The sequence below is a fragment of the Stutzerimonas marianensis genome, assembly GCF_022810315.1.
GTDB classification, from domain to species: domain Bacteria; phylum Pseudomonadota; class Gammaproteobacteria; order Pseudomonadales; family Pseudomonadaceae; genus Stutzerimonas; species Stutzerimonas marianensis.
This window is the reverse complement of the sequence record NZ_JALGRD010000011.1, coordinates 1-113,704: the sequence shown is the minus strand read 5'-3', so window position 1 is coordinate 113,704 and position 113,704 is coordinate 1. Positions and strand designations below refer to the sequence as shown.

Genomic DNA, 113,704 nt, shown 5'->3' with positions numbered 1-113,704 from the left:
GAGCTGATCGTAGACATCCGGGAGCTCGCTGCTCAGAACGTCGGGTGCGCTGAAGAAGTATTCGCTGGTGACGGCAAAGAATTCGGCCGGGTTCTCGGCAGCGTAGGGGTCGATCGCGGTGTGCGCGTCCGGGTCGGCATCGAGTACGGCATTCAGCCCGTCGTAGGCGCGCTGCATGGCGCTTGCCCATTGCTCGATGCGCATCTCGCGATGCAGCGGTGGCAGGCCGTTGGCGTCGCCGTTGAGCATGTCGAGCTTGTGCGCGAGTTCATGGATGACCAGGTTGTAGCCTTCCCAGCCGCCGCTTTCCCGTACGCCGGGCAGGGCCAGGATCACCGGACCCTGCAGCCAGGCCTCGCCGCTGTGCTCGGCGTCCCACTCATGCTCGACGCCCGCGGCATCACGGTGCTTCTGTGGGCTGTGAAAGTCGTCCGGGTAGATGACGATCTCGTGGAAACCCTGGTACCAGTCGAGATCCGGCAGGTGCAGCAGTGGCAGCTGAGCCTGCGCCGCCAGGCGGAGACGGTCGGCCAGTTCCAGCTCGACGCCAGGCAGGGCTGTCAGGCGCTTGGCATGCAGAAACAGCAGGCTGCGGTCACGCAGGCGTTCGGTTTCCTCGTCGCTCAGTCCGTCGAGAATCGGCAGGCTCTCGAGTACGTGCTGCCAGAGGGATGGTTCGATGGCGAGGCGGGCGAGGATGCGCTTGCGGCGCCAGTCGCGAAATGACCACATGAAGGTGTTTCCAGCCTGGGGGCGACAACCTTAAGCGGCCGTTTGATCGCCGGCAAGCCAGACGGGGCACTGACGCCGTAGGCCGGGTCTCCTCGCAGGCGCGGCGATCGGGCCATGGCTGCACGCCATGCCAGGCAAAGCCGGCCGGTGCTCAGCCCAGCAGGAAGTTGCCGACGTTCGGCGAGCCGTCATCAAGGCTGAGCATCTCCGCTTCGTCTTTCAGCGTTACGCCTGAGAGTTGCCGCCGGCAGGCCTCGCGCATCAGGTGGAGCAGGCGATGGGCGGCGAGGTTGTAGCTCAGGCCTTCGAGGCGGATGTTGGAGATGCAGTTGCGGTCGGCATCGGTACGTCCGACCTTGGGGGCGTAGGTGAAGTAGAGGCCAAGGCTGTCCGGTGAGCTGAGGCCCGGGCGCTCGCCGAGCAGCATGACGACCATCCTCGCCTGGAGCCGCTGCCCGACCTCGTCGCCCAATGCGACTCGCCCTTGTTGCACGAGGCAGATCGGGCCGAGGCTCCAGCCGTCCTGATGCATCTGTTCTTCGATCCGCTGCAGCAGGGGCAGGGCGTGGCGTTGCACGGCAAGCGCCGACAGGCCATCGGCGATCACGATGATCAGGTCGTAGCCCGCAGCGTGTTGCTCGGCATGTTCTGTCAGCCGTTCGGCGGAGGCTTCGTCGAGCTTGCGGCCAAGGTCGGGGCGTTGCAGATACAGGCCGCGATCGGCAGCGGCGCTGTGCAGGTGCAGGGTGCTGAACCCTTTCGCCTGCAGTTGTTTGGCGAGTGCGTCGATATCCAGGGTCAGGTGCACGGCGTCGCGTGCCTGGGCGTGGGCGAACTGAAAATCCAGCTGGGCGTCGGTGGGCAGGCTGGCACCGGCGCGACCCAGGGCGATGCGTGCTGGAGTGAGCTGGCGCAGGTGGGCCCAGGGGTTGGCGATGGTCGTGGGTTTGTCGGGCATGGCGGCCTCCGAAGGGTAGGCGAGCTCAATTCGCGCGCAAAGACTTGGCGTCCCGCTCGCTTCTGCAGGTCTTCGTGTGGTTTTGATCGCCAGCAAGCTGGCTCCTACAAAGCACAGGCCGTGCGGCACCTGTAGGAGCAAGGGGGGACGCCCAGTCCTTGCTGGCGATTCGATGGGTGCACCTGGCCGAACCAGCCAGCGCTGGGCGGCTATGACCAGGCGGATTCATGCCATCCGCTCCAGGGCCTGTCGAAAGACGGGCGGAAGCTGTTCGCCGATCTGCAGCCGTCGGCCGTCCTGACGCAGGATGTCCATTTTCGCCAGCCAATCCTCGAACTCCGGCGCGGGCCGCAGGCCAAGTACCTGACGCACGTAGAGGGCGTCGTGGAAGGAGGTGGTCTGGTAGTTGAGCATCACGTCGTCCGAGCCCGGGATGCCCATGATGAAGTTGATGCCCGCCGTGCCGAGCAGGGTCAACAGCATGTCCATGTCGTCCTGGTCGGCTTCGGCGTGGTTGGTGTAGCAGATGTCGCAACCCATGGGCACGCCGAGCAGCTTGCCGCAGAAGTGGTCCTCCAGCCCGGCGCGGATGATCTGCTTGCCGTTGTAGAGGTATTCCGGGCCGATGAAGCCGACCACGGTATTCACCAGCAGCGGCTTGTAGCGGCGCGCGACGGCGTAGGCGCGGGCTTCGCAGGTCTGCTGATCGACACCGTGATGGGCGTTGGCCGAGAGCGCGCTGCCCTGGCCGGTCTCGAAATACATCAGGTTGTCGCCGAGGGTGCCGCGCTTCTGCGACAGGCCGGCCTCGTAGCCTTCCTGCAGCGTTGCCAGGTTGATGCCGAAGCTGGCGTTGGCCGCCTCGGTGCCGGCGATGGACTGGAACACCAGGTCCAGCGGCGCGCCGCGGTTGATCGCCTCGATGGAGGTGGTGACATGGGTGAGGATGCAACCCTGGGTCGGGATCTCGTAGCGACTGATCACCGCGTCGAGCATCTTCAGCAGCTCGCAGATGCCGGCGGTGCTGTCGGTGGCCGGGTTGATGCCGATCACCGCGTCGCCGTTGCCGTAGAGCAGGCCGTCGAGAATGCTCGCGGCGATGCCGGCGCCGTCGTCGGTGGGATGGTTCGGCTGCAGTCGGGTGGACATGCGTCCGGCCAGGCCGATGCTGTTGCGAAAGCGGGTGACGACGCGGACCTTCTGCGCGACCAGGATCAGGTCCTGCACGCGCATGATCTTCGACACCGCGGCGACCATTTCCGGCGTCAGCCCCGGTGCGAGGGCTTTCAGCGACGACTCGTCCGCCTCCTCGCCGAGCAGCCAGTTGCGGAAATCGCCCACGGTCAGGTGGCTGATCGGAGCGAAGGCGGCGGCGTCATGGCTGTCGATGATCAACCGGGTGACTTCATCGCTTTCGTAGGGGATCAGTGCTTCTTCGAGAAAACGCCTGAGCGGCACATCGGCCAGGCACATCTGCGCCGCCACGCGTTCGGCGTCGCTGCCCGCCGCGACCCCGGCGAGCAGGTCGCCGGAGCGCGCCGGACTGGCCTTGGCCATCACCTCGCGCAGGTCGTCGAAGCGCCAGGTGGTGCCGCCCACGCTGTGCGAGTACGTCATGGCTGCTCTCCCTACTTGAGTGTCGCCTCGGCCTGCTCGATCGCCGCGAACTCTTCCTCCGGCGTACCGGCCACCAAGTGGTGGCGACTGTAGATCGCGAAATAGGCGATGAAGATCCCGTAGATGATCGCGGCGCCGATCACCACCCGCGGGTCGACCAGGAAGCCCGCGATGACCGCGACGCAGGCCAGTACCAGCGCCACGCCCGAGGTGACGATGCCGCCGGGTGTCCGGTACGGGCGATGCAGGTCCGGCCGGCGCAGGCGCAGCACGATGTGCGAGGCCATCATCAACACGTAGGAGATGGTCGCGCCGAACACCGCGACGAGGATCAGCAGATCGCCCTGACCGGTCAGCGACAGCAGGAAGCCGATCACACCGGGGATCACCAGGGCCAGCACCGGCGCCTTGTTCTTGTTGGTCAGCGAGAGGTTGCGCGGCAGGTAGCCGGCCCGCGACAGCGCAAAGATCTGCCGGGAGTAGGCGTAGATGATCGAGAAGAAGCTGGCGATCAGCCCGGCCAGGCCGACCAGGTTGACGAAGCCGCTCATCCAGGTGGACGAGCCGTAGGCCGTGGTCAGCGCTTCCACCAGCGGGTTGCCGGATGCCACCAGGGTGCTGGAGCCGGCGCCGCCAGGGCCGACCAGGAGGATCAGCCCGGCGAAGGCGACCAGAATCAGCATGGCGCCGATCAGTCCGCGGGGCATGTCGCGCTGCGGGTTCTTGGTCTCCTCGGCAGCCAGCGGCACGCCTTCGACGGCGAGGAAGAACCAGATCGCGTAGGGAATCGCCGCCCAGATGCCGACATAGCCGTAGGGCAGGAAGTTGCTGGCGCCGGCCGCCGTGGTAGGGGCGATGTCCAGCAGCTTGTCCACCGAGAAGTGCGGGACCATGGCGACGATGAACACCGCCAAGGCAAGGGCGGCGACGGCGGTGATGATGAACATCAGCTTCAGCGCCTCGCCGACGCCGAAGATATGGATGCCGATGAAGACGATGTAGAAGGCGAGATAGATCATCCAGCCGCCGATGCCGAACAGTGACTCGCAATAGGCGCCGATGAACACGGCGATCGCCGCCGGGGCGATGGCGTATTCGATGAGGATCGCCGTGCCGGTGAGGAAGCCGCCCAGCGGGCCGAACGCGGTGCGGGCAAAACCGTAGCCACCGCCCGCGGTCGGGACCATCGAGGACAGCTCGGCCAGCGAGAAGCACATGCACAGGTACATGGTCGCCATCAGCAGCGTGGCGATGAACAGCCCGCCCCAACCGCCCTGGGCGAGGCCGAAGTTCCAGCCGGCGTAGTCACCGGATATCACATAGGCGACGCCAAGGCCAACCAGCAGCACCCAGCCGGCGGCGCCTTTCTTCAGTTCGCGTTCCTGGAAATAGGTACTGCCAACTGCTTCGAAATCGATGGCGTGGGTTGGGGGTGTCGCACTGCTGTGTTCGAGAGCCATGGGAATCATCCTCTGATGGGTTCGGGTACGGCAGGGTCTTTGAAGCAAGCGCTGTGCCTTCGACTTCTTTGCGGGGCGTGGGGGCATTCAGGGGTGCAAAGGCGGCCCGGGGCGCACCAGCCCGACGCCAGTTGGCGCGGGCGGGCACTCTTTCGGCGCGCGTGGTTTACCTCGCTAGAAGAAGCCCAGCGGATTGATGTCGTAGCTCACCAGCAGGTTCTTGGTCTGCTGATAGCTGTCGAGGATCATCTTGTGCGTCTCGCGACCGACGCCCGACTTCTTGTAACCACCGAACGCCGCGTGCGCCGGGTAGAGGTGGTAGCAGTTGGTCCAGACACGACCGGCCTTGATCGCCCGGCCCATGCGGTAGGCGCGGTTGATGTCGCGGGTCCAGACGCCGGCGCCGAGGCCGTACTCGGTGTCGTTGGCGATGGCCAGCGCCTCGGCCTCGTCCTTGAAGGTGGTGACGCCGATCACCGGGCCGAAGATCTCCTCCTGGAACACGCGCATCTTGTTGGTGCCCTTGAGCAGGGTTGGCTGGATGTAATAGCCGGTGGCAAGCGAGCCTTCGAGTTTCTCCGCTGCGCCGCCGGTGAGCACCTCCGCGCCTTCGCCCTTGGCGATTTCCAGGTAGGACATGATCTTGTCGAACTGCTGCTGGCTGGCCTGGGCGCCGACCATGGTGTCGGTGTCCAGCGGGTCGCCGCGCTTGATCTGCGAGACCTTCTTCATCACCGCTTCCATGAAGGGCGCGTAGATCGACTCCTGCACCAGTGCGCGGGACGGGCAGGTGCACACCTCACCCTGGTTGAAGAAGCCCAGCACCAGCCCTTCGGCGGCCTTCTCGATGAAGGCCGGTTCGGCCTGCATGATGTCCTCGAAGTAGATGTTCGGGCTCTTGCCGCCCAGCTCCACGGTGCTCGGGATGATGTGCTCGGCGGCGCGCTTCATGATGTGCGAGCCCACCGGGGTGGAGCCGGTGAAGGCGATCTTGGCGATGCGCTTGCTCGAGGCCAGTGCTTCGCCGGCTTCCCGGCCGTAGCCGTGCACCACGTTGAGCACCCCCGGCGGCAGCAGGTCGCCGATGCATTCGAGCAGCACGTTGATGCCCAGCGGGGTCTGCTCGGCCGGTTTGAGCACCACGCAGTTCCCAGCGGCCAGCGCCGGGGCGAGCTTCCAGGCGGCCATCAGGATCGGGAAGTTCCACGGGATGATCTGCCCCACCACGCCCAGCGGCTCGTGGAAATGGTAGGCCGCGGTGTGTTCGTCGATCTCGGCGCTGGTGCCTTCCTGGGCACGGATGCAGCCGGCGAAGTAGCGGAAGTGGTCGGCGGCCAGCGGGATATCGGCGTTGAGCGTCTCGCGCACCGCCTTGCCGTTGTCCCAGGTCTCGGTGATGGCGAGCATCTCCAGGTTCTGCTCGATGCGGTCGGCGATCTGCAACAGGATCAGCGAACGCGCCTGCACGCTGGTTTTGCCCCAGGCATCGGCGGCGGCATGGGCGGCGTCCAGGGCCTTCTCGATGTCGGCGGCGTCGGAGCGCGGAAACTCGGCGATGGGCTGACCGTTGACCGGGGAAAGGTTGGTGAAGTACTGACCGCCGGCCGGCTCGACGAACTGGCCGTTGATGTAGTTGCCGTAGCGGGATTTGAAGGAAACGACAGCGCCTTCGCTGCCGGGATGGGCGTAACGCATGATGAGTCTCCGGTCTTGTAATTGTGATGACTGCTGTCTTTCAGCGTAGAACAGGCTCCGTTCGTCGGCAGGCGAGGCGACGTGCGGTGCGACCGCCCCGCAGCGGCCCCTGTGCTAATCTGCGCCGCAGTTTTCCAGCGTCGAATGCGCGGCCATGCCGTCTGGCGCGGCGTCTTTCAGAGGTCATCAATGCATATCCATATTCTCGGCATCTGCGGCACCTTCATGGGTTCGCTCGCGGTGCTGGCCAAGGAACTCGGCCATCGCGTCACCGGCTCCGATGCCAACGTCTATCCGCCGATGAGCACGCAGCTCGAGGCTCAGGGTATCGAGCTGATGCAGGGCTACGAGCCGGCGCATCTGGAGCCGGCACCCGATCTGGTGGTCGTGGGCAATGCCATGTCGCGTGGCAACCCGGCAGTGGAATACGTGCTGAACAAGGGGCTGCCCTATGTCTCCGGCCCGCAATGGCTGGCCGATCACGTGCTGCAGGGTCGCTGGGTACTGGCGGCGGCCGGCACCCATGGCAAGACCACCACCAGCAGCATGCTGGCCTGGGTGCTGGAACATGCCGGCATGAGCCCGGGCTTTCTCATCGGTGGCGTGCCGCAGAACTTCGGCATCTCCGCACGGCTCGGCGGTACGCCGTTCTTCGTGGTAGAGGCCGACGAGTACGACAGCGCCTTCTTCGACAAGCGCAGCAAATTCGTCCACTACCGCCCGCGCACCGCGATCCTGAATAATCTGGAGTTCGATCACGCGGATATCTTCCCGGATCTCGCCGCCATCGAGCGGCAATTCCATCATCTGGTGCGCACCGTGCCGGGCGAGGGGCTGATCATCCATCCCGAGTCGGAAACGGCGCTCAAACGCGTCATCGGCATGGGCTGCTGGACGCCGGTGCAGACCACCGGCGACGGCGGCCAGTGGCAGGCGAAGCTGCTCAGCGCCGACGGCTCGCGCTTCGAAGTGATCTTCGACGGCGAGGTGCAGGGCGTGGTGGAGTGGGAGCTGACCGGCCGGCACAACGTCAACAATGCGCTGGCGACACTGGCGGCGGCACGGCATGTCGGCGTGCTGCCGAAGCAGGGCGCCGAGGCGCTGAGCGAATTCCTTAGCGTCAAGCGGCGCATGGAGAAGGTCGCCGAGGTCAATGGCGTGACCATCTATGACGACTTCGCCCATCACCCGACCGCCATCGCCACCACCCTCGACGGCCTGCGCAAGCGCGTCGGCGATACGCCGATCATCGCGGTGGTCGAGCCGCGTTCGAACTCGATGAAGCTCGGCGCGCACCGCGAGGGCCTGGCCGAGTCGGTGGCGCTGGCCGATCAGGCGATCTGGTACGCACCGGCCAACCTTGGCTGGGATCTCGCCGCGACCGTCGCCGGCTCGCCGGTGCCGACCACGGTCTGCGATTCGCTGGACGCGATCATCGCCAAGGTCAAGGCCGACGCCACGCCGGGCACGCAGGTGGTGGTGATGAGCAATGGCGGTTTTGGTGGGTTGCACAGCCAATTGGCCGCCGCACTGGCGTAGCGTGGAAAACGCCGAAGGCTTTCCCATGCGTAAGGTTACGGCCGAAGCGCCAACGCCATGTAACGGTGGAAAACGCTTCGCGGTTTTCCACCCTACGAGATTGGGATAGGGCGAATTTGCTTCCAACGCGTCGTGAGCGAAGCTTGGGCAAGGCGAAACCTTGCGAGAAAGCGGAGCTTGCTGGTGCAAGTGAGCATTCGAATAAGGTTTCAACGCGGCATAAGCAAGCGCAGCAGCTTTGGGAGCACATTCATGAGCGGACCGGAACGCATCACCTTGGCCATGACCGGCGCCTCCGGCGCGCAGTACGGTCTGCGCCTGCTCGATTGCCTGATCCAGGAAGACCGCGAGGTGCACTTTCTGATTTCCAAGGCCGCGCAACTGGTGATGGCCACCGAGACCGACGTGGTGCTGCCGGCCAAGCCGCAGGCCATGCAGGCCTTCCTCTCCGAATACACCGGTGCCGCCGCCGGGCAGATCCGTGTGTTCGCCAAGGAGGACTGGATGGCCCCGCCGGCGTCCGGCTCCGGCGCACCGACGGCGATGGTGGTGGTGCCCTGTTCCACCGGCACGCTTTCGGCAATCGCCACCGGCGCCTGCAACAACCTGATCGAACGCGCCGCCGACGTCACCCTCAAGGAGCGCCGCCAGCTGATTCTGGTGCCACGCGAGGCGCCCTATTCGAGCATTCATCTGGAAAACATGCTCAAGCTGTCGAACCTGGGCGCGGTGATCCTGCCGGCCTCGCCCGGCTTCTATCACCAGCCGCAGACCATCGATGACCTGGTGGATTTCGTCGTCGCGCGCATCCTCAACCTGCTCAACATCCCCCAGGACATGCTGCCGCGCTGGGGCGAGCACCATATCGTCAGTGACGACTGAGATGATCGGTCGGGCGCTGCTGGTACTGACGACGCTGAGCGTGCTGGGTGGCTGCGCCACGGTGCGCACGCTGGACGCGGCCAAGCCCGGTGCGCCGATCATCTATTCCGGCACGCGTCTGGACTGGTACAGCCTCAACGGTGGCTGCTGCCCGCTGGATCGCTTCGGTGCCGTGGCGCCCAAGCATGCCGCGCTCGATCTGCCGGCCAGCGCCCTGCTGGACACGCTGTTGCTGCCCTTCGCCGTCGCGGCGGAGCTGGGCGTCGGGCTCGGCGTACGCGGCGGGCTCTGATTGCCGGCAACCGCGGCATGACTGATTTGGGTTCAGGCAAGCTCGCGGCCGCACAGGCATGGTTGACGGGGCCGCGCCAAAGGAGAACCGGGTCGAAAAACCGCGCCCAGCTCCATTTCAACTACTGGATGATCGCCATCCTAGTGTTTCTCGGCCTCCAGTACCTGCTGTCGGCGCAGCAGGACGTGAATTACCCGCTACGGCATGTCCCGCCAGCGACCTCGCGACTGTGCTGGGAGTCGGTCGAGTACTTGCACCGGTTCCCGGCCACGAGTTGCCGCCGAGGCAGCCGGCCGGAGTCTGCGCCTCGAAGCAGCACTTCGCGCTTCATTCCGATCTGCAGCTATCGCCTATCCCCATGTCGTTGGGTCGCTTCGCTTCCGATAAGCAACGGTTATCGCTCAATCAGCTGCTGTCATTAGGCAGTGCGCCTGGCGGTTCTTACAGTAAGCGCCATGCAAGGGCCGCTCGGCCACAAGACGAATAAGAGCGCGAGGGAAGACGATGAGGCCTGGCCTGATCGCAAGCCGAAACCGGGGCATTCAAGCGCATGCCATAGGTCATTCGTATGATCTGAGCGGCGGTAAGTCTGCCGGTCGTGAAGCGGCGCCCACCAACCGGTCGAGCCTGGTTGAATCGCGCCCATACCCTGTGCGTCGCCCATATTCGTTAATCGGTGTCTATGGATACACGCACCAGTGTGCGAAACGCCGAATGGCCATTACACCGTTCGGGCGAATTCACCAACAAAGTCACCGGCTGAATTTGACAGCCAATCATATGATGATAGGGTTCAGTAAGCTCAGGGGCAGTGGCACAGAGGCTCGCATGTCGAACAACTATCACAGCGCAACGGTGGAATGGCTGGGGTCCTGGATCGCCTCGGGCAAGGTCCAGCCGGGCGAGGCGCTGAAGGTCGAGGCCGGTCTATGCGAAGAGCTGGGCGTGAGCCGCACCGTGATCCGCGAGGCGATCAAGACGTTGGTGGCCAAGGGCATGCTCGATGTCGGGCCGAAGGTGGGTACGCGGGTGACGCCGGTGCGCTCCTGGAACCTGTTCGACGTCCAGGTCGTTGGCTGGCTGGCCGAGCACGGCCTGCCGGAGAGCTTCGTGATGGACCTGATCGACCTGCGCCGGACCATTGAGCCGACCGCCGTACGCTGGGCGTGCGAGCGCGCCACGCCCAAGCAGATCGCCGAAATCCAGGCGGCCTACCAGCTGCTGGCCGCCTCCCTGGGCGACAAAACCGAATACAACCGTGCCGACAAACTGTTCCACGAGGCGGTGCTCGCCGCCAGCCACAACCAGTTCATCGAACGCATGGTGCCGGCGCTGGGCGCCTTGCTGGCGGTGTCCTTCGAGGTGTCCTCGACGGTCCCTGACGAGCTCGGGCTGACCCTGCCGCTGCACAAGGAAATTGCCGATGCCATCGCCAGTCGCGATAGCGCCCGCGGGGTCTGGGCGTGCATGACGCTGATCGAGCGTGCGGCTTTGACCATTTCACGTCACTACCCGGAGCTCGTGGTGTCACGCGGCGAGCAGACTGCACCATAAAAATAATCAAAGCGGAGTGCGACCATGCAATGGCTGCCCATCTCGCAACAACGCTACAGGCTGGCCGAGGGCCCTTTCTGGGATGCCCGGGACCGGACGCTCTACTGGGCCGACATCGTCGGTCGACTGGCCTGCCGGCTGGGCCCGGACGGCTACCGGCAATGGCAACTGACCGAGCCGGTATCGGCCTTCATTCCCTGCGCGAGCGGCGACGCGCTGCTGACCCTCGCCAGCGGCGTGTACCGCCTCGATCCAAGCGCTAGCGAGGCCGAGCCCACACGGTTCTGTGTCGCTGACGCCACACCCGGCAACCGCGCCAACGAGGCGCGCTGCGATGCCCGGGGGCGGCTCTGGCTCGGAACCATGCAGAACAACATTGCCGAGGACGGCGGCGACATTCCAGTCACGCAGCGCTCCGGCGGGCTGTTCCGAATCGACCCGGATGGCTCGGTCACGCAGCTGCTCAGCGACCTAGGCATCGTCAATACGCTGCTGTGGAACGAGGCGGGCGACCGCGTCATCTGCGGCGACACGCTGGACGAATCGCTATACAGCCACGGCATTGCCGACGATGGGCGACTGGTCGATCGGCAAACCTGGGCCGGCCCGCATCCACGCGGCGTGCCGGACGGTTCGGCCATGGATTCGGAAGGCTACGTCTGGAATGCACGCTGGGGTGGACACTGTCTGCTGCGCTTCGCGCCGGACGGCTGCCTCGATCGCGTTGTCGAGCTGCCCGTCAGCCATCCCACCAGTTGCGTATTCGGCGGGCCGAGTCTGACCCATTTGTACGTTACTTCGGCCACACCGAGCGAGGCGGCGAATGACCTGGATGGCGCCGTGCTGACGGCCGACGTCGGCATCGTCGGACTGCCCTGTACAGGTTTTGCCGGTTGACCTGTTTATCGGCCGCGCTGCGGCCCCTGACTGCTTAGGAGTTGTTCACATGGCTGCACCGCTTTCATTGCCACCGACACCCGAACCTCAACGCGGCGAGCGCCTGAAAGGCAAGGTCGTGGTCGTCACCGGCGGTGCCCAGGGCATCGGCGAGGCGATTGTGGCCTGCTTCCAGGCGCAGCAGGCCAAGGTCGTGATCGGTGACATCCAGGGCGAGAAGGCCGAGCGGGTTGCCGCCGGCTGGCGAGCGCGGGGCGGTGAGGTGCGCGCCCTTCAAACCGATGTCACCAAACCTGCCGAGCTTGAAGCGCTGGTCGGTCTGGCACTCGAGCACTACGGCCACGTCGATGTGCTGGTCAACTGCGCAGGCGTCAACGTATTCCGCGATCCGCTGGAAATGACCGAAGAAGACTGGCGGCGTTGCTTCGCCATTGATCTGGACGGCGTCTGGTTCGGTTGCAAGGCGGCCTTGCCGCACATGGTGCAGCGCGGCGTCGGCAACATCATCAACATCGCCTCGGTGCACTCGACCAACATCATTCCCGGTTGCTTTCCCTACCCGGTCGCCAAGCATGGCCTGCTCGGCCTGACCCGCGCGCTGGGCATCGAATATGCGCCCAAGGGCATCCGCGTCAACGCCATCGCGCCGGGCTACATCGAGACGCAGCTCAACGTGGATTACTGGAACAATTTCGCCGACCCCCACGCCGAGCGCCAGCGCGCCTTCGACATGCATCCGCCGCGGCGCATCGGCCAGCCGATCGAGGTGGCGATGACCGCGCTGTTCCTTGCCACCGACGAGGCGCCCTTCATTAACGCCGCCTGCATCACCATCGATGGCGGACGTTCAGTGCTCTACCACGACTGAGAACAGCGAGGTTTCGATTCAAGAGGGCTGCACGCGGCCCTGCAGTAACCCGCCAGCAAAGCATTCGGTGGTGACGGATCAGGGTTATGGACCCTGACGAGTCAGCAAAAGCTATTCAACAAAAAGCTATTCAATAAGAACAATGGAGGTAGCTATGTTCCGGTCTCTCGGGATCCGTTCTCTTTGCTGTGCCGCGCTGACTGTTGGCGCGATGAGTTTCGCTGGTGCGACCCTGGCCCAAGAAGAGGTCAAGATCGGTTTTCTGGTGAAACAGCCCGAAGAACCCTGGTTCCAGACTGAATGGGCCTTCGCCGAAAAGGCTGCGAAAGAACACGGGTTCACCCTGCTCAAGATCGCCGTGCCGGACGGTGAAAAAACCCTCGCTGCCATCGACAGCCTGGCCGCGAACGGGGCCAAGGGTTTCGTCATCTGCCCGCCGGATGTCGCACTAGGTCCGGCCATCGTCGCCAAATCCAAGCTCAACGACCTCAAGGTCATGGCCGTCGACGATCGCTTTGTCGATGCCAAAGGCGAGTTCATGGAGGACGTGCCCTATCTCGGCATGGCGGCCTTCGAAGTGGGCCAGAAGCAAGGCGCGGCCATGGCCGAAGAAGCCAAGAAACGCGGCTGGGACTGGGACGAAACCTACGCGGTGATCAACACCTACAACGAACTCGACACTGGCAAGAAGCGCACCGATGGTTCGGTGGATGCACTGAAGAAGGCTGGCTTCCCTGAAGACCACATTCTTTATGCCCCGCAGAAGACGCTGGACGTGCCGGGCAGCATGGACGCCACCAACTCGGCCCTCGTGAAACTGCCGCGTGGCGCTAAGAACCTGATCATCGGCGGCATGAACGACAACACGGTACTGGGCGGCGTACGCGCCACTGAAAGCGCCGGCTTCAGCGCCGCCAACGTGATTGGTATCGGCATCAACGGCACCGACGCCATCGGCGAACTGAAAAAGGAAAACAGTGGTTTCTTCGGCTCGATGCTGCCCAGCCCGCATATCGAGGGCTACGAGACTGCGCGGATGATGTACGAGTGGGTCACCGAGGGCAAAGAGCCGCCCAAGTACACCGCCATGGACGAAGTCACCCTGATCACGCGTGAGAATTTCCAGCAGGAGCTGGAGAAGATCGGACTCTGGCAATAAGCCCGGTTCCGCCGCGTGAGGCCTGATTTTTCAGGCCGCTTACAGCATCAGATATCGACCGGGCACTGCCCGGCGAGGGTGGAGACGCTCCATGTTTGAGCAAGTCAAAGAAGGCGACAGCCTGCGTTTCAATGGCATCGGCAAGAACTTTCCGGGCGTGCGGGCGCTGTCGGACATCAACTTCGTGGCTCGGCCCGGCACGGTGCATGCGTTGATGGGCGAAAACGGCGCCGGCAAGTCGACGCTGCTGAAGATTCTCGGTGGTGCCTACCAGCCCAGCAGCGGTGAGCTGCAGATCGGTGATCGTTCGTTCGCGTTCCGCTCTGCGGGCGAAAGCATCGCCAACGGGGTTGCGGTGATTCACCAGGAGCTGCATCTGGTGCCGGAAATGAGCGTGGCCGAAAACCTGCTGCTCGGGCATATGCCTTCGCGCTTCGGGCTGGTCAATCGTCGCGCGATGCTTCGTCAGGCGCGCGAACTGCTCAAGGGCCTGGCTGATGAAATCGACCCCGCGGCGCGCCTGGGCAGCCTGTCCCTGGGTCAGCGTCAGCTGGTCGAGATTGCCAAGGCGATGTCGCGCAATGCCCACGTGATTGCCTTCGATGAGCCCACCAGCAGCCTGTCCTCCCGTGAAATCGAGCGGTTGATGATCATCATCGGCCGGTTGCGCGATGAGGGGCGGGTGGTGCTTTACGTATCGCACCGGATGGAAGAGATCTTCCGCATCTGCGATGCCGTCACGGTGTTCAAGGACGGCCGGTTCGTCTGCACCTTCGACGACATGAGCGAACTGACCCACGACCAGCTGGTGACCTGCATGGTCGGTCGGGATATTCAGGATATCTACAACTACCGACCTCGCGAGCATCACGGTGAGGCACTGCGAGTAGAAGGCTTGCTCGGTCACGGGCTGCAGGAACCGGTGAGCTTCTCGGTCAGCCGCGGCGAAGTGCTGGGCTTTTTCGGCCTGGTCGGCGCCGGGCGTACCGAGCTGCTGCGCCTGCTGGCCGGGCTGGCGCCGCACAAGGCCGGTACGGTGCTGCTCGATGGGCAGCCACTGAACCTGAAGTCGGCGCGTGATGCCATCGAGTCGGGAATCCTGCTTTGCCCGGAGGACCGCAAAAAAGAAGGCATCGTGCCGCTCGCCAGTGTGGCGGAGAACATCAACATCGGCGCGCGCCGACGCAATGCTCGCATGCGCTGCCTGGTGCAGGGGCGCTGGGAACGTGAGAACGCCGACCGGCAGATCCGGGCCTTGAACATCAAGACGCCATCGGCGGATCAGCAGATCGTATTTCTCTCCGGCGGCAACCAGCAGAAGGTGATTCTGGGGCGCTGGCTGTCGATGCCGATGAAAGTGCTGTTGCTCGACGAGCCCACGCGCGGCATCGACATCGGCGCCAAGGCCGAGATCTACCAGATCATCCATAACCTCGCGGCAAGCGGTATCGCCGTGATCGTCGTCTCCAGTGACCTGATGGAGGTCATCGGTATCTCCGATCGCATCCTGGTGATGAGCGAGGGCGCGCTGACCGGTGAATTACCCCGCGATGAGGCCGATGAGTCCAGCCTGTTGCAACTGGCACTACCGCGCTCGCGCGGCTGAATAAAAATGATGAGGTGCTCTATGTCTGCTCAACAAAACGCCCTGGCTGCGCCGCGACAGGGCTTGAATCTGCGCCGATTTCTCGATGACTGGGTGATGCTGCTGGCGGCGATCGGCATCTTCGCGCTGTCGGCGATCTTCATCGACAACTTTCTTTCCCCGCTGAACATGCGTGGTCTTGGCCTGGCGATTTCCACCGTTGGTATCGCCGCCTGCACCATGCTGTTCTGCCTGGCATCCGGACACTTCGATCTTTCGGTCGGCTCGGTGATCGCCTGCGCTGGTGTCGTGGCGGCCGTGGTGATGCGTGATACCGAAAGCGTCTTTCTCGGCGTATCGGCGGCATTGGCGATGGGCCTGGTGGTGGGGCTGATAAACGGCATCGTGATCGCCAAGCTGCGCATCAATGCGCTGATCGCGACGCTGGCAACCATGCAGATCGTGCGCGGGCTCGCCTACATCTTCTCCAACGGCAAGGCCGTTGGGGTGATGCAGGAGGACTTCTTCCTGTTCGGCAATGGCAGCCTGTTCGGCGTGCCGGTGCCCATTCTGATCACCATTGTCTGCTTCGCCTTTTTCGGCTGGCTGCTCAACTACACCACCTATGGCCGCAACACCATGGCCATTGGCGGCAATCAGGAGGCGGCGCTGCTGGCCGGGGTCAACGTCGATCGCACCAAGATCATCATCTTTGCCGTGCATGGCCTCATCGGTGCGCTGGCCGGGGTGGTGCTGGCCTCTCGGATGACCTCGGGCCAGCCGATGATCGGGCAGGGGTTCGAACTGACCGTGATCTCAGCCTGCGTACTGGGTGGCGTATCGCTCAGTGGCGGCATCGGCATGATCCGCCACGTGATCGCGGGGGTGTTGATTCTGGCGATCATCGAGAACGCGATGAACCTCAAAAACATCGACACCTTCTACCAGTACGTCATCCGCGGCACGATCCTGCTGCTGGCGGTGATCATCGATCGGCTCAAGCAGCGCTGATCCCAATCGCGCCGCTTGCCGGCGCGCTGGAGAATCCGTGAAGACTCAATTGATTGCGCTCGATTGGGGCACCAGTTCGCTGCGTGCCTATTGGCTCGGCGCGGCCGGTGAAACGCTGGAAGAGCGCAGCCTGCCGCTGGGCATCATGCAGCTCGACGGCAGCGAAGAGGGCTTCGAGCGCGCGCTCGATCAGGCGTGCGGCGACTGGCAACGGACCAGTCCTGAAGCCCCGATGATCGCCTGCGGCATGATCGGCAGTGCCCAGGGGTGGGGTGAGGCGCGCTACGTCGATGTGCCGCTCGGCGCCGAGGAGTTGGGCTCGTCGCTTCACGCGATCGAGCGCGCCTGTGGCATGCCGCTGTGGGTGGTGCCAGGCGTGATTCAACGCGGTGACCTGCCAGACGTGATGCGCGGTGAGGAAACCCAGGTGTTCGGCCTGCTCGACGGTGACACCGATCATGGCGCGCCTTTACTCATAGGCCTGCCGGGCAGCCACAGCAAGTGGGTCACGGCCGACGGCGGCAAGTTGACCCAGTTTCAGACCTTCATGACCGGTGAGGTCTATCAGGCGCTGCTCGGTCACACGATCCTCGGTCGCACAGCGGTGCCCAGCGACAGCTTCAACGCCGCGGCTTTCGAGCGCGGCCTGCGCGTCGCACAGTCGAGCGAAGGGCAGGCCGGCCCGCTTTCGACGATTTTCAGCAGCCGCACGCTGGTGCTGACCGGCGAGCTCAGCGGCGTAGCCCAGGTCGATTACCTGTCGGGGCTGTTGATTGGGCACGAACTGGCCGCCATGAGCGCGATGCTGCAGGTGCCGCCATCGCAGCCCATCGTCCTTGTCGGTAATTCGACCCTGTGTGCTCGCTACCTCTGGGCGCTCGAGTATTGCGGCTTCGAGTCGTTGCGCTTCGCACCCGAGGCCACAACCGCCGGGCTCTGGAAGGTTGCCGCCGGCGCCGGCCTGGTCGCCACCGATACAGCAGGAGAATCATATGTTTCACCGCACGCTCGCCATTAACGGGCTGGTCGCGATCCTCCGAGGCCTGCGCCCCGAGGAGGCCGAGTCGGTTGGCAGTGCGCTCTATGCCGCCGGCATAAGGATCATCGAGGTGCCGCTCAATTCGCCGCAGCCGCTGCGCAGCATCGAGATCCTGCGCAATACCCTGCCCGAGGACTGCCTGGTCGGCGCCGGTACGGTGCTTTCAGCGCAGCAGGTGCAAGCGGTGAAGGACGCTGGCGGGCAGCTGATCGTCATGCCGCACTGCGATGAGGCGGTGTTGCACGCGGCCAAGGAGGCGGGACTCTATCTCACTCCCGGTGTCGCCACGCCCACCGAAGCCTTTGCTGCCCTCGCAGCCGGGGCCGACGCCCTCAAGTTATTTCCTGCCGAGCAGGTGGGTATCAGCGCCATCAAAGCCTGGCTGGCCGTCCTGCCCACCGGCACGGCGCTGCTGCCGGTGGGCGGGATCACGCCGCAGAACATGGCGCCTTATCTACAGGCCGGGGCGGCCGGTTTCGGCCTTGGCTCAGCACTCTATTCGCCAGGGTTGCCTGCTGACGAAGTCGGCCGCCGGGCGCATGCCTTCATCCAGGCCCGCCAAGCGGCGATGCCCTGATCACTTCCTTGCGAGAGACCTTGCGATGAAAATTACCCGCCTGACCACACTGGTGGTGCCGCCGCGCTGGCTGTTCCTCAAGATCGAAACCGATGAAGGCATCACCGGCTGGGGCGAGCCGGTTGTCGAAGGCCGTGCCCACAGCGTCGCCGCGGTGGTCGAGGAACTGGCCGATTATCTGGTGGGGCGCGACCCGCGCAACGTCGAAGACCTCTGGACGGTGATGTATCGCGGCGGCTTCTACCGCGGCGGACCCCTGCACATGAGTGCCATCGCCGGCATCGATCAGGCACTGTGGGACATCAAGGGCAAGGCGTTGGGTGTCTCGGTCAGCGAGTTGCTTGGCGGTCGTGTTCGCGAGCGCATCCGCGTGTACTCCTGGATTGGCGGTGATCGCCCGGCGGATACCGCCAACGCTGCCCGCGCTGCGGTGGCGCGTGGCTTCAGCGCAGTGAAGATGAACGCCAGCGAGGAGCTGCAGTTCGTCGACAGCCACGCCAAGGTCGATGCGGTGTTGGCGAACATGGCTGCCGTACGGGATGCGGTGGGCAGGAATATCGGCATCGGCGTGGATTTTCACGGCCGCGTGCACAAGCCCATGGCAAAGATTCTGATCAAGGAGCTCGAGGCGTATCAGCCGATGTTCATCGAGGAACCGGTACTCAGTGAGAACTACGAGGCGCTCAAGGAGCTGGCGCCGCTGTCCTGCGCACCCATCGCGCTGGGAGAGCGGTTGTACTCGCGCTGGGATTTCAAACGCATCCTCGCCGAGGGCTACGTCGACATCATCCAGCCTGACACCTCTCATGCCGGCGGCATCACCGAAACGCGCAAGATCGCCAGCATGGCCGAGGCCTACGACGTCGCGCTGGCGCTGCATTGCCCGCTCGGACCGATTGCCCTGGCGGCGTGCCTGCAACTGGACGGCGTCTGCTACAACGCCTTCATTCAGGAACAGAGCCTGGGCATCCATTACAACCAGGGCAACGATCTGCTCGACTACATCAGTAATCGCGAGGTGTTCAAATACGAGGATGGCTTCGTCGCGATTCCGAACGGGCCGGGGTTGGGCATCGAGATCAATGAGGAATACGTGCTGGAGCAGGCGCGTATCGGCCATCGCTGGCGCAACCCGATCTGGCGTCACGCCGATGGCAGTGTGGCTGAGTGGTGAGCCAGCATTGGCTGGTGGGTTGACGGATCCCACCGATCGGCGATGAGAAAGGCCCCTTGCGGGGCCTTCTGCATCAGGGCTTGGGAAACTTGTAGATGGTGGTCTGGGTGTAGGTCTCGCCCGGGTCGAGGCGAGTGCTCGGGAAGTCCGGCTGATTGGGCGAGTCCGGGTAGTGCTGCGTTTCGAGGGTGAAAGCGCTCCAGTGGGAGTAGGTCTTGCCGCCTTTGCCCTTGATGCTGCCGTCGAGGAAATTACCGGTATAGAGCTGCACACCGGGCTCGGTGGTGTACATCAACAGCCGCCGTCCGGACTCCGGATCGTACACTTCGGTAGCCAACTTGCTGAGGTCGCCTTCGGTATCCAGCACCCAGTTGAAATCGAAACCGCCGGCCTTGGCCTCGGCGAACTTCAATTGCTCGTGATCATCCTTTATGTGCTCGCCAAAGCGGGTCGGCTGGAGGAAATCCATCGGTGTGCCCTTCACCTCGGCCAGTTCGCCGGTGGGGATGAGCTTCTCGGTGACCGGTGTATAACGCGAGGCATGCAGCGTCGCGACCTGATCCAGCACGCTCGGGCTGCCGGCGCCGGCGAGGTTGAAGTAGCTGTGGTTGGTCAGGTTGAGTACGGTGGGTTTGTCGGTAGTGGCGCGGTACTGAATGCGCAGCTCGTTTTCTTCGTTGAGGCTGTAGGTCACATGGGTGGTCATGGTGCCTGGAAAGCCCATCTCGCCATCGGGCGACACGTAGCTCAGCTCGACACCGACCCAGCCGTCCTCATCGGCGGGCTTGGCCTTCCAGACCCGTTTGTCGAAGCCCTCCGGCCCGCCATGCAGGGCGTTGCTGCCGTCGTTCTGTGGGATCTGGTAGGTCTTGCCGTCTAGTTCGAAGCGGCCATCGGCAATGCGGTTGCCAAAGCGCCCGATAGTCGCGCCGAAGTAAACGTTGCCGTTCTTGATGTAGCCATCGACATCATCGAAGCCGAGCACGATGTCCTCGGTCTTGCCGTTCTTGTCCGGTATCAGCAATGACTGCAGCACGCCGCCGTAGGTGATCACCACCGCTTCGACCCCTTGGCTGTTTTTCAGGGTGTATTTCTCGATGGGCGTGCCGTCCGGCATCTTGCCAAAGCTGCCGTGCTGGTTGGACAGACCTGCCGCTTGGGCGCCGAATGTACTGATCATGAGAGACAGGGCAATTCCGTTGAGTAGCAATCTGGGTTGCATGGCTTCACCTGACATTGTTGTTGTTTTTTGCGTGGTGCACGGCGCCAGGTCGGTGTAGCACCGTTGCGCCGGCTAAAGCCTAGACAGCCGAGCCATTCCGTCCCAATACGAATTACGGTGCCTGAGATATCCAAACCGATATCTCTCTCAAGTCCTGAAACATGGGCTGGTCAGGTGCGCTGGCGGACTTCATGTTGCGCCAGTGCCCACTCGACGTGTTCGCGCACCAGTTCAGATGGGTCCTCGCGGCGAGCCTGCAGCGCTTCAAGCACGGGAATGCTCGAGGGTGCGTTGCCCAGCCCGACGGCCAGGTTGCGCAACCAGTTCTGATAACCCGTCCGCCGCAGCGGCGAGCCTTCGGTACGGCTGAGAAACTCCGCTTCGGTCCAGCGAAACAGCGCCGCCAGTTCGGCATTGTCGAGGCTGTGGCGGGGCTGGAAGTCGGTCTGCTCGGTGGGGCGAGCGAAGCGGTTCCAGGGGCAGACGATCTGGCAGTCGTCGCAGCCAAACACACGGTTGCCAATCTTCGGCCGCAGCTCGACCGGGATCGGGCCTTTCAACTCGATCGTGAGGTAGGAAATGCAGCGCCGCGCATCCAGCAGCCGTTCACCGACGAAGGCCTCGGTGGGGCAGATGTCCAGGCAAGCGTGGCAGCTGCCGCAGTGGTCGCGCGCACTGGGCTCGTCGATCGGCAGCGCGATGTCGACGAAGAGTTCGCCGAGAAAGAACCAGCTTCCAGCCTTGCGGTTGAGCACCAGGGTGTTCTTGCCGATCCAGCCGAGACCGGCCTGCTGCGCCACGGCCTTTTCCAGCACGGGCGCGCTGTCGACGAAGGCTCGGTAGCCGAACGGACCAATCACCTGCTGGATGCGCTCGGCCAGTTGTTGCAGGCGCTTGCGGATCAGCTTGTGGTAATCGCGGCCCAGGGCATAGCGCGACACATAGGCTTTTTCCGGGTCGGCCAGCTGCTGGCTCATGCGGGTGTCGCCCGGCAGGTAGTCCATGCGCAACGAGATGACCCGCAGCGTGCCGGGCACCAGTTCGGCCGGCCGCGAGCGCTTGCTGCCGTGGGCGGCCATGTAGTCCATCTCGCCCTGGTAGCCCGCCGCGAGCCAGGCCTCGAGATGCGCCTCGTGCTCGCCGAGGTCGACGCCGGTGATCCCCACCTGCTGGAAGCCGAGCTCGCGGCCCCACTCCTTGATGGAGTTGGCGAGGGCGACGGGGTCGAGAGCGGAGCTGGACATCGGAGACTGCGGCGGGAAGTGAGCGGGTGCGTATAATTCTGCCAGACATTCCGCCGCGATGATCCCTGCTCCGATGACCGACTCCCTGCCCGTCGCCCTGTACAACGCCGCCCAGGTGCGCGAACTCGATGCGCGCCTGATTGCCGCCGGCACGCCCGGTTTCGAACTGATGCAGCGTGCCGCCCATGCCGCGTGGCGCGCGCTGCGCCGGCGCTGGCCTGACGAGGAATCCATCACCGTGCTTGCGGGGCGCGGCAACAATGCCGGAGATGGCTATCTGATCGCCGCGTTGGCCCGACGTGCCGGTCGTCAGGTCAAGGTCGTTGCCGTCGGCGACGCTCAGCAGTTGCAGGGCGACGCGGCGCTGGCGCGGGATGCGGCACGCGAGGCGGGCGTCGACATATGCCCCTGGGCGGACGACGTTACGCTGGAAGGCGTGTTGGTCGACGCGCTGCTGGGCACCGGCCTTTCAGGCGAGGTGCGCGATCCCTACGCGGGTGCGATCGAGCGAATCAACGCCAGCGGCCGGCCCGTGCTGGCGGTGGATCTGCCGTCGGGGCTGTGCGCGGACACCGGCAGGGCGCTCGGTGTCGCCGTTCGCGCGGATCTCACGGTAACCTTCATCGGTCTCAAGCTTGGCCTGTTCACCGCGCAAGCGCCGGACCTCGTCGGTGAGCTCGTGTTCGATGACCTTCAGGCCGACGAGACGCAGCTTGCCAGGCTGCAGGCGGCCGCGACACGCCTTTGTCCCGCTAGCCTTCCGAGGTTGGGACCCCGCCCGATGACGGCGCACAAGGGCAGTTTCGGCCAGGTACTGGTGATCGGCGGTGACCTCGGCACCGGCGGCGCCGCGCTGCTCAGCGCCGAGGCGGCGCTGCGCTGCGGTGCCGGTATGGTGAGCCTGGCGACCCGGCCGGAGCACGTTACCGCGGCGCTGGTGCGGCGGCCGGAAATCATGTGCAGCGGTGTCGAGTCCACCTACAGCCTGACGGCCCTGCTGGCGCGTGCTGATGTGCTGGTCGTGGGCCCCGGATTGGGGCAGGCGTCCTGGGGACGCAGCCTGCTTTCGTTGGCACCGGGTTTCGGCAAGCCTCAAGTGTGGGACGCCGATGCGTTGAATCTGCTGGCGACCGGCGCGGTCGAGGTGCCGCCCGACTGTCTGTTGACCCCGCATCCAGGCGAGGCTGCTCGCTTGCTGCAGTGCGATGTCGCCGAGATTCAGGCCGATCGGCCCGGTGCCGCGCGGGCCTTGGCCGAGCGTTATCGTTGCGCCGTAATCCTCAAGGGCGCTGGCACGCTGATCGCTGCGCCGGATGGTCGGCTCGCGTTGTGTGATCGCGGCCATCCGGCGATGGCCAGTGCTGGACTTGGCGACGTGCTGGCTGGGGTGGCTGCGGCCTTCCTCGCCCAGGGTCTGGCCCCCTACGAGGCGGGTTGTCTGGCCGTCTGGCTGCATGCCGCTGCCGGCGAGAGCCATGGCCGCGAAGGGCGAGGGATCGCTGCAGCCGACCTGATCACCACCATTCGCCATCTTCTTGAGGAGCAATCGCCATGCAGGATGTGATCCTGTACGCCGCTGACGAACAGGCCATGTTGGCGCTCGGGGCGCGAATCGCCAGCGCGACCGCTGGGCGCGGCGTGATCTACCTGCATGGTGATCTGGGCGCGGGAAAGACCACCCTCTCACGCGGCCTGATTCAGGGGTTCGGCCACGACGGAAAGGTGAAGAGCCCGACCTTCACTCTGGTCGAGCCCTACGAGCTGGCCGATGCTCGCATCTTTCATTTCGACCTGTATCGGCTGGCCGATCCGGAGGAGTTGGAGTTCCTCGGCATCCGGGATTATTTCGAGGGTGATGCGCTCTGCCTGGTGGAATGGCCGGAGCGCGGGGCAGGCATTTTGCCAAAGGCGGACCTGGACATTACCATTACGCCGCAAGGGACCGGCCGCAGGCTGCACCTGACGCCGCGGGGCGAGCGGGGTAACGGCTGGTGTTCCATCCTGACCGACGGCAATCAATGAACTTCATGAGGTTGGGTATGCGCATACGCGCGCTGGCAAGTGGTTTGGCATTCATGCTCGCGGCCATGCAGGTGTTCGCCGCGTCCGATGTACAGAGCGTGCGCCTGTGGCGGGCGCCGGACAATACCCGGCTGGTCTTCGACCTCTCTGGACCGGTCGAGCACAAGGTGTTCACCCTGACCGCGCCGGATCGCATCGTGATCGACGTCGATGGTGGTGAATTGCCCAAGCCGTTTGACCAGCTGCCGCTGGAGAACACCCCCATTGCCGGCCTGCGGGCGGCCAAATATGACGCCGATACCTTGCGTGTGGTGATCGATCTGTCGTCGCAGGTCGCGCCGAAAAGCTTTTCCCTCCCGCCTAACCAGCAGTATGGCCATCGCCTGGTGGTCGACCTGTTCGACAATCCCGCGGATGCTGCCAGCACGGCGAGCGTGCCCGCGACCACGACGCCCGGCAAGCCGTCTGCCCCGGTGTCGCCGACCCTGCCGTCCGTCAAGCTCCCCGCGGTGTCCGGTGGCAAGCGTGACATCGTCGTTGCCATCGACGCCGGGCACGGCGGTGAAGACCCCGGCGCGATCGGGCCGGGCAAGGTCTATGAAAAGACGGTGGTGTTGGCCATCGCCAAGGAACTGCAGCGGCAGATCAACGCGGACAAGGGCTTTCGTGCGGAGCTGGTCCGTACGGGCGATTACTTCATTCCGCTGCGCAAACGGACCGAGATCGCCCGCAAGAAGGGCGCCGATCTGTTCGTCTCGATTCATGCCGACGCCGCGCCACGTTCGGCCGCTTACGGCGCCTCGGTGTTCGCGCTGTCGGACCGCGGCGCGACCTCGGAGACCGCGCGTTGGCTGGCCGACAGCGAAAACCGTTCCGATCTCATCGGCGGCGCGGGCAACGTCAGCCTCGGCGACAAGGACCAGATGCTCGCCGGTGTGCTGCTGGACCTGTCGATGACCGCTTCGTTGTCTTCGAGCCTCAACGTCGGACAGAAAGTGCTGAGCAACATGGGTCGCATCACGCCGCTGCACAAGCGGCGTGTCGAGCAGGCCGGCTTCATGGTGCTGAAATCGCCGGACATTCCCTCGATCCTGGTCGAGACCGGTTTCATCTCCAATCCCTCCGAAGCGCGCAAGCTGCAAACCGCCTCACATCAGCAGTCGCTGGCGCGCTCGATTCACAGCGGGGTGCGGCAGTTCTTCCACGAGAATCCGCCGCCGGGCACCTATGTCGCCTGGTTGCGCGATTCGGGCAAGATCGCGGCCGGTCCACGCGAGCATGTGGTGCGCTCCGGCGAGAGCCTGGCTCTGCTGGCCGAGCGTTATCAGGTCAGCCTGCCGCAGCTGCGTAGCGCCAACAGCTTGAAAAGCGACGTGATCAAGGTTGGCCAGACCCTGAACATTCCTGCGACGACCCTGGCTGCGCAGCCATGACGGGGGCGGCACGTATCCAGTTACTGAGCCCACGGCTGGCCAACCAGATCGCGGCGGGGGAAGTCGTCGAGCGTCCGGCGTCGGTGATCAAGGAATTATTGGAAAACAGCCTGGACTCTGGCGCGACACGGATCGAGGTAGAAGTCGAGCAAGGTGGCGTCAAGCTGCTGCGGGTGCGTGATGACGGCTGCGGTATTCCCGCCGACGACCTGCCGTTGGCGCTTGCCCGGCATGCGACAAGCAAGATTCGCGATCTTGAGGATCTCGAGCGCGTCGTCAGTCTGGGCTTCCGAGGTGAGGCACTGGCTTCGATCAGTTCCGTGTCGCGGCTTACGCTTACGTCTCGCACGGCCGATGCAAGTGAAGCCTGGCAAGTGGAAACCGAAGGCCGGGACATGCAGGCACGGGTCCAGCCGGCCGCTCACCCGGTGGGTACCTCGGTGGAGGTGCGCGACCTCTTCTTCAACACCCCAGCGCGGCGCAAGTTTCTGCGGACCGAGAAGACCGAGTTCGACCATCTCCAGGAAGTCATCAAGCGCCTGGCGCTGGCCCGCTTCGATGTCGCCTTTCATCTTCGGCACAACGGCAAGGGCGTGTTGGCACTGCACCAGGCGGCGGATGCGGCGTCCCGTGCGCGTCGCGTGGCGTCGGTCTGCGGGCCGGCCTTTCTCGAGCAGGCCATGCCAATCGAAATAGAGCGCAATGGCTTGCATCTATGGGGCTGGGTCGGGTTGCCGACCTATTCCCGCAGCCAGGCGGATCTCCAGTATTTCTACGTCAACGGTCGCATGGTCCGGGACAAGTTGGTCGCGCATGCTGTACGCCAGGCGTATCGCGATGTGCTGTTCAACGGTCGGCATCCGACCTTCGTGCTTTTTCTGGATGTCGATCCGGCGGTCGTGGATGTCAACGTGCATCCGACCAAGCATGAAGTGCGCTTCCGTGACAACCGCACGGTCCATGACTTTCTCTATGGGACCCTGCATCGCGCGCTGGCAGATGTTCGGCCGGAAGATCAGCTCGCACCGGCGTCCCTCAGCGCTACCCCCTCTGTCAGTGGACTGGCGGCAGGTGAATTCGCTGGGCAAAACGAGATGAGCCTGGCCGCCAGTACGTTGGATCGGCAGTCTCCCCCAGCCTGGCGAGGGGCGGGCGCAGGCTATCAGGCGCCCAGTTCGCTTCCGACCGGCACTGTCGCAGAAGCGCAGGGCGCCTATCGCGAGTTCTTTTCGCCGTTGCCCGAGTCTCCGGCGTCGACGGTGCTGCCGGAACCCCAGGATGACGTGCCACCGCTTGGCTACGCACTTGCCCAGCTCAAGGGCGTTTACATTCTTTCGGAAAACGCGCACGGCCTGGTGCTGGTGGACATGCATGCTGCCCACGAGCGGATCATGTACGAACGGCTGAAGCGCGCGATGGCCAGTGAGGGCCTGCGCGGCCAGCCGCTGCTGGTGCCCGAATCCATCGCGGTGAGCCAGCGCGAGGCGGACTGTGCGGAAGAGCATGCGAACTGGTTCCGGATGCTCGGCTTCGAGCTGCAGCGGCTCGGCCCGGAGAGCCTGGCAATTCGTCAGGTGCCATCGTTGCTGAAACAGGCCGAGGCCACTCGGCTGGTGCATGACGTGCTGGCCGACCTGCTCGAATACGGCACCAGCGACCGCATCCAGGCGCATCTCAATGAGCTGCTCGGCACCATGGCCTGCCACGGTGCCGTACGCGCGAATCGTCGCCTTACCCTGCCGGAGATGAATGCGCTGCTGCGGGACATGGAACAGACCGAGCGCAGCGGGCAGTGCAACCATGGGCGTCCGACCTGGACGCAGATGAGCATGGGTGACCTGGACAAGCTCTTCCTGCGCGGCAGGTAACCATCCTGCCTCGTCCCGCTGCGTTCTGTAGCCCTGCCTTATCGAGTAGATGATGTCCCGATTACCACCCGCGATTTTCCTGATGGGTCCGACCGCCGCGGGGAAAACCGACCTGGCCATCGAGCTTGCCCAGGCGTTGCCCTGCGAGTTGATCAGCGTCGATTCGGCACTTGTCTATCGAGGCATGGATATCGGCACGGCAAAACCGCCCTCGGCTTTGCTTGAGGCCTTTCCGCACCGCTTGATCGATATCCGTGATCCGGCACAAAGCTACTCGGCGGCAGAGTTCGTGAGCGACGCCCGCGAGGCGATGGCGGAAATAAGCGCATCGGGACGCATCCCCTTGCTGGTCGGCGGGACCATGCTTTACTACCGCGCCTTGCTCGACGGGCTGGCCGAGATGCCCCCTGCCGATGCGCAGATACGCGCCGCGCTGGAGGCGCAGGCCGAAGCCGAAGGACTGGCCGCGCTGCACAGGCAACTCGCCGAGGTCGATCCCGAATCCGCCGCCAGGATTCATCCCAACGATCCCCAGCGGCTGGTGCGGGCGCTCGAAGTCTATCGAGTCAGTGGGATGAGCATGAGCGAGCACCGTGCACGACAGCGCGCGCAAAAAGCTGGAGCGGGCGAGTCAGAGCGCTCCATCTTGCCTTATACTGTCGCGCAGTTGTCAATTGCGCCGGCACAGAGGCAGGTCCTGCATCATCGTATCGAGCAGCGCTTCGTGCAGATGGTTGAACAGGGCTTCGTCGAAGAGGTCGAAACACTTCGTGAACGTCGCGATTTGAACCCCGAGATGCCTTCGATGCGCGCGGTGGGTTATCGGCAGGTCTGGAGTTACCTGGACGGCGACTACGCTAGGGACGAAATGCTGCAGAGGGGCGTAGCCGCTACGCGCCAGTTGGCCAAGCGTCAGCTGACCTGGCTGCGGGGTTGGGATGGGATTCACTGGCTGGAAACGTCGGCCCGCGACAATCTGCCGCGCGCATTGAAATACTTGGAATCGCTCTCCATATTGAGCTGACACTGCAATTTGACCGGCTATCCTCAGACTGGATCGGCTGTGTTTGATTCTAAAAACTAATGAAAAGATCCTCTAAGGAGTGCGGCACATGTCAAAAGGGCATTCGCTACAAGACCCTTACCTGAACACTTTGCGTAAGGAACGCGTTCCGGTTTCCATTTATCTGGTCAATGGCATCAAGCTGCAGGGCCAGATCGAATCCTTCGACCAATTCGTCATCCTCTTGAAGAACACCGTCAGCCAGATGGTGTACAAGCACGCCATCTCCACGGTCGTGCCGGGGCGCCCGGTCCGTCTGCCTGCCACAGGCGATGCCGAGCAGGCTGAGTCGGGTAACGAATAAGGGGTCAGTCTTTGTTCTTTGAACGTCCCGGTGGTGGTGAACGGGCCATCCTCGTCCATTTGGATGGCCAGGATCCAGCGGCACGTGAAGATCCTCAGGAGTTCCAGGAGCTGGCGCGGTCGGCCGGGGCGGAGACGGTTGGTTTCGTCAATGTTTCGCGTCATCAGCCGTCCGCCAAGTTTCTGATCGGCAGCGGCAAGGTCGAGGAACTCCACGACCTGGTCAAGGAGAGCGAAGTCGAGCTGGTGATCTTCAATCACACGCTGACACCCAGCCAGGAACGCAACCTCGAGCGTGCGCTCGAATGCCGCGTGCTCGACCGAACCGGGTTGATCCTGGATATCTTCGCCCAGCGGGCACGCACCCACGAAGGCAAGCTGCAGGTGGAACTGGCTCAGCTCGAACACATGAGCACCCGGCTGGTTCGGGGCTGGACCCACCTTGAGCGGCAAAAGGGTGGTATCGGGCTGAGGGGGCCGGGCGAAACCCAACTCGAAACCGACCGCCGCTTGCTGCGGGTGCGCATTCGCCAGATCAAACAGCGACTCGAAAAGGTTCGTGGCCAGCGCGAGCAGGCGCGACGGGGGCGGCGGCGCGCCGATATTCCGCTGGTCTCTCTCGTGGGCTATACCAACGCCGGTAAGTCCACGCTGTTCAACGCGCTGACCGAGTCGCAGGTCTATGCCGCCAATCAGCTGTTCGCCACGCTGGACCCGACGTTGCGTCGGCTCGAGCTGAATGATCTCGGGCCGGTCGTGCTGGCCGATACCGTCGGCTTCATCCGGCATCTTCCACACAAGCTCGTCGAGTCCTTCCGGGCCACGCTCGAAGAGTCGAGTAATGCCGATTTGCTGCTGCATGTCATCGATGCGCACGAGCCGGAACGTGACCAGCAGATCGAACAGGTGCTGGCCGTCTTGACCGAGATTGGCGCCAATGAGTTGCCCTTGCTGGAGGTCTACAACAAGGTCGACCTGCTCGAGGGTATCGAGCCGCAGATCCAGCGCAACGCTGACGGCGTTCCTCAACGCGTGTGGGTGTCGGCGCAGCAGGGGCTCGGACTGGATCTGTTGCAACAAGCCATTGCCGAGCTGTTGGGTGACGATCTGTTCGTCGGGACCTTGCGGCTGCCGCAACAGCTTGGCCGTCTCAGGGCGAAGCTGTTCGAGTTGGGCGCCGTTCAGGCGGAGGCCCATGACGAGGAAGGCGGGAGTCTGCTGGATGTCAGGTTGCAGCGCGTCGAGCTCAATCGGCTGGTCAGCCAGGCAGGCATCGACATGCAACAGTTCATTGAACAACATACTTTGCAATAAAGGGTCACGCGGGTTTTCAGCCCTTTCGTAATGGGCTTTCGGTAGCATTGGCGGGCGCGCCGTTGCGCGTCTTTTGCTTTATCTGAATGGAGAGCGCTATGGCTTGGAATGAGCCGGGTGGCAACTCGAACAACCAGGATCCCTGGGGCGGTGGTGGCGGCGGTCGTCGCGGTGGCGGCGACCAGAAGGGGCCGCCGGATCTGGATGAGGCCTTCCGCAAATTGCAAGACAGCCTGAACGGAATGTTCGGCAACAAGAAGCGCGGCGGTGGATCGTCGTCCGGTGGCGGCAGTGGCCGTCGCGGCGGTTTTGGGCTTCTCGGGGTCGGCCTCGTGCTGCTGTTGGCGGTATGGCTGTTCAATGCGATCTATATCGTGGACGAACAGGAGCAGGCCGTGGTTCTGCGCTTCGGCAAATACCACGAAACGGTCGGCCCGGGTCTGAACATTTACTTTCCGCCCTTCGATCGCAAGTTCCAGGCGAACGTGACGCGTGAGCGCTCCTACAGCAAGCAGGGTCAGATGCTGACCGAGGATGAGAACATCATCGAGGTCCCGCTCACCGTGCAGTACAAGATCAGCGACCTGCAGGCCTTCGTGCTCAACGTCGAGGATCCCGAGGCGTCGTTGCAGCACGCGACCGACAGTGCTGTCCGCCACGTGGTCGGGTCTACGGCGATGGACCAGGTGCTGACCGAGGGGCGTGAAGCCATGGCGGGCGAAGTCAAGGAGCGCCTGCAGCGGTTCCTCGACAACTACGGCACCGGCATCATCGTCACCCAGGTCAACCTGCAGAGTGCGGCGGCTCCGCGCGAAGTGCAGGAAGCCTTCGATGACGTGATCCGTGCAAGGGAAGACGAGCAGCGTGAGAAGAACCAGGCCGAGTCGTATGCCAATGGGGTTATTCCCGAGGCGCGTGGCCAGGCGCAGCGCATGCTTGAGGAAGCCAGTGGTTACCGTGATGCGGTGATTTCTCGAGCCCAGGGTGAGGCGGATCGTTTCAGCAAGCTGGTCGCCGAGTACCGCAAGGCACCGGAAGTCACCCGCGAGCGCCTCTATCTGGAAACCATGCAGGAAGTAATGAGCAACACCAGCAAGGTGCTCGTGACTGGCGAAAAGGGCCAGAACAACCTGCTCTATCTCCCGCTGGACAAGATGATCAACAGCCGCAACGACAGTTCGGATCGCTCGTCTGCCGTCTCGGCATCGGGAGCCTCGACCCAGACGACGCGGCTACCGCCAGAGCTTGATCCGCGTGAAGTGCGTACAAGGGAGGTTCGCTGATGAGTAACAAGTCTCTGACCGCCCTGATCGTCGGCGTGGTGCTGGCCATCGTGGCCTGGAACAGCTTCTACATCGTGTCGCAGACCGAGCGTGCAGTGCTGCTGCGCTTCGGGCGCATCGTCGAACCCGACGTCAAGCCGGGCATTCACGTGAAGATTCCTTACGTCAACAGTGTGCGCAAGTTCGATGGCCGGTTGATGACGCTCGATACCACGACGTCGCGCTTCCTGACATTGGAAAAGAAGGCGCTGATGGTCGACTCGTACGCCAAGTGGCGGGTGGATGATGCCGAGCGTTTCTACACCGCGACCTCGGGCATGAAGCAGATCGCCGACGAGCGTCTGGCGCGCCGTCTTGAGGCTGCCCTTCGGGACCAGTTCGGTAAGCGCACGCTGCACGAGTCGGTCTCCGGGCAGCGTGACGAGTTGATGGGGCTGGTCACCAACAGCCTGAATCGTGCGGCGCAACAGGAGCTCGGGATCGAGGTCGTGGACGTCCGCGTGAAAGGGATCGACCTGCCACGTGAAGTCAACCGCAGTGTGTTCGAGCGGATGAGCTCCGAGCGTGAGCGCGAGGCCCGCGAACACCGGGCCAAGGGTAAGGAACTCGCCGAAGGCATCCGTGCCGACGCTGATCGTCAGCGTCGCGTATTGCTTGCCGAGGCGTTCCGGGAAGCGGAAGAGCTGCGAGGTGATGGCGATGCGCAGGCTGCTTCCATCTATGCAGGGGCGTACGGCCTGGATCAGGAGTTCTACTCCTTCTACCGTAGCTTGCAGGCTTACCGCGAAAGCTTCGCCAACAAGGACGACGTGCTGGTCCTCGATCCTAATAGTGACTTCTTCCGCTATCTGGAATCTTCCACCAACCGGTGATTTGCGATGGGGGTTCATCCGGCGGGGCGTCAGCGTCGCCGGGTGACCCATCGGCAAAAGGTTGCTATGATCGCTGAGCCGGGACACTCCCGGCTTTTTTGCGTCTGGGCTTCCGATAGAGGCCAGGCGTGATCCACGCATGGTCTGCCATGTAGGCCCTAGGAATGGGGTGTGGCTGAGGCCACGGTTCAAAACGAAATCGCACGCGACCGATGGCCGGCTCTAGCTGCAGCCCGGCATTCGTCTGTTTGAATGGGTTTGCCGTATCGAGGGGTGATGGCGAAATGGCAACGTTAGACCGCTGGCTCCTGCCAGATGGAATCGAGGAAGTGCTGCCCGCCGAGGCGGCGCGCATCGAAACGGCACGGCGCCGGGTGCTGGACCTGTTTCAGCGTTGGGGCTACGAGCTTGTCATCACCCCGCATATCGAATTTCTCGAATCACTGCTGACTGGCGCGGGTCAGGATCTGGATCTCAAGACCTTCAAGGTGATCGACCCGCTGTCCGGTCGACAGATGGGGCTGCGTGCGGACATCACGCCGCAGGTAGCCCGGCTGGATGCGCATACGTTGCGCCGCGAAGGGCCAAGTCGCCTGTGCTACGCCGGTAGCGTGCTGCATGCCAAGCCGCAGGCGTTGGCAACCTCGCGCAGCCCGATCCAGCTTGGTGCCGAACTCTACGGAGACAGCAGCACCTCGAGCGATCTCGAAGTGATCAGTCTAATGCTCGAGATGCTCGAACTGGCCGACGTGCCGGACGTGCACATGGATCTGGGGCACGTGGGCATTTACCGCGGGCTTGCCCGAGCGGCAGGGCTGTCCGGCCATGCCGAGCAACAGTTGTTCGATGCCATGCAGCGCAAGGCGATGGACGAGATCGAGGCGCTGACCGCTGCGGTCGAGCCCGAGTTGGCTCGCATGCTGCGGGCATTGGCTCGCTTGTGTGGCGGTCGCGAGACGCTTGATGCCGCACGTTCGTTACTCGCCACCGCGCCGGCCGCTGTGGTCGAGTCGTTGGAAGGCCTGATTCGCATCGCTGACCAAGTGGCTGCGCGATACCCGCAATTGCCTCTTTATTTCGATCTGGGCGAGCTGCGTGGTTACCACTATCACACTGGTATCGTGTTCGCCGTCTTTGTTCCGGGCGTAGGGCAGTCCATCGCTCAGGGCGGCCGCTACGACGATATCGGCGCGGACTTCGGTCGCGCGCGACCTGCGACGGGGTTTTCAACCGACCTCAAGACCTTGGTCAGCCTGGGCAATGCCGATTTGTCTTGTCGTGCCGCGGGCGTTTGGGCGCCGTGCGGTGGAGACGCCTCGCTTTGGAGGGCGATCCGCGAACTGCGTCAGCAGGGCGAGCGGGTGGTTCAGGCGCTGGATGGTCAGGATGGTGCCTCTGCGCAGGGTGTTGGGTGTGATCGTCAATTGATGCTGCGTAACGATTCATGGGTGGTAGTGCCTCTGTCCCGCTGAGTGGTGTGGTCGGATGCGCTAGGCTGATTTTGTTTCTTTGCCGGCTAGGGCCGGCATGCTTCGCCGAAGAGGACATGGGTTTATGGGTAAGAATGTCGTGGTCCTGGGCACCCAGTGGGGTGATGAGGGCAAGGGCAAGATCGTCGATCTGCTCACTGATCAGGCGGCGGCCGTCGTCCGTTTCCAGGGTGGCCACAATGCAGGGCACACGCTCGTCATCGATGGCGAGAAGACCGTCCTTCACCTCATCCCGTCCGGCATCCTGCGCGAGAACGTGCAGTGCCTGATCGGTAATGGCGTGGTGGTCGCCCCTGACGCCTTGATGCGCGAGATCACCAAGCTTGAGGAGAAAGGCGTTCCGGTTCGCGAGCGGCTGCGCATCAGCCCGGCCTGTACGTTGATCCTGCCCTATCACGTTGCATTGGATCAGGCCCGCGAGGCGTCGCGCTCCGAGGGGAAGATCGGCACCACCGGGCGTGGAATCGGGCCGGCTTACGAAGACAAGGTCGCGCGTCGTGGCCTGCGCATCGGCGATCTGTTCAATCCCGAGCGTTTCGCCGTGAAGCTGCGCGAGCTGCTCGAATACCACAACTTCATCCTGCAGCATTTCTACAAGGTCGAGCCGGTCGATTTTCAGAAGACGCTGGATGAGGCGCTGGGATATGCCGAAATCCTCAAGCCGATGATGACGGACGTCTCTGCTTGCCTGCACAACCTGCGCAAGCAGGGCGCGCGGATCATGTTCGAGGGAGCCCAGGGTTCGCTGCTGGACATCGATCATGGCACCTACCCCTACGTGACCAGTTCCAGCACGACGGCTGGCGGCACGGCAACCGGCTCGGGCTTCGGCCCGCTGTACCTCGACTACATTCTGGGGATCACCAAGGCGTACACCACGCGCGTAGGTTCCGGTCCGTTCCCGACGGAGCTTTTTGATGAGACCGGCGCCCGCCTGGCCGAGCGTGGGCACGAGTTTGGTTCGACCACCGGTCGGGCGCGTCGTTGTGGTTGGTTCGATGCGGTAGTGCTGCGTCGGGCGATCGAAATCAACAGCGTCTCGGGCCTTTGCCTGACCAAGCTCGACGTGTTGGATGGGCTGGAAACCATCCGTATCTGCGTCGCTTACAAGGATCGCAACGGAGAGCTGCTGGTCGATGCGCCGACCGATGCGGATAGTTATCAAGGGCTGCAGCCGGTATACGAAGAAATGCCTGGCTGGAGCGAGTCCACCGTTGGAGCGAAGTCGCTCGATGCATTGCCGGCGAACGCCCGCGCTTACATCAAGCGTCTGGAGGAGCTGGTCGAGGCGCCGATCGACATCATCTCCACCGGACCTGATCGCAACGAGACCATCGTGCTGCGTCATCCCTACGCCTGATCGCGCGCGCCATGGAAAGGCCGCCTTCGGGCGGCTTTTTCGTGTCAGGGGCGTGTCGATCATGCAGGCCGTTGGCGGGCTGCCAAATAACGGTCGGGCAGAAACGAAAAAACCGAGCCATTGGCTCGGTTTTTCTGAAGAGTGGTGCCCAGGAGAAGACTCGAACTTCCACGGTGTTGCCACCGCTAGGACCTGAACCTAGTGCGTCTACCAATTCCGCCACCTGGGCACATTGCGATGATTGCTCATCGACTTTTTGTCGATTGCTGGTCGAAGCCGACTTGCTTCGTACTCGATAAGCCGAAGATGAACCTGGCTGTAAGGAGTGATGGTGCCCAGGAGAAGACTCGAACTTCCACGGTGTTGCCACCGCTAGGACCTGAACCTAGTGCGTCTACCAATTCCGCCACCTGGGCACAAAACGATGATACTTCATCGCTTACGTGTTACAACGTCAACCAGACATTGTGGGCGCGAACTATACGGGCGAGGTTATGCCTTGTAAAGCCCCGCCCGGGAAAAATAATTTGCCCGAAACCTGCCGCGCGCATGCGTTTCGCGCTTCAATAGGTATAGGGCGTTCTGCCTCTATAAATGAATGAAAGGTGACATCTCTTAATGGCCGATTGGCAATCCCTCGACCCCGAGGCCGCACGTGAAGCGGAAAAGTATGACAACCCCATCCCCAGCCGCGAGCTGATCCTTCAGCACCTGAGCGAGCGCGGCTCACCAGCGACCAGGGAACAACTGGTCGATGAGTTCGGACTGGATTCCGAAGACGATATCGAAGCGCTGCGCCGCCGACTGCGCGCGATGGAGCGTGACGGTCAGCTGATCTATACCCGGCGCGGCACCTATGCCCCGGTGGACAAGCTTGACCTGGTGTGCGGTCGCGTGAGCGGCCACCGCGATGGCTTTGGCTTCCTCATTCCCGATGATGGCAGCGACGATCTGTTTCTGAGCCCCGCCCAGATGCGCCTGGTGTTCGATGGCGACCGCTGTCTTGCGCGCGTTGCCGGGCTGGATCGTCGCGGTCGCCGCGAAGGCGCCATCGTCGAGGTGATCAGTCGTGCCCACGAGACTATCGTCGGGCGCTATCAGGAAGAGAACGGCATCGGTTTCGTCCTGGCCGACAATCCGAAAATCCAGCAGGAGGTGCTTGTCACCGCTGGACGCTCCCTGGACGCCAAGCCCGGGCAGTTCGTGGAAATCAAGATCACCCATTGGCCAACGCAGCGTTTCCAGCCGCAGGGCGACGTCATCGAGGTGATCGGTAACTACATGGCACCGGGCATGGAAATCGACGTGGCGCTGCGCAGCTTCGACATTCCCTATATCTGGCCCGAGGCGGTTGAGCGCGAGGCAGCGAAGCTCAAGCCTGAAGTCGAGGAAAAGGACAAGCAGAAGCGTATCGATCTGCGCCATCTGCCCTTCGTAACCATCGATGGTGAAGACGCGCGCGATTTCGACGACGCGGTCTATTGCGAGAAGCTCAGCGGCTGGAAGCTGTTCTCCGGCGGCTACCGCCTCTATGTCGCGATCGCCGACGTGTCGCATTACGTGAAGGTTGGTTCGGCGCTCGACAAGGAGGCCGAGCTGCGCGGCACCTCGGTGTATTTCCCCGAGCGGGTAGTGCCGATGCTGCCGGAGGCACTCTCCAATGGCCTCTGCTCGCTGAATCCCCATGTCGATCGCCTGGCCATGGTCTGCGAGATCACGCTGAACAAGTCGGGGAAGATGACCGACTACCAGTTCTATGAAGCGGTGATTCATTCCCATGCCCGCCTGACCTACAACAAGGTCAGCTGCATGCTGGAGCAGCCCGCATCCGCGGAGGGCAAGCGCCTGACTGGCGAATATGCCCAGGTGCTGCCGCATCTCAAGCAGCTTCATGCGCTGTACAAGGTTCTTCTCAAGGCACGTCACGCGCGTGGCGCGATCGATTTCGAGACCCAGGAAACCCGTATCGTTTTTGGTGCCGGTCGCAAGATCGCCGAGATCCGGCCGACGGAGCGCAACGATGCGCACAAGCTCATTGAGGAGTGCATGCTGTGCGCCAACGTGGCCACCGCACATTTCCTTCAGGACCATGGCATCCCTGGACTTTATCGGGTCCACGACGGGCCACCGCTGGAGCGTCAGGAAAAATTGCGCGCCTTCCTCGGCGAGCTCGGGCTGACCCTGCACAAGGGGAAAGAAGGGCCGACGCCGAAGGATTATCAGGCATTGCTCGAGCGCATCCAGGGTCGACCCGACTTCAACGTCATTCAGACCGTCATGCTGCGGTCGCTGAGCCAGGCGGTCTACAGCCCGAACAACAATGGTCACTTCGGGCTCAACTATGAGGCATACGCGCACTTTACCTCGCCCATTCGCCGCTACCCGGACCTGTTGATTCACCGCGCCATTCGCAGTGTGATTCGCTCTCGCCGCGAGACCTCGCATGTTCGCCGCGCGGGTGCGAGCAGCATGCCGAAGGCGCGAATCTACCCGTACGACGAGGCGTCGCTCGAGCAACTTGGCGAGCAATGCTCCATGACCGAGCGCCGCGCCGATGAGGCAACCCGCGACGTGGTCAACTGGCTCAAGTGCGAGTTCATGAAGGATCGCGTGGGCGAGAGCTTCCCGGGCGTCATCACTGCGGTGACGGGGTTCGGTCTGTTCGTCGAGCTCACCGATATCTACGTTGAAGGGTTGGTTCATGTCACGGCAATGCCGGGTGACTACTACCATTTCGATCCGCTGCATCATCGCCTGTCCGGCGAGCGCAGCGGGCGCAGCTTCCGCCTCGGTGACAGCGTCGAGGTCCGCGTCATGCGGGTCGACCTGGATGAGCGCAAGATCGACTTCGAGCTGATCGGTGGTGGCAGCCGAGTCGGCATTGCCGAACGCAATGCCACGGGCGAGCGCGAACGTAAGTCCGAGCGGCCAGCGCGCGGCAAAAAGACGAGCGGCGCGAAGGACAAGGCAGACGTCAGCGCCGAGGTGCTCAAGAGTCGGGAGATGAAAAAGGCGCTGCTTTCCGAGGCCAAAGACAAGGGAGTCGCCGGCAAGCCGAAGCGCGGCAGTTCGAAAGCGAAGGGCGAGGGTGCCACGCGTAGCAAATCGGACGCGCCACGCAGCAAGCGTAAGGCGAAGTCATGAGCGACCTGGAAAGAATCTACGGCTTGCATGCCGTAGAGGCGTTGCTTCGTCACCACCCGAAACGAGTCAAGCAGATCTGGCTCGCCGAGGGGCGTGGAGATCCGCGTGTCCAGGCGTTGCTGCAACTGGCTGGGCAAGCGAAGGTTCGCGTCGGTCAGTGCGAGCGACGTGAAATGGACGCCTGGGTCGAGGGCGTGCACCAGGGCGTGATTGCCGAAGTCAGCCCCAGTCAGGTCTGGGGCGACGCGATGCTCGATGAGTTGCTCGATCGGACTGAAGGGCCGCCATTGCTGTTGGTGCTCGACGGTGTGACCGACCCCCACAATCTGGGTGCCTGCCTGCGCACGGCCGATGCGGCCGGGGCGCTGGCGGTGATCATCCCCAAGGACAAGTCGGCAACGCTCAACGCAACCGTGCGCAAGGTGGCCTGTGGGGCTGCCGAAGTGATGCCGCTCGTCGCCGTGACGAACCTGGCTCGCACGTTGGAGAGGTTGCAGCAGCGTGGCTTGTGGGTCGTCGGGACGGCGGGCGAGGCCGAGCAGGAACTCTACGATCAGGATCTGAGCGGGCCGACGGTGCTGGTGATGGGTGCCGAGGGTAAAGGCATGCGCCGGTTGACGCGCGAGCATTGCGACTTTCTTGTGCGCCTGCCGATGGCGGGCAGCGTCAGCAGCCTCAATGTGTCGGTCGCGACCGGTGTCTGCCTGTTCGAGGCACAGCGCCAACGGCGCCGCGGTAGGCCTGCGAGCTGAAGCACCCGCCTGCGCCTTGCTCGGTGCAGGGCGTTCCGAACCAGATCGCATGCCTTGCGGTCAATTGTCGATCCCGTGCCGTCGAGGCAACCCTTGCCCTTCAGTTGCACTTGCCCGGCTCTGGTCTGGCGCATGAGCCGCATCCGGCCGTGCCAGGCTAGCATCATGGAGGTTGTATGCCGCAACGCCCGCCTTTCGAGGCCCTGTTCAGGGTTTCCCCGAACGCCTACCTGTTGCTGGATCGGGATCTGGTGATCCTCGATGCCAACGATGCCTATCTGAAACTCACCGCACGCGCACTCGACGATATCGTCGGCAAGCGTATACACGATGCTTTTTCCGCAGACCCCGACGCACCTGAGACAACGCATGTCGATGAGTTGCTGGATTCCTTTGCCCGGGTGCTGCGCACGCGAGCGGTCGACAGCCTGCCGGTGATCCGCTATTCGATCCTCGTAGGGGGCGCCCATCAGGATCGCTACTGGAGTGCGACGCACACGCCCTTGCTGGATGAGAGTGGCGAGGTTGCCACCATCCTGCAGCACACCGTGGACATTACCGAATTGCAATCGCTGAAGGAGTCACTGCGTTCGGTCGAGGCGGGAGGCCAGCCATCGCAGCAGATCGAGGCGGGGATCATGTCTCGCGCCAGGTTGATGCAGAACGAAGGCAATCAGCTTCGGCAACTCTTTGCGCAGGCTCCGGGGTTTGCCTGTTTTCTGCGCGGGCCCGACCATGTGTTCGAGTTGGCCAATGCCGCCTACGAGGCGTTGACCGGGCATCGCCCGTTGATCGGTCGCACGGTACGCGATGCGTTGCCGGAACTCGAAGGCCAGGTGTTCATCGGCTTACTGGACCAGGTCTACAACACCGGTCAGCCCTATATTGGGCGTGGCATGCGCGCCTTGATTCGACGCCACCCCGGCACCGAACCGGAGGAGGTGTACGTCGATTTCGTGTATCAACCGATCATCGAGCGCGACGGTAAGGCGTCGGGCATCTTTGTATTGGGCAGCGACGTGACCGAGCAGCATCGCAGCCAGCAGGAGCTCCAGGCGCACCGCGACCATCTCGAAGAGCTGGTTCGCGAGCGAACCCAGGAACTGGTGCAGAGCGAGTCCGAGCGCCGAACGGCGGAAGCGGCGCTGATGCAGGCTCAGAAACTCGAGGCCGTCGGCAAGCTGACCGGTGGGATCGCCCATGATTTCAACAATATGTTGCAGGTCATCGGGGGCAACCTGCAGTTGCTGCGGCGCAATCTGGGAACCGATGAAACGGCGCTCCGGCGGCTGGAGTCCGCGGTCGGTGGCGTGGAGAAGGGCGCGCGTCTGGCTTCGCAGCTGCTGGCTTTCGCCAGTCGTCAGCCCCTGCTGCCTCGGGAAGTCGATCTGGGTGAGCTGCTCGATCAGATGAGTGAACTGCTCAACGGTGCGCTGGGGCGCGCCGTGCGGCTGGATGTCGACACTCAGGCTGGGCTGTGGCCGGTCTCGGCGGACATCGGCAATCTTCAGGCGGCGATCCTTAACCTGGCGGTCAATGCCCGGGAGGCCATGGTGGGCGGCGGTGAGCTCAGGCTGCGCCTGCGCAACCAGACGTTCGATGCTGCGGCACTCGTCGGCCACCCGGATGCGGTGCCGGGGGATTATGTGGAGCTGAGCGTGATCGATCAGGGCGAAGGCATGCAGCCAGACGTCCTGTCCCGTGCTTTCGAGCCTTTCTTCACTACGCGACAGGCAAGTAACGCCTCCGGACTGGGGCTGAGCATGGTCTACGGCTTCGTCAAGCAGAGCGGCGGCTTCGTTGATCTGGAAAGTGAGGCGGGGGCCGGGACGGTGGTGCGCATCTGTCTACCGCGCGACGCCTCGGCGCCGAGCCAAGCACCCCTAGCCTCGACTGCCTCGTTTGACGAAGGTGCGAGCGCGGTGGCGGAGGCTGCGCTACCTGCATCCGGCGAGGCAGGCGTCCTGAAGATTCTCTTCGTCGAGGACGACCCGACCCTGCGCATGCTGACCGGGGAGGTGATGGAGGAGCTTGGCCATCAGGTAAGTCCATGCGATTCGGCCGAGGAAGCGCTCGAACAGCTCGCTCGACGCGAATTCGATGTGCTGCTCACCGATGTCGGCCTTGCCGGCATGAGCGGCATCGAGCTGGCGCGCCAGGCGCGGGCGCGTCATCCGTCGCTGAGTATCGTCATCGCCTCGGGCTATCCGGTCGATGCGCGCCAGGAAGGGCTGGAGGGGCTGAAGTCGATGCTCAAGCCCTACGACATCCAGCAGGTGCGCACGCTGCTTGATGGCATCCGAGACGATCGCACGGGTGGGGTGCAATGCTGAGGGGGGGCTGGTCAAACATTCACCAGATCGCCTTGCGCAGGCGGGCGCGCTTCAATAGAATTGCGCCCCTTGCCCGAACGGCAGGCGTTTTCGCGCCCCGCTGTCGGCAAGACAACATCCTGATTCACTCCTTGCCTGATCCGCGCCAAGCGGCAGGCTGCAACCCGTAAGGAGCAACAATGCGTCATTACGAAATCATCTTCCTGGTCCACCCTGACCAGAGCGAGCAGGTCGGTGGCATGGTGGAGCGTTACACCAAGCTGATCGAAGAAGACGGTGGCAAGATCCATCGTCTGGAAGACTGGGGTCGTCGTCAGCTGGCCTATGCCATCGACAACGTGCACAAGGCTCACTACGTGATGCTGAACGTCGAATGCAGCGGCAAGGCCCTGGCCGAGCTGGAAGACAACTTCCGCTACAACGATGCCGTCATCCGTAACCTGGTCATCCGTCGCGACGAAGCCGTGACCGAGCAGTCCGAAATGCTCAAGGCCGAGGAAAACCGTAGCGAACGCCGCGAGCGTCGTGATCGCCCTGAAACTGACAATGTCAACGAAAACGACAATGACAGCGACAGCCGCGACAACAACGCGGACGAGTAATCCACGGACCTATTGAGGAGCCTATTTCATGGCACGTTTTTTCCGTCGTCGTAAGTTCTGCCGTTTCACTGCAGAAAACGTGAAAGAGATCGACTACAAGGATCTCAACACACTGAAAGCCTACATTTCCGAAACCGGCAAGATCGTTCCTAGCCGCATCACCGGAACCAAGGCACGTTATCAGCGCCAGCTGGCTACCGCGATCAAGCGCGCTCGTTTCCTGGCCCTGTTGCCCTACACCGACAGCCACGGTCGTTGATCGAACTGTTCGACAGAAGTAAAGGATAGACCGCATGCGCGCCCTGGCTGATTTCATCATGCGCGGCCGTATGCAAGCCATCGTCGTGGTGGCTGCCTCCGCGGCGCTGCCGATGTTGTTCTGGCTGTGTGCGGCGGCGGGTAGTCTGGTGTTGTTGCGCCGTGGTCTACGCGATGCGCTGGGTGTTCTGGTCTGGGCTGTGGTGCCCGCCTGCATCTGGTGGTATTTCGGCGATCCGCGCACCTTGCTGGTCTTGCTGGGGTCGTTTGGTCTGGCGTGGTTGTTGCGCGATCAGGCGTCCTGGTCCCGTGTGATGCTGTGTAGCGTGGGGCTCGGGTTGTTGTATGCCTGGGCGCTCGGGGTGGTTTTCGGTGAGCCGATCGCCGCACTCGCCACGGAGTTGCAGAAGGTATTGCCCGACATGCTGTCGGACGCGTACCAGCAACTCTCGACGGACGAGCAGGCGCGACTGGGTTCGCTGCTGACTCCGGTGTTGACCGGCCTGTTGGCGGCCTTGCTGCAGATCGCAACTGTGCTCAGCCTGATGCTGGGCCGCTACTGGCAGGCGGTGTTGTACAACCCGGGTGGGTTCGGCCTGGAATTCAGGGCTCTACGGCTTTCGTCGCTGCCGGCGATGTTGCTGTTGATGGGCATCCTGCTGGGGCCGAGCTTGGGCGTACAGATGGCAATGGTGGCGCCGTTGTGCAGTGTTCCGCTGGTATTTGCCGGTGTGGCGTTGCTTCACGGGCTGGTCAAGCAAGGGCGTATGGCCCGGTTCTGGCTGGTCGGGTTCTATGTGGCGCTCGTGCTGTTCATGCAATTGGTTTATCCGCTACTGGCCGTTTTGGCCGTTGTCGACAGCTTGTTTGATTTTCGCGGTCGCGCATCTCGTGATGACGATGCGGGTCCTGCGGACGGTGAAGGTTAAAAGTTAAGAGGTAAGGCTCAAATGGAAGTCATCCTGCTGGAAAAAGTCGCAAACCTGGGCAACCTGGGCGACAAGGTAAACGTCAAGGCCGGCTACGGCCGTAACTACCTGCTGCCACAGCGCAAGGCCACCGCGGCGACCCCGGCGAACATCGCCGAGTTCGAAGCGCGTCGTGCCGAGCTGGAAAAAGCGGCGGCCGAGCGCAAGGCATCTGCCGAAGCGCGTGCTGCACAGCTGGCCGAGCTGGAAGTCACCATCACCGCCACCGCGGGCGATGAGGGCAAGCTGTTCGGTTCCATCGGTACTCACGATATCGCTGATGCCCTCACCGCTTCCGGCGTTGAAGTGGCCAAGAGCGAGATCCGCCTGCCGAACGGGACCATCCGTCAGGTCGGCGAGTACGACGTTGCGGTGCACCTGCACACCGACGTCGAAGCGACCGTGAAGCTGATCGTGGTCGCTGGCTGAAGCCAGTCGTCGTCTGGCACCCTGGGTGCCTGACGCGTAACATCGGGCACGTTTCCACGCAAGTGGAGCGTGCCCTTTGTCTTTCTGAACCTACTGATTCACGAGTGCCATGAACGACATCAGCCTCCCACAGCAATACGATCTGGAAACTGCCGCCCTCAAGGTGCCGCCGCATTCGATCGAGGCCGAGCAGGCCGTGCTGGGCGGTCTGATGCTCGATAACAATGCCTGGGAGCGCGTGCTCGATCAGGTCTCCGATGGCGACTTCTATCGCCACGATCATCGCCTCATCTTCCGCGCCATCTTCGCCCTGGCCGAACGCAACTCGCCGTTCGACGTGGTGACGCTCTCCGAACAGCTCGACAAGGAAGGCCACCTGGCGCAGGTCGGTGGGCTGGCCTACCTTGGCGAACTGGCCAAGAACACGCCGTCGGTGGCAAACATCAAGGCCTACGCGCAAATCATTCGCGAGCGGGCGACGCTGCGCCAGCTGATCGGCATCAGCAACGAGATCGCCGACAGCGCCTATGCCCCGCAGGGCCGCACCGGCGAGGAAATCCTCGACGAAGCCGAGCGACTGATCTTCCAGATCGCCGAAGCGCGGCCGAAGACCGGAGGCCCGGTCGGGATCAACGACATCCTGGTCAAAGCCATCGATCGGATCGATACCCTGTTCAACGCCGGTGAGGCGATCACCGGCTTGTCTACCGGCTTCACCGACCTGGACGAGGCGACCAACGGCCTGCAACCAGCGGACCTGATCATCGTTGCGGGGCGCCCGTCGATGGGCAAGACCACCTTCGCCATGAACCTGGTGGAGAACGCCGTGCTGCGGACCGACAAAGCAGTGCTGGTCTATTCATTGGAGATGCCTTCCGAATCCATCGTCATTCGTATGCTCGCCTCGCTCGGTCGCATCGATCAGACCAAGGTGCGGGCCGGTAAGCTCGATGACGACGACTGGCCGCGGCTGACCTCGGCGGTGAATCTGCTCAATGACCGCAAGCTGTTCATCGACGATACGGCCGGCATCAGTCCGTCGGAAATGCGCGCGCGCACTCGACGTCTGGCCCGCGAGCACGGCGAAATCGCCATGATCATGGTCGACTACCTGCAGCTCATGCAGATCCCCGGGTCCAGCGGTGACAACCGTACCAACGAGATTTCGGAAATCTCGCGCTCGCTCAAGGGGCTGGCGAAGGAGTTCAACTGCCCGGTGATTGCCCTGTCGCAGCTCAACCGCTCGCTGGAGCAACGTCCCAACAAGCGTCCCGTGAACTCCGACCTTCGCGAATCGGGGGCGATCGAGCAGGACGCGGACATCATCATGTTCGTCTACCGCGACGAGGTGTATCACCCGGAAACCGAGTACAAGGGCGTCGCCGAAATCATCATCGGCAAGCAGCGGAACGGCCCGATCGGCACCACCCGGCTGGCCTTCCTCGGCAAGTACTCGCGTTTCGAGAACCTCGCGCCGGGCAGCTATCAGTTCGACGACGAGTAGTCGCCGCCTCGCTGGGCGCAGGGGCAGGGCGACGCCCATGTCCCTCGCTGAGTTCCGGTCTGCACGGTCGTGCGGAGCGGAGTAAGATTCCCGCCTCACCCGCCGTTGTACAGGAACAGTCCCATGCGTCCGCTGGTTGCCACGGTCGACCTGACCGCGCTTCGCCACAACTACCTGCTCGCCAAACAATGCGCACCGCAGCGCAAGGCCTTCGCCGTGGTCAAGGCCAACGCCTACGGCCATGGTGCGCCAGAGGCGGTAACGGCATTGCGCGAGATTGCCGATGGTTTCGCCGTGGCTTGCCTGGAAGAGGCGGAGGTGATTCGCGGGTGTGCACCCGAGGCGCGCATCCTGCTGCTGGAAGGCTGCTTCGAGCCATCCGAGTATCTGCGCGCGGCCGAGCTGGGGTTGGACATCGCCGTCCAGGATGCGCGCCAGGCCGACTGGCTGCTCACCGCCGAACTGGCGCGGCCGTTGAACGTCTGGCTCAAGCTGGATTCGGGCATGCACCGGCTGGGCTTCAGTCTGGATGGCCTGCGCGAGTGTCACGCGCGGCTCAAGGGAGCGGCCCAGGTCGGCGAACTCAATCTGATCAGTCACTTCGCCTGCGCCGACGAGCGTGGCCATGTGCTGACCGAAACCCAGCTGGAGCGCTACGCAGAACTGCTGGAGTTGTCGTTCGATCACTGTTCGCTGGCCAATTCCGCCGCCGTGCTGGCCCTGCCGCAGGCCCATATGGCCTGGATCCGGCCCGGCATCATGCTCTACGGTGCGACGCCGTTCGCCGAGCTGAGCGCCCGGGAGCTTGGACTGAAACCGGTGATGACGCTGACCGGCGCGCTGATCGCGGTGCGCGACGTGCCGGTGGGTGAAAGCGTCGGCTACGGTGCGAGCTGGGTGGCGCAGCGTCCTTCGCGTATCGGCACCGTCAGCTGCGGCTATGCCGATGGTTATCCGCGTACCGCGCCTTCCGGCACCTCGGTGGTGATCCATGGGCAGCGCGTGCCGCTGGCCGGGCGGGTGTCGATGGACATGCTTGCCGTGGATCTGACCGACCTGCCACAGGCGCAGCTCGGCGACGCGGTGGAGCTGTGGGGGGCGCAGATGCCTCTCGATGAGCTCGCCCAGGCCTGCGGCACCATCGGCTACGAGCTGCTGACCAAGGTGACCGGGCGGGTGCCGCGCCGTTATGTCGGCTGATCGGCCGGCGCGCGCCCGTCCTGCTGGACCCAGCTCGCCCGGCCTTGCTGCTTGGCGCGGTAGAGCGCCTCGTCAGCGGCCTTGTAGAGCCGGCTGAACTCCTCGGCATGGTGCGGGAAGAACGCGGCGCCAACGCTCACGGTCACCGCCAGACTGGTGCCTCGGTAAGGCACCGGTAACGACAGCTCGTGCAACAGCCGTTCGGCAACCTGGCCGGCATCCTGTTCGACGGTTGCCCCGGTCAGCAATATCGCGAATTCATCCCCACCCAGCCGGGCTGCCATGTCGCTGCTGCGCACCAGGCCGCGCAGTCGCTGGCCCAGCGTGCGTAGCAGGAGATCACCGGCATCGTGGCCATGGCCGTCGTTGATCGGCTTGAAGTGGTCCAGATCGATTAGTAGCAGCGCAATCGACTCACCGCGCCGCGCGGCCTCGGTGATGGCCGCTTCGACGCGCTCGATGAGGTAGCGACGATTGGGCAGTTCGGTCAGTGGGTCGTGGAAGGCGGCCTGTTTGAGCTCGATTTCCCGTTCGCTGAGGTCCCGGTTGGCCTGCGCCAGCTCGGCGGTACGCGCCTCCACCGCCAGGCTGAGCTGTTCGGCGCTGGCCTGAACCTGCTCCAGCCGCGCGGACTTTTCCCGGTCGGCGTGTTCCAGTGCCGCCGCCCGTTCCTGCTTGAGTATCTGGATGCGCGAGGCGAGCGCGAAGGAGAACAGGATGGATTCGGCCGCCACCGCCAGCGGAAAGACGTAGCCGCTCCAGGCCGCCGGCTGGATCACGCCCGTGGCGCGCAGTAACAGCAGGTTGACGCTGCCCAGGATCACGCCGAAGCCGCAGAAGTAGAGCAGGGCGGGAAAGTAACCCTGGCGCCAGCGGCGAAACGAGGCCCAGAGCGAGGCCGGGATCGCGGTCAGGGCCAGCGCGACGAAGACCCAGGCGCCGAACGCGCGCAGCCCGAAGGCGTTGAACAGCACGGCCGTGACATAGAGGCACAAGGCAAAGGTCAGCAGGCGGTGGGCCCAGGGCACGAAACGGCGGGTCTGCAGCAGGGTCTGGGTGAAGCGGCAGGCGCTGAAGCCCCAGAGTGCTGGAATGCTGATGCGATCCAGCCAGAAGGGCACCGGTCCGTTCGGCCAGAGGTACTGAAAGCCGTGTCCGGTCATGCCCAGGATCATCAGCAGCGCGCCGCTGGTGGTCATCACGTACCAGAAATAGGCGGTGTCGCGCAGGCTGAGGAAGATGAACAGGTTGTACAGCAGAATGGCCAGGATCAGGCCATAGATCAGGCCGAGAAACAGGTTCTCGCCCACCGCCTGCTCCTGCAGCGCGTCGAGCTGCCAGACCTTGAGCGGAAAGGAGTTGCCGGCCGGATCGTAGCTGCGCAGATAAAAGGTCAGCGGGCGCTGGTCGCTCAGCTCCGGCAAGCGGAACAGCATACGTCGGTAGGGATGGTCGCGCCCCTCATGGAAGCCGACCAGCTCGCCGGACTGGCGCTCGTGCCAGCCACCCTCGCCGTCCGGCAGATAGAGGCGCAGATCCTTGAGGGTGACCGAGCCGACTTCCAGCCACCAGTGCGCAGGCGCGTCGCTGGCCCGCTGCAGCGTCACCCGAACCCACCAGGGGTGCGGGCTCTGGCCGACGCTGGCCTTGCCTTCAGCGGGCTGGAAGTCGGCCTGCACCTCGGGGTGCTGCAGTTGCGCGATGTTGAGCTCGCCACCCGCGTCCTCAACCAGGTCAACCTGCATGTTCAGGCCGCGACCGCTGTCCGCAGGGCCAAGCGTGATCGTGTCAGCCTGGGTGAAATCCAGGTAGCAAAGATTCAGGAGCAAGGCAAAGAGGAGGGTACGCACCGAAATCTCCCGAATTCGAAGCATGGGCAAGTGGCGCGAGTATAGCGGGAGGCGAAAGCGCAGCGCGCGCCTGTCGCCAAGGTCGATAAAGACCCTGCACGCTGGTCGGATTTGGTTATTTTTTGTGCTATATTCCGCGCCCGTTTTCGTCGCCCCGGTTTTCCGCCATGCACGCCGTCAAGCCACTGTTCGACTATCCCAAGTACTGGGCCGAGTGTTTCGGCCCGGCGCCGTTCCTGCCGATGAGCAGGGAGGAGATGGATCAGCTCGGCTGGGACTCGTGTGACGTCATCATCGTCACTGGCGACGCCTACGTTGACCATCCGTCGTTCGGCATGGCGATCATCGGACGGCTGCTGGAGGCGCAGGGGTTTCGCGTCGGGATCATCAGCCAGCCGAACTGGCAGAGCAAGGACGACTTCATGAAGCTCGGCCAGCCGAACCTGTTCTTCGGCATCGCTGCGGGCAACATGGATTCGATGATCAATCGCTACACCGCCGACCGCAAGGTGCGCTCGGATGATGCCTACACCGCGGGTGGTTTGGCCGGCAAGCGCCCGGACCGTGCCAGCCTGGTCTACAGCCAGCGCTGCAAAGAGGCGTACAAGGACACGCCAGTGGTTCTGGGCGGCATCGAGGCGAGTCTGCGCCGCATCGCGCATTACGACTATTGGCAGGACAAGGTGCGTCGCTCGATCCTGATGGATGCCACGGCGGACATCCTGCTCTACGGCAACGCCGAACGCGCCGTGGTCGAGGTGGCGCAGCGCCTGGCCCGCGGAGAGCCGGTCGAAACCATCACCGACGTGCGTGGCACCGCCTTCGTGCGCAAGGATTCGCCGCAGGGCTGGTTCGAGATCGACTCGACCCGTATCGATCGGCCGGGCAAGGTCGACAAGATCATCAATCCCTATGTCAATACGCAAGATTTGCAGTCCTGCGCCATCGAGCAGGACAAGGGCGGCAGCGGCCATCCCGAGGACCCGAACGAGGCGAAGGTCGTCCAGCTGTTGCCAAACCCGAGCATCGAGCGCGACAGGACCGTCATCCGCCTGCCGTCGTTCGAGAAGGTGCGCAACGATCCGGCGCTCTACGCTCACGCCAACCGTGTTCTCCATCTGGAAACCAACCCCGGAAATGCGCGTGCGCTGGTCCAACGGCACGGTGATCACGACATCTGGCTGAATCCGCCACCGATCCCGCTGACGACCGAGGAGATGGATTACGTATTCGCGTCGCCGTTCGTGCGGGTGCCGCATCCGGCCTACGGCGGGGCGAAGATCCCCGCCTACGACATGATCCGCTTTTCGGTGAATATCATGCGCGGCTGCTTTGGCGGCTGTACCTTCTGCTCGATTACCGAGCACGAAGGTCGGATCATTCAAAACCGTTCGCACGAATCGATCCTGCATGAGATCGAGGAGATGAAGAAGCTGCCAGGGTTCACGGGTGTCGTCTCCGACCTGGGTGGGCCTACGGCGAACATGTACCGCATCGCCTGCAAGAGTGCGGATATCGAAAAGCACTGCCGCAAACCCTCGTGCGTCTATCCGGGAATCTGCGAGAACCTCAATACCGATCACAGTTCGCTGATCGAGCTGTACCGCAAGGCGCGCGCGCTGCCGGGCGTAAAGAAGATCCTGATCGCCTCGGGGCTGCGTTACGACCTCGCCGTTGAATCGCCGGAGTACGTCAGGGAACTTGTCACCCACCATGTCGGCGGCTACCTGAAAATCGCTCCGGAGCACACCGAGCGCGGGCCGCTGGACAAGATGATGAAGCCGGGCATCGGCAGCTACGACCGCTTCAAGCGCATGTTCGACAAGTTCTCCAAGGAGGCGGGCAAGGAACAGTACCTGATCCCGTACTTCATCGCGGCGCACCCTGGCACCACCGACGAGGACATGATGAATCTTGCGCTGTGGCTGAAAGCCAACGGTTTTCGTGCTGACCAGGTGCAGGCCTTCTACCCCTCGCCGATGGCCAGCGCCACGGCCATGTACCACAGCGGCAAGAACCCGCTGCGCAAGGTCACCTACAAGAGCGAAGGCGTCACGATCGTCAAGAGCGAGGAGCAGCGCCGTCTGCACAAGGCCTTCCTGCGCTATCACGACCCCAAGGGGTGGCCGATGTTGAGAGAAGCGCTGCTGCGCATGGGCCGCGGTGACCTGATCGGCAGCGGCAAGCATCAGTTGATCCCGGCGCACCAGCCGGCGACCGAGGGCTATCACAGCGCGCGCCGCAAGAACTCGACGCCGGCGGGCAGCAAGAAGGCCGGGCAGGGCGGCAAGATCCTGACTCAGCACAACGGCTTGCCGCCGCGCAGCCACGACGGCAACGCCTGGGACAAGCGCGAGCAGGCCAAGGCGGCTGCCGAAGCCCGGCGCAAGGCCGCTGCCGGCAGCGGTAAGCCTGCGAAGAACCGCAAGCCCTCCCAGCGCCCCGCCACGCCGCGCTGAGCGCGGTCCGGCGTGCGCATGGGGGGCGCCGGTTTGCCGTTCAGCAGCGGAAGGTCAGGGTGGCACGATTGAGGTCGCCGGCCAGACGCAGCATCTGTTCGCTCTGCGCCCGGCCCTGGTTGATGTGCGCCAGGTTGCTGTCCCCAAGCTGGTGAATGCGCTCGCTGTGCCCACGAATTTCGCTGACGGCGTCTCCTTGTTGCGCCGTGGCCTGGGCGATCTGAGCGGCCATCCGCTCGATGCTGCCGATGGTCTCGACGATCCGCAGCAGTGCCTGGTCAGCCGTCTCGGCCAGCTCGGCCGTGCCCCGTGCGTGATCGACCTGCACGCGCATCGCGGCCAGCGACTGGTGCGCCGCCTTCTGCAGCGTGGCGATCAGGTGTTGGATTTCTTCGGTCGCGCCGCTGGTCCGTTGCGCCAGGGTGCGTACCTCATCGGCCACCACGGCGAAGCCTCGGCCCTGTTCGCCGGCCCGTGCCGCTTCGATCGCGGCGTTGAGGGCGAGCAGGTTGGTCTGCTCGGCAATCGCCCGAATGACGGTGAGGACGCTGCCGATGGAGCTGATCTCTTCGGCCAGCTGCTCGATCACAACGGCATTGCCCTGGACTTCATCGACCAGCCCGCGCAGGCCGGCCAGGCTCTGCCCAATCACCTGCTGGCCCTGGCCGACCGCAGCGCTCGCGGCGCGCCCGGCTTCAGCCGTCTGGCCTGCGCCATTGGCCACGTCCTGAATGGTGGCCTCCAGTTCGGTCAGCGAATCGCGGATCTGCGCGGTGTCGTCGGTCTGACGGCTGGCGCCCTGGTGCAGGCTGCTGCTCATCTGCGCCAGGTTGTGGCTGCTCTGGCTGACCTCTTCGGCGTGTTCGCGCAGCGTACCGACCAGGCCCAACAGATAGCCGCGTAGCTGGTTGAGCGACGTGGCGATCTCCATCAGTTCCGGGGTCTTCGAGCGCAGCGTTACGCTCTGGCTGAAGTCGCCCTGCGCCCAGGACGAGAGCGCTGGGGCGAGTCGCTCGAGCGCTCGTGTCAGGCGCCGCTGCAGTTGGTCGATCGCCAGGGCGATCAGCAAGATCAGCGCGATGATGGTTCCCTGGATCGTGCGCACCTCGAATTGAATGTCACCATATTGAGCGCGAATTTCGGGTTCCAGCGCGCTCAGCGCGACCTGCAGCCCGGCGATGCGTTCGGCGCTACTGGTGGCCAGGTCGCCGCGTTGGCGGATCAGGTCCCGGGTACGCTGAAGTTCGGCGGGGTAACGCTTGAGCAAGCTCGACAGTTCGCGCTTGAGGGCGACTCCCTCGTCCTCGCTACTGGCTGTGGCTTCGCTGTCCAGGTCGAGCATCGCGGCGAAGGCGCTGGCGCCGGAGCGCTGCTCGCTGACGACGCCCAGCAGAGGCAGGGACTCGATCCGCTCCACTTCCTGGCCAAGCCCGGCCAGGGCCTGTTCGACCTCCGACGCAAGCTCGTCGCGGCCGCTGTTCACCAGTTTTGCCCGAGCATGGCTCAGGCGGAGCAGGTGACGGCTGGCTTCGAACAGCGGTGGCTGGTAGCGCGCGGCAGTGTCGGTGGTGCTCTTGCCGACATAACGCTGAAGTTGCTCGAGCGTGCCGGCCAGCTCGCGTTCGGCTTGCAACAGCAGGCCTTGCGGGTCGCCGGCGAGCTTGCCGGCGGCCAACAGTTCGCCCTCGGTAAACTGGCGCAGCTCGTCCAGGCTTGGCCGGACGCGCTCGCCGAACGTCGGCGGTAGTTCATCGAGTTCGCTGGCCAGGGTGTCCAGCGATTGGATGGCTGTGCTGTGACGCAGCGTGTCACCCGTGGCCAGATAGCCGCTGATGTTGCGGGCGACCTCGGTCTGAAACTGCTGTGACAGCGTGAGGTACTGCGCCATGAGCTGATAGGGGCGGCTGAGCGCACGCTCCGACCACCAGAGGGTGAGGCCGAGCGCCAGGCAGATCGCCACGAGCAGCAGTGTATTGATGGTAGTGAGCGACTTCAGGCGCATTCCTGGCCTCCAGCTGGGCGGGGAGGCCTAGGACAATATGGCTAAATGATGTCACTCATGTGACAGCGTCGAACCGCTCCACGCGATTGCGTCCGCCTTTCTTGGCACGGTAAAGCGCTTCGTCCGCCTGCTGCGTCAAGGTCTTGGTGTCAGCGGCCATGCTCAATTCGGTGATGCCGCAGCTAAAGGTGCACGTCAGATCGACCGGTTGCGCGGGAAAGCGAATCTCGGCGAAGCGCTGGCGGATTTCATCGAGCACCTTGAAAGCATCCGCCGCCGAAGTGTCGGGCAGCACCACAGCGAACTCCTCGCCGCCGTAGCGGCCGATGTGATCGGTCTTGCGCAGCCGTTGCTTGAGGAACAGGGCAAGGCTCTTGATCACCCGGTCGCCCATCGGGTGCCCGTAGGTGTCGTTGACCTGCTTGAAATGGTCGATGTCGATCATGGCGAAGCACAGCGACTGGCCGTCGCGCCGCGCGCGGGTGCTGGCATCTTCGAGCAGTTGCAAGCTGTGCGTGTGGTTATACAGCCCAGTGAGGCTGTCACGCACGATGCGTGCCTTCAGGTGACGGGCGCGCTCGGCGCGGGTACGCACCGTGGCGATGAGATGGCTGGGCTTGATCGGTTTGGTGAGGAAATCGTCCCCGCCTTCGTTCATCGCATCGAGTTGCTTGTCCAGGTCGTCTTCGGCCGACAGGTAGATGATCGGCACGCTGACGTAACGCTCGTGCTGACGGATGACCTTCGCCAGCTCCGTGCCCATGCAATCGGGCATGTACATGTCCAGGATGATCAGGTCGGGCTGGAATTCGGCCAGATGGTTGATCGCCTGGATGGGCTCGTTGAGCGTCCGCGTGATGATGCCTGCGTTGTTCAGAACGCGCTCGGTGTGGGTGGCCTGCGCACGTGAATCGTCGATGATCAGCACGCGGAAGGGTTCGTAGTGCGCGGTGCGGGTAAAGATTTCGATGCGTTCGAGCAGGCTCGACGCATCGAGGCTGCCCGTGAAGAAATCCAGGCCGCCGGCCCGTACCGCGGCGAGGCGCATCGGCGTGTCGGTATCGTTGTGGCTGAAGAAGATGATCGGCAGCTTGTCTTCCAGCCCCTGCTGGATGCGCTCGACCATTCGCAGCCCTTCGCCGGTGCCGTTGAAATCCACATCCATGACGATCGCGGCCGGATGCCGTTGATGCATGGCGGCGAGGAACTCATGGTCGTCGGCGAACGCCTGCGCCGCCATGCTGAAGAACTCGAGCTGGCGGACCACGTGCAGGGCCCGTTCGTGGTTGTCGAGCGCAATGTAGACCGGCTTGCTCAGCGGCGGCACGTACGACGAGTGGCCGCGCGGGTCGCCATGGCGCAGGCCGGTCCGCGCGAGGCGATAGACCAGTTGGCTAAGGGTGGCGATGGTGTCGCTCGATAGCCGCCCGCGGTTGTCACGGATGTCGCCCAGGCATTCTTCGATGCTCAAGGCAAGCTGGCGATGCTCGGTTTGCCCGAAACGCTCAGCGAAGCGGCGCAGACGCTGGTTGGCATCGCTCAGGGCGTTGCGATAGGCATCGCTCCACTCGTTGCGCTGCAGTTGCTGCCAGACTTCCAGCACTTCCCTGGCCTGGTGAATCACCCGTTGCGCGAAGTGTTGCTTGAGATTTTCCTGGTCCGCCATTTCCCGTTTTCCTGGCCCGTTTCGACCGATCTGTCGAGGGCGATGGTGGCTGCATGCTACCACCTAACCCGGGGGGCAATGGTGCCTGCTTAGGCGCGCTGGTTCTCATTGTGCGATCGTGCAGGGTCGGCTGCGTTATAGTGGCTCGCCGGCCGCAACGCTTTGCTGCCGCCGACGGTCGAACCTCTGAATTCGAGAGAAGGACATTGCACATGTTGGATTGGAAGAACCGCCTCGGCCGCTCCGGCTCGTCGGGAAGCAGCGCAACGGCGGATAGGGCGGGGCACCGCTCGCTGCTGCTGGCCCTGGCTGCGGTAGTTGGTCTCTACCTGCTGGTTTCGCTGATTCTGGGCTGGTACTGGAGCCGCGAACCGGATCGTTTCCCGGTCCAGCAGCACGTGCGGCAGGCGGCAGAGGCCTCCCAGCGGCAGATCGCCAATGGCTACACGACGGTCGAGACCCTCAAGCAGGTGGCCTCCACCCTGCTCGACAAGCCGGGCGGCTACCTGACCAACGACATTGCTCCGCCGGGCCTCTGGCTGGACAACATGCCGTCCTGGGAATACGGGGTGCTGGTCCAGGTGCGGGACCTGAGTCGAGCGCTGCGCAAGGATTTTGCCCGCTCGCAGTCACAATCTACCGAGGATCCGGATCTGTCCAAAGCCGAGCCGCTATTCAACTTCGACAACCGCAGCTGGACGCTGCCGGCCAGCGAAGCCGAGTACCGCAACGGTATCCGCTTTCTCGACCGCTACCTGGCGCGTCTGAGCGACCCGGCGCCCAAGGCGCAGTTTTATGCTCGGGCCGACAACCTGAACAACTGGCTCGGTGATGTCGGCACGCGACTGGGCTCGCTCTCCCAGCGCCTGTCGGCGAGCGTAGGGCGCGTCCGCCTGGATGCGAAGCTGGCACCCGAGCTACAGGCCCAAGGCGTGGCGCCCGAGGTCGAAGAGGAGCGTGTCGAGACGGCATGGCTGCAGATCGACAATGTGTTCTACGAGGCGCGCGGTCAGGCCTGGGCGCTATCTCATCTGCTGCGTGCGGTGGAAGTCGACTTTGCCGATGTGCTGGCGAAGAAGAACGCGACCGTCAGCGTGCGGCAGATCATCCGTGAGCTCGAAGCGGCGCAGGAGCCGCTGTGGAGCCCGATGGTGCTCAATGGCAGTGGCTACGGGGTGCTGGCGAACCATTCTCTGGTGATGGCCAATTACATATCGCGGGCGAACGCGGCGATCATCGACTTGCGCAACCTGCTGTCGCAGGGGTAGCCGCTTGAGGCTGAAGGCCTGGGAAGCCCAAGCAATGCCGCCGATAGCAATGCCGGGCTGGCCAGCTGGGCTGGCCTTCAGCGGCCACTTGGCTAGTCCAGGCCGAGCTTCTTCAGGCGATAGCGCATCGAACGGAACGACAGTCCGAGGCGTTGCGCAGCGGCCGTGCGGTTCCAGCGCGTCTCCTCCAGTGCCTGCATGATCAGCTTGCGCTCGACCTCTTCAAGGTGATCCTCGAGATTATCGATGCGCGCCAGGCTCGCTTCGCTGCCGTCGCCTACGCCGGGCGCATCGGCTAAGCGCAGGTCGCCGGCCTTGATCTGATCGTCCTCGCAAAGGGTATAGGCGCGCTCGAGCATGTTCTCCAGCTCGCGGACGTTACCTGGAAAGCGGTAGCTCTGCAGCTTGGCCAGTGCATCGGGGTGCAGGCGGGCGGGCGTGTCCCCGCATTCCTGTGCGAGGCGCCGGAGCATGGTATCGGCCAGCTGTGCGATGTCTTCGCGACGCTCGCGTAGCGGTGGAACACGCAACTCGATGACGTTCAGGCGGTAGTAGAGGTCCTGGCGGAAGCGGCCAGCGCTGACTTCTGCGGCAAGATCCTTGTGCGTGGCGCAGAGAATCCGCACATCGACCACCACCTCTTTGGCTCCGCCCACGGCGCGAACGGCCTTTTCCTGGATGGCGCGCAAGAGCTTGACCTGCATCGGCAGGGGCAGGTCCGCTACCTCGTCGAGAAACAGCGTCCCGCCATTGGCCGCCTGGAACAGACCGAGCTTGTCTTCGATGGCTCCGGTGAAACTGCCCTTCTTGTGCCCGAAGAACTCGCTCTCCATCAGCTCCGACGGGATTGCGCCGCAGTTGACCGGGACGAAAGGCTGCTCGTTGCGCGGGCCTTGCTCATGAATAAGGCGCGCCACCAGTTCCTTGCCGCTACCCGACTCGCCGCTGATGTAGACCGGTGCCTGGCTGCGCGCGAGCTTGCCGATCTGCTTGCGCAGCTGGTTCATGGGCGGCGACGAGCCCAGCAGGCGGCTGTCGACTGTCAGGTCGTTGGGGTTGGGTGCGCGCAGGCGAAGGGCCGAGTTGACCAGCTCGCGCAGCCGACCAAGATCGACCGGCTTGGTGAGGAAATCGAAGGCGCCGGCCTTCAGCGCGCCGATCGCCGTGTCAAGGCTGCCGTAGGCGGTGATCATGGCAACCGGGAGCTGCGGGTGCTTCTGCTGGATGTACTGCACCAGCTCCAGCCCGGTGCCGTCGGGCAGGCGCATGTCGGTCAGGCAGAGGTCATAGTGCTCGCGGGCCAGGCATTCGCGCGCCTCCTTGAGGTTGCGTGCGCTGCGGGTGTCGAGTTTCATGCGCCCAAGGGTGATCTCCAGGAGCTCCCGGATGTCGGGTTCGTCATCGATGATCAGGGCTTTTTGCCGGGCGGTCATGGTCTCGTTCTTTCTTCTGCGACGGGTAGGGCGAGATACGCGGGGCTTGCAATGGTAACGCTACGCGTGGCGCTTTGTACGCTGCCCTGGCCGTTGTGTGACCTGTTGCCGGCTCCGGCCGGATCAGGCGAGCTTGCGCGGGTGGGCAAAGACGATCCTGAAGCAGCTACCGCCTTCCTCCCGTTCACGATAGTCCAGGCGCGCCTGATTGCTCTCGCAGAGTTCGCGGGAAATGTACAGGCCCAGGCCCGTGCCTTTGCTTTCGGTGGTAAAGAACGGCTCGAAGATGTTCTGCACCTCGTCGGGCGGCACGCCTGGCCCGTCGTCGAGCACTTCCATTACCGGCAGATCGCTGGCCTCGTCACGAAACAGCCGTAGCCAGACCTGCGCTTCGTCATGGCGCTTGGCGCTGTAGCGCAGGCCGTTCTGGACCAGGTTGGTGAGCACCTGGATGAGCTGGTTGGGATCCATGCGGGTCTGCAGCGAGCTGCCCTGGGTTGCCACGTGGACGCTCTGATGCGGCGGCAGGCTGGTGCGAAATTCGCTCGCGAATCGATGCGCCCAATATTTGAGGTCGAGCAGTTGCGGTTCGGCCTGGCGTCGCCGAGACAGTTGCAGCACGTTCTCGATCACCAGGTTCATTCGTCGTGAATGATCCTGAATGATTTGTGCGAGTCGCAGATCCGGTCCTTCCAGCGCATCGGACTCCTGCAGCAATTGCGCGGCATGGCTGATGGCGCCGAGCGGGTTGCGGATCTCGTGCGCAATGCTCGCGGTAAGACGACCAAGCGAGGCGAGCTTCAACTGTTGTGCCTTTTGTGCGATCTGTGAGATGTCCTCGAGAAAGACCAGCGTGTCCCGCTTCACGCCGTGCTGCAGGCTGGCGAAGCTCGGCTGCAGAATGACCCCGTCGGGGGCCGCCTGGAAATTGCCGGGGCGCAGGGTGGGATTGTCGCGCCAACGCTGGAGGGCCTTGAGTAGTTCGGGGCAGCGCGGAGCTAGGCGTTCGCCAGTCAGCTCCGTCTGGCCGAGCAGTTCCAGCGCCCCCTGGTTGGCCAACAAGACGCGATCCTGCGGATCCAATACGAGGATCCCGGTGCGCATGCGCTGCAGGATCTGTGCATTGAGCGCCTCGAGGTTGGCGACTTCTTCGGCGCGTTGGCGGGCCAGGCTTTCGCTGTCTTGTAGCCGCCGGGTCAGCCCCTGCACGAGCAGGGCAGCGGCGAAGCACAGCGTGCCGAGCGCGGCGGCCTGCACATATTGGCTGCTGGCTTGCGGGTTGGCGAGGCTGAGATAGAAGGTCAGGTAGATCAGACCGGTGGCCGCCACCGCCGCAATGAGGAAGCCAAGGCGCCCGCGCAGCAGGACGTTGGCGATCGCTACCGCCACGATCAGCAGGTTGCCGATACCGCTTGGCGTGCCGCCTGCGAAATAGAACAGTGCCGAGAGCAGGCTGACGTCCAGCACGGCCAACGCCAGTACTGACACCTCATGCCGCGGGTTCTGCAACAGTACGGCCGCCAGGATGTTGAGGATCAGATAGATCCAGGCGCCATAGGTAAAGGCCTGGGGGTTGCTCATGGTCATCAGGTCGCTGTGCAGGTCACTGCTGACGAGCAACACCAGCACCAGGCCGATCGTGACGCGATAGAGGTGGTAAAGGCGAAGAATGCGCCGTCCCTGAGGGCTGAAAAGCGTCAGGCGTTCAGTTCCCACCAGGCTTGCTGCCCTGTTGCAGGTGGGCCTGGCTGCAGTACCACTGATCATGGCTTTGCAGCGCCTGCTCCTCAGGGACGTGTACGCCACAGTGGGCGCACCGGACCATCTTCAGGCTGGCCTGCTCGGTCCGCTTGCCGGGCCGGGTGCTGGCGGGTTTCTTCAAGCGACGCCAGAGCCAGAATACGGCGGCGATGAGGATGATCCAGAACAACAGGCGAAACAGACCCATATCGGTACTTCCTGGCTAGGCCGTGGGCGGGGCTGTCATCCGGACAGCCCGGGTAGCAAGTCAGATTGAGGCCGGGCTGGACTCAGTCGAACAGGCCGAAGGTCAGGTAGCTCCACCAGGAGCGTCCCTCGTCGCGCTCGTCGTCAGACTCGGCTTCCGCCTCGCGCAGCACCGGACGCAGCTCGTCCGGCAGGTCCTTCGCGGCGGCTTCGTACTGACGCAGCACGTCCCGGTTCGATTGCGTAGTGTCTGGCGAAGCGTTTTCGGTTTCAATCAGGCCGAGTGTGGCGCGCGACAGCCAGCTGCGGTTATCCGATTCCTTCTGGCGCGGCACGAACTCACCGTCCTGCAGGCTCGGGTGATCCGGGTAGTTGAGCTTGAGGGTCTCGAGGCTGCTGTTTGACAGCTCGTCGAGATCCAGGTGCTGGTACGCCTCGGTCATGACAGCCAGGCCATCCCCCACGGCCGGTGTGCCCTGGAAGTTTTCGACCACATACCGGCCGCGGTTGGCGGCGGCGACATAGGCTTGGCGGCGCAGATAGTAATCAGCCACGTGAATCTCGTTCGCGGCAAGCAGGTTGCGCAGGTACACCATGCGCGCCTTGGCGTCGGGCGCGTAGCGGCTGTTGGGGTAGCGGCTGGTCAGCTGCGCGAACTCGTTGAAGGAATCGCGCGCCGCGCCCGGGTCGCGCTTGGTCATGTCCAGCGGCAGGAAGCGCGCCAGCAGGCCGCGGTCCTGGTCGAAGGAGGCCAGGCCCTTGAGATAGTAGGCGTAGTCGACGTTCGGATGCTGAGGATGTAGGCGGATGAAACGCTCGGCCGAGGAGCGGGCCGCTTCCGGCTCGCTGTTGCGATAGTAGGCGTAGATCAGTTCCAGCTGTGCCTGCTCGGCGAAGCGGCCGAACGGATAGCGGGACTCGAGGGCCTTGAGCTTGTTGATGGCGCTGGTGAAGCTGCGGTCGTCCAGGTCGGCCTGTGCCTGCTGGTAGAGTTCCGCTTCGCCGAGGTTCTCGCTGATGGTTTCCTTGGACGAACAGGCAGCGGTAAGGGCGAGTATGGCGATCAGCAGCAGGTGTTTCACTTGCATGGCGGCTTGCGTCCCTGTGACGGCTGGCTGTCTCGCGCGGAGCCGTCCTGTTATGATGGGCGCCCCGGCGGGCCAGGGCAAAGACGCCGTATTTAAACACAAGGCCGTTGCCGAAACCAAAGGCTCCACCTCTGCAGTCAAAGGCGGATTCGAAAGCCGCCAACCTCGCCTACCGGTGCGGCGCCGCACTTGTCGCGGTTTGCCTGAGACGCCAAGGCGACGTCCGGCCCAATCGCTGCCCCACTCCATTACGAAGCGTTCAAGTTATGTCGACGATTTCCAGCCAGGCCATTCAACTCCGCGCCGAGGTGCCGTTCGAGCTGGGCGGGCAGCGCCTCGACCAGGTCGCCGCGCAGCTCTTCTCCGAGCACTCGCGCTCCCGGCTGGCGGCCTGGATCAAGGATGGGTTGCTTACCGTCGACGGTGCCTCACTGCGCCCGCGCGATCCGGTGCATGCGGGGGCCGTCCTGGAGCTTTCTGCCGAACAGCAGGCCCAGGGGGAGTGGGTAGCGCAGGATATTCCCCTCGACATCGTCTTCGAGGACGAGCAGATCCTGGTATTGAACAAGCCGGCCGGGCTGGTCGTCCATCCGGCGGCAGGGCACGCTGACGGTACCTTGCTCAACGCGCTGCTGCACCACGTCCCGGAGCTGATCAACGTACCTCGTGCCGGGATCGTGCATCGCCTGGACAAAGACACCACCGGTTTGATGGTGGTGGCCAAGACGCTGCAGGCACAGACTCGCCTGGTCGAGCAGTTGCAGGCGCGCAGCGTCAGCCGAATCTACGAAGCCATCGTGATCGGTGTGATCATCAGTGGCGGTACCGTCGATGCACCGATCGGGCGTCATGGGCAGCAGCGACAGCGTATGGCCGTTACCGACGGTGGCAAACCTGCGGTGAGCCACTACCGTGTGCTGGAGCGGTTCCGTTCGCACACCCATGTACGGGTCAAGCTGGAAACCGGGCGCACCCACCAGATCCGAGTTCACATGGCGCATATCGGCTATCCCCTGGTGGGCGACCCGCTCTACAGCGGCCGGTTTCGCATTCCGCCGGCGGCCAATCCGACCATGGTGCAGACGCTGCGCGACTTTCCCCGTCAGGCCCTGCATGCGCGCTTTCTCGAGTTGGATCACCCGGTCACCGGGCAGCGGATGAAGTGGGAGTCGCCGCTGGCCGACGATTTCGTCTGGCTGCTGAGCCTGTTGCAGCAGGATCGCGAGGCATTCGTCGGATGACGTCATGGCCCGCCGACTGGCTCGTTCCTGCCTGGCCCGCTCCGCATCGGGTGCGCGCCTGCGTGACGACCCGCGACGGTGGTGTCAGTCAGGCGCCTTTCGAGGCGTTCAATCTGGGTGATCATGTCGGTGACGATCCGCAGGCGGTCGCGGCCAATCGTCAGCGCCTGCAGGATACGCTGGGTCGTGCACCGGCCTGGCTGAAGCAAGTGCATTCGACGGTTGTGGTTCGTGCGGAGGCCGGCGCTTGCCCCGAGGCCGACGCAAGCTGGGCTGACGAGTTGGGCGTCGCCTGCGCGGTGCTGACGGCCGACTGCCTACCGGTGCTGTTCTGTGATCGGGAGGGAAGCCAGGTGGCCGCGGCGCACGCGGGCTGGCGGGGACTCGCTGGTGGCATTCTCGAGGAAACGGTCACTGCGATGGCGGTCGAACCTGGCCGTCTGATGGCATGGCTCGGCCCGGCGATCGGGCCCGGCGCATTCGAGGTGGGCGGAGAAGTCCGCGATGCTTTCGTTGCGTCCCATCCGGCTGCACTGCAAGCCTTCACACCCAGCCACAACGACGGTCGCTACATGGCCGATCTCTATTGTCTGGCCCGTATTCGCCTTGCCGCCTGTGGCGTCGCGGCGGTCTATGGGGGTGGCTTTTGCACCTATCGAGAGCCCCGCTTCTATTCCTACCGGCGCGCGCCAAGCACCGGCCGCTTCGCCAGCCTGATCTGGCTGGAGTGATTCGCGGCCCTGACCTGTCGTCGTGATGGCCCTGCTGGGGGCGCCCGGGATGACCTGCGTCAATGTCGTCCGACTTGAATCTCCAACAATCAGCCTCATCTAAAGTCTCATCTCGCAGGCTTTCGTTCGAGGTGCGGTTCAGTGCGCCGGCCTGCTTTTACTCGTAAAGGTGACCCCATGCGTATCGACCGTCTGACCAGCAAGTTGCAACTTGCGCTTTCCGACGCCCAGTCCATCGCCGTCGGCCTCGATCATCCCTCGATCGAGCCGCTTCATCTGATGCAGGCCCTGCTTGATCAACAGGGTGGCTCGATCAAGCCGCTGCTCATGCAGGTCGGTTTCGACATCAACGGCCTGCGCCAGGCGTTGACCAAGGAGCTGGACCAGCTTCCGAAGCTGCAGAACCCCACCGGTGACATGAACATGTCACAGGATCTGGCGCGTCTGCTCAACCAGGCTGATCGCCTGGCTCAGCAGAAGGGCGACCAATACATTTCCAGCGAATTGGTGTTGCTCGCATCGCTCGATAGCAATACCCGCCTGGGCAAGTTGCTGCTCGCACAGGGCGTGAGCAAGAAGGCGCTGGAAAACGCCATCAACAATCTGCGCGGCGGCGCGGCAGTCAATGACCCCAATGCGGAGGAGTCGCGCCAGGCGCTGGACAAATACACGGTCGACATGACGCGGCGCGCCGAGGAGGGCAAGCTCGATCCGGTGATTGGGCGTGACGACGAGATTCGTCGGACCATTCAGGTTCTGCAGCGGCGTACCAAGAACAACCCCGTGCTGATCGGTGAGCCTGGCGTAGGCAAGACGGCCATCGTCGAAGGGCTGGCGCAGCGTATCGTCAACGGTGAGGTACCCGACGGGCTCAAGGACAAGCGCCTGCTGGCGCTGGACATGGGTGCGCTCATTGCCGGTGCCAAGTTCCGCGGCGAGTTCGAGGAGCGGTTGAAGGCCGTGCTCAACGAACTGTCCAAGCAGGAAGGTCGGGTCATCCTGTTCATCGACGAGCTGCACACCATGGTCGGCGCCGGCAAGGCCGAGGGCGCCATGGATGCCGGAAACATGCTCAAACCGGCCCTGGCGCGCGGTGAGTTGCATTGCGTCGGCGCCACCACGCTGGACGAGTACCGGCAGTACATCGAGAAGGATGCGGCTCTCGAGCGGCGCTTCCAGCGCGTGCAGGTCGATGAGCCCAGCGAAGAGGACACCATCGCCATCCTGCGTGGCCTCAAGGAGCGCTACGAGGTGCACCATGGGGTGAGTATCACCGATGGCGCGATCATCGCGGCTGCCAAGCTCTCGCACCGTTACATCACCGACCGCCAACTGCCGGACAAGGCGATCGACCTGATCGACGAGGCAGCCAGTCGTATCCGCATGGAGATCGACTCCAAGCCGGAGGAGCTGGATCGCCTGGAGCGTCGTCTGATTCAGCTGAAGATCGAGCGCGAGGCGCTGAAGAAGGAAGAGGACGAGGCGACCCGCAAGCGTCTGGCGAAGCTGGAAGAAGATATCGCCAAGCTCGAGAAGGAATACGCCGATCTCGAAGAAATCTGGAAGTCGGAGAAAGCCGAGGTGCAGGGCTCTGCGCAGATGCAGCAGAAGATCGAGCAGGCCAAGGCCGATCTCGAAGCGGCGCGACGCAAGGGCGATCTCGCGCGTATGGCCGAGCTGCAGTATGGCGTCATCCCGGATCTCGAGCGCAGCCTGCAGATGGTTGATCAGCATGGCAAGACGGATAACCAGTTGCTGCGCAACCGGGTGACGGACGAGGAAATTGCCGAGGTGGTCTCGAAGTGGACCGGCATTCCGGTTTCCAAGATGCTCGAGGGTGAGCGGGAGAAGCTGCTGAAGATGGAGGACCTCCTGCATCAGCGCGTCATCGGTCAGCACGAGGCGGTGGTGTCGGTCGCCAATGCCGTGCGCCGGTCTCGTGCAGGGCTGGCGGACCCCAATCGTCCGAGCGGATCCTTCCTGTTCCTAGGGCCGACCGGGGTGGGCAAGACCGAACTGTGCAAGGCGCTGGCCGAATTCCTATTCGATACCGAGGAGGCCATGGTCCGCATCGACATGTCCGAGTTTATGGAAAAGCATTCCGTGGCCCGGCTGATCGGCGCACCGCCCGGCTATGTCGGATTCGAGGAGGGCGGCTACCTCACCGAGGCAGTGCGCCGCAAGCCGTACTCGGTGGTGTTGCTCGACGAGGTTGAAAAAGCCCATCCGGACGTGTTCAACATCCTCCTGCAGGTACTCGAAGATGGCCGACTGACCGACAGCCATGGTCGCACCGTGGACTTCCGCAATACCGTAGTGGTGATGACATCCAATCTCGGCTCCTCGCAAATCCCGGAGCTTGTGGGTGATCCGGATGCCCAGCGCGCCGCGGTCATGGATGCGGTGAGCAGTCACTTCCGTCCGGAGTTCATCAACCGGATCGACGAAGTGGTGGTCTTCGATCCGCTTGGGCGCGAGCAGATCGCTGGCATCGCGCAGATCCAGCTTTCGCGGCTGCGTCAGCGGTTGGCTGAGCGGGACCTGAGCCTGGAGCTCACCGACGAGGCGATGGATAAGCTGGTCGCCGTTGGCTATGACCCGGTCTACGGGGCGAGGCCGCTCAAGAGAGCTATCCAGCGTTGGATCGAGAATCCCCTGGCGCAGCGGATTCTATCTGGGGCCTTCGAGCCAGGCGCGACCATCTTCGGCAAGGTTGAAGGTGACGAGCTGGTATTCGGCTGACAGGGCAGGCGTGCCGGACTGAGTCCGGCGCGCCGGGGCAACGGCACGAGGCGCCGATGCCCTGCTGAGGTTCGCGCAAGGCATTGTAGTAAATCGTGTTTTTTCTGTTGACAGGCGCCTCGATAACCGTAAAATGGCGCGCCTCTGAAGGGCGTTTGCAGTAGCGAGCCCTGACGAGTAGGAAGCTTCAGTTCCGCGATAGCTCAGTCGGTAGAGCAAATGACTGTTAATCATTGGGTCCCTGGTTCGAGTCCAGGTCGCGGAGCCAATTTCCTTTTCGGGGTATAGCGCAGTCCGGTAGCGCGCCTGCTTTGGGAGCAGGATGTCGGGAGTTCGAATCCCCCTACCCCGACCATCTTCTGGGTCGTTAGCTCAGTTGGTAGAGCAGTTGGCTTTTAACCAATTGGTCGTAGGTTCGAATCCTACACGACCCACCATATCGGTCTCGTCGAATCGAGGCCCGCCAAGCCGGAAGGTCCTAGGATCTTCCGGCTTTTTGCTGTCTCCGATTCTATCTGCGATGCGCTTTGCCGGCAGACGTGCGAGCGTCCGCCGGCCTGTATCGGTCAATGGAGCTTCAGGCGTGGGACGGTGCTGGTGCTCAGTTTGTCGCCGATCATCATCAGCGCCGTGCGGGCCATGCCGTACAGCGCGATCTGGTGCATGCGATACAGGGAGATGTAGAACATGCGTGCCAGCCAGCCTTCCAGCATTACATTTCCGGTGAGATTGCCCATCAGGTTGCCAACCGCAGAAAAGCTCGACAGCGAGATCAATGAGCCGTAATCGCGGTAGCGATAGTCCGGTAGCGCCTTGCCTTGCAGGCGCAGTGCAATGGATTTGGCCAGCAGCGAAGCCTGCTGATGCGCCGCCTGCGCGCGCGGCGGAACATTGCGGTCGCTTTCCGGTTGCGGGCACGCGGCGCAGTCGCCGAAAGCGAAGATGTTGTCGTCACGCGTCGTCTGCAGGGTAGGCTGCACGACGAGCTGATTGATGCGGTTGGTTTCCAGTCCGTCGATGTCGCGCAGGAAGGATGGCGCGCGGATACCGGCGGCCCAAACCTTCAGGCTGGCGGGGACGAAATGACCATCCTTGGTGTGCAGGCCGTCGGCCGTGACCTCGCTGACCGCCGCGTCGGTCAGCACGGTGACGCCAAGGTCGCGCAGTGTCTGATGGACCGGCAGGCTGATGCGCTCAGGCAGCGCGGGAAGCACGCGTGGGCCCGCTTCGATCAGGGTAATGTGCACGTCCTCCGGCTTGATGCCGTCCAGCCCGTACGCGGCCAGTTCGCGCGCGGCGTGGTGCAGTTCGGCGGCCAGTTCCACGCCGGTGGCGCCGGCGCCGACGATGGCCATGTTAATGGTCCCGTGACGGCCTTCGCTGGCGTGAGCGCGCATATAGTGGCTCAGCAGGTTGCGGTGGAAACGCTCGGCCTGCTCCCGGGTGTCGAGAAAAATGCAGTGCTCGGCAGCGCCCTGGGTCCCGAAATCGTTCGTGGTGCTACCCACGGCGATCACCAATGTGTCATAGCTCAGTGAGCGGGCAGGCACCAACTCGACACCATGGTCATCGTAGGACGCCGCGAGGTGAACGCACTTCTCGGCGCGGTCCAGGCCGCACATCCGGCCCATCTGGAACTCGAAGTGGTTCCACTTGGCCTGGGCGACATAGTTGAGTTCGTCTGCCGAGGAGTTCAACGATCCTGCGGCGACTTCATGTAGCAGCGGTTTCCAGATATGCGTGAGGTTGGCGTCTATCAGCGTAACTCTGGCCTTGCGCCGCTTGCCCAGGGTCTTGCCAAGGCGGGTGGCCAGTTCGAGGCCACCAGCGCCGCCCCCAACGATAACGATGCGATGTGTCATGGATGGAACTCATAAGGCTACGGAATTCGGCTGGCGCAGGTGGGAGCATGAGGCTCATACCACCAGGCGACTGAGGAGGCGGCTCACTAGGCCCAGTCCGATCACGACAGCCAGAACCAGTAGAAGCAACAACCACGGGCGAAAGGGCTTTCGCTCGACCTGATGCTGCGGGGCGCTGAGGTAGTGATCAACGCGCTTCTGGTCTTCGGGGGACAGGCGGCTGGGCATAGACACCTCGATAGGAGATGCAGGCATTCTAGCGGTGCCTTGGCAAAAGCCAAGCGCGTTGATGTTCGGTGGCGGGGCGGTGAACACCGGGGCGGGCGCCCCGGCGGGTCAGCGACTGTTGTTCTTCAGGCTACGAAGGTTGCCGATGACCGATTCAAGCGCACGGTCGAACAGCAGGGCATCGTTGAGCAGGCGGATGGCGCCGCGACGAAACTCGATGGCCAGGCCCATGCGGGTCTTTTCCAGCACCTTCATGCCGGTACGGTTAACGAATATGTACTTGCCGGTGGGCTTGATGATCGCGGCCAATTTGCAGCGCAGCTTGTGTTCCTCATCCTCTTGGAATTCAACCCAGCTGCCGACGCGCAGGTTGTCCACCGCCGTCAGTGCATCGTCGTTGGCTTCCAGGTCGACCTCGGGCTCCTCTTCGCGGCTTTCGCCAGGCGCCAGCAGGACGATCTCTTCCACAACCTCGACCATGGCCGGAGTCGAGGCATCTTCCACCTGCTCGATCTGCTGCTCTCCGGTGCTCGTGGAGTCTTCCTTGGGCGACAGTGCTTCGGCAGGCTTCGGCGCGAATTGTTGCAGCGTCTGCACGTGCAGCGCTTCGAGCTGAGTGAAGAAATCACTGGTCGAGAAGGGGTCGAACGCAGCGCTGACGAGGCCTTCGCGAAGATTCTTCAGCAGGCTCGGCACCACGTCCAGCAGGCGCGCACGCGAGCTCGGGTCGTCGTGCGGCGTTACGCTCCAGATCAGGTCGTCCATGGTCGCCAGAGCGGCTTGCCATTGCTCCGACTGGGTGCCGTATTTCAGGCACGTCAGCAACAGAACCTTGCTCCAGGCTTCCTGCAGCAGGCGAACAACGACTTCGGGAAGCGTCTTGCCCAACAGGCGCTCGTTGAGCGCGTGCTCGACTTCCTGACGCGCCATCTCGGCCTTTGCGCGACCCTCTTCAGCATCTCGTGTGCGTTGTTCGAGAAGCTCGCTACGGCGGCGCTCGTCGCCCGTAAAGGCAAGGAAGTCGGCCAGCAGTTCCGAGAATATGGCCGGGTCGTCGACGAAGTCGTTGAGCAGGCGGGAAACCACCTGTTCGATCTTTTGGTAAAGGCTGTCGCGCTGAGCCTCGTCCTGGTCGCCCCAGCCCATGGAGGCCGACGCAATTTCATTGAGCAGACGACGAGCCGGGTGACTGCCGCGGCTGAAGAAAGTCTTGTCCAGCACCGCCACCTTCAGCACCGGAATTTGCAGCCTTCCGATGAGCGCCTTGAGGGAGTCCGGCAGGGTGCGGTCATCGAGGATGAACTCGAACAGCATCGAAACCAGGTTGATCACGTCTTCGTCGACTTCGCCGACGACCCGGGACTTTCCGCTCTTGGCGCTGACGCGGTGCAGCAATTGTTCAAGCTGGGCCTGCAGATCGAAATCATCGATCTGCTGGGGCGCACGGGTTTGCATGTGCGACAGCAGGCGCATCAGGTCGTTGCTGGAAATCGGGATCGCATCGCTTGGCACGTTGCGGGCTGGCAGGGCGCTGCCACGCAGCTCGGAGAGCAGTGCATGGAGGGTGCTGAAGGCTTCCTGGTAGCCCTCGTCTGCCTGGCGCGCGGAGTCTGCCGCATGGGTGCCTGGCGCGCTGTTACCTGCCGGCGCATGACCGGTGCGAGCCTGAGGGCGTCGCGGCGGGGTCGATTGCAGTTCGGGGAGAACGCCTGCGACGACCAGGGTCTGGTTGGATTCGGCATACAGCTGGTCGAGATCGGTCAGAACGTAGCGCTCGAACAGCTTGAGGATAATCAGCTTGACCTTGATGTCGACGCTCAGGCAACGGCAAGCCTCGATAAAGAATTCGCACAGCTGCTGCGGTCCGAGCGGATTGCTCTTGTCCTCGAGCTTGCGGCTCACCAAGGCGTTCATGCGTGTGGTCAGGTGGCTGAGCGGCTGGGTTGCGCGGTTCATCACCTTCGTGACCATGGTGTCGACGGCGACGGACTCTTCGAGTTCGTCGTTCTGGACCAGCGCCAGGCTTTCGAAGGAGGCTTCTGATTCTGCGGGCTTGCCGATTTCGTACTGGTTGAGGCGAGAAAAGGACTCGAAGATTTGCTGCAAGAAGCCGCGTTCGATACTGCGGCGCTTCATGCGCAGCTCGCGCATCGCCTCGAAGAACGCATTCTGTTCAGCGTTACTGGTCGCGCGGTCGGCTATCTCGAAGAGTGAGTCATCGGCATTGTCGAAGAGGGTCTGAAGCGCCAGGCGCAGCTGCTGCGCAGCCTTGTCGCGCACGCTGATCAGCGCGACAGGTAGTCGACCTGCCGGTGAGGTCGGCTTTTGCTCAGGGGCAGCCTTGAGGTGCACCACTTTCGCATCGGTTCGCATCGATTCTCTCCGGTCGCCTGCTGGGGCGCTTCCAACGCGTAGCATGCCGTTGTGTGGGGGGGTAGAGCAACGGCTGCAGGCGTCTGGCTTCAAAAGCCATTTTCGTGACGTCAATTTATGACGGCATTATATGCATCCCGTTCGGTAGCCTAGCCCGGATTTTTGTTGGACATGATGCAGCTCACAGATACTCACGGCTTTTCCTACAGGCGGTCATGTGCGCTCGGCTAACGGCTGCGACCCGCGTCACTGACTGCTCTATCGCTCGGCTACGCCTTATACTCTCGCCGAATCTGAAGGGAGCCTGTCGTGACCAATCTCACTCTTGCCGATCTTGGTGCCGAGGTCGAAAACAACGTCCGCCGAGCGCTTGCCGAGGATATCGGAACCGGCGATATCACTGCGCTACTGATTCCTGAGGAGCGCCTGGCGCATGCCTCGGTGATCACGCGCGAAGCGGCGGTCATCAGCGGCACGGCCTGGGTGGACGCGGTGTTTCGTCAGCTTGACCCTCGCGTTGCCGTGCACTGGCAGGTTGTCGACGGTCAACGGGTCGCGGCGAACAGCGTCCTGTTCCATCTCGAGGGGCCCGCTCGCGCGTTGCTCAGCGGTGAGCGCACAGCGCTGAACTTCCTCCAGACCTTGTCCGGTGTCGCGACTCGCTGTCGCTACTACGCCGACCTTGTCGAGGGAACCGGGGTTCGTCTGCTCGATACCCGCAAGACCCTTCCCGGTCTGCGCATGGCCTTGAAGTACGCGGTGACCTGTGGTGGCTGCCACAACCATCGGATCGGCCTTTACGACGCCTTTCTGATCAAGGAAAACCATATCGCCGCCTGCGGCGGGATATCGTCTGCGGTCGCCGCGGCGCGCCGCATCGCGCCGGGTAAACCGGTCGAGGTGGAAGTCGAAGATCTGGATGAGCTGCAACAGGCCCTGCAGGCCGGAGCGGATATCGTCATGCTCGACGAGCTCAGCCTGGAGGACATGCGCCGGGCCGTGGAACTCACGGCTGGGCGTGCCAAGCTGGAGGCGTCGGGCGGGATCAGCGATGACACCTTGCGGACGGTGGCTGAAACGGGTGTGGATTACATTTCGATCGGCGCATTGACCAAGCATGTACAGGCGATCGATCTGTCCATGCGGTTGAGGCAGTAACGCTTGTGGCGGCCGCGCCAGGGCGCGTGCCGCAGTTGAGCGCAGGCGCTGCTGTCAGTGGCGACTCTTGAGGCCGAAATTTTCGTGCAACATGCCGGGCGCGTCGGCGTCCTTCGGGGCGTAATCCTTCGGCGGCTCGGTGAAGGTAGGTGAGTTCAGGCGTTCGCGCTGAGTGTGGCTGTCCTGGCTGTGCAGGGCGGCGAGCAGGCGCTGGCGAGTCTGCTCGTCGAGCGCCAGCTTGTCCGCGCCTTCGGACAGGTGGTCCTGCATATCCTGGTAGCTGTTGGTGAGCTTGCGCAGCAGGCTGGCCGTCGTGTTGAAATGGCTCACCACTTCGCTCTGGTAGGTATCCAGGCGCTCCTGCAGTTCATCTACCTGGCGCTGCGTGCTGTTGGGCGCGCTGTTACGGGCTATCAGGTAGCCGATGGCGATGCCGGCAATCACGCCGACTATGGGGAGCAACCAGGTCGCGAGGGTCTGTTCCACGAGTCCTTCCTCTATATAAACGGCTGTGCTGAATCAAGCCGTGGAAAAGGGACCGCCGATGCTCGGGCGGGGCGATAGGCTCTCCAGAGGGCCTGCGCCGGCCCGCGCATCGTCTGCGCGGTGGTCTTTCCACGGCTTGATACGTTAACGTCTCGTACCTGCCCTGTATACCGTGACGCGAGCTTGCGGTCACCAGGCAGCGCTAGCGAGACGAGCCAACTTCTTCCAAGATCACGGAGCCACTTTTGTTGAAACGTGAAAATCCCATCACCATCCAGGGCCCGGCCGGTGTGCTGGAAGGGCTTCATTTCGAGCAGCCGCAGGCGCGGGGGCTGGCGCTGATCTGCCATCCCAACCCGGTCAAGGGCGGCACCATGCTCAACAAGGTCGTTTCGACCCTGCAGCGCACGGCGCGGGACGCGGGTTATGACACGCTGCGCTTCAACTTCCGCGGTGTAGGCGCAAGCGCGGGCAGCCACGATATGCGAATGGGCGAGGTGGAAGATGCCGAGGCGGCGCTGGCGTGGCTGCGTGAGCAGCAGCCTGGGCTGCCGGTCACTTTGCTTGGGTTTTCCTTTGGAGGCTTCGTTGCGGCGGCGCTGGCGGGCCGAATGGAGGCGCGGGGCGAACCTCTGGATCGGTTGTTCATGGTCGCGCCGGCCGTGTCGCGGCTGGACGGCCTGCCGCTGGCCGAGCGTTGCGCATTGACCATCATCCAGCCGGATGACGACGAGGTCATCGATCCGGCCACGGTACATGCTTTTTCCGCAGCGCTGACGCGCCCCCACGAGCTGCTGAAGGTGGCAGAATGCGGCCACTTTTTCCACGGCAAGCTGGTGGAACTCAAGGAGCTGGTTGCGCCGCGCCTGGATTGATCCGGCTGGCCACCCTAGAAATGAGATGAATGCATGAAGACCCGAATCCTTACCGGCATCACCACGACCGGCACGCCACACCTGGGCAACTATGCGGGGGCCATCCGCCCGGCGATCGTCGCCAGTCGGGATGCCGATGTCGATTCCTTCTATTTCCTGGCGGACTACCACGCGCTGATCAAGTGCGACGACCCGCGGCGCATTCAGCAGTCGCGGCTCGAAATTGCAGCCACCTGGCTGGCCAGCGGCCTCGACGCCGAGCGCGTGACCTTCTATCGCCAGTCCGACATTCCCGAGATCCCGGAACTGACCTGGTTGCTCACCTGCGTCGCAGCCAAGGGCTTGCTGAACCGTGCCCACGCCTACAAGGCGGCTGTGGATCGTAATGTCGAACTGGGCGAAGACCCGGATGCCGGTGTCAGCATGGGCCTGTTCAGCTACCCGGTCCTCATGGCGGCAGACATCCTCATGTTCAACGCACATAAGGTGCCGGTCGGGCGCGACCAGATCCAGCATGTGGAAATGGCTCGCGACATTGGTCAGCGCTTCAACCACCTGTTCGGTAACGGCAAGGAGCTCTTCACCGCGCCGACCGCCCTGATCGAGGAAAGCGTGGCGACCCTGCCGGGGCTCGACGGGCGCAAGATGTCCAAGAGCTACGACAACACCATTCCGCTGTTCGCCAGCGCCAAGGAGCTCAAGAGCACCATCGCGCGCATCGTCACCGACTCGCGCCTGCCCGGCGAGCCGAAGGATCCGGACGACGCGCACCTGTTTACCCTGTACCAGGCGTTCGCCACACCGGAACAACTTGCCGAGTTCCGTGCGGACCTGCTCGCCGGCCTCGCCTGGGGCGAAGCCAAACAGCGCCTCTTCGAGCTGCTCGACGCCGAACTTGGCGAGGCGCGCGAGCGCTACCATGCGCTGATGAGCCGACCGGGCGACCTGGAAGATATCCTCCAGGCGGGCGCCGCCAAGGCCCGCCAGGTGGCGACGCCCTTCCTGGCCGAACTGCGCGAGGCCGTGGGGCTGCGCAACTTCCGCAGCGAGGTGAAAAGCGCCGCTCCGGCAAAGAAGAAGTCGGGCAAGCGCGCCCGCTTCGCCAGTTTCCGTGAGGAGGATGGCAGCTTCCGCTTCCGCTTCTTCGCCGCCGATGGCGAGCAGCTGCTGCTGTCCCGCCCATTCGTCGATCCCAAGGCGATCGGTCAGGTTACCCAGCAGCTCGCTTCGCAAAGCGTCGATGCGCTGGAACTGCGCGCCGATGAAAACGATCAATTCACACTGTGGCTCGACGGCAGTTGCATCGCCGACAGCCCGGCCTATCCCGATGAACAGGCGCTGGAGGCAGCGATGCTGCGTCTGCGTGAGGCATTGGCAACCCTGGCCGAATGAAACCGGAGCGCGATCCACCCGTGCATGGGCGGATCGCGAGGATCGATGGACCTACCGAGGCGCTAGCGCTTGAACGATCTGCGTAAATTGCCAACGACCAAGGGCACGGCTACAGTGTCGGCCCCGTTTCACTGCCCAGACCCCGCCATGACCCCTCTCGAACGCTATCAGGCAGACCTGAAACGTCCTGATTTCTTCCACGACGCGGCGCAGGAGAATGCCGTTCGCCATCTGCAGCGTCTGTATGACGACCTGGTCGCCGACGAGCGTGGCAAATCCGGCCTCTTGGGCAAGCTGTTCGGCAAGAAGCAAGAGCCCATCAAGGGCCTGTACTTCTGGGGCGGCGTCGGGCGCGGCAAAACCTATCTAGTCGACACCTTCTTCGATGCGCTGCCCTTCGAGCAGAAGACTCGCACGCACTTCCACCGTTTCATGAAGCGCGTCCACGAGGAAATGAAAACCCTCAAGGGCGAGAAGAACCCGCTGACGATCATCGGCAAGCGGTTCGCCGACGAGTCGCGGGTGATCTGCTTCGACGAGTTCTTCGTCTCCGACATCACCGACGCGATGATTCTCGCGACCCTGCTCGAGGAGCTGTTCAAGAACGGCGTGAGCCTGGTGGCGACCTCCAACATCGTGCCGGATGGCCTTTACAAGGACGGCCTGCAGCGGGCGCGCTTCCTGCCGGCGATCGAACTGCTGAAGAAGCACACCGAGATCGTCAACGTCGACAGCGGCATCGATTACCGTCTGCGCGCGCTGGAGCAGGCCGAGTTGTACCACTTCCCACTCGATGCCGAGGCCGAGCAGAGCCTGGAAAAGAGCTTCCGTAGCCTGTTGCCGGAGAAGTGCAAGATCCAGGAAAACGAAGCCCTGATGATCGAGAACCGTGAAATCACCGCGCGCAAGGTCGCCTGTGGTGTCGCCTGGTTCGAATTCCGTGCGCTGTGCGACGGCCCACGCAGTCAGAACGACTACATCGAGCTGGGCAAGATCTTCGACGCCGTGCTGGTTTCCAACATCGAGCAGATGAACGTTGCCAAGGATGATATGGCGCGTCGCTTCATCAACATGGTCGACGAGTTCTACGATCGCAACGTCAAGCTGATCCTGTCGGCCGAAGTGGAATTGAAGGACCTCTACGCTGGCGGGCGCCTGGAGTTCGAGTTCCAGCGCACACTGAGCCGCCTGCTGGAAATGCAGTCTCACGAATACCTGTCACGGCCCCACAAGCCCTGACGGAGTCTCCGCTCGAGCTGGGCGCGGCACCGATACGCGCCCAGCTTCCAGCACTCAACCGTTCTTCAATCGATACTGTTGCCGATACTGGTTCGGCGACAGCTCCGTGTGCTGGCGGAACAGCCGGGCAAAGAAGCTCGCATCGTCATAGCCCACTTCGTAGCTGATGGTCTTGATGCTCTTGCGGGTGGTCGAGAGCAGACTCTTGGCCGTTTCGATCCGCAGCCGCTGCAGGTAATGCAGCGGTTTGTCGCCCGTGGCGCTCTGAAAGCGGCGCATGAAGTTGCGGATACTCATGCCGTGGTCGCGGGCGACGTCCTCGAAACGGAATTTTTCGGCGAAGTGTTCTTCCAGCCATTCCTGAATCTGCAGCACGCGGGTGTCCAGGTGCATCTTCTGCCCGCCGAATCCGATGCGTCCCGGGCTATAGCTGCGTTGCACCTCGAAGAGGATATCCCGCGCCATGCCCTGCGCGACGCTGGAGCCGCAGTAGCGCTCCACGAGATGCATATAGAGGTCGCACGCCGAGGTCGTACCGCCGGCGGTATAGAGGTTGTCGCTGTCGGTCAGGTGCTTTTCCGGGGTGAACAGGACCTGCGGAAACCGCGTGCTGAACTCGTTGGCGAAACGCCAATGGGTAGTGGCCTCGCGAGCATCGAGCAGGCCGGCCTGAGCCATCCAGAACACCCCGGTGGCTTCGCCACAGATGGCGCTGCCGGCTTGGTGACGTGATTGCAGCCAGGGCATGACCTGCGGATAGCCTTGGCAGAGCGCATCGAAATCGCCCCAGAACGCCGGCAATATGACCGCGTCGGTCGCGTCCAGCGCGCCATCCACCTCGATCCGCGTGCCGCTGAAGGTCGTCACGGGTTGTCCGTCGGGGCTGACCAGCAAGGTCTCGAAGGCTGGTGCGAGGCCGTGACCGTGCTGTTTGCCGGAGCGCAGGGCGGCCATGTGGAAGAAGTCCTTGGCCTGCATGAGCGTAGAGGCGAAGACGCCTTCGGTAGCAAGAATGCTGACGCGCTTCAGGGGGTGTGCATTGGGCATCGGAAGTCTGGCTGTTCTGTTTATTGTTATGGAAATGCAGGGTAAATCTGCCGCGATCCGGCGGGAGCGTCTTATTTTTTTGCGCAGCTGTCCAGTCGCCGTAGGTCTGAGTAGGTTGAACCGGCCGCGCCCGCGCAGCCTCGAACCCAAGACCCAGCCTTGAGACCCGATGGAGCAATCAGGAGATGTCTGCCACCACACGCCCAGAACCGCCGACCTTTGCCGACTGGAACGGCGACACCGCCGCGGCACGGGAAACCCAGATCCAGCTTGCTGCCCGGGTGCGGCTCGAAGACGATTTCGGCGTGTTGCGTCTGATCGCAGGCGTCGACGTCGGCTTCGAGGAGGGCGGGCGGATCACACGTGCGGCGGCGGTGCTGCTGGATGCTGAAACGCTGGAAGTGCAGGCCCAGGCATTGGCCCGCATTCCCACCCGCATGCCCTATATTCCCGGGCTGCTCTCGTTCCGTGAGTTGCCGGCTGTGCTGCAGGCGCTCGACGCGCTGGGCGCGACACCCGACCTTGTGTTCTCGGACGGGCATGGCATCGCCCATCCTCGCGGCCTGGGGATTGCGGCGCACCTGGGCGTGATCACCGGACTGCCGACCGTCGGCGTGGCGAAGAAGATCCTCACCGGTGTGCACGAACCTGTGGGGGAAACGCGCGGTGAGCAAGCCGACCTGCTCGACAGGCAGGGCAGGGTGATCGGCACGGTGTTGCGCAGCAAGGATCGGGTGCGCCCGTTGATCATCTCGCCGGGCCACCGTGTCAGCCTGACCACCGCACCGGAGCTGGTGATGCGCTATGTGACCCGCTATCGCCTGCCGGAGCCGACGCGCCTGGCCGACCGGTTGGCGTCGCGACGTGACGAGAAGCGCATCGGATGAGCGGCCGACTGAGTCTGCACCGCTTGCCGGCCGAGCCCCGCAGGCGCTAGCCTGCTACGCCGCCATTCACCCAGGACCTGCCGCCATGCAACTGGATCACGCCACTGGTTGGTGTCGAGGTGTGCGCCATTGCCCGTCACCCAACTTCAACCCGCGGCCCGAGGGCGAGATCTCGTTGTTGGTGATTCACAACATCAGCCTGCCGCCCGGCTGCTTTGGTACGGGCAAGGTCCAGCAGTTCTTCCAGAACCGCTTGTCAGTGGACGAGCATGACTTCTTTCGCGAAATCGCGAACCTGCAGGTGTCGGCCCACTTCCTGATCGAGCGTGATGGCGCGATCACCCAGTTCGTCTCCTGCCTGGACAGAGCCTGGCATGCCGGCGTTTCGTGCTTCGCCTCGCGCGAGGGCTGCAATGATTTTTCCATCGGCATCGAACTCGAAGGGACCGACGACCAGCCCTTCGACGATGCGCAATACGACAGCCTGATCCGCCTTGGCCGTCTGTTGCAGCAGGCCTACCCGGCCATCACCCCAGAGCGGGTCTGCGGACACAGCGACATCGCCCCCGGACGCAAGACCGATCCGGGCCCCGCCTTCGACTGGCAGCGCCTGCGTGAGGCGGCCATCGTCGTCTGAATCGAAACAAGGGACTCGACAATGATTTTTCTGGTGCTACTGCTGGTGCTGGTCATCGACAAGCTCACCGACTGGCGGCGCGAGGTGCAGCAGGATGGCCCCTGGCTGCGGCTGTTGCAGCGCGTCGAAGGTCGCCAGGGCCAGGCCAGACCCTGGACTGGCCTGTTCGTGCTGGTCCTCGCGCCAGTGCTGGTCCTTGGCGTCCTGCTCGCTCTGCTGCAGCCGCTGGCCTACGGTTGGCTTGCGCTGCCGCTGCACCTGCTGGTCGTGCTGTACAGCCTGGGCCGAGGCGATTTCAAGCGGGAACTGGGGCCGTTTCGCGATGCCTGGCACCGTGGCGACGAAGAGGCGGCCGCGCTGGTTGCCGAGCGCGACCTGAATCTCTCGGCCGAGGATCCACCAGGGCTGCTGCGCGCGGTCGAGGCGCAGCTCTTGTGGCGCAGCCACCAGGGCTTCTTCGCGGTGATCTTCTGGTACTTGCTGCTGGGGCCGATGGCGGCGCTGGCCTATCGCTTGCTGGTGCTCTGCGTGGCCCATGGTCGCAGCGAGGCCCTGCGTGAGCGGGCCGGATCATTGCTGCATGCCTTCGATTGGCTCCCGGTGCGGGTACTGCTGGCCAGTTTTGGCCTGGTCGGCAATTTCGTCGCGCTGCACCACGCCGTGCTCAAGGACTTGCTGCACTGGGACATTCCTGCCCGCCGGTTGCTTGCCGAAGCCGGCCCGGCCGCGGCGGATCTCGGCGAATCCGCTACGGGCGAAGCCGGCCTTGCGCGACTCGACAGCCTGGCGGCCATGCTGGTGCGCACGCGCCTGCTCTGGTACGCCGTCATCGCCGGCTGGACCCTGGTTGCCTGATCGTCGCGGCATGCTCAGTCGTGCCGCGGCAGCTCACCATCCGATAAGTACGCTGTATAGGCCGGAATCGACGCGCCTTCTGCCAGTTGTGGTGCTGTCAGGGTGCCACTACCTTAAGTTGCGATATCCGGGACCGATATCCCTGAGTGGTCACTGGCCTCCTGACGAGCCTTCGCGGCGCGCAAGAACAAAAATGGGAGAGCGTCCTTGAAAATCCTGTTGCATCCCGCCATTGCTTTCATGAACCGGCTCAGTTTCGGCATGAAGTTCAGCCTGATCAGCGTGCTGTTCTTCGTGCCCATGCTGCTGACCAATTTCTATCTGGTGCGCGACTCGTACCGCCAGTTCGTCGGCACCCGCACCGAACTGCAAAGCCTGTCGCTGCTCGGCACCGCCATGCAGTTGCGCCGAGACGCTCAGGACTGGAAGGACCTGGTCGAGATCGAAGGCATCATCGGCCAGACCGGCGAGGATCAGGCCCTCAAGACGCGCCTGGCGAAGGTGGAGGCTGACCTTGAGGCGCGTGTCCGGGCGCTTGAGCCGGTCAGCGAGCATCCCGAGCAGGTCGCTGAGTTCACTGCCCGCCGCGACGAGCTGGCGGCCGCCCTGCAGGCGGCGCGCAATCAGCAGTCGCTGCAGGCCAAGGCGGCGATGGCACGGGCGCTGCTCGGCCAGTCTCAGGTAATGATCAAGCTGGTCGCCAGCCAGTCCGGCATGAGCCAGGACGCCCATCGCGACGTGCGCCTGCTGACCGAACTGCTCAGCTCGGTCACCCCGGGCATCACCGCGACGCTGGGCGAGGGGCGGGCGGTGGGCGCCTACACCTTCGGCCAGGGCTACCTGAACTCGGATGCCAGCAACAAGCTCGACGACTTGCTGCTCGAGCTGGAAAAGCAGGACGTGCAGTACGGCGCGCAACTGCAGGACGTGCTCGGCAGCGCCAAGGCCGCGCAGCGGCTCGATGGGCTGGCGCGCGCCAGTCGTGAATCGCTGCAGTTGAGCAACGAGCTGTTCCAGGATCAGGTGATCATGGCCGAATCGCTCGACGGCCCCTGGGAAGACTTCTACGAGCGGGTCAGTGCGGAGATGGCCAAGACCCATGCGCTCAATGATGCCGTGCTGACGCTGCTCGACGAGGAGCTGGCCCAGCGGCTCGGTGAGAAGCAGTTGATGATGACTGTCCTGCTGGCCGCGCTGGCGCTGGTATTCCTGCTCGTCGTCTACCTCTACAGCGGATTCTACGTGTCCACCCGCGCCTCGCTGCGCAGCCTTGGCGCGACCATGGATCGTGTGGCGGCCGGCGACATGACGGCGCAATTCGCCGTGCAGAGCCGCGACGAGCTCGGCGAGCTCGGCCAGGTGTTCAATCAGACGGTGGCGCGCATTCGCGAGCTGATCGAACGTGTCGGCCAGACGGTCGGCGAGGTTGAACGCCAGGCGGCACGCGTGGAGCAGGTATCCGGGCAGAGCAACCAGACCGTGTCCGAGCAGCGTGCGCAGATCGAGCAGGTCGCCACGGCCATGAACCAGATGTCGGCGACTGCACAGGAGGTTGCGAGCAGCGCCGAGTCCGCTGTTGGCAGCGCGCAGGACGTCAATGAGGAAACCGTCACCGGCCGCGGCCTCGTGGAAGCGCAGGTGGGCGGCATCGAGCGACTGGCCGAAGCGATCGAACGCTCGGTCGGAGTGATCAACAAACTGGCCGACGACAGCACGGCGATCAGCCAGGTGCTGGACGTGATCAAGGGCGTCGCCGAGCAGACCAACCTGCTGGCGCTCAATGCGGCCATCGAAGCGGCGCGCGCTGGTGAGCAGGGGCGCGGCTTCGCCGTGGTGGCTGACGAGGTGCGCAACCTGGCCCGGCGCACCCAGCAATCGACCGAGGAAATCGAGCAGATGATCGGCCGGCTGCAAGGTGGCGTCGGCGCTGCGGTCAAGACGATGCATGACAGCCATGCGCTGGCCGACGAAACGGTCGGCCAGTCGGCACAGGTGCGTCAGGCGCTGGAGAACATCCTCGCGGCGGTTGGCACCATCGTCGATCAGAACCAGCAGATTGCCGCCGCTGCCGAGCAACAGACCGCCGTCGCGCACGACATCGATCAGAACATCGTCGCGATCAATGAAGCCGGTGAACGCACCGCCGCGGGCGCTGGCCATACCGAGCAGGCGAGCCGCGAACTGTCGCAGTTGGTCGGCCAGCTGCAGCAGCTGATCGGCGCCTTCCGCGTCTGATCAGCATCGCCGTTTATCGGCCCGCCTGAACAGCGCCTCGCGGCCCCGGGTCTGCCGAACAGGCATTTCCGGGAGCTGCTCCATGGCCAGTACCGCGAAAAAAACCGACCCCGCCCTGTGGGACGAGGTCAAGCAGGCGGTTACCACCGGCGACAAGGGCGGCAAGCCCGGCCAGTGGTCCGCGCGCAAGGCGCAGTACGCCGTGCAGGAGTACAAGAAGCGCGGCGGCGGCTACGAGGGCCGGAAGTCGGCCGACAATCACCTGCGCGAGTGGACCCGCGAAGACTGGGGCACCGAGTCGGGCAAGCCGTCCGGCGAGACGGGCGAGCGCTACCTGCCCAAGCACGCGCGTGAGTCGTTGAGTGACGCGGAATATGCCCGCACCACGCGCAAGAAACGCGCGGACTCGCGGCGCGGGCGGCAGCACTCGCCCCAGCCCGAGGACGTGGCACGCAAGGCCAGCCGTGAACGCGAGCCGGCATTGAGCGGCCTGAACAAGGCCGAGCTGATGCGCCGGGCGGCCAAGCGCAACATTCGCGGACGTTCGAGCATGAAGAAGGACGAACTGGTCGCCGCACTGCAGCGCGAGGGGGAGCGATGAGCACGTCTGACGAACAGGCCCGTCGCGACACCCGTGAGGAATTCCAGCGTGTCGTGAACATGGCGCCTGCAACGCTGCGGCGTTGGCTCGACAGCGAGCAGAGTCGCAGTGTCGGCATGACCGCCGATGGCGAGAAGGTATCGTCGCCCGCCGATGGTGAGGCGGTGGGGCACCATATGGGTGAGCGTATTCTCGCGCTCAAGGACACCCGTCAGGCCGATCTTGACGAGGATGACTACCAGGCCATGCGCAAGGTTATCGGCTACGTGCACCGACACCTGGCGCAGCGCCCCAATGGCGAGTTGCGCGACAGCCGCTGGCGCCATTCGCTGATGAACTGGGGTCACGATCCGCTGGCGGACTGAGCCGAGGCTACGCCCAGCCGAACAGGTCGCAGCTGTTGCGATAGCTTGCTTCGGCCAGTTCCTCGGCACTGACGCCGCGCAGCTCGGCGAGCTCACGGCAGATGTCGGGTAGAAATTCCGGGCTGTTGCGTTCGCCGGCGTGGCTGTGCGGCGTGATGTCGGGGGCGTCGGTTTCCAGCACGATGCTGTCGAGCGGCAATTGCTGGAGTACCCGGTGCATCCGGTGCGCCTGCGGCCAGGTCCCGGCGCCGCCGAGGCCGAGCTTGAAACCGAGCTTGATGTACTCCCGTGCTTCCTCCCAGCTGCCGCTGAAGGCATGGGCAATGCCGGTGCGCTTGAGCTTGTAGCGCTTGAGCGTAGCGATCATGTCCGCATGCGCGCGGCGCACGTGCAGCAGCACCGGCAATTCGAATTCATTGGCCAGGCCGAGTTGCGCCTCGAGTAGCGCCTGCTGGCGCGGCTTGTCCGGATCTTCGATGTAATAGTCCAGGCCGATCTCGCCGATGGCGCAGAGCTTGTCGGCGCTGCGCAGGCGCTCTAGCCAGTCGCGCAGCCGGTCGAGATGTTCGGGGCGATGGTCCTGCAGGAACACCGGATGCAGGCCGAGCGCGGCGTAGACGGCGGGCGCGTCTTCGGCCAGCTGCCAGACCCGCGCCCAGTTGGCCTCATGGACGCCAAGCACCAGGATGCGCTCGACGCCTGCCGCCTGGCAGCGGTCGAGCACCGCCTGCCGGTCATGGTCGAAAGGGTCGAAGTCGAGATGCGTGTGGGTGTCGATCAGTGGCACGGCTGGGGGCTCCGATGGTTCAAGAGGCCTTGTCTTCCTCGATCTGGATGTCGCTCACGCCGAGCTCGGCCATGCGACTGTGCTCGCTCTTGCGCTCAGGGCTCTCCCAGGGCGCATCCGTGGCGGCGCGGGGCTCACGCACATGATGCAGGAGGATTTCCAGTTCGGCCTGTTCCATGTTCGGTTCATCGAACGAACTTAGCGTGAGCGAGGCCGGGTTGCCGTTGATCAGGTAGTGGATGCGGTAGCGTTTCAGTTCGGTCATGGCGGCCTCGGATCGTCGGACTGTGTAGCATCCGACCGCCGATTCGTCCTCAGGCTCCCGGTTTTTCCTGCTCGGATTCAAGCAGAGCGGCCTTGCGCTCGATTCCCCAGCGATAACCGGTCAACGACCGATTGGCGCCGACCACCCGGTGGCAGGGCACCAGCAGGCCGACCGGGTTGCTGGCGCAGGCGCGGGCGACGGCACGCGCGTGGGTGCCCAGGTGTTCGGCCAGCTCACCGTAGCGGCGGGTCTCGCCGACCGGAATGTCGCGCAGGGCTTGCCAGACCCGCTGCTGGAAGGCGCTGCCGCGCAGATCCAGTGGCAGGCGGGCCGCGCGCGTGGGCTCCTGCAGCTGAGCCACGACCGCTTCCAGCCAGGCACCCAGGCCTGGCTGGTCGCGAACCAGCTCGGCGGCGGCGAAACGTGACTGCAGCTCGGCAACCAACGCGTCCTCGCGATCACCAAACAGCAGCGCACAGATACCACGCTCGCTCGCGGCGATCGCCAGCAATCCCAGCGGGCAGTCGCCGATCGCATAGCGCAGCCCTTCTCCCTGCGCTTTGCGCCGCCGCTGGGCCGGACTCATGGCCGTGCTGTGCTGATAGGCGCCCCGGGTGCTGCCAAAGCCGGCATCCAGCGCCGCGCCGAGGACCGAGTCGGCGCCGGCCAGTGCCACTTCCAGCCGAGCCTGGCGGCGCGCTGCGGACCAGGCACGCGGGGTCATCCCGGTACGGGCCTTGAACGCGCGGGCCAGATGCGAAGGGGAAAGGCCGATGCGGGCAGCCAGCTGCGCGAGCGGCATCGCCCCGTCGTGGTCGTCCAGCAGCCGACAGGCTGCAATCACTAGCGCGTCCATCTGTTCGGCCGGGCTTTGGCCGTGCGGCGAGCACCGCTTGCAGGGACGAAAGCCGGCGGATTCGGCTTCTTGGGTATCGCTGTAAAAACTCACCCCGTCCCGGCGCGGGCGGCGTGCCGGGCAGCTGGGGCGGCAATAGATGCCGGTCGAGTGCACGGCGAAGACGAACCGGCCGTCGAACGTTTCGTCTCGGTCGCAGAGCGCTTGCCAGCAGCGGTCCAGGTCGAACATCGGTGGGCTCCGTGAGTGGATGACACGATTGTCCCCCCGGCGCGGCTTCGCGCCAATCCGAAGTACGCTTTCAAACTGGCTACCGAGCATGGAAGGGCCGTGACGATTGCCGTAACCTGCAGATCTGCATAGCCAAACAGGGTCTGTGAGCCGCTGATGAAAACGCCAAAACGACTCGAGCCGTTGGTCGAGGATGGGCTGATCGACGAAGTACTGCGCCCGCTGATGAGCGGCAAGGAGGCAGCGGTCTACGTGGTGCGCTGCGGTGACGAGCTGCGTTGCGCCAAGGTGTACAAGGAAGCGAACAACCGCAGTTTCCGCCAGGCCGTGAAATATCAGGAAGGACGCAAGGTGCGCAGCAGCCGCGACGCCCGCGCGATGGCCAAGGGCTCCAAGCATGGACGCAAGGAAAAGGAAGAAAACTGGCAGAACGCCGAAGTGGCTGCGTTGTACCGACTGGCTCAGGCCGGGGTGCGGGTGCCCAAGCCTTATGATTTTCTCGATGGCGTGCTGCTGATGGAAATGGTCAGCGACGAAGATGGCGATGCCGCGCCGCGCCTGAATGACGTCGAGTTGCATCCCGACGATGCCCGCGAGTTCCATGCGTTCATGATTGGCGAAGTGGTCAAGATGCTCTGTGCCGGGCTGGTGCACGGCGATCTTTCCGAGTTCAACGTGCTGCTGGACGAGCACGGCCCGGTCATCATCGACCTGCCACAGGCGGTCGACGCGGCGGGCAACAACCATGCGTTCGACATGCTCGAGCGCGACGTTGGCAACATGTCCGCCTATTTCGGGCGCTTCGCACCCGAGCTCAAGTTCACGCGTTATGCCAAGGAAATGTGGGCGCTCTATCAGGAAGGCAAGCTGACGCCCAAGACCGAGCTGACCGGTGAGTTCGCCGAAGCGGAGGATGCGGCGGACATCGATGCGGTAATGCGGGAGATCAAGGCCACCCTGGCCGAGCAGGCGCGCAAGGAGGCGGCACGCGAGGCGGTGGATCAGCCGAGGGATGAGGTGCCCGAGCCGCCTTGGATGAAGGGCTGAACTGGCTCCCCGCGGCGGCACATCGCGCAGCGATTCCATTCGACCTTCCCAGCGGGCGCGGAGGGTATCGTCTGTCGGCATTGGCTCGATGGACGAGTGAATTCGGCCCTCATGCCAACGGACGGGCCCGTACGCGCGCCCGTACGCGCTAAGCAAGGTGCCGACTTTGCGGGCGAATTCATTCGCCCGGGGGCTCACCTTCCGCCGTTACCCCACCAGCCTGCCACCCACCGCCCAGCGCCACGAACAACGCCACCTGCGCGGTCGCCAGGGCGGTGCGGCCCTGCAAGGCCTGCTGCCGTGCCCGTAACGAGCCACGCTGGGCATCGAGCACTTCGTTGAGGTTCGCCTCCCCCAGGCGATAGCTCTTCTGCGCCAGCGCATAGGCGTACTGGCGATGGCGCAGCGTCCGGCGCAGCGAGTCCAGCCGGCGTTGTTGTCCTTCGATGCGCACCAGTGACCGTTCGACCTCTTCCAGGGCCTCGGCCAGTGCCTGCTGAAAGCTCAGATAGGCGCCTTCGCCCTCGACATCGGCCAGGTCGATGGCCGCACCGCGTCGTCGGTAATCGAGGAAGGGCAGGCCGAAGGTCGCGCCGAGGCGGGCAAAGTTCGAGGCGCTGGAGAAGGCGTCACCCAGCGCCAGGCCGGACCGGCCTACGGCGGCTTGCACCGCCAGGGTCGGGAACAGGTCGCGACGGGCCGCCAGCGACTGCAGCTGCGCCGCTTGCAGTTGCGTGGCTTCGGCAATGAGGTCGGGGCGCCGGCGCAGCAGGTCGATGGGCTGCCCCGGTGGAATCGGCTGGCCTGCCAGCGGAACCCTGGCGGAGGCGCCCAGCTGGCGAGCGGTGGTGCCGGGCGGTTCGGCCAGCAGGGTATCCAGCGCCAGGCGCGCTTCGGCGAGGTCGATGTCCAGTTCATCGAGGTCGGCTTCCAGCGACGCCCGCTCGGCGGCACTGGCCTCGACATCCAGCCGCGTGACCTCACCGGCATCGAACAGGCGGCCGGCGATGCGTTCGAGTTCCCTGGCCAGCTCGATGCCTTCGACCAGCAGCGCCCGCTGGCCTTCCAGGGCGCGCAGCTGCACGTAGCCCTGCGCCGCGTTGGAGGCGACGGCCAGGCGAGCAGCGATCGCCTGGGCCTGTGCCGAGCGGATCTGCTGGCGGGCACTGTCGGTTCGCGCACGGGTGGCGCCGAAGATATCCAGTTCCCAGCTGGCCTGTAGCGCCAACTCCCAGTTGTCGAAGGTGATGACGTCGTCGTCGGGGATGAACTGCCCGACCGGGCTGTTCGGGTCGGGCTCGCTGTCATTCTCGATCCACTGGCGGCTGGCCGAGCCGGGCAGGTCGAGCGTCGGAAAAAGTCCGGCACGGGCCTGGCGCAGCTGCGCGCGTGCCGTGTCGACGCGCAGCATGGCCTGGCGGATGTCGCGGTTGTTGTCCAGTGCCTGGCGCACCAGGCCGGTGAGCGCCGGATCCTCGAACAGCTGCCACCAGGTGGCCAGGGCCTCGGTGTCTGCCGGTTGCTGGCGCACGGCATGAAACCAGGTGTCGGGTACATCCGGCTGCGGACGCTCCGGCACGTTCGAGCAGGCACCCAGCGCGAGGGCCAGCGCCCAGGCCAGCGGCTGGAGAGGCAGGCGGCCGGTCATCTGGTTTCCTCCGGTTTCACGCGCATGAACAGCAGGTACAGGCAGGGCACCGCCAGCAGGGTCAGCAGAGTGGCAAAGCCCAGCCCGCCCATGATGGTGACCGCCATGTTGGCGAAGAATGGGTCGAACAGCAGCGGGACCATCCCCAGCACGGTGGTGCCCGCCGCCATCATCACCGGACGTAGGCGCGAGGCCGAAGCTTCGACGATGGCGGTCAGCCGTGGGACCTCGTCGGCGATCTGTCGGTCGATCTCGTCCACCAGCACCACGGCGTTCTTGATCAGCATGCCCGTCAGGCTGAGCAGGCCTAGCAGGGCCATGAAGCCGAATGGCTGTCCGGTGACCAGCAGGCCCAGGGTGACGCCGCAGAGCGCCATCGGCACCACCAGCCAGATCATCAGCGGTTGTCGAACCTTGGCGAACAACAGCACGGTGACCAGCACCATGGCGAGGTAGGGCACGGCGAGGGTGGCGGCCAGCGCTTCCTGCGCGTCGGACGACTGCTCGTGGTCGCCGCCCCACTCCAGCGAATAGCCGGGCGGCAGCGGCATGTCCTCGATCAGCGGGCGAATACGCTCGAAGGCATCGTTGGTGTTTTCCCCGTCACGTGGCTCGGCGCGAATCGCAATGGTGCGTTCGCGCCCGTGTCGGCGAATGGTCGAGTCCTCGGTCGCGACGTCGATGCCGTCGGCCACCTGCGCGAGGGGGACGTAGCGGTTCATCGCCGGGCTCCAGATCAGCCGCTGCATCAATTCATCCGGCTCGGCGCGGTCCTCCTCGGTCGCGCGCAACAGGATCGGGATCAGCTCGTCGCGCTCCCGGAACACGCTGACGCGCTGTCCCTCGCTGGCAACGGACAGCGCACGGGCGACGGCCTGGCGCGTGAGGCCGGCGTCGGCCAGGCGATCCAGGTCCAGCCGCGGGCGCAGCACCGGCACCGGGGCACGCCAGTCGTCGCGGATGTTGAAGACCTCGCCCTGCTCGTGAAGGATGCGCTGGCCCTCGGCGGAAAGCGCGCGTAGCTGGTCCAAGTCCGGTCCGCTGATGCGCGCTTCCAGTTTGGCTTCGGCATTGGGCCCGAACATGAACTGCGCGGCGGCGACGTCCGCCGAGGGGTAGCGTCCTGGCAGCGTCTGGTTCACGTCTCGCACCAGATCGGCGATCACCTCGGCGTCTTCGGTGCGCACCAGAAAGTGCATCAGCGAGGGGTTCGGCTGCTCCGGTGCATAGGTCAGCATGAAGCGCGAGGCGCCGGCGCCGACGAAGGTGGAAACGTCCGTCACGCCCTCGAGTTCGTGCAGATAGCCCTCGACCTCTTTGGCGGTGCGGCTGGTGTCGCGGATATGCGTGCCCTGCGGCAGGAACAGGTTGACGTAGAAGATCGGCGTGCTCGATGGCGGAAAGAAGCTCTGCGGGACGCGGCTGAAGCCCAGGACGCTGAGGACGGTGAGGATCACCAGCACGCCAACGGTCAGCCAGGGGTGGGCGAGCACGCCGCCGGCGATTCGCCGGTAGCGGTTGTAGACCGGCCCGCTGTAGGCCTCGTCCTGGCCTTCGCCCGCCGTATCCCGGTCGCCCTTGCGCTCGAGCAGGTAATGGCCGAACAGCGGCACGACCAGCAGCGCGAGCAGCCAGCTCAGCAGCAGGGAAGTGGCGATGACGAAGAACAGCGAGAAGAGGAATTCGCCCGTCGTGTCCTGCGACAGGCCGATCCCGGCGAAGGCCAGGATGCCGATGATGGTCGCGCCCAGCAGCGACCACTGCGTCTGCTGCAGCGTTTTGCGTGAGGCCTCGAGAATGCTGCGCCCACGCTGCTTCTCGATCAGCATGCCGTCGCAGACCACCACCGCGTTGTCCACCAGCATGCCCATGGCGATGATCAGCGCGCCCAGTGAAATGCGCTCCAGCTCGATACCGGCCAGCCACATCACCAGCAGCGTGCCGAGCACGGTGAGAAACAGCACGGCGCCGATGATCACCCCGGCGCGTAGCCCCATCGCCAGGCAGAGCACGCCCACCACGATCGCGACCGAGAGGAACACGTTGAGCGCGAAGCTGTTGACCGATTCGTTGACGATGCTGTGCTGCTGATAGAGCGGGTGCAGCTCTGCGCCCAGCGGCATGCGGGGCTGCATGGCCTCCAGCGCCGCCTCGACGCTCTGTCCGACCTCGACGATGTTGCTTCCGGAGACGCCGCTGATGCCGATCGTCAACGCAGGCTCGCCGTTATGCCGGATCAGCTGGCGTGGCCGCTCGGCGTAGTCGCGGCGAATGGTCGCGATGGAGCCGAGATCGACGCTCTGCGGCCCCTGGCCGACCGGCAAGGCGCGCAGGGCGTCGAGTGAGTTAAAGGCGCCGGTGGGGCGGATGGTGACGAAGTATTCGCCGGCCCGCACGCCACCGGCATCGACCGCTGCGTCGGCGTCCCCCAGCGCGGCGATGAATTCCTCGGGCGAGAGGTTCAGGGCCGCCAGCCGCGCCTGGTCGACTTCCACCAGGATGCGTTCCTCGCGCACGCCCGCGATCTCGACCTGGCCCACGCCATCGGCGGTGATCAACCCGCGGCGCAGGTCCTTGGCGACCTCATGCAACTCCCTCAGCGTCAGGCCTTCGCCGGTCAGGGCGAAAAAAATGCCATAGACGTCGCCGAAGTCGTCGTTGACCAGTGGCGGATCGATCCCCGGCGGCAGCTCCTGCTGGGCATCGCCGACCTTGTTGCGCAGCTGGTCCCAGATCTGGTCGAGCTCATCGCCGGAATAGCTGTCCTGGATTTCCACACGAATTTCGGCCTGGCCGATCATCGAGCGCGAGCGGATCTCCTTGACCTCGGCCAGCTCCTGGATCGCGCTTTCCAGGGGTTCGGTCACCTCCTGCTCGACCTCGAGCGCGGTTGCGCCGGGGTACTGGACCGTGACGATCGCTTCCTTGATGGTGAATTCCGGATCTTCCAGCCGGCCCATTTCAAAGAAGGCGAGCACGCCGCCGACCAGACAGATGAGGACCAGCAGCCAGACGTTGACCGGTTTGCAGATGGCGTAGCGGGCCAGATCCATCAGTGCGTGCCCGCGCTCTGGTCGCGCCGCTCGGCCTTGATCGCCTGGCCGTCGGCGAGCTTGCTACCCCCGGCGGCAATCACCAGCATCTCCTCCGCGAGGTCGCCGCTGATGATCGCCTGGTCCTGCTCGATGCGTTCGAGCCGGACGTCCTCCCGCCGCGCCTGGCCGTCGACGGCCGCCCAGATGAAGTGGTTGCCGTCGGGCGCCGTCTGGATGGCATTGAGCGGCACGTGAAAGCGCGGTGGGCGGTCCTGTTCGAGCGGGGCCGGGCGCTGCAGCCGGACGCGCACGGCCATGCCTGGGAGCAGGTTGTAGCCCTCCGGCGGTTCGCCCTGGAGGATCAGGCGATAGGTACGCGAGCCCTCGCGCGGTTGCGTACTGTGTTCCTTGTAATGCAGGTCAAGGGTGACGCCAGCGATCACCAGCTCGCCTTCGGCCTGCAACTCGGCATTCAGTGGCACGCTCAGCGCCGCGGTTTCGGGCAGGTCGACGCCCACCTCCACGTGCTGGTTGTTCTGCAGTTCCAGTATGGGGGTGCCGACGCTGACGACCATGTCCGGTTCTGCCAGACGCTGAGCCACCACGCCGTCGAAGGGGGCGGTGAGCGTGCTGTGCTGGATGTCGCGCTGTGCGCTGTCACGAGCCACCCGTGCCGCCACGACGTTGGCCTGCAGAGGCTCGACGGCGGCCGGCGCGAGGATGCCCTCGGCCAGCAGCGCGCGCTTGCGGGTCAGGTCCGCTTCCAGCTGGCGCAACCGTGCCGTCGCCTCGCGCTGCTGGAGTTCGTAGTCGGTGCGATCGAGCTGCGCCAGCGGCTGGCCCGCCTCGACGCGCGTGCCTTCGTCCACCAGGATGCGTTCGATACGCCCGGCGACCTGAAAGGCGAGCTGCGTGGTGGTGACGCTTTCCACCACACCGGGGAAGCGCAGCGCCTCCGGTGCCGGATCCACGCGGCGCAGCGGTTCGACATAGGCGATGCGTGGCGGGACTTCGGCTGGCGCCTCGTCCTCGGCGCAAGCGGACAGGATCAGCGGCAGGCAGACCAGCGCCAGACGGCGCAGGGCGTGAAAGCGGCTTCGGGGCTCTAGCGATGACATCCAGACTCCTGCGCGAGGTTCCGGAGCGGGACGCTCACGGATCGGGCAACAGTCTCAATAGAACGCGCGGTCTACTCGGGAGTTCGCTGATCGATACGTTGACTGATCGGTCCGTCCGGCCTGCGGCAACGGGTCTGCGCTTGGTCGCGCGCGGATTGGGCGTATCATGGGGCGGCGTTTCAATGTCAGTGCCGGAGAGGGTCGCTATGCAAGGTCAGCCACAGGTCATCGAATATCTCAAAGAACTGCTGCGCGGGGAGCTGGCGGCGCGCGATCAGTATTTCCTGCACTCACGCATGTATGCCGACTGGGGTTTCACCAAGCTCTACGAGCGGATCAATCATGAGATGGAGGAAGAGACCGAGCACGCCGACGCGCTGCTCAAACGCATCCTCTTCCTTGAAGGCACGCCGGACATGACGCCCGAAGCGATTCATCCTGGCCATACGGTGCCGGACATGCTGCGCAGCGACCTGGCCTTGGAATACAAGGTCCGTGAAGCCCTGGCCAAGGGCATCACCCTCGCCGAGCAGCACGGCGATTACCAGACACGTGAAATCCTGGAGCTGCAATTGCTCGACACCGAGGAAGATCACGCGTACTGGCTGGAGCAGCAACTCGCGATGATCGATCGCATCGGGTTGCAGAATTACCTGCAGACGCAGGCCAGCTGATTCGATACGAGGCCAGGCGCGATGCCTGGCCTCGTCGTTTTGGCTGGGTCAGATGCGGAAGCGGCTGACCATCGACTGCAGCTGACTGCCCAGCCGAGCCAGTTCGACACTGGACGACGCGGTTTCCTCGCTGGCAGCTGCGGCCTGCTCGGACAGGTCGCGCACATTCACCACGCTGCGACTGATTTCCTCGGCAACCGCGCTCTGCTCTTCGGCGGCCGTAGCGATCTGCTGGTTCATGGCTTGAATGTTGGAGACGGTATGGGTGATGCGCGCCAGTGACGTACCGGCGCGGCGCGTCAGCTCCACGCTGCTCTCGGTGAGGTCGCGGCTGTTCTGCATGATCGCGGCGACCTGTTGCGTGCCGCCTTGCAGTGCGGTGACGAGCTGCTCGATCTCTTCGGTCGATTTCTGGGTGCGCTGCGCCAGGCCACGTACCTCGTCGGCAACCACGGCGAACCCGCGACCGGCTTCACCGGCGCGCGCAGCTTCGATCGCGGCGTTGAGTGCCAGCAGGTTGGTCTGCTCGGCAACCGCGCGGATCACGTTCATCACGCTGCCGATCTTGTCGCTGTCGCTTTGCAGGACAACCATCGCGTCGGAAGACCGGATGACTTCGCCAGCCATGCGCTCGATCTGAGCAACCACTTCGGCGACGACGCGATCGCCCTCGCGGGCTTCGTGATCCGCCTCAGTGGCCGCCTGCGCTGCCTGTTCGGCATTGCGCGCGACTTCCTGAACGGTTGCCGACATCTCGTGCATGGCGGTGGCGACCTGGTCGGTTTCTTCCTTCTGGCTGTTCACGCCGGCGCTGGTCTGGGTGGTTACGGCCGACAGCTCCTCGGCCGCGCTGCTGATCTGGCTGACACCGTCGCGGATACCGCCGATCAGCTCGCGCAGCGTGGTGCCCATCTGCTGGATGCCCTGCTGCAGCACGCCCAGTTCGTCACGACGCGTGACCTTCGCGGTGGCGGTCAGATCGCCGGAAGCGATGCGCTCGACATCGGCCAGCGTGGTGCGCAGCGGCAGGATGATCTGGCGCGTGATCAGCCAGGCCGCGAGGATACCCAGCAACAAGGCCAGCAGGGTGCTGACGATCAGGCGGTTGCGCGCTTCGCCGCTTTCGATGTCGAGGCGGTCCAGCTGGAACTGATAGAGGGCATCGCTCAAGCGGACGATTTCTTTCTGCTGGTCGGTCATCTCCTGGCGTGCCTTGGCGATGGCCTGGGTCGCGCCGACGAAGGTTTCGATGGCGCTTCGGTAGTCACTCAGCACCGTGCGGATCTGCTCGACGGCGTCGCGGCTGGTCTGATCGAACTGGCTGCGGTACTGATCCAGCGTCGCGACGGCCTTGTCGAGCTGTGCATAGACGGCCTGGATGTTGTCCGCGGTAGTGGCGGCCAGGTAGACGCGCAGCAGGTACTGCGCGTGCTTGATGTCTTCACGCATCTGCGTGACGGCGCGGTATTGCTCGAAACGCTGCGGCTCGTACTCGGGCAGCTGCAGGGCGCGTGCGTTGAGCGCGCCGGTCAGGCTGTCCAGCTTGACGGCGGCGGCGCCCATGCTCCGCTGCGCGCCGTTGGCGGCGACATAGGCCTGGCGCATGTCGTTCAACGAGTGCTGGTACTGCTCGTTGTAGCCGGCCTGCTCCTTGAGCATCGCGACGTTGATCGGATTCTTGAAGGTGTTGAGCAGCTTGGTCTGCTGAGCCAGGTAAATGCCCAGGTTCTTGTCCAGGCGCTCGGTGGATTCGGCATCGCCGTTGGCCAGCATGAATTGCAGGCGTGCGATGCGCAGGTTCGTCAGGGTGTTGTTGAGCTGAGATATCTCGGTCATCCAGCCACTGCGCTGGATCACGCTGCCAAGACTGCCCCAGCCGTTCCAGGCCAGGATCAGTGTGAGAACCAATACCGCGCCAAAGCCCAGTGACAGCTTTCGGCTGACGCCAATGTTGCCAAACCAGTTGTTCATTCAGGTACCACGTGAGGAGACGATTCAGGGGGTGGCGGTCCGTCGCCGATCAGAAGCGCCCGCTATCGGCAGGGCGCTCCAGTGCTTTAGGTGTAACGCTGCATGTCGTCAGCAAGGCGACGAGCGGTTGCCGGGCCGCCGCGAAGGCCCGGCGCGCTACGCATCAGTCGCGGGCGATGTTGGCCACGGCCGTCGCCGGAGCGGACAGCTGCAAGCGCTCGCTGGTCATGGCGCGGATTTCTTCGGTCAGGGCGGCGTCCTCGTTCAGCGAGCGGCCATAGGCGGGGAAGATCGCCTTCAGTTTCGCTTGCCACTGCGGGGTTTCGACCTGTTGCTTGAAGGTCGTCTGCAGCAGCTTGAGCATGATCGGTGCGGCTGTTGACGCACCCGGCGAGGCGCCGAGCAGGGCGGCGATGGAGCCGTCCGCCGCGCTGACGATCTCGGTGCCGAACTGCAGCACGCCACCTTTCTCCGGGTCGTTCTTGATGATCTGGACGCGCTGCCCTGCGGTGATCAATTCCCAGTCTTCGGCCTCGGCCTGCGGGAAGTACGCCTTCAGTTCGGCGATGCGGTCCTCCTGGCTCAGCATCAGCTGGCCGATCAGGTATTGGCTCAGGTCGAGGTTGTCCAGGCCGGCCTGGACCATGGGCAGCGCATTGTCGGTGCTCATCGAACCGGGCAGATCCATCAGCGAGCCGTTTTTCAGAAACTTGCTGGAGAAGGTCGCGAAGGGTCCGAACAGCAGGACCTTCTCACCCTCGATCACACGCGTGTCCAGGTGCGGTACGGACATGGGCGGCGAGCCGACCGAGGCCAGGCCGTAGACCTTGGCCTGGTGCTGGGCGACGACGTCCGGGTTGCGTGTCATCAGGAACTGGCCGCCCACCGGGAAACCGGCGTAGCCCTTGGCTTCCGGGATGTCGGCCATCTGCAGCAGCTTCAGGGCGCCGCCGCCGGCACCGATGAACACGAAGCGCGCCTTGACGCTGGTCTGCGCTTCGTCGTTGGCGAGGTCGGCAGAGACCACGGTCCAGGTGCCGTCCGCGTTGCGCGTGATGTCGCGGACTTCGTGTTGCAGCTGCATCGTGACCTGTTCGCTCTTGCCGAGGGCTTCGAACAGTTGACGGGTGATTTCTCCAAAATTGACGTCGGTGCCAAGGGGCATCCGTGTCGCAGCGACCGGCTGATCGGCGTCGCGGCCGTTCATGATCAGGGGTACCCATTCGCCGATCTGCTGCGGCTGCTCGGAATACTCCATCCCGCGGAACAGCGGGCTCTGCTGCAGCGCGGCGTGGCGCTTGCGCAGGAACTCGATGTTGTCCTCGCCCCAGACGAAGCTCATGTGCGGGACGGCATTGATGAAGCGGCGCGGCTCCTGCAGCACGCCGCGCTCCACCTGGTGGGCCCAGAACTGCTTGGAGAGTTCGAACGACTCGGCAATGCTCACGGCCTTGCTGATGTCGATGCTGCCGTCCGCTTTCTGCGGCGTGTAGTTCAGTTCGCAGAAGGCCGAGTGCCCGGTACCGGCGTTGTTCCACGCGTTCGAGCTTTCGTCGGCGACGCTGGGCAGGCGCTCGTGGACTTCGAGGGTCCAGTCCGGCTCCAGTTCGTGCAGGTAGGTCGCCAGGGTGGCGCTCATGATGCCGCCGCCGATCAGCAGGACGTCGACGGTCTTTTCCGGTTCGTTGGGCTTGGAGCAGGCGATCAGTGTCGTGCACATGAACGCCAGGATCAGTTTCTTCATCGGTGGTTCTGTTTGCCTGTTGAGGTATGCGAATGAACGGCAACCGTTCAGCGGACCGCTGAGGGCTGGCCCTCGTGGTCGGTAAGCGGCGCGTTCGGAAAGGCCTGTGGCCCGGATGCAAGGCGGCGGGACCGGCTCCGGACTTAAATCCGGTGACCGAACGGGGCGGGGTTCGCCGCGCCCGCCGTTGCGAGGGGCGCGGATTCTATTAGGGAGCTAAGTATTTGGCAACGGCACGGCGGCTCGTTCGGATCCCTTACTCGTTCTGTTCCGTGTGGCAGCGACCACCGGATTCCAGGTCCCTGAGGATCGGGCAATCGGGGCGCTGGTCGCCGTGGCAGGTTTCGACCAGCTCCTGCAGGGTGTCGCGCAGCCCCACCAACTCGGCGATCTTCTGGTCGAGCGCTTCGATATGGGCACCGGCAAGGGCCTTCACGTCGGCGCTGGCTCGCTGGCGGTCCTGCCACAGGGCCAGCAGCTTGCTCACTTCCTCCAGCGAGAAGCCCATGTCCCGCGAACGCTTGATGAAAGCGAGCCGGTGCAGGTCTTCCTCCGTGTAGTGACGGTAGCCGTTGGCGCTGCGGCCGGCTGGCGAAATGAGATCGATCGATTCGTAATAGCGAATCATCTTCGCCGAAAGTCCGCTCTTCTTGGCTGCCTGACCGATGTTCATGCAGGGCTCCAGGAAACGATGAGGTTGGGCGGGGCGCGCATCACGGCCCGGGCTTCCAGCGCTTGAGTAGCAGGGCGTTGCTGACCACGCTGACGCTGGACAGCGCCATCGCTGCGCCGGCAACCACCGGACTGAGCAGGCCGAAGGCCGCCAGCGGAATGCCCACCAGATTGTAGATGAACGCCCAGAACAGGTTTTGCTGGATCTTGCGATAGGTGCGGCGGCTGATTTCCAGCGCCGCCGGCACCAGCCTCGGGTCGCCGCGCATGAGCGTGATGCCGGCCGCGTGCATCGCCACGTCGGTGCCGCCGCCCATGGCGATACCCACGTCCGCCGCAGCCAGCGCCGGGGCATCGTTGATGCCGTCACCGACCATGGCCACCACCGCACCCTTGTTTTTCAAGTCGGCGACCGTGGCCGCCTTGTCCGCCGGCAGCACTTCGGCGTGCACGCTGTCGATGTGCAGGGCTTCGGCGACGACCCGCGCGCTGCCGCGGTTGTCGCCGGTGATCAGGTGGCTGCGAATAGCCCTGGCGTTCAAGGCGGCCACGGCGTCGGCCGCGCCCTCCTTGAGGCTGTCGCCAAAGGCGATGAGCCCGAGCACGTGCGGCTGCGGTGCGGTTTCGATCAGCCAGGAGAGGGTGCGACCCTCGTCCTCCCATTCCTGGGCGCGGTTGGCCAGATGCCCCGGCTCGAGACCGTTCTCGTCCAGCAGCCGGCGGTTGCCCAACGCGAGCGAACGGCCATCGAGCTCGCCGGCAATGCCACGTCCGGTCAATGACTGGCTGCGGGTGACGTCGGCCGTCTCGAGGTGCAGTTCTTCACAACGCTCCAGCACGGCGCGGGCGAGCGGGTGCTCACTGCCGCGTTGCAATGCACCGGCCTGACGCAGCAGCGTGGCTTCGTCCCCGTCGATCGCATGGAGATGGACGATGCGAGGCTTACCCGAGGTCAGGGTGCCGGTCTTGTCGAAGGCGACGGCGGTCACCGCGTGGGCGACTTCAAGCGCCTCGGCGTCCTTGATCAGGATGCCGTGGCGCGCCGCGACGCCAGTGCCGGCCATGATCGCGGCAGGCGTCGCCAGGCCCAGGGCGCAGGGGCAGGCGATGACCAGCACAGCGACCGCGTTGATCAGCGCCACCTCCGCCGGTGCGCCAGTCAGCAGCCAACCGGCCAGCGTCAACAGGGCGATGACCAGCACCGCCGGGACGAACACCTGGCTGACCCGGTCCACCAGCTTCTGGATCGGCGCCTTGGCGGCCTGGGCGTCTTCCACCAGACGAATGATGCGCGCCAGCACTGTCTCGCCGCCCAGCGCAGTGGTACGTACCAGCAAGCGGCCTTCGCCGTTGATGGCCCCGCCGGTGACGCGGTCTCCAGGGGCCTTGGGCACCGGCAGGCTTTCACCGCTGATCAGGGCTTCGTCGGCTTGGCTTTCGCCTTCGATGACTTCGCCGTCAACCGGGAAACGCTCGCCCGGGCGGACCAGCACCCGGTCGTCCAGGCGCAGGGCAGCGATGGCGACCTCTTCCTCGCGGCCGTCGATGATCCGCGTGGCGCGGTCCGGGCGCAGGGCTTCAAGGGCACGGATCGCCGCACTGGTCTGACGCTTGGCGCGGCTTTCCAGGTATTTGCCGAGCAGTACCAGGGCGATGACTACCGCCGAGGCCTCGAAGTACAGATGCGGCATTTGTCCGGCAGGTGCCGCCCACCATTGGTACAGGCTCAGGCCGTAGCCGGCGCTGGTGCCAATGGCCACCAGCAGGTCCATGTTGCCCGCGCCGGCGCGCACGGCCTTCCAGCCCGCGACGTAGAACCGTGCCCCGAGGATGAACTGCACAGGTGTCGCCAGGAGAAACTGCACCCAGGGCGGTAGCATCCAGTGCTGGCCAATCAGGTCGCCGAACATGGGCATCACCAAGGGGGCGGCCAGCAGGAGCGCAGCGATGACGGTCAGCCGTTCGCGGCGAAGGCGGCGCTCGCCCTCGTCGACGGCGGGGCGCTCCTCGTCCAGCGGTTGCGCCTGATAACCGGCGTTTTCGACCGCCTGGATCAGCAGGGCGGGGTCCGGTGCGCCCAGCACCTCGATGCGGGCGCGCTCGCTGGCCAGGTTCACCGAGGCGCTGCGCACGCCGGGGACTTTCAGCAGGGCACGCTCAACGCGACCCACGCAGCTGGCACAGGTCATGCCGCCGATCGCCAGCTCCAGCGTCTGCGCCGGTACGCTGTAGCCGGCCTTCTCGACTGCCTGCACCAGGCCGGCGAGATCGACGGCGTGCGCGTCCACTCGCACCTGTTCGGCGGCGAGGTTGACCTCGGCGCGGTCGACGCCAGGCACCTTGAGCAGCGCCCGCTCGACGCGTCCGGCGCAACTGGCGCAGGTCATGCCGCTGATGGGCAAGGTGTAAGGGGTACCGGACATGAGGATTCTCCGAATGGCCTGTTGCTGCGCATGATCAACCTTTACCTCGTGGCAAGGTCAAGCCCCTTATCCAGTTGCCGCAGCCCGGCTTGACCTTGCTACCGTGGCAACGCACAACCTGAGCCGATCAGTCATACGGAGGAGCCAACCATGCGAAGTTTTCAGGTGACGGGCATGACCTGCGCCCACTGCGAACGGGCAGTGACCCAGGCGATCAAGGCGCGCGAGTCCGGCGCAGTGGTACAGGTCGATCTCGAGCGCGGGATCGTGGAGGTCGAGGGGGAGCTGAGCGAGCAGGCGATCCGTGAGGCGATTGAGGAGGAGGGTTACAAGGTCGCCTGAGCCAGGGCCATCGCTATGCGTTGCCCCGGCGAGGCGCGATCACGCCGGGGCGCTGGCTGGCGGCACGGCGTCCCAGTCCGCTACGAGCCCGCGGAACAGCGGATCGACCAGCGCCGCGGCGTCTTGCTGTGGGTCGAACAGCGTCTGGTCACGCGTCCAGTCGCTGAACAAGCCGACAATCAGTGCGTGGATCGTCCGTGCCGCCAGGCGCGGCGTAACCCCCGGTAGCAGTTTGCTGCCAGCACATTCCAACAATTTTTCGCAGAGCTCGATGAACTGGTTGATGAACGCATGGTGACGCTCTTCCGCCTCGCGCAGTTCGTCGGTGAATTCGCAGCGATGCAGCAGGATGGTCATGATCCGGCGCTTCTGCTCGTCCCGCGCCAGCGAGGCTATGCCGTCGAGGCAGAGGTCGCGCAACGCCCGCAGCGGCTGTTGCTGCGTGCAGCTACACAGACGCTCAGCCATCTGCTCCGGCGGCAGGCGGACCTGGTTGAGCATTTCGTGAAAGAGGTGTGCCTTGTTCTGGAAGTGCCAGTACACGGCGCCGCGCGTGACGCCGGCGTCACGCGCGATCTGATCGAGGCTGGTGTGCGCCACGCCCTTGTCGAGAAAGAGCCGCTCGGCTGAGGCGAGCAGGGCGATACGGGTTTTTTCGGCGTCTTCTTTGGTTCTTCGCATGTCTGGCTACGGCAGCTTGAAGCTGAGTCAAAAGGCCCTTGCGGGCGGGCAGTTCGGAGTTCATCCCTCAACTTCTGCAACTTTGCTTGTTTACAATCGTCTGTGTATGTAACAGCATCTGACCTTTCCTGTAAACGTTCGATCCCCTGCCCGGCGTTTCCCTTGCTGCGGCGGTGCCTGTTCCTTTTTGTCCCGCGAGTCGTTCTCGATGCCTCTTCCGATCTTGTTGATCCTGGGCGCGCTCAGTGCCTTCGGCCCCTTGGCCATCGATTTTTACCTGCCCGCCTTTCCAGCGATGGCGCGCGCTTTTGCCACGGATGTCGAGCATGTGCAACTGTCGCTGGCGGCTTATTTCGTCGGGCTGGCCTTCGGGCAGCTGATCTACGGCCCCTTGGCCGACCGCTACGGGCGTCGCTGGCCGTTGCTGGTCGGTGTCACCCTGTTCACGCTGGCGTCGCTCGCATGCGCCTTGGCGCCGTCGCTGGACTGGCTCGTTACGGCGCGTTTCGTCCAGGCGCTCGGTGGTTGCGCGGGCATTGTGGTGACCCGAGCGGTGGTGCGTGACAGCTGCGACCCAGTGCAGGGAGCCAAGGTGTTTTCCCAGCTGATGCTGGTGATGGGGCTGGCGCCGATTCTCGCGCCGCTGGCCGGCGGGGTGCTGATGAATGCCTTCGGCTGGCCGGCGATCTTCGTTTCGCTGACGATCTTCAGCGCGCTGTGTGGCATTGCGGTCGCCTGGCGCCTACCGGAAACCCTGCCCGCCGACGCGCCCAAATTGCCGCTTGGCGGCACGCCACGGCGTTATGTCGCGCTGTTCAAGGACCGGGAGTTCATCGCCTATGCGCTGGCCGGGGGCGTGGCGATGGCCGGCATGTTCGCCTATATCGCCGGTTCGCCGTTCGTCTTCATCGAGCTCTACGGGGTGCCGGCCGAGCACTACGGCTGGCTGTTCGGCAGTAACGCGGCAGGCTTCATCCTCGTCTCGCAGATCAACGCGCGCCTGCTGCGGCTGCGTGGGCCGGGTTTCTGGCTGCGGCGCTTCGTCTGGTTCTACTTCGCCTCTGGTGCGGCCCTTCTGCTGCTCGCGTTGAGCGAGCCGGCGTCGCTCTGGCCTCTGTTGATCCCGCTATTCGCCGGGCTGGCAAGCCTTGGCAGCATCCTGCCGAACGCGACCGCCTGTGCCATGGCACGCCAGGGACAGCAGGCCGGACTGGCCTCGGCGCTGATGGGCAGCCTGCAGTTCTGCGTCGCGGCGTTGGCCTCGGCATCGGTGGGCTGGCTGCACGATGGCACGGCGATGCCGATGGCCCTCGTGATCACCCTGTGTGCGCTGACGGCGGCGTGTCTGGCCTGGTACACCAGCCAGCACACCTTTTCCGGGCGGGGCGGCGAGGCCGCCTCGTCCTGACGCCGAATCAGAAACCTTCGAGCACGATCTTGCCCTTGGCTTTGCCGCTTTCGATGAAGGCGTGAGCGCGGCGCAGGTTTTCGGCGTTGATCGTGCCGTAGTGCTCGCCCAAGGTCGTCTTGAGCACGCCGCTGTCGACCAGCTCGGCGACCCGGTTGAGCAGCCGGTGTTGTTCGATCATGTCCGGGGTCTGGTACAGCGAGCGGGTGTACATGAACTCCCAGTGCAGCGACAGGCTCTTGCGCTTGAGCAGGCTGATGTCCAGGCTCGCGGGGTCGTCGATCAAGGCCAGACGCCCCTGAGGCTGCAGCGCCTCGACGATCTGCGGCAGGTGCAGGTCGGTGTGGGTCAAGCTGGCGACGTGGGTGACATCGGCGATGTTCAGGCGTTGCAATTCGGCAGCCAGCGGCTGGCTGTGGTCGATGACCTCATGAGCGCCCCGGTCGCGCACCCAGTCGCGGGTCTCGCCGCGCGAAGCCGTGCCGATCACCTTTAGCCCGGTCAGCTGGCGTGCCAGCTGCGTCAGGATCGAGCCCACCCCGCCCGCGGCGCCGACGATCAGCAGACGCTGGCCGTTGCTTTCGTTGCCCTCGGCGATCTGCAACCGGTCGAACAGCAACTCCCAGGCGGTGATCGAGGTCAGTGGCAGCGCGGCAGCCGCGGCGAAGTCGAGCGACGCCGGCTTGCGGCCCACGAGGCGCTCGTCGACCAGATGCCGCTCGCTGTTGGCACCAGGGCGGTCCAGCGCACCGGCGTAGTACACCTCGTCGCCGGGCTGGAACAGGCTGACCTCGGCTCCGACCGCCCGCACCACGCCCGCCACGTCCCAGCCGAGGACCTGATATTGCCCCTCGTCCGGCTGCATACGGGTGCGGATCTTGGTGTCGACCGGGTTCACCGAAATCGCACGGACCTCGACCAGCAGGTCGCGCGGCCCCGGTGTGGGCTCTGGCAGTTCGATGTCCTGCAGCGAACGCGGGTCGTCCGCCGGAAGGGATTGCTGATAACCGATGGCTTTCATGGGCTCTCCATGGAAAGTGAGATGGAATGTGGCCATGTTCGGCTTTCGTTTCGAGAAGAAAAAGCGCTTATTCTGCAGAGGCTCTTTCAACAGGTTTTTGAAAATGCTGCGCACCGATGACCTGCAGGTATTCGTACTAACGGCCGAACTGGGCAGCCTCTCGGCGGCAGCTCGGCGTCTTGAGCTGTCACCGGCGGTGGCCAGTGCCGCGCTCAAACGGCTGGAGGCAACGCTGGGTTGCCGCCTGCTGGCGCGCTCCACGCGCAGCCTCCGCTTGACGGGCGAGGGCGAGCAGTACCTGCCCCACGCGCGCGCGGCGCTGCAGAGTCTGGTTCACGGCCAACAGCTGCTGGCCGGCGGCAAGGCAACCATCAGCGGGCCGTTGCAGCTCTCGGCGCCCTCGGATTTCGGGCGTAACGTGCTGTTGCCGTGGCTCGATGCCTTTCAAGTGCAGCATCCGCAGCTTAGCCTGCGGTTGCTGTTGGCCGATCGCAACGCGGATCTGTTCCGACAGCCGGTGGACATCGCGTTGCGCTATGGCCTGCCGGAGGATTCGAGCCTGGTGGCGCTCCCCGTAGCGCCGACCAACCGGCGCGTACTCTGCGCCGCGCCGGCCTACCTGGAGCGACACGGCCCGCTGCGGTCGCTTGCCGAGCTCACCGGCCACAATTGCCTGCGCTACATGCTGGCAGGACGGGTTCACGAGCGTTGGTGCTTCCATGACGGGCGGCGCGAGCTGGTGCAGCACGTCGGTGGCGACCGCATCAGCGACGATGCCGATGTGGTGCGGCGCTGGGCCTTGGCGGGACGGGGGGTGGTGTACAAGTCCTGGCTGGACGTCGCCCATGATGTGCAGGCGGGACGGTTGCAGGTGTTACTGCCGGAGCTACGGGGCGAGCCGGCGCCGCTGAACCTGATCTGCGCCCATCGGGCGCATCTCGGTGAAACCTTGCGACTGTTGCGCGAGCACCTGATCGAGCGGTGCCGGGTGTTGCTCGATCAGGCGCCCTTCGCCTACGACTAGCGTCGCTGTGTGCGTCAGCGGGCCAAGCGGGCGTCGAGGCTGTTCTGCGCGAGTCGGCGGGCCTGGTCTTCGGTCATGCCGAGGCTCTCGTGCAGGGCCATGAAGTTCTCCGTCACATAGCCGCCGAAGTAGGCCGGATCGTCCGAATTCACCGTGACCTTCACGCCCTGTTCGAGCATCTGCAGGATGTTGTGCTGGCTCATGTCGTCGAACACGCAGAGCTTGGTATTGGAGAGCGGACAGACCGTCAGCGGAATCTGCTCGTCGATCAGGCGCTGGATCAGCTTCGGATCTTCCGCTGCGCGCACGCCATGGTCGATGCGGCTGACCTTGAGCAGGTCCAGCGCTTGCCAGATGTACTCCGGCGGGCCTTCCTCTCCGGCATGAGCGACGGCCAGCAGCCCTTCGGCACGCGCCTTGGCGAAGACGCGCTCGAACTTGCTCGGCGGGTGCCCGACCTCGGAACTGTCCAGGCCCACGGCAAAGAAGGCGTCGCGGAAAGGCATCGCCTGCTCCAGCGTCTTGAACGCGTCCTCCTCCGACAGATGACGCAGAAAGCTCAGGATCAAGCCGCTACTGATGCCCAGCAACTCGCGGCCGTCGGCCAACGCTTCGCTGATCCCGCGCAGCGCGACCTCGAATGGAATGCCGCGGTCGGTGTGCGTTTGCGGGTCAAAGAAGGGCTCGGTGTGCACCACGTTCTGCGCTTCGCACTTCTGCAGGTAGGCCCAGGTCAGGTCGTAGAAATCCTGCTCGGTGCGCAGCACGTCGGCACCGGCGTAGTAGAGATCGAGAAACTCCTGCAGGTTGCCGAAATTGTAGGCATTGCGCAGCGCGTCGACGTCGTTCCAAGGCAGGGCGATCTTGTTGCGCTCGGCGAGACCGAACAACAGCTCGGGTTCGAGCGACCCTTCGAGATGCAGGTGGAGTTCGGCTTTGGGCAGGGCATTGAGCCAGTCGTACATGGGCAGCGTCTCATCATCCGGTTTGCAGGCATTCTAACGATCGTGCAAAGCAACCGATATGCCAGCCTTTGGGCAGCCGGCCATCAAAGCACCCTGGCGTTGCGACCTGGTGTCGTGGTGATGACAGTTCGATGACGCTGCCGAAAAAATGATCAGACCGCTGCAGCGCAGTAACCATCGGGGCCGGACATCTTATTCCCAATGTTATCCACAGGTTTCTCCACGGCAATCGGGCATAAGTCTCAAGGCAAACTGCCAGGAATGATGGCGAAAAGCTGGCTAGGCAAAAATTAGCAAAAAGTCCTTACTGTTCAATGTATTGCTGCCTCTCTTTGAAGCGCTGAAAGAGATTTGCTCAATAAATGAGCATCGGCGTGCAGGGCGCGCCGTTTCGCTGTCTCGCCAATTCATCAAAGCGTTATCCACAGAGCGCTCCACAGAAAATGTGGAACAAACGGCAGCGGTTTTCAGGACGCGGCTTCCGACAGACGGCTGTGCCCGCGAGTGATGTCCGCCAGCAGTTGCTGGAGATTGGCTTGCGCCGACGGTGGCAACGCCAACACCAACTCGGCGCCCTCGGCATCGAAGGTTTCGGATTCGATTAGCGTCTCGTAATCGGCCAGCCGTGCCTTGAGCAGGGCCAAATCGGCGAAGCGGCAATGGCAGCGGCAACGAATCCGCTCGATCCGTTCGACACGCTCGCCGGCCTGCAGGCATTTGGCGGCAAGGCCACCATAAGCACGGGCCAGGCCGCCGGTGCCAAGCTGGATGCCACCGAACCAGCGGGTGACGACCACGACCACGCCGTCGCAGTCCTGGCTCTCGATCGCCGTCAACATGGGCCGCCCGGCGGTGCCTCCGGGCTCGCCGTCGTCGCTGAAGCGATATCGGTCGCCGATCTTCCAGGCCCAGCAGTTATGCGAGGCCGTGTTGTCGCTCACCGCCAGGATGAACGCCTGGGCTTGCTCCGGTGCGCTGACAGGCGCGGCCTGAGCGACGAAGCGGCTCTTGCGGATGAGTTCCTGGTAGACACAGGGCGAGGTGAGCGTGAAAGGCATCGTACGGACTGACTGGTTGAGCGTGCGCGCATTGTAGCGGGCGGACCTGGTGGGCCAACCAGGCGGCGCGCCACCGCTCGGCCCTTGACGTGAACTTCCTCGGGCGGGATGAAACCCAAAAAGGGTAGGCCTAACGGCTCGCTGCGAGCGAGCCGTCAGGGTCGCGCTCAATCTCTCCGACGAAGCGAGGTGATCCATGCTCAATGCCAAGTACCAGTCCTGTATCGAAGCCTGTTCCAACTGCGCCATCGTGTGCGAAACCTGCGCCGCCTCATGCCTGCGTGAAGACGATGTGAAGATGATGGCACGCTGCATCGAGCTGGACCGCGACTGTGCCGACCTTTGCGCCTTGGCAGCCGTGCTCATGACGCGCGACAGCCAGTTGTCCAGGGAGATGTGCCGCATCTGCGCGCAGGCGTGCCGCGCATGTGCCGAGGAGTGCGCCAAGCACCAGATGGACCACTGCCAGGCCTGCGCCAAAGCCTGCCGCCAGTGCGCCGAGGAATGCGAGAAGATGGCCGCGTGAGGGTCGACCTGCGTGACGGGCCGCGCCGCCGTGCTCGGCCCGCCGCTACGCCAGCCAGTCCAGCGTCAGGATCAAACGGCGCTCGCCGCGCATGACCGGCGGCGAACGGTGGACGATGCCGGCGCCTTCATTACCCGTCCATTTCTCCCCTTTGAACAGCGCCACTTCGCCTGCACGTAGGCGATTGACCGGCGTGCGTTCGTTGGGCTCGGCGGTCTGATCGCCCAGCCGTTTACGGTCCATCGCGCCTTCCTCCAGCCACTCGCTGCCTGCACCGGTGTAGGTTGTGATCAGCCGCAGCGGCACGTGATCGACATGAAAGCGCGGGCACATGGCTTTATCCAGCACGCGCAGGCGCAAGCCGATACGGCGAGCCTCGAGCAGGCAGGCGTAGGCTTGGGCGAGCCATGCCACGTCAGCGACGAAACCGGCGTGGCCTGCGATGTCTCGATAGGCCGCGGCGAGCCCGGTTAGACGGACGTCGGCGTCACGCCCCACGTCAAGGGTGAGTGATTCCGCCAGGGGCTCGCCCAAGGCCAGCAGCGTCTCGGTAAATTCGCGGATGTGCAGCGGAAGGTCACGCTGCCACACCGCCAGGTTGACGCCGTCTTGCAACGCGTCGGCCAGTACGCCGGGTGTTTGACCGAAGCGCTGATCCGGCGCCGGACGAACAGCCTGGTATGCCAGCATCAGGCGGCCTCCTGGTGCCAGGGCGCGAACGGGTCGGGCAGGCGCAACCAGTGTTCGGGGCCGAGGCTCAATTCCTGCTCGCTGAGCAGGCAGGCGTCGAGTTCGGCGCGCAGCCGGGCGAAATCGATGTTCTGGCCGATGAAGACCAGTTCCTGCCGGCAGTCACCGCTGTCTTCATGCCATTTCCGCTGAATCGCTTCGCGCGACTCGGCATCGGCCGGCCACTGCGACTCGGGCACGAAACGCCACCAGCGGCCGGCGTATTCGTGACGCATCAGGCCGCCTGCCTGCGACCAGCTTCCCGCTGCCTGCGGGCGGCTTGCCAGCCAGAAATAGCCTTTCGAACGCAGCAGGCGGCCGTTGGTCCACTCGCGGTCGAGGAAGTCGTGAAAGCGTTGCGGATGGAAAGGGCGTCGCGCGAGGTACGCCGTCGACGCGATGCCATATGCCTCGGTCTCCGGTACGTGTTCGCCGCGCATCTCCTTCAGCCAGCCGGGCGCCTGGGCCGCGCGCTCGAAATCGAAGCGGCCGGTATCGAGGATGCGCGCGAGCGGCACCTGCCCCATGCTCATCGGCAGGATCTCGGCCTGAGTGTTGAGCCGGCCGAGGATGGCCGTCAGCTCTTTGCGTTCGGCGCTGGAGATCAGGTCGATTTTGCTGATGAGGATGACGTCGGCGAACTCGACCTGCTCGATCAGCAGGTCGGTGATCGATCGTTCATCGTCTTCGCCCAGGGTTTCGCCGCGGCTGGCGAGGCTCTCGGCTTCGTGGAAATCGCGCAGGAAGTTCACGCCGTCGACCACCGTGACCATGGTGTCCAGGCGCGCCAGATCCGCGAGGCTCTGGCCCTTTCGTCACGGAAGGTGAAGGTTTCGGCCACTGGCAACGGTTCGGAAATGCCGGTGGACTCGATCAGCAGGTAGTCGAAGCGACCCTCGCGGGCGAGCTTGCCGACTTCCTCGAGCAGGTCTTCTCGCAGGGTGCAGCAGATGCAACCGTTGCTCATCTCTACCAGTTTTTCTTCGGCACGGTTGAGGCTGACGTCGCGCTGGACCTCGCCGCCGTCGATGTTGATCTCGCTCATGTCGTTGACGATGACCGCCACGCGGCGGCCTTCACGGTTCTTCAGGATATGGTTGAGCAGGGTGCTCTTGCCGGCGCCGAGGAAGCCGGACAGGACGGTAACGGGGAGGCGGTTCATGGCGGTCTCTCAGGCGGATCGTTGGTGTTTTTCGCGCGCTTCCTGGCGCTCCTTGGCTTCGATGCAGAGCGTGGTAGTGGGTCGCAGCAGCAAGCGTCTCAGGCCAATGGCTTCGCCTGTCTCGACACACCAGCCGTATTCACCGCGGGCAATCGCATCGAGCGAGCCATCGATCTTGTCGAGCAGCTTCTTTTCGCGCTCGAGCAGTCTCAGTTGCCATTGGCGCTGCTCCTCGGCGGTGCCCACATCGGACGGATCGCTGCTGGGTTCCTGCTCACGCAGCGTCTTGAATTCTTCTTCGATGCGCGCCTGCAGCTCGGCGCGCTGGCGCAGCAGCAGGTCGCGGAAGAAGGCCTGCTGGGCTTCGTTCATGTAGTCATCGAAAGGTTGGGCAAGAAGTTCGGCTTCGGTCATGGCGGCGGACGCGGTAAATGGCAATGCGATAGTTATAACATAGCATTTTATGCATCGCGCAAGGCCTAGTAGTCGGCGTGCAGGCGATTTGGTCCGAATCGGCGCACCTGGTTTGTGCGCGGCGCACGAACCCGGTGCAAGCGCCCACACGGGCGATGACCACGCATTGCCGCTCGTGCCGGCCGCCGTCACCGCGCTACAGTAGCGGCTCGTTCGAGCCCAGCCGGTAATCCCGTGACCGATAAGCCTTCCGTACCACCACGCAAACGCCTCACAGCCAGCGAGACGCCTCGCCCGAAAGGCGCCGTCCGCGAGCCGAGCGCCAGCGCGCAGAACCGCCGCCTGCGCATGATCGAAGGCAAGCGCACCAGCATTCTCCAGGCCGCGCTGGAGCTGTTCTCCCGCTTCGGCCTGCACGGCACCAGCCTCGATCAGGTGGCCACGCAGGCCGACGTCTCCAAGACCAACCTGCTGTACTACTTCGGCAGCAAGGAAGAGCTCTACCTCAGCGTGCTGCGTCACCTTCTGGAGGTCTGGCTGCGGCCGCTGCAGGCACTCTCTGCCGAGCAGGACCCGGTCGAGGCGATCCGCGACTACCTGCGGGTCAAGCTCGAGCTGTCTCGCGACCATCCCGCCGAATCCCGCCTGTTCTGCATGGAAATCATGCAGGGCGCGCCCCTCCTGCTGGGCGAACTGGAACAACCCTTGCGTGAGCTGGTGGAAAACAAGGTCGCGGTGGTCCAGGGCTGGATTGACGCCGGCAAGCTGGCCCCGGTCGAACCGTATCACCTGATCTTCTCGCTCTGGGCGACCACTCAGCACTACGCCGACTTTCGCGTGCAGATCGAGGCGGTGGCGGGCAGGACGCTGGATGACCCGGCCTTTTTCGAGGAAGCGCTGCAGAGCCTGCAGGCGCTGATACTGGATGGGGTGAGGCCACGTTGAGCCTCTGAGCTTGCATGAACTACCGCTGCTGTCTGTACTGGCTGCTCTACCCGCGGGGCCGAAGCGCCCGGGGAACCTCCGGTATCAGCGCCCCCATGGAGTGAAACGATGAAACTGACATTCCAGCCCGGCCGAAACATCGCGATGAAGGTGCCTGCCCACGAGTACCAGCGGACGCTCGCGTTCTACCGCGAGATGCTCGCACTGGAAGAGCTCACCCCAGCGGGCGCTGAGGGTGAACACACGCCGCGCTTCGATTTCGGCGGCAAGGTGCTCTGGCTGGACTGCGTGCCGGGCATCAGCCAGGCGGAAATATGGCTGGAGATTGTCACGGATGACTTGGAAGCTGCCGCCGCACACTTTGACGAACATGACTGCGTCCGCCGGGATGAAATCGAACCCCTGCCGGAAGGTTTCAGGGCGTTCTGGATATCGAGCCCGGCGAATATCATCCATCTGATTTCCGAAAACACCGCGTCCTGACATACAGGCGGCCTGATGACGAACGCTACCTGTGATTTCGGGACTATGACGTGCATCCGCTTCTCGGAAATCGAACGGTACGTGCCTGCGCTGCCGGGACTCTATGAGATCTACAAGGACGACGGGGCGGCATTGAAGGTTGGAATTGGAGTCAACCTGCGCAAGCGGCTGATTCAACACCGGCGGTCGCGCCAAAGCCGGCTGATCCTCAGGACTGGCGGTGACTGGAACAACCCTGCCGATGTCCGCAGTGCGCAATCGATTCTGGCTAAACACCTGTACTTTGCCGGCAGCATCGACGGCTACGACCTCCGAACGGAGGCGGGTCGGCAGGCGTTTCTCGAAGAGCGTTGCTATATCAGCTTCCGGATTACTGCGAGCCGTGAGGAGGCCCGCTCGCTGGAACGTGAGCTGGAGGCTGGCGGAGCCTTTCCTTTTCAGGGATGCGTGAATCCTGAGCGTTGAGCCCCGCCGGGAGGTGCCAGCAGTCGCCCCGCTTTCAAACCACCTGCCTTTGCCCATACCCCTGCGCGACCTGCACTGCCATCACCAGCGCAACTATGGGTAGCAGCCCGATGTTCACCGCCGCCCAGCCTGCCTGGGCAATGAGCGCGCCCGAGGCGAAGGACATCAGCGCCGCGACGCTGCCGTTGCTCAGTTCCATCAATCCTTGTGCCCGCGCGCGTTCGCTCGCGGCGTGGCCCTGGCCCAGCTGAGTGGTGCCGGCGACGAGCATGAGGTTCCAGCCGATGCCGAGCAGGCAGCTGCTGAGCAGGAAGTGCCAGTGGCTGACGCCGAGCAGGGCGACCACTGCGCTGACGATCAGCAGTCCTCCGCCAAGGCAGGCGACCAGCCGGCAGCCGAAGCGATCCACCAGCGGTCCGGCGACGAACGCCGGGAGGAACATGCCGAGCATGTGCCACTGGATGACCTGGCCGCTGGCGTGCAGATCCAGACCTTCGCCATGCATCGCCAGGGGCGTGGCGTTCATCACCAGGATCATCAGGCCGTGTCCGGCAGCGGTGGTCAGCACCGCGGCGCGAATGGTCGGCCGTGCGAGCAGCGCCTGCCAGCTGACCGTCGCCGCATCGGCCCGGGTCGCCGGCATTCCCGAGGTCGCCGGCAGCCCGGCCAAGACCATGAACCCCAGTGCCGCCAGGCTGGCGATCAGCAGATAGGTGCCGGCGAAGGGCACGTCAGCGAGATCGCGCGCCATATGGCCGAGCGTGGGCGCGATCAGCGCCGCCAGCACGCCACCACCGATCACGCAGGCCGTGGCGCGCCCCTTGAAGGCATCGCTCACCGCTTCCAGCGCGGCGAAGCGGTAATACATCGCCGAGGCCTGGTAGGCGCCGATGGGCAGAGCGCCGACACAGAGCAGGGTGAAGCTGTCGAGCCAGAGCGACAGCGCGCTGATCAGCCCGCCCAGCACGCCGGCCAACGCACCGATGAGAAAGCCGGCGCGGCGACCGCGGCGTTGCATCAGGCCCGCCAGTGGTTGCAGGGCGAGCAGGCCGCCGAGCATCAGCAGGGCCAGCGGCAGCGTGGCGAGACCGGCCACTGGCGCCAGGCGCAGCCCAACGATGGCGGTGAAGATGATCCCGGTCATCGAGCAGGACCAGAACAGCGCCTGGGCAATGAACAGACGCAGGACCTGGGGATTGCTGAGCAAAAGGTGCATATGGGCGGCTCCTTGAAGGTCGCGAGCGGGCACAGCGCTGCCTGGCCAGATGCCGAGCGGGCTGGGAACGGTGATTGAGGTCGGTTGCGTCAGCCGAAGCGCTGATAGAAGTCCCGCGGGCTGACCGACAGGTGCTTCTGGAAGCTGCGCCGGAGATTTTCCGGATGGCCGAAACCGGTCAGCCGCGCCACCGTCGCGATCGAGGCCTGGGCGTCGAGCAGCAGATTGCGCGCGGCTTCCAGGCGCACCCGTTCGATGTACTGGCCCGGGCCCATGCCGGTTTCCTGGCTGAACAGGCGGCACAGGGTGCGTGGGGTCATATGCGCCTGGGCGGCCAGCGCCTCGATGGACAGCTCGTCGCCGAGATGCCCGGGAATCCACTCCAGCAGCGCGGCGAGGCGCGCCACGCTGCCGCTCGGCGCCGCCAGCATCGGGCTGAACTGGGTCTGCCCGCCGGGCCGGCGCAGGAACATCACCAGCCGCTGGGCGACTGCCAGCGCCAGCGCGCGGCCGAGATCGGACTCGACCAGGGCCAGCGCCAGGTCGATGCCGGCGGTGACGCCCGCGGAGCTGAACAGGTGCGACGCCTGCGGATCGGTCGGGTCGTAGGTGTGCAACCGGTCGCCCTGCACCTCGATGGATGCGTACTCGCCCAGCGCAGCGAGGTCCGCCCAGTGCGTGGTCGCCTTGCGCCCGTCGAACAGCCCGGCCTCGGCCAGGATCAGCGCGCCGGAACAGACCGAGCCGAGGCGCCGCACCCTGGGTTCGGCGCCCCGCAGCCAGGCAAGCAGCCGTTTGTCGCGCCTCTGCGCATCCACGCCGACCCCACCGGGGATCAACAGGGTATCCAGCGTGGCGGGAGCGCATTCGGCCCAGCTGGCATCCGCCACCAGCTTCAGCCCGGCCGAGGTGGCGACCGGACCGGCTGCAGCGCCCAGCAGCACCAGCTCGTAATGCCTTGGCAGACCCTGGCGCTGGCGCTCGACGTTGGCCGAGGCGAACACCTGCATCGGGCCGGTGACGTCCAGGCTCATCACATCCGGGTAGATCAGGCAGGCGACGGTGCGGGTGGCGTCCATGGTGCAGCTCCCAGGGTGGATGGCTGCAGTCTGCTGCCGAGACGCCGCTGTCGCAATGACAAGGTTCCCACGAATCTTGCCAGCATCGCGCCATGCGAACCTGCGCTCATGCACGATCAGCAACGCGAAAGTCGACTTTTGTGGATGGCGGCCTGCGCTTCAGGCGCCGCTGCGCTTGATCCGCAAGCGATACTGCCCCGGCGTCATGCCGACCACGGTCTTGAAGTCGTGGATGAAATGCGCCTGGTCGCTGTAGCCGCAGGCCAGGGCGGTGTCCAGCAGTGCCTCCCCGGCGCGCAGTTCCCGGCGCACCAGGGCCACGCGCTGGATGCGGCTGAACTGCTTGGGCGTCAGCCCCACCTGATGGCGGAACAGGCGTTCCAGCTGGCGCTGGCCCAGCGGCACGCTCTGCAGCAGATCGGCCAGCCGCGCCCGGCCTTCGCTGGCCGCGATCCGGTTGAGCAGCTGCTGCACCGGGTTGCGCCGTGCCTGGATCTCTTCGAGCCGGCGGAGCAGTTCGCGTTCGACCACGGCCTGCTGCGCGTCCCGCTCCAGCTCGGCCAGCCGATCGACCAGATGCGCCAGGCCCAGCCGGGGCCAGTCGGCCTCCTGAAATCCGTGAAGCTCATCGAGGCCGATGCCAAATACCGCAGCGCCCATGCCGGGGCGAAAACGCACCCCCATCAGCCTGACCTGGCCGGCCAGCTGCAGGCGGGTGCTGGCCAGCTGCGGGCCAGCGATCAGCGCCCGCGGCCCGCGCAGCGTGCCATCGAAACTCAGCGGATCGGCGAAGTTGAAGATCACGCCACTGCCGCCGTCCGGGTGCAGCAGCTGTTCGTCGTAGACCTGCGAACCGTCACCTTCCATCCACCAGAAACGCTGCACGTACGCCGCCAACGCCGGGGTCGGCGGGCGGACAACGAAGCCCTGCAGGCAGGGCAGACGTTCGTGCAGGGACTCGGTCATGGCGAGGGCCGTTGGAAGATGTCGAAAATCTACAATAGCGCAGCGCGGCGGCTGCGTAGCCTGGGTTGCACATTCAAACCGAGGAGTGAACACCATGCGCATGAATTACCACGCCGCTGCCCCCGAAGCCGTCAAGGCCATGAGGAGCCTGGAAAGTTACCTGGTGCGCCAGAGCCACAGCGAGGACGGCATCGACAAGCCGCTGATGGAACTGGTGAAAATCCGCGTGTCGCAGCTCAACGGCTGTGCCTACTGCATCGACATGCATACCCAGGATGCGCGCGCGCTGGGCGAAACCGAACGACGCATCTACGCCCTCACCGCCTGGCACGAGACGCCCTTTTTCAGCGAGCGCGAGCGTGCTGCGCTGGCCTGGGCGGAAGCCAATACGCTGCTTCCGCAAGGTGTGTCGCAGGCGCTGTTCGACGAGGTGCGCGCGCAGTTTTCCGAGGCCCAGCTGACCAACCTGACCCTGGTCATCGCCACGATCAACGCCTGGAATCGCTTCGGGGTGTCCTTCGCACCGGTTCCGGGGAGCTATCAGCCTGCCTGACTGTCCGATGCAGCCGCTCGTCCTTGAAGGTCGGGCGGCCAGCTGCAGTCAGGGCTGCAGTTCTTGGTTGCCCATGGCTCAGAAGCTCTGCGCCTGCCGCGCCGCCGGCAGCGCGCGCAGCTGGGTCATGCACTGCGCCTGGCTGGGCGTGCGCACCACCTCGAGTTGGGCATCCTTCCCGACACTGACGAGGTAGGGTTTGTTGTAGCGCGGGCCGTCGCGCCAGCTGCTGAAGCGCTGGTCGCTGTAAGCGCAGTGATAGCGCATATGGCCGGAGAAGCCCTTGAAGCGGTCGCGGCGAAAGATGTGGTGGTACAAGAGCCAGTCGCGTTTGCTCTGCCCGTCGCGCACGGCGTCGAGACAGCCCTGCAGCTCGGTGATCTGTGGCTCGTGAAGGAAAATGCTCTGCGCCAGGCTGGAGCCATCCAGCTGCACCGTCGCCACCAGATAGACCTGCCGCTCGGCCGCCTGTGCCGACACCGCCAGAGACAAACCCATCGCCAACATCCCTGTTCTGATCACGTGCAGCGCTCCTGATGAACCATCCATTCGAGGCCGCACCCTAGCCGAGCAAAACGCGGCGAACAAGCGGGGCGTTGATGAAACACGCCGCGTCCGACCGCCTGCCGACATCGGTCCGACGGTCTGAACTCCCCAGGCGGCGACGGTCGAAACCCTGTGTATGAATTCTGCAATCAAGCGGGGAAATGAAATGTTGCATGCACTTCCAGTCATGCGCGGTGGCGTTGCGATACATTGCCCTGCCTTTGGCAACGAAACCTCCCTTACATGACCCTCCTGATAGCATTCGCTGTCTTATCCATCCTCGTTTCATTCATCTGTTCGATCCTTGAAGCCGCACTGCTCTCGCTGACGCCCAGCTTCATCGCGCATCAGAAAGCCTCCAGACCGAAGCTCTACGAGCGCCTGAAGAAGCTGAAGGACAACGTCGACCAACCGCTGGCGGCGATCCTGACGCTCAACACCGTCGCGCACACCGTTGGCGCCACCGGCGTCGGTGCGCAAGTCACCGTCGTCTTCGGCAACGGTTATGTCGGCATCGCCTCGGCGGTGATGACAGTGCTGATCCTGGTGCTGTCCGAGATCCTGCCCAAGACCATCGGCGCCCGCTATTGGCGCACGATCGCGCCCTATCTGCCGCCGCTGCTCAACGGCATGATTCTGGTGCTCAAGCCGTTCATCTACCTGTCCGACCTGATCATGCGTGCAGTCGGAGGCAAGGAGCCGGAGCATGACATCCGCCAGGAGATCAAGGCGCTGACAGTGCTTGGCCGCGAGAACAAGCGCCTGGACGAAGACGAGTTGCGCGTGATCAGCAACATCCTGGATTTGCACGAAATCAGGGTGCGCGACGTGATGACGCCGCGGACGGTCTGCGACTACACCTCGCCGGACACCAGCATCGGTGCATTCAAGGCGCAGGTCACCGACAGCCAGTTCTCGCGCTATCCGGTGATTGGTGAAGACGAAAGCCCGCTGGGCGTGGTGTTCCGCTACGACGCGCTGGCAGCCACCGATGACCAGGCGCCGGTGTCGACGATCATGAAGCCGGTGCGCGTCTCGCCGGAGCTGACCAGCGTCGAACAGCTCATGACCCAGCTGCTGCACGAGCGTCAGCACATGAGCCTGGTTTATGACGAGTTCGGCAGCTGGCGCGGGCTGGTGACATTCGAAGACATCATGGAAACCATCATTGGCCAGCCGATCATGGACGAAACGGACGACATCCCGAACATGCGCCGCTTTGCCAAACGCCGCTGGGATCACCGCATCAAGCGCGCCCGCGAGATGTAGGGGCGAATTCA

General features: G+C 64.2%; 97 protein-coding genes, 5 tRNA genes and 1 pseudogene (1 of these 103 cut by a window edge). 61 read left to right on the top strand and 42 right to left on the bottom strand.

Translation table 11 applies throughout. The features are described 5' to 3' along the window. The 5 genes from MST27_RS18900 to exaC form a co-directional block, all read right to left on the bottom strand. A protein-coding gene (locus MST27_RS18900; protein WP_243607483.1) for a M90 family metallopeptidase crosses the window boundary here: on the bottom strand, positions 1-732 show its 5' portion. It extends 81 nt beyond the left edge of the window; only the first 732 of its 813 coding nucleotides appear in the window; the start codon lies at positions 730-732; its stop codon lies beyond the left edge, outside the window. 151 nt (positions 733-883) lie between these two features. Then, positions 884-1,690 carry an ethanolamine ammonia-lyase subunit EutC gene (gene eutC / locus MST27_RS18895; protein WP_243607482.1) on the bottom strand — a complete coding sequence of 269 codons (807 nt, stop codon included), beginning with the start codon at positions 1,688-1,690 and terminating at the stop codon, positions 884-886. Positions 1,691-1,915: 225 nt separating this feature from the next. Further along, positions 1,916-3,307, bottom strand: coding sequence for an ethanolamine ammonia-lyase subunit EutB (locus MST27_RS18890; protein WP_243607481.1), 1,392 nt, complete (start codon positions 3,305-3,307; stop codon positions 1,916-1,918). Positions 3,308-3,318: 11 nt separating this feature from the next. Then, the gene (gene eat / locus MST27_RS18885; protein ID WP_243607480.1) at positions 3,319-4,767 is read right to left on the bottom strand and encodes an ethanolamine permease; all 1,449 of its coding nucleotides are present in this window, start codon (positions 4,765-4,767) and stop codon (positions 3,319-3,321) included. A 174-nt stretch (positions 4,768-4,941) separates the two neighbouring features. Beyond that, a complete protein-coding gene (exaC, locus tag MST27_RS18880) occupies positions 4,942-6,462 on the bottom strand; it encodes an acetaldehyde dehydrogenase ExaC (RefSeq protein ID WP_243607479.1) in 1,521 nt (506 codons plus the stop codon). Positions 6,463-6,651: 189 nt separating this feature from the next. On the opposite strand from exaC, the gene mpl reads away from it, so the two are divergent. From mpl to dgoD, 12 genes are all read left to right on the top strand, one after another. Further along, positions 6,652-8,001: a UDP-N-acetylmuramate:L-alanyl-gamma-D-glutamyl-meso-diaminopimelate ligase gene (gene mpl / locus MST27_RS18875; protein WP_243607478.1), complete on the top strand. Its 1,350-nt coding sequence runs from the start codon at positions 6,652-6,654 to the stop codon at positions 7,999-8,001. Between the two features lie 252 nt (positions 8,002-8,253). After that, complete coding sequence (gene ubiX, locus MST27_RS18870; RefSeq protein WP_017246067.1) at positions 8,254-8,883, top strand: flavin prenyltransferase UbiX; 630 nt, start codon at positions 8,254-8,256, stop codon at positions 8,881-8,883. A 1-nt stretch (position 8,884) separates the two neighbouring features. Beyond that, the gene (locus MST27_RS18865; RefSeq protein WP_011914691.1) at positions 8,885-9,175 is read left to right on the top strand and encodes a YceK/YidQ family lipoprotein; all 291 of its coding nucleotides are present in this window, start codon (positions 8,885-8,887) and stop codon (positions 9,173-9,175) included. Between the two features lie 828 nt (positions 9,176-10,003). Then, a complete protein-coding gene (locus tag MST27_RS18860; protein ID WP_243607477.1) occupies positions 10,004-10,729 on the top strand; it encodes a FadR/GntR family transcriptional regulator in 726 nt (241 codons plus the stop codon). 24 nt (positions 10,730-10,753) lie between these two features. After that, positions 10,754-11,626 carry an SMP-30/gluconolactonase/LRE family protein gene (locus MST27_RS18855; protein WP_243607476.1) on the top strand — a complete coding sequence of 291 codons (873 nt, stop codon included), beginning with the start codon at positions 10,754-10,756 and terminating at the stop codon, positions 11,624-11,626. A 49-nt stretch (positions 11,627-11,675) separates the two neighbouring features. Next, entirely contained in the window at positions 11,676-12,494 is an 819-nt protein-coding gene (locus tag MST27_RS18850) for an SDR family oxidoreductase (RefSeq protein ID WP_243607475.1), read from the top strand. A 154-nt stretch (positions 12,495-12,648) separates the two neighbouring features. Next, a complete protein-coding gene (locus tag MST27_RS18845) occupies positions 12,649-13,653 on the top strand; it encodes a substrate-binding domain-containing protein (protein WP_243607474.1) in 1,005 nt (334 codons plus the stop codon). A 91-nt stretch (positions 13,654-13,744) separates the two neighbouring features. Beyond that, positions 13,745-15,259 carry an L-arabinose ABC transporter ATP-binding protein AraG gene (gene araG / locus MST27_RS18840; protein WP_243607473.1) on the top strand — a complete coding sequence of 505 codons (1,515 nt, stop codon included), beginning with the start codon at positions 13,745-13,747 and terminating at the stop codon, positions 15,257-15,259. A gap of 21 nt (positions 15,260-15,280) precedes the next feature. Further along, a complete protein-coding gene (gene araH / locus MST27_RS18835; RefSeq protein ID WP_167468761.1) occupies positions 15,281-16,249 on the top strand; it encodes an L-arabinose ABC transporter permease AraH in 969 nt (322 codons plus the stop codon). Between the two features lie 37 nt (positions 16,250-16,286). Beyond that, positions 16,287-17,267, top strand: coding sequence for a 2-dehydro-3-deoxygalactonokinase (locus MST27_RS18830; protein ID WP_243607472.1), 981 nt, complete (start codon positions 16,287-16,289; stop codon positions 17,265-17,267). Continuing rightward, positions 17,242-17,865, top strand: a complete 624-nt coding sequence (locus tag MST27_RS18825; RefSeq protein WP_243607471.1) for a 2-dehydro-3-deoxy-6-phosphogalactonate aldolase — start codon at positions 17,242-17,244, stop codon at positions 17,863-17,865. Before MST27_RS18830 ends, MST27_RS18825 begins: the two co-directional genes overlap by 26 nt. A gap of 25 nt (positions 17,866-17,890) precedes the next feature. Next, complete coding sequence (dgoD, locus tag MST27_RS18820; RefSeq protein WP_243607470.1) at positions 17,891-19,039, top strand: galactonate dehydratase; 1,149 nt, start codon at positions 17,891-17,893, stop codon at positions 19,037-19,039. A 73-nt stretch (positions 19,040-19,112) separates the two neighbouring features. Here the strand turns inward: dgoD and MST27_RS18815 are convergent, their stop codons facing one another. Beyond that, the gene (locus MST27_RS18815; RefSeq protein WP_243607469.1) at positions 19,113-20,261 is read right to left on the bottom strand and encodes an aldose epimerase family protein; all 1,149 of its coding nucleotides are present in this window, start codon (positions 20,259-20,261) and stop codon (positions 19,113-19,115) included. 170 nt (positions 20,262-20,431) lie between these two features. After that, positions 20,432-21,505: a tRNA epoxyqueuosine(34) reductase QueG gene (gene queG / locus MST27_RS18810; RefSeq protein ID WP_243607468.1), complete on the bottom strand. Its 1,074-nt coding sequence runs from the start codon at positions 21,503-21,505 to the stop codon at positions 20,432-20,434. A gap of 73 nt (positions 21,506-21,578) precedes the next feature. Between queG and MST27_RS18805 the strand changes: the two genes are divergently transcribed. The 11 genes from MST27_RS18805 (at position 21,579) to MST27_RS18755 (ending at position 34,513) form a co-directional block, all read left to right on the top strand. Then, positions 21,579-23,069 (top strand): NAD(P)H-hydrate dehydratase, encoded by a 1,491-nt coding sequence (locus MST27_RS18805; RefSeq protein WP_243607467.1) that lies wholly within the window; start codon positions 21,579-21,581, stop codon positions 23,067-23,069. Continuing rightward, positions 23,057-23,527 (top strand): tRNA (adenosine(37)-N6)-threonylcarbamoyltransferase complex ATPase subunit type 1 TsaE, encoded by a 471-nt coding sequence (gene tsaE, locus MST27_RS18800; RefSeq protein WP_243607466.1) that lies wholly within the window; start codon positions 23,057-23,059, stop codon positions 23,525-23,527. Before MST27_RS18805 ends, tsaE begins: the two co-directional genes overlap by 13 nt. A 17-nt stretch (positions 23,528-23,544) precedes the next feature. Next, positions 23,545-24,960, top strand: coding sequence for an N-acetylmuramoyl-L-alanine amidase (locus MST27_RS18795; RefSeq protein ID WP_275973315.1), 1,416 nt, complete (start codon positions 23,545-23,547; stop codon positions 24,958-24,960). Continuing rightward, positions 24,957-26,828 carry a DNA mismatch repair endonuclease MutL gene (gene mutL, locus MST27_RS18790; protein WP_243607464.1) on the top strand — a complete coding sequence of 624 codons (1,872 nt, stop codon included), beginning with the start codon at positions 24,957-24,959 and terminating at the stop codon, positions 26,826-26,828. Before MST27_RS18795 ends, mutL begins: the two co-directional genes overlap by 4 nt. Positions 26,829-26,880: 52 nt before the next feature. Next, on the top strand, positions 26,881-27,852 hold the full coding sequence (miaA, locus tag MST27_RS18785; RefSeq protein ID WP_243607463.1) for a tRNA (adenosine(37)-N6)-dimethylallyltransferase MiaA: 972 nt from the start codon (positions 26,881-26,883) through the stop codon (positions 27,850-27,852). Between the two features lie 88 nt (positions 27,853-27,940). Next, positions 27,941-28,195: an RNA chaperone Hfq gene (hfq, locus tag MST27_RS18780; RefSeq protein ID WP_243607462.1), complete on the top strand. Its 255-nt coding sequence runs from the start codon at positions 27,941-27,943 to the stop codon at positions 28,193-28,195. Between the two features lie 11 nt (positions 28,196-28,206). Then, positions 28,207-29,508, top strand: a complete 1,302-nt coding sequence (gene hflX / locus MST27_RS18775) for a ribosome rescue GTPase HflX (RefSeq protein WP_243607461.1) — start codon at positions 28,207-28,209, stop codon at positions 29,506-29,508. 98 nt (positions 29,509-29,606) lie between these two features. Next, entirely contained in the window at positions 29,607-30,791 is a 1,185-nt protein-coding gene (hflK, locus tag MST27_RS18770) for an FtsH protease activity modulator HflK (RefSeq protein ID WP_243607460.1), read from the top strand. Beyond that, positions 30,791-31,663, top strand: a complete 873-nt coding sequence (gene hflC, locus MST27_RS18765) for a protease modulator HflC (RefSeq protein WP_243607459.1) — start codon at positions 30,791-30,793, stop codon at positions 31,661-31,663. The genes hflK and hflC overlap by 1 nt, the downstream gene beginning before the upstream one ends. 284 nt (positions 31,664-31,947) lie before the next feature. Beyond that, the gene (locus MST27_RS18760; RefSeq protein WP_243607458.1) at positions 31,948-33,135 is read left to right on the top strand and encodes an ATP phosphoribosyltransferase regulatory subunit; all 1,188 of its coding nucleotides are present in this window, start codon (positions 31,948-31,950) and stop codon (positions 33,133-33,135) included. A gap of 82 nt (positions 33,136-33,217) precedes the next feature. Further along, the gene (locus MST27_RS18755) at positions 33,218-34,513 is read left to right on the top strand and encodes an adenylosuccinate synthase (protein WP_243607457.1); all 1,296 of its coding nucleotides are present in this window, start codon (positions 33,218-33,220) and stop codon (positions 34,511-34,513) included. A gap of 142 nt (positions 34,514-34,655) precedes the next feature. Here the strand turns inward: MST27_RS18755 and MST27_RS18750 are convergent. Both MST27_RS18750 and MST27_RS18745 read right to left on the bottom strand, forming a co-directional pair. Beyond that, positions 34,656-34,742: transfer RNA gene (locus MST27_RS18750), tRNA-Leu, on the bottom strand. A 100-nt stretch (positions 34,743-34,842) separates the two neighbouring features. Then, positions 34,843-34,929, bottom strand: a tRNA-Leu gene (locus tag MST27_RS18745). Positions 34,930-35,131: 202 nt separating this feature from the next. On the opposite strand from MST27_RS18745, the gene rnr reads away from it, so the two are divergent. The 9 genes from rnr to alr all read left to right on the top strand — a co-directional run bounded on the left by rnr (position 35,132) and on the right by alr (position 45,703). Next, positions 35,132-37,657, top strand: coding sequence for a ribonuclease R (rnr, locus tag MST27_RS18740; RefSeq protein ID WP_243607456.1), 2,526 nt, complete (start codon positions 35,132-35,134; stop codon positions 37,655-37,657). Beyond that, positions 37,654-38,409, top strand: coding sequence for a 23S rRNA (guanosine(2251)-2'-O)-methyltransferase RlmB (gene rlmB, locus MST27_RS18735; RefSeq protein WP_243607455.1), 756 nt, complete (start codon positions 37,654-37,656; stop codon positions 38,407-38,409). The genes rnr and rlmB overlap by 4 nt, the downstream gene beginning before the upstream one ends. Before the next feature lie 176 nt (positions 38,410-38,585). Continuing rightward, on the top strand, positions 38,586-40,742 hold the full coding sequence (locus MST27_RS18730) for a PAS domain-containing sensor histidine kinase (protein ID WP_243607454.1): 2,157 nt from the start codon (positions 38,586-38,588) through the stop codon (positions 40,740-40,742). Between the two features lie 179 nt (positions 40,743-40,921). Continuing rightward, entirely contained in the window at positions 40,922-41,344 is a 423-nt protein-coding gene (rpsF, locus tag MST27_RS18725) for a 30S ribosomal protein S6 (RefSeq protein WP_243607453.1), read from the top strand. Positions 41,345-41,372: 28 nt separating this feature from the next. After that, positions 41,373-41,603 (top strand): 30S ribosomal protein S18, encoded by a 231-nt coding sequence (rpsR, locus tag MST27_RS18720; protein WP_019340128.1) that lies wholly within the window; start codon positions 41,373-41,375, stop codon positions 41,601-41,603. A gap of 34 nt (positions 41,604-41,637) precedes the next feature. Then, entirely contained in the window at positions 41,638-42,531 is an 894-nt protein-coding gene (locus MST27_RS18715; protein ID WP_243607452.1) for a hypothetical protein, read from the top strand. A 21-nt stretch (positions 42,532-42,552) separates the two neighbouring features. After that, entirely contained in the window at positions 42,553-42,999 is a 447-nt protein-coding gene (rplI, locus tag MST27_RS18710) for a 50S ribosomal protein L9 (protein ID WP_243607451.1), read from the top strand. A gap of 109 nt (positions 43,000-43,108) precedes the next feature. Then, positions 43,109-44,503, top strand: a complete 1,395-nt coding sequence (dnaB, locus tag MST27_RS18705; protein WP_243607450.1) for a replicative DNA helicase — start codon at positions 43,109-43,111, stop codon at positions 44,501-44,503. Between the two features lie 123 nt (positions 44,504-44,626). Continuing rightward, positions 44,627-45,703, top strand: a complete 1,077-nt coding sequence (gene alr / locus MST27_RS18700) for an alanine racemase (RefSeq protein ID WP_243607449.1) — start codon at positions 44,627-44,629, stop codon at positions 45,701-45,703. On the opposite strand, the gene MST27_RS18695 is transcribed toward alr, so the two are convergent. After that, positions 45,691-47,577 (bottom strand): diguanylate cyclase domain-containing protein, encoded by a 1,887-nt coding sequence (locus tag MST27_RS18695; protein WP_275973313.1) that lies wholly within the window; start codon positions 47,575-47,577, stop codon positions 45,691-45,693. The two genes, alr and MST27_RS18695, sit on opposite strands and share 13 nt — an antisense overlap. A gap of 143 nt (positions 47,578-47,720) precedes the next feature. Between MST27_RS18695 and MST27_RS18690 the strand changes: the two genes are divergently transcribed. Then, entirely contained in the window at positions 47,721-50,012 is a 2,292-nt protein-coding gene (locus tag MST27_RS18690; RefSeq protein ID WP_243607447.1) for a YgiQ family radical SAM protein, read from the top strand. Positions 50,013-50,052: 40 nt separating this feature from the next. Here the strand turns inward: MST27_RS18690 and MST27_RS22815 are convergent, their stop codons facing one another. Continuing rightward, a complete protein-coding gene (locus MST27_RS22815) occupies positions 50,053-52,014 on the bottom strand; it encodes a methyl-accepting chemotaxis protein (RefSeq protein WP_243607446.1) in 1,962 nt (653 codons plus the stop codon). A 55-nt stretch (positions 52,015-52,069) separates the two neighbouring features. Further along, positions 52,070-53,680: a diguanylate cyclase gene (locus tag MST27_RS18680; RefSeq protein WP_243607445.1), complete on the bottom strand. Its 1,611-nt coding sequence runs from the start codon at positions 53,678-53,680 to the stop codon at positions 52,070-52,072. 212 nt (positions 53,681-53,892) lie between these two features. On the opposite strand from MST27_RS18680, the gene MST27_RS18675 reads away from it, so the two are divergent. Beyond that, positions 53,893-54,948: a DUF2333 family protein gene (locus MST27_RS18675; protein ID WP_243607444.1), complete on the top strand. Its 1,056-nt coding sequence runs from the start codon at positions 53,893-53,895 to the stop codon at positions 54,946-54,948. A gap of 92 nt (positions 54,949-55,040) precedes the next feature. Here the strand turns inward: MST27_RS18675 and MST27_RS18670 are convergent, their stop codons facing one another. The 4 genes from MST27_RS18670 to MST27_RS18655 form a co-directional block, all read right to left on the bottom strand. Then, positions 55,041-56,381, bottom strand: coding sequence for a sigma-54-dependent transcriptional regulator (locus MST27_RS18670; protein WP_243607443.1), 1,341 nt, complete (start codon positions 56,379-56,381; stop codon positions 55,041-55,043). 123 nt (positions 56,382-56,504) lie between these two features. Next, positions 56,505-58,097: a sensor histidine kinase gene (locus tag MST27_RS18665; protein WP_243607442.1), complete on the bottom strand. Its 1,593-nt coding sequence runs from the start codon at positions 58,095-58,097 to the stop codon at positions 56,505-56,507. Beyond that, positions 58,087-58,329, bottom strand: coding sequence for a PP0621 family protein (locus MST27_RS18660; protein WP_243607441.1), 243 nt, complete (start codon positions 58,327-58,329; stop codon positions 58,087-58,089). Before MST27_RS18660 ends, MST27_RS18665 begins: the two co-directional genes overlap by 11 nt. Positions 58,330-58,411: 82 nt before the next feature. Further along, positions 58,412-59,416 (bottom strand): outer membrane protein assembly factor BamD, encoded by a 1,005-nt coding sequence (locus tag MST27_RS18655; protein WP_243607440.1) that lies wholly within the window; start codon positions 59,414-59,416, stop codon positions 58,412-58,414. Positions 59,417-59,682: 266 nt separating this feature from the next. On the opposite strand from MST27_RS18655, the gene rluD reads away from it, so the two are divergent. From rluD to MST27_RS18625, 6 genes are all read left to right on the top strand, one after another. After that, positions 59,683-60,657, top strand: a complete 975-nt coding sequence (rluD, locus tag MST27_RS18650) for a 23S rRNA pseudouridine(1911/1915/1917) synthase RluD (protein ID WP_243607439.1) — start codon at positions 59,683-59,685, stop codon at positions 60,655-60,657. Then, positions 60,654-61,388: a peptidoglycan editing factor PgeF gene (pgeF, locus tag MST27_RS18645; RefSeq protein WP_243607438.1), complete on the top strand. Its 735-nt coding sequence runs from the start codon at positions 60,654-60,656 to the stop codon at positions 61,386-61,388. Before rluD ends, pgeF begins: the two co-directional genes overlap by 4 nt. Before the next feature lie 177 nt (positions 61,389-61,565). Next, on the top strand, positions 61,566-64,130 hold the full coding sequence (clpB, locus tag MST27_RS18640) for an ATP-dependent chaperone ClpB (protein ID WP_243607437.1): 2,565 nt from the start codon (positions 61,566-61,568) through the stop codon (positions 64,128-64,130). A gap of 192 nt (positions 64,131-64,322) precedes the next feature. Beyond that, positions 64,323-64,398: transfer RNA gene (locus tag MST27_RS18635), tRNA-Asn, on the top strand. A 10-nt stretch (positions 64,399-64,408) separates the two neighbouring features. Beyond that, positions 64,409-64,485 (top strand) — tRNA-Pro (locus MST27_RS18630). Between the two features lie 6 nt (positions 64,486-64,491). Beyond that, positions 64,492-64,567, top strand: a tRNA-Lys gene (locus MST27_RS18625). 129 nt (positions 64,568-64,696) lie between these two features. Here the strand turns inward: MST27_RS18625 and MST27_RS18620 are convergent. The 3 genes from MST27_RS18620 to MST27_RS18610 all read right to left on the bottom strand — a co-directional run bounded on the left by MST27_RS18620 (position 64,697) and on the right by MST27_RS18610 (position 68,593). Then, positions 64,697-65,992 carry an NAD(P)/FAD-dependent oxidoreductase gene (locus MST27_RS18620; RefSeq protein ID WP_243607436.1) on the bottom strand — a complete coding sequence of 432 codons (1,296 nt, stop codon included), beginning with the start codon at positions 65,990-65,992 and terminating at the stop codon, positions 64,697-64,699. 54 nt (positions 65,993-66,046) lie between these two features. After that, complete coding sequence (locus MST27_RS18615; protein ID WP_243607522.1) at positions 66,047-66,220, bottom strand: DUF3094 family protein; 174 nt, start codon at positions 66,218-66,220, stop codon at positions 66,047-66,049. 108 nt (positions 66,221-66,328) lie between these two features. Continuing rightward, on the bottom strand, positions 66,329-68,593 hold the full coding sequence (locus MST27_RS18610; RefSeq protein WP_243607435.1) for a DUF1631 domain-containing protein: 2,265 nt from the start codon (positions 68,591-68,593) through the stop codon (positions 66,329-66,331). Positions 68,594-68,902: 309 nt separating this feature from the next. On the opposite strand from MST27_RS18610, the gene nadC reads away from it, so the two are divergent. Then, on the top strand, positions 68,903-69,751 hold the full coding sequence (gene nadC, locus MST27_RS18605) for a carboxylating nicotinate-nucleotide diphosphorylase (RefSeq protein ID WP_243607434.1): 849 nt from the start codon (positions 68,903-68,905) through the stop codon (positions 69,749-69,751). A gap of 54 nt (positions 69,752-69,805) precedes the next feature. Here nadC and MST27_RS18600 read toward each other — a convergent pair whose 3' ends face one another. Next, positions 69,806-70,237: a Z-ring associated ZapG family protein gene (locus MST27_RS18600; RefSeq protein ID WP_243607433.1), complete on the bottom strand. Its 432-nt coding sequence runs from the start codon at positions 70,235-70,237 to the stop codon at positions 69,806-69,808. Positions 70,238-70,482: 245 nt separating this feature from the next. Between MST27_RS18600 and MST27_RS18595 the strand changes: the two genes are divergently transcribed. The 3 genes from MST27_RS18595 (at position 70,483) to zapE (ending at position 73,743) form a co-directional block, all read left to right on the top strand. Next, the gene (locus tag MST27_RS18595) at positions 70,483-71,112 is read left to right on the top strand and encodes an alpha/beta hydrolase (RefSeq protein WP_243607432.1); all 630 of its coding nucleotides are present in this window, start codon (positions 70,483-70,485) and stop codon (positions 71,110-71,112) included. Between the two features lie 33 nt (positions 71,113-71,145). Beyond that, positions 71,146-72,504, top strand: a complete 1,359-nt coding sequence (locus MST27_RS18590) for a tryptophan--tRNA ligase (protein ID WP_243607431.1) — start codon at positions 71,146-71,148, stop codon at positions 72,502-72,504. A 147-nt stretch (positions 72,505-72,651) separates the two neighbouring features. Beyond that, complete coding sequence (gene zapE, locus MST27_RS18585) at positions 72,652-73,743, top strand: cell division protein ZapE (RefSeq protein ID WP_243607430.1); 1,092 nt, start codon at positions 72,652-72,654, stop codon at positions 73,741-73,743. Positions 73,744-73,797: 54 nt separating this feature from the next. On the opposite strand, the gene MST27_RS18580 is transcribed toward zapE, so the two are convergent. Beyond that, positions 73,798-74,790, bottom strand: a complete 993-nt coding sequence (locus tag MST27_RS18580; RefSeq protein WP_243607429.1) for a GlxA family transcriptional regulator — start codon at positions 74,788-74,790, stop codon at positions 73,798-73,800. A gap of 185 nt (positions 74,791-74,975) precedes the next feature. Here MST27_RS18580 and nfi point away from each other — a divergent pair, with 185 nt between their 5' ends. The 6 genes from nfi to MST27_RS18550 all read left to right on the top strand — a co-directional run bounded on the left by nfi (position 74,976) and on the right by MST27_RS18550 (position 80,370). Further along, positions 74,976-75,677: a deoxyribonuclease V gene (nfi, locus tag MST27_RS18575; RefSeq protein ID WP_243607428.1), complete on the top strand. Its 702-nt coding sequence runs from the start codon at positions 74,976-74,978 to the stop codon at positions 75,675-75,677. 85 nt (positions 75,678-75,762) lie between these two features. After that, positions 75,763-76,314 (top strand): 1,6-anhydro-N-acetylmuramyl-L-alanine amidase AmpD, encoded by a 552-nt coding sequence (gene ampD, locus MST27_RS18570; protein WP_243607427.1) that lies wholly within the window; start codon positions 75,763-75,765, stop codon positions 76,312-76,314. 21 nt (positions 76,315-76,335) lie between these two features. Beyond that, entirely contained in the window at positions 76,336-77,169 is an 834-nt protein-coding gene (gene ampE, locus MST27_RS18565; RefSeq protein WP_243607426.1) for a regulatory signaling modulator protein AmpE, read from the top strand. Between the two features lie 207 nt (positions 77,170-77,376). After that, positions 77,377-79,404, top strand: coding sequence for a methyl-accepting chemotaxis protein (locus MST27_RS18560; RefSeq protein ID WP_243607425.1), 2,028 nt, complete (start codon positions 77,377-77,379; stop codon positions 79,402-79,404). An 82-nt stretch (positions 79,405-79,486) separates the two neighbouring features. Further along, complete coding sequence (locus MST27_RS18555) at positions 79,487-80,005, top strand: hypothetical protein (protein ID WP_243607424.1); 519 nt, start codon at positions 79,487-79,489, stop codon at positions 80,003-80,005. Then, positions 80,002-80,370, top strand: a complete 369-nt coding sequence (locus tag MST27_RS18550) for a DUF3140 domain-containing protein (RefSeq protein WP_243607423.1) — start codon at positions 80,002-80,004, stop codon at positions 80,368-80,370. The genes MST27_RS18555 and MST27_RS18550 overlap by 4 nt, the downstream gene beginning before the upstream one ends. 7 nt (positions 80,371-80,377) lie before the next feature. Here MST27_RS18550 and MST27_RS18545 read toward each other — a convergent pair whose 3' ends face one another. From MST27_RS18545 to ada, 3 genes are read right to left on the bottom strand one after another with little or no spacing between them, the layout of a single operon-like run. Further along, a complete protein-coding gene (locus MST27_RS18545; RefSeq protein WP_243607422.1) occupies positions 80,378-81,157 on the bottom strand; it encodes a TatD family hydrolase in 780 nt (259 codons plus the stop codon). Between the two features lie 19 nt (positions 81,158-81,176). After that, a complete protein-coding gene (locus MST27_RS18540; RefSeq protein WP_243607421.1) occupies positions 81,177-81,422 on the bottom strand; it encodes a hypothetical protein in 246 nt (81 codons plus the stop codon). A 49-nt stretch (positions 81,423-81,471) separates the two neighbouring features. Next, positions 81,472-82,509: a bifunctional DNA-binding transcriptional regulator/O6-methylguanine-DNA methyltransferase Ada gene (gene ada / locus MST27_RS18535; protein ID WP_243607420.1), complete on the bottom strand. Its 1,038-nt coding sequence runs from the start codon at positions 82,507-82,509 to the stop codon at positions 81,472-81,474. 156 nt (positions 82,510-82,665) lie between these two features. Here ada and MST27_RS18530 point away from each other — a divergent pair, with 156 nt between their 5' ends. Further along, positions 82,666-83,556: a PA4780 family RIO1-like protein kinase gene (locus MST27_RS18530; RefSeq protein WP_243607419.1), complete on the top strand. Its 891-nt coding sequence runs from the start codon at positions 82,666-82,668 to the stop codon at positions 83,554-83,556. Between the two features lie 178 nt (positions 83,557-83,734). Here the strand turns inward: MST27_RS18530 and MST27_RS18525 are convergent, their stop codons facing one another. From MST27_RS18525 to MST27_RS18515, 3 genes are read right to left on the bottom strand one after another with little or no spacing between them, the layout of a single operon-like run. After that, positions 83,735-85,204, bottom strand: coding sequence for an efflux transporter outer membrane subunit (locus tag MST27_RS18525; protein WP_243607418.1), 1,470 nt, complete (start codon positions 85,202-85,204; stop codon positions 83,735-83,737). Continuing rightward, positions 85,201-88,257 carry an efflux RND transporter permease subunit gene (locus tag MST27_RS18520; RefSeq protein WP_243607417.1) on the bottom strand — a complete coding sequence of 1,019 codons (3,057 nt, stop codon included), beginning with the start codon at positions 88,255-88,257 and terminating at the stop codon, positions 85,201-85,203. The genes MST27_RS18525 and MST27_RS18520 overlap by 4 nt, the downstream gene beginning before the upstream one ends. Further along, complete coding sequence (locus MST27_RS18515; protein ID WP_243607416.1) at positions 88,257-89,357, bottom strand: efflux RND transporter periplasmic adaptor subunit; 1,101 nt, start codon at positions 89,355-89,357, stop codon at positions 88,257-88,259. The genes MST27_RS18520 and MST27_RS18515 overlap by 1 nt, the downstream gene beginning before the upstream one ends. Positions 89,358-89,563: 206 nt before the next feature. Between MST27_RS18515 and bfr the strand changes: the two genes are divergently transcribed. Beyond that, positions 89,564-90,031, top strand: a complete 468-nt coding sequence (gene bfr / locus MST27_RS18510; protein WP_243607415.1) for a bacterioferritin — start codon at positions 89,564-89,566, stop codon at positions 90,029-90,031. Between the two features lie 48 nt (positions 90,032-90,079). On the opposite strand, the gene MST27_RS22810 is transcribed toward bfr, so the two are convergent. From MST27_RS22810 to MST27_RS18490, 4 genes are all read right to left on the bottom strand, one after another. Continuing rightward, positions 90,080-92,002: a HAMP domain-containing methyl-accepting chemotaxis protein gene (locus MST27_RS22810; RefSeq protein WP_243607414.1), complete on the bottom strand. Its 1,923-nt coding sequence runs from the start codon at positions 92,000-92,002 to the stop codon at positions 90,080-90,082. 163 nt (positions 92,003-92,165) lie between these two features. After that, the gene (mqo, locus tag MST27_RS18500; protein ID WP_243607413.1) at positions 92,166-93,746 is read right to left on the bottom strand and encodes a malate dehydrogenase (quinone); all 1,581 of its coding nucleotides are present in this window, start codon (positions 93,744-93,746) and stop codon (positions 92,166-92,168) included. Positions 93,747-94,002: 256 nt separating this feature from the next. Further along, positions 94,003-94,419, bottom strand: coding sequence for a Cu(I)-responsive transcriptional regulator (cueR, locus tag MST27_RS18495; RefSeq protein ID WP_243607412.1), 417 nt, complete (start codon positions 94,417-94,419; stop codon positions 94,003-94,005). A 40-nt stretch (positions 94,420-94,459) separates the two neighbouring features. Then, positions 94,460-96,841 carry a heavy metal translocating P-type ATPase gene (locus MST27_RS18490; RefSeq protein WP_243607411.1) on the bottom strand — a complete coding sequence of 794 codons (2,382 nt, stop codon included), beginning with the start codon at positions 96,839-96,841 and terminating at the stop codon, positions 94,460-94,462. Positions 96,842-96,991: 150 nt separating this feature from the next. Here MST27_RS18490 and MST27_RS18485 point away from each other — a divergent pair, with 150 nt between their 5' ends. Further along, positions 96,992-97,183: a heavy-metal-associated domain-containing protein gene (locus tag MST27_RS18485; protein WP_243607410.1), complete on the top strand. Its 192-nt coding sequence runs from the start codon at positions 96,992-96,994 to the stop codon at positions 97,181-97,183. Positions 97,184-97,222: 39 nt separating this feature from the next. Here MST27_RS18485 and MST27_RS18480 read toward each other — a convergent pair whose 3' ends face one another. After that, positions 97,223-97,864: a TetR family transcriptional regulator gene (locus MST27_RS18480; RefSeq protein WP_243607409.1), complete on the bottom strand. Its 642-nt coding sequence runs from the start codon at positions 97,862-97,864 to the stop codon at positions 97,223-97,225. A gap of 208 nt (positions 97,865-98,072) precedes the next feature. On the opposite strand from MST27_RS18480, the gene MST27_RS18475 reads away from it, so the two are divergent. Beyond that, positions 98,073-99,272, top strand: a complete 1,200-nt coding sequence (locus tag MST27_RS18475) for a Bcr/CflA family multidrug efflux MFS transporter (protein ID WP_243607408.1) — start codon at positions 98,073-98,075, stop codon at positions 99,270-99,272. A 7-nt stretch (positions 99,273-99,279) separates the two neighbouring features. Here the strand turns inward: MST27_RS18475 and MST27_RS18470 are convergent, their stop codons facing one another. After that, the gene (locus tag MST27_RS18470) at positions 99,280-100,293 is read right to left on the bottom strand and encodes a zinc-binding alcohol dehydrogenase family protein (RefSeq protein WP_243607407.1); all 1,014 of its coding nucleotides are present in this window, start codon (positions 100,291-100,293) and stop codon (positions 99,280-99,282) included. Positions 100,294-100,396: 103 nt separating this feature from the next. On the opposite strand from MST27_RS18470, the gene MST27_RS18465 reads away from it, so the two are divergent. After that, complete coding sequence (locus tag MST27_RS18465; RefSeq protein ID WP_243607406.1) at positions 100,397-101,317, top strand: LysR family transcriptional regulator; 921 nt, start codon at positions 100,397-100,399, stop codon at positions 101,315-101,317. 14 nt (positions 101,318-101,331) lie between these two features. On the opposite strand, the gene MST27_RS18460 is transcribed toward MST27_RS18465, so the two are convergent. Next, positions 101,332-102,282, bottom strand: coding sequence for an adenosine deaminase (locus MST27_RS18460; protein WP_243607405.1), 951 nt, complete (start codon positions 102,280-102,282; stop codon positions 101,332-101,334). Between the two features lie 467 nt (positions 102,283-102,749). Further along, complete coding sequence (locus MST27_RS18455; RefSeq protein ID WP_243607404.1) at positions 102,750-103,340, bottom strand: IMPACT family protein; 591 nt, start codon at positions 103,338-103,340, stop codon at positions 102,750-102,752. A 196-nt stretch (positions 103,341-103,536) separates the two neighbouring features. On the opposite strand from MST27_RS18455, the gene MST27_RS18450 reads away from it, so the two are divergent. Continuing rightward, positions 103,537-103,866 (top strand): four-helix bundle copper-binding protein, encoded by a 330-nt coding sequence (locus MST27_RS18450; protein ID WP_243607403.1) that lies wholly within the window; start codon positions 103,537-103,539, stop codon positions 103,864-103,866. Between the two features lie 45 nt (positions 103,867-103,911). Here MST27_RS18450 and MST27_RS18445 read toward each other — a convergent pair whose 3' ends face one another. The 3 genes and pseudogenes from MST27_RS18445 to dksA form a co-directional block, all read right to left on the bottom strand. Then, complete coding sequence (locus MST27_RS18445; protein WP_243607402.1) at positions 103,912-104,556, bottom strand: DUF1826 domain-containing protein; 645 nt, start codon at positions 104,554-104,556, stop codon at positions 103,912-103,914. Continuing rightward, positions 104,556-105,757: pseudogene (gene zigA / locus MST27_RS18440) on the bottom strand (zinc metallochaperone GTPase ZigA). Before zigA ends, MST27_RS18445 begins: the two are co-directional and overlap by 1 nt. Before the next feature lie 9 nt (positions 105,758-105,766). Next, positions 105,767-106,171, bottom strand: coding sequence for an RNA polymerase-binding protein DksA (dksA, locus tag MST27_RS18435; RefSeq protein ID WP_243607401.1), 405 nt, complete (start codon positions 106,169-106,171; stop codon positions 105,767-105,769). A gap of 234 nt (positions 106,172-106,405) precedes the next feature. Here dksA and rutR point away from each other — a divergent pair, with 234 nt between their 5' ends. From rutR to MST27_RS18420, 3 genes are all read left to right on the top strand, one after another. After that, positions 106,406-107,116, top strand: coding sequence for an HTH-type transcriptional regulator RutR (gene rutR / locus MST27_RS18430; protein ID WP_243607400.1), 711 nt, complete (start codon positions 106,406-106,408; stop codon positions 107,114-107,116). A 108-nt stretch (positions 107,117-107,224) separates the two neighbouring features. Beyond that, positions 107,225-107,599: a VOC family protein gene (locus MST27_RS18425; protein WP_243607399.1), complete on the top strand. Its 375-nt coding sequence runs from the start codon at positions 107,225-107,227 to the stop codon at positions 107,597-107,599. Between the two features lie 15 nt (positions 107,600-107,614). Further along, positions 107,615-108,064, top strand: a complete 450-nt coding sequence (locus MST27_RS18420; RefSeq protein WP_243607398.1) for a GIY-YIG nuclease family protein — start codon at positions 107,615-107,617, stop codon at positions 108,062-108,064. 34 nt (positions 108,065-108,098) lie between these two features. Here MST27_RS18420 and MST27_RS18415 read toward each other — a convergent pair whose 3' ends face one another. From MST27_RS18415 to MST27_RS18405, 3 genes are all read right to left on the bottom strand, one after another. Continuing rightward, positions 108,099-109,280 (bottom strand): MFS transporter, encoded by a 1,182-nt coding sequence (locus MST27_RS18415; protein ID WP_243607397.1) that lies wholly within the window; start codon positions 109,278-109,280, stop codon positions 108,099-108,101. 89 nt (positions 109,281-109,369) lie between these two features. After that, positions 109,370-110,359, bottom strand: coding sequence for a GlxA family transcriptional regulator (locus MST27_RS18410; protein ID WP_243607396.1), 990 nt, complete (start codon positions 110,357-110,359; stop codon positions 109,370-109,372). A gap of 159 nt (positions 110,360-110,518) precedes the next feature. After that, positions 110,519-111,325, bottom strand: a complete 807-nt coding sequence (locus MST27_RS18405; protein WP_243607395.1) for a helix-turn-helix transcriptional regulator — start codon at positions 111,323-111,325, stop codon at positions 110,519-110,521. Positions 111,326-111,419: 94 nt separating this feature from the next. On the opposite strand from MST27_RS18405, the gene MST27_RS18400 reads away from it, so the two are divergent. Next, positions 111,420-111,878, top strand: coding sequence for a carboxymuconolactone decarboxylase family protein (locus tag MST27_RS18400; RefSeq protein WP_243607394.1), 459 nt, complete (start codon positions 111,420-111,422; stop codon positions 111,876-111,878). A gap of 78 nt (positions 111,879-111,956) precedes the next feature. Here MST27_RS18400 and MST27_RS18395 read toward each other — a convergent pair whose 3' ends face one another. Further along, positions 111,957-112,385: a hypothetical protein gene (locus tag MST27_RS18395; protein ID WP_243607521.1), complete on the bottom strand. Its 429-nt coding sequence runs from the start codon at positions 112,383-112,385 to the stop codon at positions 111,957-111,959. A 282-nt stretch (positions 112,386-112,667) separates the two neighbouring features. On the opposite strand from MST27_RS18395, the gene MST27_RS18390 reads away from it, so the two are divergent. Then, positions 112,668-113,693, top strand: coding sequence for a CNNM domain-containing protein (locus MST27_RS18390; RefSeq protein ID WP_243607393.1), 1,026 nt, complete (start codon positions 112,668-112,670; stop codon positions 113,691-113,693). Positions 113,694-113,704: the final 11 nt, after the last annotated feature.

Coding starts and splice junctions, on each gene's coding strand:
- MST27_RS18715 (WP_243607452.1), top strand. CDS start 41,638: ATGCGCGCCCTGGCTGATTTCATCATGCGCGGCCGTATGCAAGCCATC.
- MST27_RS18805 (WP_243607467.1), top strand. CDS start 21,579: ATGACCGACTCCCTGCCCGTCGCCCTGTACAACGCCGCCCAGGTGCGC.
- ada (WP_243607420.1), bottom strand. CDS start 82,509: ATGTTCGACCTGGACCGCTGCTGGCAAGCGCTCTGCGACCGAGACGAA.
- queG (WP_243607468.1), bottom strand. CDS start 21,505: ATGTCCAGCTCCGCTCTCGACCCCGTCGCCCTCGCCAACTCCATCAAG.
- cueR (WP_243607412.1), bottom strand. CDS start 94,419: ATGAACATCGGTCAGGCAGCCAAGAAGAGCGGACTTTCGGCGAAGATG.
- dnaB (WP_243607450.1), top strand. CDS start 43,109: ATGAACGACATCAGCCTCCCACAGCAATACGATCTGGAAACTGCCGCC.
- MST27_RS18815 (WP_243607469.1), bottom strand. CDS start 20,261: ATGCAACCCAGATTGCTACTCAACGGAATTGCCCTGTCTCTCATGATC.
- MST27_RS18890 (WP_243607481.1), bottom strand. CDS start 3,307: ATGACGTACTCGCACAGCGTGGGCGGCACCACCTGGCGCTTCGACGAC.
- MST27_RS18660 (WP_243607441.1), bottom strand. CDS start 58,329: ATGGGTCTGTTTCGCCTGTTGTTCTGGATCATCCTCATCGCCGCCGTA.
- MST27_RS18465 (WP_243607406.1), top strand. CDS start 100,397: ATGCTGCGCACCGATGACCTGCAGGTATTCGTACTAACGGCCGAACTG.
- MST27_RS22810 (WP_243607414.1), bottom strand. CDS start 92,002: ATGAACAACTGGTTTGGCAACATTGGCGTCAGCCGAAAGCTGTCACTG.
- mpl (WP_243607478.1), top strand. CDS start 6,652: ATGCATATCCATATTCTCGGCATCTGCGGCACCTTCATGGGTTCGCTC.
- MST27_RS18620 (WP_243607436.1), bottom strand. CDS start 65,992: ATGACACATCGCATCGTTATCGTTGGGGGCGGCGCTGGTGGCCTCGAA.
- MST27_RS18550 (WP_243607423.1), top strand. CDS start 80,002: ATGAGCACGTCTGACGAACAGGCCCGTCGCGACACCCGTGAGGAATTC.
- MST27_RS18690 (WP_243607447.1), top strand. CDS start 47,721: ATGCACGCCGTCAAGCCACTGTTCGACTATCCCAAGTACTGGGCCGAG.
- rpsR (WP_019340128.1), top strand. CDS start 41,373: ATGGCACGTTTTTTCCGTCGTCGTAAGTTCTGCCGTTTCACTGCAGAA.
- rplI (WP_243607451.1), top strand. CDS start 42,553: ATGGAAGTCATCCTGCTGGAAAAAGTCGCAAACCTGGGCAACCTGGGC.
- rpsF (WP_243607453.1), top strand. CDS start 40,922: ATGCGTCATTACGAAATCATCTTCCTGGTCCACCCTGACCAGAGCGAG.
- eutC (WP_243607482.1), bottom strand. CDS start 1,690: ATGCCCGACAAACCCACGACCATCGCCAACCCCTGGGCCCACCTGCGC.
- MST27_RS18670 (WP_243607443.1), bottom strand. CDS start 56,381: ATGACCGCCCGGCAAAAAGCCCTGATCATCGATGACGAACCCGACATC.
- MST27_RS18460 (WP_243607405.1), bottom strand. CDS start 102,282: ATGTACGACTGGCTCAATGCCCTGCCCAAAGCCGAACTCCACCTGCAT.
- MST27_RS18755 (WP_243607457.1), top strand. CDS start 33,218: ATGGGTAAGAATGTCGTGGTCCTGGGCACCCAGTGGGGTGATGAGGGC.
- ampE (WP_243607426.1), top strand. CDS start 76,336: ATGATTTTTCTGGTGCTACTGCTGGTGCTGGTCATCGACAAGCTCACC.
- araH (WP_167468761.1), top strand. CDS start 15,281: ATGTCTGCTCAACAAAACGCCCTGGCTGCGCCGCGACAGGGCTTGAAT.
- MST27_RS18520 (WP_243607417.1), bottom strand. CDS start 88,257: ATGGATCTGGCCCGCTACGCCATCTGCAAACCGGTCAACGTCTGGCTG.
- dgoD (WP_243607470.1), top strand. CDS start 17,891: ATGAAAATTACCCGCCTGACCACACTGGTGGTGCCGCCGCGCTGGCTG.
- MST27_RS18680 (WP_243607445.1), bottom strand. CDS start 53,680: ATGGCGGACCAGGAAAATCTCAAGCAACACTTCGCGCAACGGGTGATT.
- MST27_RS18610 (WP_243607435.1), bottom strand. CDS start 68,593: ATGCGAACCGATGCGAAAGTGGTGCACCTCAAGGCTGCCCCTGAGCAA.
- dksA (WP_243607401.1), bottom strand. CDS start 106,171: ATGACCGAAGCCGAACTTCTTGCCCAACCTTTCGATGACTACATGAAC.
- rnr (WP_243607456.1), top strand. CDS start 35,132: ATGGCCGATTGGCAATCCCTCGACCCCGAGGCCGCACGTGAAGCGGAA.
- MST27_RS18480 (WP_243607409.1), bottom strand. CDS start 97,864: ATGCGAAGAACCAAAGAAGACGCCGAAAAAACCCGTATCGCCCTGCTC.
- MST27_RS18425 (WP_243607399.1), top strand. CDS start 107,225: ATGAAACTGACATTCCAGCCCGGCCGAAACATCGCGATGAAGGTGCCT.
- MST27_RS18825 (WP_243607471.1), top strand. CDS start 17,242: ATGTTTCACCGCACGCTCGCCATTAACGGGCTGGTCGCGATCCTCCGA.
- MST27_RS18415 (WP_243607397.1), bottom strand. CDS start 109,280: ATGCACCTTTTGCTCAGCAATCCCCAGGTCCTGCGTCTGTTCATTGCC.
- MST27_RS18530 (WP_243607419.1), top strand. CDS start 82,666: ATGAAAACGCCAAAACGACTCGAGCCGTTGGTCGAGGATGGGCTGATC.
- MST27_RS18760 (WP_243607458.1), top strand. CDS start 31,948: ATGGCAACGTTAGACCGCTGGCTCCTGCCAGATGGAATCGAGGAAGTG.
- exaC (WP_243607479.1), bottom strand. CDS start 6,462: ATGCGTTACGCCCATCCCGGCAGCGAAGGCGCTGTCGTTTCCTTCAAA.
- MST27_RS18590 (WP_243607431.1), top strand. CDS start 71,146: ATGAAGACCCGAATCCTTACCGGCATCACCACGACCGGCACGCCACAC.
- MST27_RS18540 (WP_243607421.1), bottom strand. CDS start 81,422: ATGACCGAACTGAAACGCTACCGCATCCACTACCTGATCAACGGCAAC.
- MST27_RS18445 (WP_243607402.1), bottom strand. CDS start 104,556: ATGCTGGCATACCAGGCTGTTCGTCCGGCGCCGGATCAGCGCTTCGGT.
- MST27_RS18675 (WP_243607444.1), top strand. CDS start 53,893: ATGTTGGATTGGAAGAACCGCCTCGGCCGCTCCGGCTCGTCGGGAAGC.
- araG (WP_243607473.1), top strand. CDS start 13,745: ATGTTTGAGCAAGTCAAAGAAGGCGACAGCCTGCGTTTCAATGGCATC.
- MST27_RS18730 (WP_243607454.1), top strand. CDS start 38,586: ATGCCGCAACGCCCGCCTTTCGAGGCCCTGTTCAGGGTTTCCCCGAAC.
- MST27_RS18450 (WP_243607403.1), top strand. CDS start 103,537: ATGCTCAATGCCAAGTACCAGTCCTGTATCGAAGCCTGTTCCAACTGC.
- pgeF (WP_243607438.1), top strand. CDS start 60,654: ATGACGTCATGGCCCGCCGACTGGCTCGTTCCTGCCTGGCCCGCTCCG.
- MST27_RS18525 (WP_243607418.1), bottom strand. CDS start 85,204: ATGACCGGCCGCCTGCCTCTCCAGCCGCTGGCCTGGGCGCTGGCCCTC.
- MST27_RS22815 (WP_243607446.1), bottom strand. CDS start 52,014: ATGCGCCTGAAGTCGCTCACTACCATCAATACACTGCTGCTCGTGGCG.
- MST27_RS18615 (WP_243607522.1), bottom strand. CDS start 66,220: ATGCCCAGCCGCCTGTCCCCCGAAGACCAGAAGCGCGTTGATCACTAC.
- MST27_RS18795 (WP_275973315.1), top strand. CDS start 23,545: ATGCGCATACGCGCGCTGGCAAGTGGTTTGGCATTCATGCTCGCGGCC.
- clpB (WP_243607437.1), top strand. CDS start 61,566: ATGCGTATCGACCGTCTGACCAGCAAGTTGCAACTTGCGCTTTCCGAC.
- MST27_RS18490 (WP_243607411.1), bottom strand. CDS start 96,841: ATGTCCGGTACCCCTTACACCTTGCCCATCAGCGGCATGACCTGCGCC.
- ampD (WP_243607427.1), top strand. CDS start 75,763: ATGCAACTGGATCACGCCACTGGTTGGTGTCGAGGTGTGCGCCATTGC.
- MST27_RS18655 (WP_243607440.1), bottom strand. CDS start 59,416: ATGCAAGTGAAACACCTGCTGCTGATCGCCATACTCGCCCTTACCGCT.
- MST27_RS18845 (WP_243607474.1), top strand. CDS start 12,649: ATGTTCCGGTCTCTCGGGATCCGTTCTCTTTGCTGTGCCGCGCTGACT.
- hflK (WP_243607460.1), top strand. CDS start 29,607: ATGGCTTGGAATGAGCCGGGTGGCAACTCGAACAACCAGGATCCCTGG.
- mutL (WP_243607464.1), top strand. CDS start 24,957: ATGACGGGGGCGGCACGTATCCAGTTACTGAGCCCACGGCTGGCCAAC.
- MST27_RS18555 (WP_243607424.1), top strand. CDS start 79,487: ATGGCCAGTACCGCGAAAAAAACCGACCCCGCCCTGTGGGACGAGGTC.
- mqo (WP_243607413.1), bottom strand. CDS start 93,746: ATGAAGAAACTGATCCTGGCGTTCATGTGCACGACACTGATCGCCTGC.
- MST27_RS18395 (WP_243607521.1), bottom strand. CDS start 112,385: ATGTTGGCGATGGGTTTGTCTCTGGCGGTGTCGGCACAGGCGGCCGAG.
- MST27_RS18855 (WP_243607476.1), top strand. CDS start 10,754: ATGCAATGGCTGCCCATCTCGCAACAACGCTACAGGCTGGCCGAGGGC.
- ubiX (WP_017246067.1), top strand. CDS start 8,254: ATGAGCGGACCGGAACGCATCACCTTGGCCATGACCGGCGCCTCCGGC.
- MST27_RS18390 (WP_243607393.1), top strand. CDS start 112,668: ATGACCCTCCTGATAGCATTCGCTGTCTTATCCATCCTCGTTTCATTC.
- MST27_RS18485 (WP_243607410.1), top strand. CDS start 96,992: ATGCGAAGTTTTCAGGTGACGGGCATGACCTGCGCCCACTGCGAACGG.
- nfi (WP_243607428.1), top strand. CDS start 74,976: ATGTCTGCCACCACACGCCCAGAACCGCCGACCTTTGCCGACTGGAAC.
- MST27_RS18515 (WP_243607416.1), bottom strand. CDS start 89,357: ATGTCATCGCTAGAGCCCCGAAGCCGCTTTCACGCCCTGCGCCGTCTG.
- eat (WP_243607480.1), bottom strand. CDS start 4,767: ATGGCTCTCGAACACAGCAGTGCGACACCCCCAACCCACGCCATCGAT.
- hflC (WP_243607459.1), top strand. CDS start 30,791: ATGAGTAACAAGTCTCTGACCGCCCTGATCGTCGGCGTGGTGCTGGCC.
- MST27_RS18400 (WP_243607394.1), top strand. CDS start 111,420: ATGCGCATGAATTACCACGCCGCTGCCCCCGAAGCCGTCAAGGCCATG.
- MST27_RS18455 (WP_243607404.1), bottom strand. CDS start 103,340: ATGCCTTTCACGCTCACCTCGCCCTGTGTCTACCAGGAACTCATCCGC.
- zapE (WP_243607430.1), top strand. CDS start 72,652: ATGACCCCTCTCGAACGCTATCAGGCAGACCTGAAACGTCCTGATTTC.
- MST27_RS18405 (WP_243607395.1), bottom strand. CDS start 111,325: ATGACCGAGTCCCTGCACGAACGTCTGCCCTGCCTGCAGGGCTTCGTT.
- MST27_RS18865 (WP_011914691.1), top strand. CDS start 8,885: ATGATCGGTCGGGCGCTGCTGGTACTGACGACGCTGAGCGTGCTGGGT.
- MST27_RS18470 (WP_243607407.1), bottom strand. CDS start 100,293: ATGAAAGCCATCGGTTATCAGCAATCCCTTCCGGCGGACGACCCGCGT.
- rluD (WP_243607439.1), top strand. CDS start 59,683: ATGTCGACGATTTCCAGCCAGGCCATTCAACTCCGCGCCGAGGTGCCG.
- alr (WP_243607449.1), top strand. CDS start 44,627: ATGCGTCCGCTGGTTGCCACGGTCGACCTGACCGCGCTTCGCCACAAC.
- MST27_RS18580 (WP_243607429.1), bottom strand. CDS start 74,790: ATGCCCAATGCACACCCCCTGAAGCGCGTCAGCATTCTTGCTACCGAA.
- MST27_RS18695 (WP_275973313.1), bottom strand. CDS start 47,577: ATGCTTCGAATTCGGGAGATTTCGGTGCGTACCCTCCTCTTTGCCTTG.
- hfq (WP_243607462.1), top strand. CDS start 27,941: ATGTCAAAAGGGCATTCGCTACAAGACCCTTACCTGAACACTTTGCGT.
- MST27_RS18850 (WP_243607475.1), top strand. CDS start 11,676: ATGGCTGCACCGCTTTCATTGCCACCGACACCCGAACCTCAACGCGGC.
- tsaE (WP_243607466.1), top strand. CDS start 23,057: ATGCAGGATGTGATCCTGTACGCCGCTGACGAACAGGCCATGTTGGCG.
- MST27_RS18860 (WP_243607477.1), top strand. CDS start 10,004: ATGTCGAACAACTATCACAGCGCAACGGTGGAATGGCTGGGGTCCTGG.
- MST27_RS18410 (WP_243607396.1), bottom strand. CDS start 110,359: ATGGACGCCACCCGCACCGTCGCCTGCCTGATCTACCCGGATGTGATG.
- rlmB (WP_243607455.1), top strand. CDS start 37,654: ATGAGCGACCTGGAAAGAATCTACGGCTTGCATGCCGTAGAGGCGTTG.
- MST27_RS18420 (WP_243607398.1), top strand. CDS start 107,615: ATGACGAACGCTACCTGTGATTTCGGGACTATGACGTGCATCCGCTTC.
- bfr (WP_243607415.1), top strand. CDS start 89,564: ATGCAAGGTCAGCCACAGGTCATCGAATATCTCAAAGAACTGCTGCGC.
- MST27_RS18475 (WP_243607408.1), top strand. CDS start 98,073: ATGCCTCTTCCGATCTTGTTGATCCTGGGCGCGCTCAGTGCCTTCGGC.
- miaA (WP_243607463.1), top strand. CDS start 26,881: ATGTCCCGATTACCACCCGCGATTTTCCTGATGGGTCCGACCGCCGCG.